Genomic DNA, 111,522 nt, shown 5'->3' with positions numbered 1-111,522 from the left:
TGCGCGGGCGGGTGGGACGCGGCGGCGGGCAATCGCGCTGTCTGCTGGTGCGCGGCGCGGCGCTGAGCGAGACGTCGCGCGCGCGGCTGGCACTGATGCGCGAGACAAACGACGGCTTCCTCATCGCGGAGGAGGATCTGCGGCTGCGTGGCGGCGGCGAGCTGCTCGGCACGCGCCAGTCGGGTGAGGCGGCGTTCCGGCTGGCGACGCCCGAGCTGCTCAACGAACTGCTGCCGATCGCCTATGACGACGCGCGGCTGCTGATCGATCGCGACGGCGGGCTGTCGGGCGCGCGCGGGCAAGCGGCGCGCGTGGCGCTGTACCTGTTCGAACGTGAGGCGGGGGTGGCGCTGCTGCGTTCTGGATGAGGCGGCGCAAATGGTGCCGGCTAGAGGCTTCGAACCCCTGACCCCCTGATTACAAATCAGGTGCTCTACCAACTGAGCTAAGCCGGCCCGCAGCCGCCATACGGCGGCGCCTGGCGGTGGTCAATTCGGCGCCAGCGCGGATCAGGCGACGCCGAACGTCCAGCCTTCCGTGCGGCGCACGTCCGCGGCGAGGCCCGGTGGGTGCCAAAGTTCGACCCGATCGGCGTTGGCGCGTAGCCAGGCGGCAGTGAGGATCGCGTCGGTCGCGTGATCGTCATATCGGGCAAGCGGCGCGTGCGGCGCGCTGCCGATGGCGGTCAGGGCGGCGTCGAGCGCTGCGGCGTCGCGCAGCTTGCTGCGGCCGCGCGGCAGTCCGGCGGCGCGAGCGGCAATTGCGGTGTAGATCTCCACCAACGTCGCCCCGCTGGTCGGCAGCGGATCGAAGGGCCAGACCGGCACCTGCCCCGTCAGCCGGTGCAGCAGGCGCATGCCGGCGAAGCTCGCCTTGGCGACCTGCGCCGCGCCGATCGCATCATACACCGTGGTCGGCTTGGTGGCGCCGTCATTGGCGATTTCACAGGCGCGCCAGTGCAGGAAGTCGCGCTTTGGGCCGTCCGCCGCGCCAAGATAGAAGTGGCGGCCACGGCGCTGCTCCAGAAACGAGGCGGCGCCCAGATCCTCGTCATCGCTGTGCGCATCGACATAGGCCCACAACTCGGCCGCGCTGGTCGTCTCCGTCTCGCCCGGCAGGTGCGCGCCGCGGGCGACGAACGGCGCGGAGAAGCTGCAGTCGATCCCCACGAGCAGGGGTGCGTCGGCATGACCCAGCAGCCATTCGAGGATCTGCGTGCGCGACCATGCGCCGCTGGGCGGTGCGATGAGCCGAGGCGCCTCGCTGCCGGCGTCACATACGGCAAGCGCAATCCCCTTGTGGCGGCGGCCCTTGGCGCCCGACCAGTCGATCGCCGCGAACTGCCGGTAATGCGTCAGGGCCGCGGTCCGAAGTCGGCGTGCTGCGCCTTGGTCGCGCGATCCCACCAGGCGCGGCGGATCACGTTGCGCACCCGCTCGGTGTCGGCAGCGGCGTAGCGCACGAGCACGCCGGGCCAGCGCTCGTAATGCGCGGTCTGCCAGAAGGTCGCAGGATCCGTGTACAGCAATATCACCTTCTCCTCGAGCGGGGTCGCGACATGAAAGCTGCCGGCCTCCCGCCCCGGCGACACGAATGCCTTGTTGTTCACCTTCGGACAGGGCACACCGTAATACGGCGCCATCACGACATCGGGCAGCCCGCAGGCGAACGCCACGACATCCGCCCAGTTCTTCATCGCAGGTCGCGGATAACGTCGGCGGTGAAGCGCGCGATGTCGAAACGGGTGCCAGTCGGATCCTCGCCGCGGCGCACGATCACCAGCTTCTCCGAAGGCACGACCATGACATATTGGCCGCGATTACCCTGCGCCGAATAGCTGCCCGCCGGCAAACCTTCCTTCGCACCGAACAGCCACATGGTCGCGCCATAGCCCGGGCCGTCCGCCGGCTGCGGGCCGCTGGGCGTCGTCATGTAGCGCATCCAGCCGGCTGGTAGCAGGCGCTTGCCCTGCCACACGCCGTCCTGCAGCCAGAACTGGCCCAGCCGCGCGAGATCGCGCGCAGTGGTGTAGACCTGGCTCGAAAGAATGAAGTTGCCGTGCCAGTCGGTGCCTGCCGTCGTGTGCTGCATCCCGAGCGGGCGGAACAGGCGCTGCGGCCAAGCGGCGTAGCGCGCGCCGTTGTTCATGGTCGCGCGAATGGCGCGAGCAGCGAGCATGATGTCGTTGTTGGCGTAGCGGAACCGCGTCCCGGGCTTCACCTCCAGCGGCCAGCCGACCGCCTGATCGGTGACGGTGGTGCCGCCGAAATAGATCGCGTCTGTACGGTTACCATAATGATCGCTGTGCAGGCCCGACGACATGCGGAGCAGCTGATCCAGCGTGATCGCGCGGCGCGAATCGGGCGCGACGCGCCATTCGGGGATATTCGCCGGCTTCTTAGGGTCGATATTTAGTTCCTGCACCGCCATGCCGACCAAAGTGCCCGCGATGCTCTTGGCCACCGACCAGGTGCGGTTAGGCACGAACGGTCCGAAGCCGTCGGCGTATTGCTCGCCGACGACACGGCCGTTGCGCAGCACGACCACGCCGACCGTCTCGCCCTTATACGTGCTGCGATCGAAGGCGCGGTTGATCGTGGTGGCAAGTGCCCGAACGGGGCGTGGGCTGATCCCGCGATCGCCCATCGGCCAGGGACGGGCATCGGCGGGCACCGGCAGCGGGCCGGGCCAGGCTGCCACAGGCCAGAGCCGCGAACTCGCGCCGATCGGGGCGAGCACGCAGCCGATCTCCGGCGCCCAATCGGCCCGGCGGGGCGGCAGGTCACCGGGGAACGAGACCGTGACGCTGCGCGCCTTCTGGTCGATCGTCGCGCGCAGGCGCGGCAGCAGCGGCTGATATTCGGGGTAGATGCCGCGCAGCTCGACCGCCTCCACCTGCGCCTCCGTCCGCCCGGCAACGATCACGCCCTCGCACAAGGCCAGCGCCTTGTAGCCGGCCGCCACGGCATGTTCGTAGGCCGTGGAGCGATCGGCGGCGATCACTTGTGCCGAGGCCGGCGCGGCGGCGAGCGGAAGCCCGATCAGAACGGAGGACAGCGTGCCGATGGCCAATCGGCGAAGCGACGGCGCGCGGGAAAGGATCGTGTCGACAGAACGTGCGCCGCTAGCGCGCGTCAGTGTATCTTGCTTCAACAAACGATCCTTTATTTACCCGCCGTCGCGCGTCGCCAGCGTTACGCCGCCGCAATGGTCGCAATCAACCGGCGTCAGCGACGATCCGCACCGGCACGCCTTTCGCCGCCGGCGTTTTCGATTCCTCGTCATGCCAGCTCAGCGGAATGAGCGGGTTCAGCTCGGGATAATAGCCGCCGATACAGCCGCGCGGCAGCAGGAAGGGCGTGACGGTCAGGCCACCCACACGCCGGTCCGTTCCATCGTCCGCGTCGCTGGCGAGTGCGACGACCTGCCCCTCCTTTAGTCCGGCGGCGGCGATATCGTCCGGGTTCATCAGCACGACATCGCGCGTGCCCTCCACACCGCGCAGTCGATCCGAATAGCCGTAGATCGTGGTGTTGAACTGATCGTTGGAGCGCAGCGTCATCAGCCGCCAGCGGCCCTCCTTGTCCTCCGTGCCCCAGCTATTCAGCTTTTTCGGGAGGGTGAAATCGGCCTTGCCGCTCTTGGTCTTCCACACGCGGTCGCGCGCCGAATTGCCGCGGTAGAAGCCACCGGGGGTGAAGACGCGCTTGTTGAAGTCGTGGAACTGCTCGGGATAGGTTTCCTCGATGGCGTCGCGGATCAGCGCGTAATCGGCGATCCAGTCATCCCAGCGCACCTTCGGATTAGGTGCCAACGTGGCCTTGGCGATCCCCGCCACGATGGCCGGCTCCGAGATGAGGTCTGGCGAGGCGGGCGCTGCCCGACCAAGCGAGCCGTGGATGCAGCTCAGGCTGTCTTCCATCGTCACGGCCTGCGCGCCGGTCACCTGCATGTCCTCTTCCGATCGGCCAAGGCACGGCAGGAGATAGGCGACCTCGCCGTTGATCAGGTGGCTGCGATTGAGCTTGGTGGCGATCTGCACGGTGAGGCGCATCTTCGTCCAGGCCGCCTCCATCCGCTCATGCTCGGGAATGGCGCGGACGAAATTGCCGCCAAGCCCGATGAACGCCTTCACCTCGCCCGTCAGGATCTTTTCGCAGGCATGTACGGTGGTGAGGCCCTGGTCGCGCGGCGGCTCGAACCCGAACTGTTCCGCCAGCTTGTCGAGCGGCACCAGCTCCGGCTTTTCGGAAATGCCGACGGTGCGCTGCCCCTGCACGTTGGAGTGGCCGCGCACCGGCGAAACGCCCGCACCGTCGCGCCCGATATTGCCTTTCAGCAGGAACAGATTGACCAGTTGCTTGATGTTGTCGCTGCCGTGGACGTGCTGGGTCAGCCCCATGCCGTACATTGCGATGGAGCGCTTTGCGTCGACATAGACGTCCGCCGCGGCCTTTAGGTCGGCACGGGCGAGGCCGCTTTCGCGCTCGATCTCGTCCCAGCTGACGGCATCGACATGCGCCTTCAGTGCCTCGAACCCGTCGGTGTGCTGTTCGATGAAGTCCACGTCGAGAACGTGGACCTTCTCCGCCGCCCAGCGCTGCTCCTCACGCGCGAAGACATGCTTCATCATGCCGGTGATCGCCGCGATATCGCCGCCGGTTTTTACCTGGTGATATTGGCAGGAGATTTCCGTCGCGGCGGGCGTCAGCATCTCCTTGGGGCTTTGCGGGTTCTTGAAGACCTCCAGCCCCTTTTCTCGGATCGGGTTGAAGGTGACGATCTTGCACCCGCGCTTCACCGCTTCCTGCAGTGGGTGAAGCAGGCGTGGCGAGTTTGTTCCCGGGTTCTGCCCGAAGAAAAAGATCGCGTCGCACAGCTCGAAATCGGAAAGCACGCAGGTGCCGACCGGCGATCCGGTCACTTCCTTCAGCGCCACGGACGTCGTCTCGTGGCACATGTTCGAGCTGTCGGGCAGGTTGTTGTGCCCGTAGAGCCGCGCGAAGAGCGCATAGAGATAGCTGGTCTCGAGGCTAGCCCGGCCTGACGCGTAGAAGACGGTCGACTTGGGATCGAGCGCCTTCAACTCGCGGCCGATGCCGGCAAACGCCTCGTCCCAGCTGCACGGCACATATTTGTCGGTCGCCTGATCGTAGCGCATCGGATGGGTCAGTCGCCCCGTCTGCTCCAGATCATAATCCTTCCATCCCTTTAGCTCGGTGACGGTATGGTCGGCAAAGAATTCGGGCGTGCAGCGGCGCGCGGTCAGCTCCCACAAGGTCGCCTTTGCGCCATTCTCGCAAAATTCGAACGTGTGCGGGTTCTTGGGCTTGGTCCACGCGCACGACACGCACATAAATCCGCCGGGCTTGTTCTGGCGCCGCAGAGTATCGAGCGCGGCTGGCCGCGCCCGTTCGCGCAGCGCGGTCTCGACGATGCCGCGCACCGATCCCCAGCCGCCTTCCGTGCCGGTATAATGGACGGTGCCCTCCTGCTCGTCCGTTTCCCAACCCTTCGCCATGACTGTCTCCTCGCTCTTCAAGCGAAACCATCGAGGCGCTGCTTAGATGCATGGAAAACCGCCCTAAGTGCAGCGGCTTCCGCAAATCATAGGCTGATCAGTCGAAACCGCTTGATCAGGCCTACCGGTCGGCACGTCGTTTTCGCCAGAAGTCGAGGCGCTTCTTGATCTCTCGTTCGAAGCCCCGCTCTTCGGGCGCGTAGAATTCGCTCCGCGGATCGTCGACCAGCTCGGACGGCAGGAACTGCTGGCCCGAAAAGGCATCGGGGAAGTCGTGATCGTAGCTGTAGCCGTCATGGTAGCCCAGCTCCTTCATCAGGCTGGTCGGCGCGTTCAGGATGTGCAGCGGCGGGTTCAACGATCCTGTGTCGCGCGCCAGACTGAGCGCAGCGTTGAACCCCTTGTACGACGCATTAGACTTGGGCGCGGTCGCGACATAGGTGATCGCCTGCCCCATGAAGAGCCGCCCCTCGGGCCAGCCGATCCGGCGAAAGGCGTCCCACGCGGTCATCACCTGCACCAGCGCCTGCGGATCGGCCATGCCGACGTCTTCCGACGCCGCACAGGCGAGGCGCCTGAAGACCACATTGGCGTCCTCGCCCGCGCTCATCATACGGGCCGCCCAGTACAGCGCGGCTTGAACGTCGCTGCCCCTCAGGCTTTTGTGGAAGCAGCTGAGCAGGTTGTAGTGATTGTCCTGCGCCTTGTCGTACAAAGGCGCGCGCTTCTGCAGGATCCCGCCCAGGTCTTCGGCCGAGAGCGTCCGCTCGGACCCAAGCTGGAACAGCTCTTCGCACAGGTTCAGCAGATACCGTGCGTCGCCGTCGGCCATGTTCTTGAGCGCGGCGCGGGCGTCCGGGGCGAGTGGCAGCGGAACACCCTCATTCGCCTCGGCGCGCTGTAACAGCAGTTCGAGCGCATCCTGTCCGAAGCTTTCGAGCGTAAAGACCCTGGTGCGTGACAGGAGCGCGCCAACCAAGCTGAAGCTCGGATTTTCCGTGGTCGCGCCGATCAGGATGATCGTGCCGTCCTCCACATGCGGCAGCAGCGCATCCTGAGTGGTGCGATTGAAGCGGTGCAACTCGTCGATAAACATCGCGGTCTGCTTGCCGGCGCCGTCGCGGAGCTTGCGGGCCGCCTCGATGTGCCGGCGCAGATCGGCGGTTCCGGACAGTACGGCGGACAGCTGGACGAACGCCAGACCTGCCTCCTGAACGACCAGCCTCGCGATCGTCGTCTTTCCGACGCCCGGCGGCCCCCAAAGGATGAAGGACGCGATGCGCCCGCGGGTAAGCATCCGGCGCAGCGCACCATCGTCGCCGAGCAGGTGCGCCTGCCCGATCACGTCGCCCAGCGATTGCGGACGCAGGCGTTCGGCAAGCGGCGCACCGGCAATGGGGTCGGCCGGCGCCTTTGGCGTGCCGAAGCCGGCGAAAAGATCAGCCATGCGCGCTCACATAAGCCTTCCGGCGCGACTTTCCCACGGGGGTTGACCAGAGCAGCTTAAGATATATCTTGATTGTATCTTAAGGAGCATGCGAGATGGACGACGAAGCACCAACGGGCAAGGGCCAGAACCGCGGCGGCGGGCCGCGTCGCGCCGGCCCGCGCATGGCTGCCGGGCAGGGCGGCAAGGGCGAGAAGAAGCGCATGGGGCCGGGCGCACGTGCGGCGGCCGGCGCCGCTGCCGGAGCGGCGATCGGCGTGGGTGCAGCGCGCGGCGCCAAGATGGCCGCGAAGCGAGCGGCTGGCATGGGTGCGGGCGCCGGTGCCGGTGCACGGGCGCGCGCCGGGGCAAAGGCCGGCGCCCGTGCGCTGGCCGGCCGTGGGCTGGGCAAGGGCATGGCGAAGCTCGGCGGGCTGCGTCGGCGCCGCATGTTCGACGGCGGCGAATTGCGCCTCGTCCTCCTGAAGCTGATCGCGGACGAGCCGCGCCACGGCTATGAGCTGATCAAGTCGATCGAGGAGCTCGCCGGCGGCGGCTATGCACCATCGCCGGGCGTCATCTATCCGACGCTCACCATGCTCAGCGAAACGGGGCATGTGGCGAGCGAGGACGATGCCGAAGGCCGTCGTCGTTTCTCGATCACCGATGCCGGCCGCGCCGAGCTGTCCGACAAGGACGAGCAGGTCGGCAAGCTCCTCACGCGCCTGTCGACCACGGGCGAGAAGCACAAGCGCGTCGACGCCATGCCGGTGCGCCGCGCCATGACCAACCTGAAGGTCGCGCTGCAGGATAGGCTGAGCCGCGGCGAAACCAAGGACGAACTGCTGTTGCAGGTCGCAGCCCTGATCGATGAGGCCGCGCAGAAGATCGAGCGGCTGGACTGATGCCACGAGACCGGCGGCTGTGTGCCGCCGGTCTGTTCCAAAGCCGGGTTATTCCTGCGGCGGCACGGTTGAGGCGGCATCGCCCGCCTGCAATCCGTGCCGCATCAGCATCGGCACGTTGCCTACCGCAAACAGCAGGGTGAGGGGGATCGCGCCCCACAGCTTGAACCCGACCCAGAAATCGGTGGTGGTGTGGCGCCAGACGGCTTCGTTCAACACTGCCATGACGACGAAGAACAGGGCCCAGTTGCGCGTCAGCTTGCGCCAGCCGAGCGGCGTTAGGCCGGGATAGGCGCTTTCCAGCAGCATCTGCAGCAATGGCCGACCCGTGGCCAACCCGATGCCCAGCGTGGCGGCGAAGATACCATAGACGAACGTCGGCTTCATCTTGATGAAGCGTTCGTCCTGGAACCAGATCGTCAGCCCACCGAAGACGATCACCAGCGCGCCCGAAATCAGCAGCATCGGCGGGATGTGCCGTGTCTTCCACCAGGAAATGGCGAGCGCAGCGACCATGGCGATCATGAAGGCGGCAGTCGCCGCGATGATCCGCGCGATGGCCGGGCCAGGCGTCAGGAAGTTGAAGGCGAAGAACACGATCAGCGGCCCGTAATCGAGCGCGAGCCGCAGGCCGGGGGTGGACTTACGCGTGTCGGTCACCGTCAACTCCATGCGCCCGCCATGTGGCAGCAGGCGCTGCTTGATTGCCCGCGCGATCGGCAGACATAGTAAAAGTCAGAACAGCTCAGCGTCGCGGCGGTTCAACCGGTGCGATCGACGCCGGCTATGATGCGGCTGACTTCGTTGGGATCGAAGGGCCTCAGATCGTTCATCGACTCGCCGACCCCGATGGCATGGATCGGCAGGCCGTAGCGCTCTGCCGCGGCGACCAGCACGCCGCCGCGCGCCGTGCCGTCCAGCTTGGTCATAACGAGGCCGGTTACTCCGGCGACTTCCTTGAACACCTCGATCTGGCTGAGCGCATTCTGCCCGGTGGTCGCATCGAGCACGAGCACCACGTCGTGCGGCGCGGCGGGATTGATGCGGCCGAGAACGCGGCGGATCTTCGCCAGTTCGTCCATCAGCTCGCGCTTGTTCTGAAGGCGTCCGGCGGTATCGACGATCAGCACGTCGATACCCGTCTCGGTCGCCTTCTTCACCGCATCCCACACGATGCCGGCGGCGTCGCCGCCCTCCGGCCCGGTGACGATCGGGACGCCCACGCGCTCGGCCCAGGTCGCGAGCTGACCGATGGCGGCGGCGCGGAAGGTGTCGCCGGCGGCGAGCATCACGCCGTAATCCTGCTCCATGAACAGGTGCGCCAGCTTGGCGATCGTCGTCGTCTTGCCCGATCCGTTGACGCCGATCACCAGGATGACCTGCGGACGCGGAAAGGCATCGATCTCGAGGGGCTTGGCGACTTGCGCCAGGACCTTCTCGACCTCCTCAGCCACGACCAGTCGGATACCGAGCTCCTCCATGTTCCGCTCGAAACTGCCGTCGGCCAGCCGCGTGCGGATGCGCGTCGCCGTTTCCGGACCGAGGTCGGATGCGATCAGCGCCTCCTCGATCTCCTCCAGCGTGTTCTCGTCCAGCCGCGCGGTGCCGAGCCCGGCGAGATTGCCGACCAGCCGATCGGACGTGCGGCGAAAGCCGCCAAGGAGCTTGTCATGCCAGGAACGCTGGTCAGTCATGCAGAAATTCCAATGAGATGATCTGGGGCGGCGCCGGTGATGCGAACCGATCGGATGGCTCCGATCGTTCCCGATGTGGTTGCCGATAGGGCAGTGGCGTCGGCGGGCAAAGCCTTGGCGGCCTGATCTGGCCAGGCCGCGTCGGCCAGCCTAACCTCCGCGAAGTTCTCCGCATGGCCGCGGTCGCCGGGCTTCTCCACGACGATCCGGTGCTCGGTGCCGATCTGCGCCGCAAGCCACGCCTGCCGCCGCTCACTCGCTGCGGCACGGAGTTGCGCCGCACGTGCCTTAGCGGAGGCCGGTGCCACCTGCGGCATCCGCGCAGCCGGCGTGCCCGCGCGTGGCGAAAAGGGAAACACATGCGCCTGCACGATGTCGCAATCGTCGAGCAGTGCCAGCGTGTTGGCGAACGCCGCTGCATCCTCGGTCGGAAAACCCGCGATCAGATCGGCGCCGACGGCAATGTCGCGCTTGGCCTTCAGCCTCCCCACCATCGCCACCGCCTCGGCGCGCAGGTGACGCCGCTTCATCCGCTTCAGGATCAGATCGTCGCCCGCCTGGAGCGACAGGTGGACATGCGGCATGACGCGCGGCTCGCCGGTGATCAGGTCAAACAGCCGGTCGTCGATCTCGATCGTATCCAGCGACGACAGCCGCAGCCGTGGCAGCGCCGGCACGCCCACCAGCACAGCCTCGACCAGCGCGCCGAGCCCGCCCTCGTAGCTCGTCAAATCGACGCCTGTGAGCACGATCTCGCGTGCGCCCTCCGCGACCAGATCGGCGGCAGCAGCCACGATCCGACCGATCGGCTCCGACCGGCTTGGGCCACGCCCGCTCGGGATCGCACAGAATGTGCAGGCATGATCGCAGCCATTCTGCACCGCGAGAAAGGCGCGCGCATGGCGACGCGCCGGCTTCCGGTTCGGGAATGCGCCCCATGTCGCCGGCAGCAACTTGGCCGCATTCGGAACGACCCGGTCGACCTCCGGCATGGCGGCGAAGCCCGTCCGGTCCATCTCGGACGCACAGCCCGTGACGACGATCTCAGCCCCCGGCCGGTCCCGCCGCGCCCGCCGCACCGCAACGCGGGTCTGGCGCATCGCCTCGTTTGTCACACCACAGCCGTTGATCACCACCATATCCTCGGCACCGACGAGCCCGCGAATCGTTTCGCTCTCGGCAAGGTTGAGACGGCAGCCCAGCGTGATCACATCGGGCGAACGGGAGGATAGCATGAGCGGCGATCTAGGGAGTGAGCAGGCGTTAGTCCACGACGAGGCGCAGGAGGTGCTGGACTTCTGGTTCGCGATCCCGATGGAAAAGCAGTTTGGCCGAGATGCGGCGCTCGATGCCGAGATCGCCTCGCGCTTTGGTGCTTTGCGTAAGGAGCTGTGCCGCACCAAAGCCGCCGCGTGGCGCGACGATCCGGACTCGCTACTCGCCGCGATCGTGGTGCTCGATCAATTCTCCCGCAACATCTATCGCGACTCAGCCAAGGCGTATGCCGCCGATCCGCTGGCCGTGGAGCTATGCCGGCTCGCGATCCAACGCGGTTGGGAGAGCCGCTACGCCACCGAGGAGCGCGCGTTCCTTTACATGCCGCTGATGCATGCAGAGGACATCGCGCTGCAGCGGCTCAGCGTGACGAAGTTCGCCGAGCTTGGCGGCGACAATTTGCCGTTCGCGATCGGGCATCTCGAGGTGATCGCCCGTTTCGGCCGTTTCCCGACGCGCAATGACGCGCTCGGGCGCGAGACGACGCCCGACGAACGCGCGTATCTCGACGGCCCGGACGACGAGAACGGACCGCCCAAGGCGTAAGGGAGCCTTCCGCGCCCGACCGAGCGGCTATTTGCCCTCGAACACCGCCGGGCGCTTCTCCAGCAGCGCGGCCACGCCCTCGCGGTGATCCGCCGTCGCGTGGCTCACCGCCTGCGCGGTTGAGGCGGAGTCGAGCGCCTGATCGTAGCTGCTTGTCTGCCCCTGCCGCAGCAGCGACTTGGTCAGGCGCAGTGAATGCGGCGGCAGCGCGGCGATCTTGCCGGCGAGCGCGAGTGCCTCGTCCATCAGCGTGTCGTGCGGCACGACACGGCTGACGAGCCCCCAGTCCGCCGCCATGGCGGCGTCGATCACGTCGCCGGTGAAGAACAATTCGGCCGCGCGGCTCATGCCGATTGCGCGCGGCAGCAGCCACGAGCCGCCATCGCCGGGCACCAGACCCAGTTTCAGGAAGGTGACGCCGAACTTCGCCTTGTCGCTGGCAATGCGGATGTCGGCCATGCAGGCGACGTCGCAGCCGAGCCCGATCGCCGGCCCGTTCACGGCGGCGATCACCGGCATGTCGAGCGAGAAGAGCGCACGGGCGATCCGGTGGATGTTGCGCTGGTAATGGCTGCGGATGCCGAGCCCCGAGCCGGAGAACGGGCCTTCGGGATCGGCCATCTTCTTCACGTCGCCACCGGCCGAGAAGGCACGCCCTTCGCCGGTCAGAATGACGCAGCGGATCGCCATGTCGGCATTCAGCGCGTCGCACGCGGCGCGTACCGCCTCGCCGTCGCCATCCGCGCCCAGCGCGTTCATGGCATCGGGCCGGTTGAGGCGTAAGATCGCGATCGAGCCGCGCACTTCGGTGGTCACAACAGTCATGAACAGGTCTCCGGTCAGCGCAGGCCCAGGCCGCGTGCGATAATACCGCGCAGAATCTCTCGCGTGCCGCCGCGCAACGAAAAGCTTGGCGCGTTCATCGTGATGTGGGCGAGCACTGCGACAAAGTCTGAAGTGGATGCGGCATCAGGCTCCGCATCGATGAGCGATCGGGCGATGTCAGGCAGGTCCTGCTCGAACGTCGCACCGAGATCCTTGACGATCGCCGCGTGCGTGCCGGGGTTTGCGCCCGCCTCCAGCATCGCCGCCACCCCGCGCGACAGCCGTCGCAGCGTCACCAGATGCGCGGTGAGGCGTCCGAGCGCTAGTTCGGCAGCCTCGCTCGACGCGTCTTGCAGTGCGCCGACCAGTTCGATCAGCAACTGCATCGACGATAGGAAGCGCTCCGGCCCGCTACGCTCGAAGGCGAGCTCGCTCATCACCTGTTCCCAGCCCGCGCCCTCCGATCCGATCAGTGCGCCGGAGGGAAGGAACGCATCCTCGAAATGCACCTCGTTGAAATGGTGCTGCCCCGCGAGATCGATGATCGGGCGGATGGTGATGCCCGTGGTGGTCTTCAGATCGACCAGCAGCTGGCTGGTGCCCGCTTGGCGATCCGCCGGGCTGCCGCTCGTGCGGCAGAACAGGATCATGTAATCGGCTTGGTGCGCGCCGGTGGTCCAGAGCTTCGTGCCCGTCACGTTCCAGCCGCCGTCCACCGGCGTTGCGCGAGTGCGCGTCGCCGCCAGATCGGAGCCGGAATCGGGCTCGCTCATGCCGATGCAGAACACCGTTTCGCCGGCCGCGATACCGGGCAGGATCGCCTCTTTCTGCGCCTCCGTGCCATATTTCAGCAGGCTGGGGCCGCTCTGGCGGTCCGCGATCCAGTGCGACGCGACCGGTGCGCCCGCTGCCAGCGTTTCCTCCATCACGACATAGCGTTCGTATGCGCTGCGCTCGTGCCCGCCGTATTTCTTCGGCCATGTCATGCCCAGCCAGCCGCGCTGGCCGAGCTTGCGGCTGAAATCGCGGTCAAAGCCGTTCCAGCTGTCGGCGCGGCGCAGCGACGAGCGATCGACCAGGACGTTGGCCAGGAAATCCCGAACCTCATGCCGCAGCGCCTCGGCGCCTTCATGGCTCGGCGGGGTTGGAAAGCGAAGATCGGTCGTCATGCCGCCACCACCATCGGCCAATAGCCATCCCGGCCCGCACTCAGCGCCCGCTTGCCGACAATCAACGTCCAGTGCCGTTGCGTGCCATATTCGTCGCGCCACGCCCACAAGGCGGTGGTGAAGCGATGCAGCGCATGTTCGCGCGTGAAGCCGATCGCGCCGTGCAATTGGTGCGCGATGGCGGCCGCCTTGCTGGCCGCCTCGCCGATGCGGGTGCGCGCTACGGCGATGGCAAAGGTCAGGTCTTCTGCACCGCTAGCATAAGCGTCTGCTGCATGGTCCGCCGCCGCCGACGCAGCCGCCACCTCGCCGGCAAGCTTCGCCAGTTCCTGCTGGATCGCCTGGAATTTTGCCAAGGGACGGCCGAATTGAACGCGGCTGGAGACATGCTCGACCGTCATCTCGAGCACGCGTTCGAGCGCGCCGGCCATCTGGAGTGCACGCGCCAGCGCGCCGAGCGCCAGCACGGGCACGGCGCCGGCAGAACTTGGCTGTTCCGCCGGAGCCGCTATCTGATCGCGTGGATGCCCGGCTATGTTTGTGCCCTGAGTAGAGACGTCCAGGCCGACATGCCGCTGTACCCCGACATCGTCGCCAAGCACGATCGTCTTGGCATGGCGCCCCCACGGGACGCGCGCATTCGCACTATCCGCCAACCCGACGGGCCCTTTCGCCAGCGACAGGCCCGCAGCCGCGAGTGCTGCATTCCCGATCATTGTTTCGGCAAGGGGAAGGGCGAGCGCATGACGCCCCGACTGACGGATCAGCATCAGCGCCTCGCGCGGCGGCACACCAAATCCACCCTGCGCCTCTGGCACCAGGGCGAGCGGCAGGCCGCTTTCCTCGATCGCGGCCCAGGCGGCCTCCGGCCAGACGCCCTCATGCGCTGCTCGGTCGATCTCCTCGGCATGCGCCGTGAACAATCGCTCGGCCGTGTCGGCGAGCATCGCGCCAACTTCGGTCAATTCCATCGCAACAGCCGGTCCAGCTTCTGCATGGCCGCTCCTCTCCGTTTCAATCGTCGCTAGGCAACGGGCGATTGCTTGTCCACCTGACACTGTGGCTGGTCGGATCGTTTTGCCACCGGTACCAAGGGGCATTCTCATGGAGGTTTGCTTGCGTCTGCTTGCCGCTTTGCTGCTGCTGTTCTCGTTTGCGTCGCCTGCCGCGGCGGCAGCGCAACGCGCGCCGTTGGTCCTCGCTGCGGCCAGCATGCAGGAAGCACTGAGCGCCGCCGCCGATGAGTGGGCGAAACAAGGCCATGGGCGCCCGGTGCTATCCTTTGCGGCCTCGTCGGCGCTGGCGCGGCAGGCAGCGGCGGGCGCGCCCGCTGATCTCTTCCTCTCGGCCGATCAGGAGTGGATGGACGATCTGGAGAAGCGCGGCTTGCTGGTCGCAGGTACGCGAGCCGATCTGGTGGGCAATCGACTGGTAGTCGTCGCGGCGCCGGGCCAGCAGGCCGTGGTTGCTCTGCGCGGCAAGGCGCTTGGGCAGCGGCTGGCGAAGGGACGACTGGCGATGGCGGACCCCGATGCTGTGCCGGCAGGGCGGTATGGCAAGGCCGCGCTCGGCCGGCTTGGTGCCTGGGACACTGTGGCGCCACGTGTCATTCGGGCGGAGAATGTTCGTGCGGCGCTGGCGCTCGTCCAGCGCGGCGCAGCGCCATATGGCATCGTCTATGGCACCGATGCGCGGCTTGCCCCTGAGTTGCGCGTTGCAGGCGTGTTCCCCCCGAAGAGCCATGCGCCGATCGTTTACCCGCTGGCGCGCCTGAAGAGCGGGCGGAGCGGCGAGGCGGAGCAGTTCCGACGGTTTCTTCTCTCCGATCGCGGCCGCCAGATCATGCGCCGGTTTGGCTTCACCAACCCGTGACGGATGAATTGCAAGCTATTGTTCGGCTGTCATTGTTGATCGGCGGGGTGGCGACGATCGGCACGCTGCCGATCGCCTTTGCGCTGGCGTGGCTGCTCGCGCGTGGCCGCTTTCCCGGCAAGATCCTGCTCGATGGTATCGTGCATCTGCCGCTGGTCGTGCCTCCGGTGGTTACCGGGTGGTTGCTGCTGCTTGCCTTTGCACCGACGGGGCCGCTCGGCAATCTGCTCGAGCGGTGGTTTGGTGTGTCTATCCTGTTCCGCTGGACGGGAGCGGCGGTCGCGGCTGCGATCATGGCATTGCCGTTGATGGTGCGGGCAATTCGCTTGTCGATCGAAGGTGTTGACCAGCGACTTGAACAAGCCGCGCGAACATTGGGTGCGGGGCCGTGGCGCACCTTTGCTACGATCACACTGCCACTTGCGCTGCCTGGCATCCTCGCAGCGGCGATGCTCGGCTTTGCACGATCGTTGGGTGAGTTCGGCGCCACGATCACCTTTGTCTCCAACGTGCCGGGCGAAACGCAGACGTTGCCGCTCGCCATCTATGCCGCCCTGCAGCGGCCTGGCGGCGAGGCAATGGTGTGGAAACTGGCAGCGATATCAATCATGTTGAGCCTCGTTGCTCTGATTGTGTCCGAGCTTCTCGGCCGGCGACAGGGGCGCCGCCTCCATGTCCTTTGACATCGACGTGTCGCACCGGCGCGGCGGCGTGGTGGTCGGCGCGGCGTTTCAGAGCGGCGCGGGGAGCACGGTGCTGTTTGGTCCATCGGGCGTGGGAAAAACCAGCCTCCTGATGATGATCGCCGGCCTGTTGCGGCCTGATCGCGGCCGCATCTGTGTGGCCGGCCGGCCGCTTTTCGACGCCGACCGCCGGATCAACATCGCGCCCGAACATCGCCGGGCAGGCGTGGTGTTCCAAGACCCGCGGCTGTTTCCCCACCTCTCCGTGCGACGCAATCTGCTCTACGGCGCGGACGGGCCGACCACGCTTGCCGAGATCGCGACGCGACTGGACATCGCGCATTTGCTCGATCGCTGGCCGCGCACCTTGTCGGGCGGAGAGGCGCGCCGCGTGGCGATCGGTCGTGCGCTGCTGCGGAAGCCGGACTTTCTGCTCCTCGACGAGCCGCTCTCCTCGCTCGATCGCACGCGGCGCGAAGAGGCGATGCAGGTGATCGAGCGGGTGCGCGACGACATGCGGCTGCCGATGCTGATCGTGACGCACGATCCCGAGGAGGCCGAGCGGCTCGGGGGCGATCAGATCATTCGGCTGTAACGGCCTGCGGATGATTGGGCACGAGGATCAGGGTGCGCCCCTCGACGCGCCATGATTTCAGGCGCGACAGGAAGTTCATGCCGAGCACGTCGGTGTCGCCGAACGCGGGCGAGACCACCACGGGCACGTCGCGGGCTACGATGTTGCCCAGCTTCAATTCGTCGACGGCGGAGGTCTGTGCCCTGATCGTGCCATTGGCCGTACGCAGCAGCATGGGAAAGAGCGCGTCGCGCACGTCCAATCCGGCGCGCGATGCGGTGTCGAGCGACAGGGCAGTGACGGTCGCCCCGCTATCGATCAACATGCGGCGTTTGATGCCGCCGAATCGAACCGTCGCCCAGAAATGACCGTCCGCGCTCATGGTGATCCGCGTTTCGTTGCCGGTCACCTGCTGACCCGAGCGATCGAGCATCTCCGCGAACCGGCCAAGATAGGGGTCGAACCGTTCGCGCTGGCCAAGAACCAGGATAAAGGCGCCGATCAGCACCAGCCAGGTGAGCACGCTGACGATCCGCCCGATCACCGGAATGCGTCGGAGGAAGCCTGCGATCACGACCACCGCGAGAAGCGTGAGGATCAGCGGCAGGTGCGGGGCGAAATCGGCCAGAGCGGGCATGAGGCCGATATAGGGACGACGGCGTAGCTCTGCGATGCCTTGCCGGTCCGATTACGCGATACGGGTTCGCTCGCGGTGCTGCGCCGGTCGCGCGCACGAAAAAGGGGGCCGCCCCGAACGGGCGATCCCCCTTTTGCTAGCAAGAAAGCTTCCCCGCCGCCACGCGACGCAGAAGCTGCCAGATCAGCGCTTCGAGAACTGGAAGCTACGACGTGCCTTGGCGCGGCCGTACTTCTTACGCTCGACAGTACGGCTATCGCGGGTCAGGAAGCCTGCCGCCTTCACCGGGCTGCGCAGCGCCGGCTCGTACTTGGTCAGCGCCTGGCTGATGCCGTGCTTCACCGCGCCGGCCTGGCCCGACAGACCACCGCCCTTTACGGTGCAGATCACGTCGTACTGACCTTCGCGCTCGGTAATGCCGAACACTTGGTTGATGACGAGACGCAGCGTCGGACGCGCGAAATAGACTTCCTGATCGCGGCCGTTGATCGTGATCTTGCCCGAGCCCGGCTTCAGCCAGACACGTGCAACCGCGTCCTTGCGGCGGCCGGTAGCGTAGGCGCGGCCATACTTGTCGAGTTCCTGCTGGCGCAGCGGCATGGTCGGCTGGGCCTGAACGGGCGCCTCGGTACCTGCGTCAGCGGCGGGCGCATCGGCCGAGGCCGGTGCCTGCGCAGCCTGCTGCGTCAGCGATGCGAGATCGGAAAGCGACTGGCGATTGTCGGACATTATGCGCCCACCTTGTTCTTGCGGCTCATGCCGGCGATGTCGAGGACCTCGGGGTTCTGCGCCTCATGCGGGTGCTCGGCGCCCTTGAAGATGCGCAGGTTGCGCATCTGCTGGCGGCCCAGCGGGCCGCGCGGGATCATGCGCTCAACGGCCTTCTCGAGCACGCGCTCCGGGAAGCGACCTTCGAGAACCTTCTCGGCGGTCACGCCCTTGATGCCGCCGGCGTAGCCGGTGTGCTTGTAATAGATCTTGTCCGCCAGCTTGTTGCCGGTGAAACGCACCTTGTCGGCGTTGATGACGATGACATTGTCACCGCAATCGACGTGCGGGGTGAACGAGGTCTTGTGCTTGCCGCGCAGCACGTTGGCGATCACGACGGCTGCGCGACCGACCACCAGGTCGGTGGCGTCAACGATATGCCACTTCTTTTCCACTTCGGCGGGCTTGGCCGCCTTGGTGGTCTTCATCAGCGCCTTCATGGGCTATGGACCTTTGCAATAAACGAAGACGCCGCCCCCAATCAGAGCGCGGCGTGACACGGGCGCTTTGATCGAGGGGCGGCGGAAAGTCAACAATTCGGCCCCTTACACGACGGGTATCCAAATACCGCGTCGTTTTCTGGCGAAAGCGGAAGGGCCGGAACCTGTTAGAAGAACAGCTTTCGAAAGCTCAGGCGGACGGACCGCCCAAGTGGGTCGAGCAGCGCCGGCTGATAGCCGATCGGCACCGCGCCGGCGCGGTCGCGCACATCCAGTCGCTGGTTGAACAGGTTGTTCACCGCCAGCGTCACGCGCGAGCCGCGGAAGAACGGCACCTGGCGGACAAGCGCGCGCTGTTGGCTGAGATCGGCAAAAATGCGCAGATTGGCGGTGAACAGGGAGCCGAACTGCAGATCGTCGGGCGAGGGGGCGCCGCCGGGATTGGCGAGGATCGACGTGCCGCTTTCCCAGGTGCCGTTCAGCCGCGCGCCGAGGCCATTGCGATTATAGCCGAGGTTGAACTCGATCTGATGTTCCGGCCTGCCGCCGCGCGTGCCGATCGCCGAGCCTTCCAGCAGATCCAGCGTCGGTACGCCGGTCCGGATGGTGATCGTGTCCTCCAGCCGCCAGGTGTGGAAGATGCTGACCTGAACGCGCCCGGCGCGGCCACCACGCCCGCCGCCAAAGCCACGTCCACCGCCGAAACCTCGACCGCCACCCGAACGGACGCCGCTGCTGCTGGCATTCCCACCACGCGCCTGGCGGAATTGCTCGCGCATGGCGGCGCGGCGCTCCTCGATCTGATCCGGGGTGAGCGGCTGTCCGTCCGGCCCGGTCGGCGGCGGAGCCTCGAGCGTTTCCGACCAGTTGAAGCCCCAGCGGATCTGCCGCTGTCGGCTGCTCTGGAAATTGACCGGGCGATTGTCGATCCGCAGCAGCGTGCCGGCGGCATCGCGCTCGAAGCGGTCGGGAAAGGCCGCCTCGATCTCCGGCGTTGCCGTCGGGAAACTCGCAATGGGATTGTCGATCTTGCTGTCGGTATAGTTGACCAGCAAAGTCAGATCGGTGTTCTCGATCGGCTTGGCGGTGACGCCGAGCTTCAGCACGCGGCGACGATCCGCGCGCAACGCTGGATTGCCACCTTCCACGGTCGTTGCGTCCACCGTCTGCCCGGTGACCAGATCGAACACGCGCACGTTGGGCGTGACGATCACCGGGTTGCCGAGCTGCTGGATGGTCGGCGCGCCTTCCTCGTGCGTCACCGATCCGATCAGGCGGATGGGCTCGATCGGTCGCCAGTTGAAGCCATAGCCCACGGTGCCAAGCGTGCCGAAGTCGGATAGCTGGTCCACGCCCCCGTTCAGGTTGACGCTCAGCGTGCCGACGGGGCTGTTCTTCAGCAGCGGCACGTCAACATTCGCCTGACCGTTGAACTGATCCCGCGACAGATCGGTCGCCGTGAACTGGTCCGCACGCCGCGACTCGCTGGCGATGTCGCGCAGGGCAAGGCCGGCCTTCAGCGTCGCGCTGATCGGGCCGGCGGGCAGATCGAGGAGGCTGCCGCTCAGCGTGCCCTCGGTCTGGATCAGCTCCGCCACGGACTTGGCGCGATCCTGCCGCACGCCGGTGCCCTCGTCGCGATCGGTCAGGGTAGTGCTCCAATCGCGCGTGTAGCCGCCGTCGAGCGACCAGCGCCAGGTCGCCAGATCGCCGTTCAGCGCATAGCTGAGCGCGCCCGTCCGGGTGCGGGCGTCGCGCAGCAGCCGGCGCCCGTCGCTTGCGCTGCCCAGCGCCGCGAGCGTGTTCGCCCCCTCCAGCTCGCCGTTGATGGTGGCGGAGACGTTGCCGAAGATGGTGCGGTTGTACGTCGTGTTCAGCTTCGCCGCGTCGCTGGCGGAGAGGAGCGTGCGGTTCGGATCGGCGTTCTGCAGGTGGCGCTCGGTCTCGAACAGCGGGTTGCTGCGCGTATATTCGCCGTCGATGCTGAACCGGCTGCCCTCGGAAAGCCGCAGGTAATTGACGTCGGCTTCGTGCACCTGGCGCCCGCCGTCGGTGGCGAGGTTGGTTTCCGCCTCGGCCGTGATTGCATTGAAGCGGCGGCGTAGCACGATGTTCACGACCTTCTGGTCGGGGCGGTAGCCGTATTTCAGCGCCACCTCTTCGGGCAGGATCTCGACGCGCTGGATCGCCTCGGGCGGCAGGTCGCGGATCTCGCGAAAGCCGCTGATGCGCCGGCCGCTCAGCAGCACCACGGGGGAGCCGCCGCCGCCGCGCCCCTGGATGCTGCCGGTCAGCGGGGAGAGCTCCTGCAGCAATTCGCCGATGTTGCTGGCGCCATAAGCGCGAATGTCGCGCCCGCTCAGCGTCACTTCGGGCGTGATGTCGCCGATCACCGAACCGCGCGGTTTGCGGCTTCCCGTGACGACGATGTCGTCCTCCAGTTCGAGATCGTCCTCGTCAGTGGCGGGGGCGGCCGGCTCCTGCTCCGCCGGGGCTTGCTGTGGCTGAACGAGCGGCGCGGGGGTGGCGGCGGACAGGCTGAGGAGGGGCAGAAGCCATTGCGGCAAGGAGATGCTCCCGAAGTCATGAAGAGTGATGGTCGGGATGAACGATGGGTGTGCCCGCTATGTCCCGGCGCCAGTGCTTAATCGTCGCAAAATGTCGCGTTGTGCGTGTAAGCTGTCAGCCGAGGAGCCGAGCCATGGACGATGAGCCACCCCCAGCGGACACGAAGCTGACGCGTTCGAAGCAGCGCTGGGCCGCCGAGCGCAAGTTCATCACCGACGCACGCGAGGCGGGCAGCGATGACCGTTTGCCGCCCGGCCAGCATCTCGTCACCAATTGGCCGGTGCTCGATCTGGGACGTCAGCCGGATGTATCGACCGATCGCTGGCGGTTGCAGGTGCGCGGGCTGGTCGAACGGCCGATCACGCTGGATTGGGCAGCGTTTCAGCAGCTGCCGCAAAGCACGCGCCGGTCGGACATACATTGCGTCACGACCTGGTCACGCTACGACAATGACTGGGCGGGCGTGTCGACGGAGACGCTGCTCGATCTAGTGGCGCCGCGCGACGAGGCGCGCGCCGTCATGCTGCACGGCTATGATGGCTATACCACCAACGTCCTGCTGGCGGACTTCGCCGCGGCGGACGCGATGATCGCGCATTCGTGGCAGGGTAGGCCCTTGTCGCGCGAGCATGGCGGGCCGGCGCGGCTGATCATTCCGCACCTTTATTTCTGGAAAAGCGCGAAATGGATCAACGCGATCGAGTTCCTCGGCGCCGACAAGCCCGGGTTCTGGGAGGTGAACGGGTACCACATGCGCGGCGACCCGTGGCATGAGGAACGGTACGGCTAGGCCGCGTCGCTCGGCCTGTGTCGTCAGGCCGTCTGCCGACCGACCCGGTGTGCGGCGGTCACCACCGCGATCAGCAGCATGGCGGCGTTTACCTGGTGCGCCACCGCGATGCTGATCTCCACGCCGGTCAGCAGCGTCGCGATGCCCAGCACGATCTGCAAGCCGACGAGCAGGATCACCGCACCCCAGGCCGTCATCGCCCCGGCGCGGCGGGCGGACATCGCGAGCCATACCACGGCAATTGCCGCCGCAAAGGCGAACCAGCGATGCACGAACTGCACCACCACCGGATTGTCGACCACGTTTTTCCACGCCGGCGCAATCATCGGCGCGTCGCCGGGAAAGAAGCTGTCGCCCATCAGCGGCCAGCTGCTGAAGGCGTAGCCGGCGTTCAGCCCGGCGGTGAAGGCGCCCAGCACGATCTGAAGGCCAAGGCACAACAGCGCGATCACCGCTACCGGCGTCAGTCGTGCGGGCCTTGCCAGCGGATCATGCGCAAGATCGCGCAGATCCAGCGCGGTCCAGACGATGCCGCCCAGGATCACCAGCGCCGTCGACAGATGCACCGCCAGCCGAACGTGACTGACGTCCGTACGCACGGAAAGCCCGGACGCCACCATCCACCAGCCGATCGCGCCTTGCAAACCGCCAAGCGCCAGCAGCGCGAGCAGGCGAGGGCCAAAACCCTTGGGGATCGCGCGCCGCACCGCGAACCAGAGCAGCGGCAGCGCAAAGGCCATGCCGATCACCCGGCCGAGCAGCCGATGGACATATTCCCAGAAGAAGATCGCCTTGAACCCGCTCAGCGTCATCCCCTGGTTGATCTGCTGATATTCGGGAATGCGCTGGTAATTGGCGAACTCGGCCTGCCATTGCGCGTCGTTAAGCGGCGGAATGATGCCGGTCAGCGGCTTCCACTGCGTGATCGACAGACCCGATTCGGTAAGGCGCGTGATGCCGCCCACCGCCACCATCAGGACGATCAGCGCGGCGACGGCGTATAACCATCGGGCAATCACTAAGGGGCGCGCAGAGACGCGAAAGCCGGGGCTGGGCTTGAGCATGGCGCTCTTTAGGGTGCTGCCGCAATCGGGGCAATGGCGCGGCCCATGCACAAAAGTTCATCATGTGATATTGTAACGTGCCGATGAAGGCGCTATCTCCCGATCCGATGCCAAGCGCCGCTTTCCTTTCTTCGCCGTCACGGCTCGATCGGGTGGCGATCATCGTATCGGGGCTATGCGTGGTGCATTGCGTCGCCAGTGCGATGCTGCTGGCGATGCTGTCCGCGCTTGGCGGATTGTTCGTCGATCCGCTGGTGCACGAGGTCGGGCTTGCCATTGCCATTGCGCTCGGCGCGTTTGGCCTGGGGCGCGGGGCGTTGCAGCATGGCTATCTGCTGCCCCTGTCTGTTGGGTCACTCGGGCTTGGTGTGATGGCCGGCGCCTTGTCGTTGCCGCATGACGCGGGTCTCGCCCATGACGGCGAGGCGCTCTGGACCATCATCGGCGTGGCGATCCTGGCGCTTGGACACGATCTCAACCGTCGGGCAGCGGGCTGAGGGTCAGCCGGGGCGCTTCAGCGCGTTTGCCAGCGATGCCGTGCCGCTGCCCCGCTTGGCCGGCAACGGCTGGTCGGGCGAGGGCGCCCAACCGGTCAGGAAGATGATGTCGAACCGCTCGGCGACGCGGCCGTCCGGATCGGCGGCGTCCGAGAAAGCAGCGGCCGCGCGCGTGAGCGTATCGCGGCGCAACGTTTGCCGATCGACCAGCAGGTTCGTCGCCGCCATGCCGCGAAGATCGCCAAGCAGCTTGCCCAGCCCGCCGTACCGGACACGCAGCGTCTCCGAGTCGGCGACGGGCAGCGCAAATCCTGCACGCATCAACAGATCGCCAGCCGAGCGCACGTCGATCTGCGGGTGAAGACGCGCCACTGGGCGATCACCCTCCGCGGCGCGCACCGCGCTGCGCAGCGTCGAAAGCGAGCTGCCGCCGAGAAAGGCGCCGAGAAACAGACCATCCGGCCGCAGCACGCGCCGGGCAAGCGAGAGCGCCCCGGGTACATCGTTGACCTGATCCAGCACGCCGGCCGACACGACCAGGTCGAATGAGGCGTCGGCAAAGGGCAGGCGATCCTCGTCCGCCTGCACGCCGCCGCTCTGGCGCGCGAAGGAGAAGCCTGCGTCGATCCGCGCGAGCCTTGCACCCGGCGGCGCCGTGAAGCGTCCATCGAAACTGCCGAGGTCCAGCACGTCGGTGAACGTCCGCTTCACGCTCGTCAGCCGCTCGGCAATCCCGTCCAGCATCGTGGTGCGAATGAAGTCGTGGGCGGCGAAGTCGGCCGCCGCCCGATCGCGGCGATGGCGGCGGGCGGTTCGGTCAAAGATTTCAGAAGCGCTCATATGGGGGGGCCTTGTGCGCAGATCATTCGCTCGCGACAAGTTCGGCGATGCTCCGCGCGTTTCTTCGATCGGCTCTCGCCCTAGCCCTGCCGCCGCGCTGCGCGGGATGCGGCGCGATCGCCGATGACGATCACCGCTTCTGCGCCACCTGCTGGGGCTCGTTGCGCTTCCTCGGCCCGCCGTGGTGCGCGGCCTGTCATCTGCCGTTCGATCAGGATCAGGGCGCCGGCGCATGCTGTGCCACCTGCCTCGCCCAGCCGCCAAAACATGCCGGCGTGCATGCTGCGGTTGCGTACGGCCCGGTGGCTCGCTCGCTCGCGCTTCGCCTGAAATACGGCGGGCGTGCCGCGCTTGCGCAAACGGCGGCGCGGCACATGCTGCGTCACCTGCCGCCCGACGCCGATCTCCTGATCCCCGTTCCGCTGCACCGTTGGCGGATCTGGCGACGCGGGTACAACCAGGCTGGGCTGATCGCTGCTGCCCTCGCTGCGCAGAGCGGCATAAGCGCGGCCGGCGGCGTGTTGATCAGGACGCGGCACACCCCCGCCTTGCAGAACATGAACGGCGCGGCGCGGCGGCGCGCGGTGAAAGGGGCCTTTGCCATCGCCGCGCAAGATCGGCCGGCTATCGCCGGTCGCCACGTCGTCCTCGTTGACGACGTTTATACCAGCGGCGCCACGACCGACGCCTGTATCGACACGCTTTGCCGATCGGGCGCGGCGACGGTGTCCGTCCTGTGCTGGGCGCGGGTGATCGATGCGGCGCCAGATTGACAATCGCGGCCCGCGACCACACGTCGTCATCATGGCCCAGGTAGAAATCTACACAAAGGCGTGGTGCCCTTATTGCGTGCGCGCAAAGCAGTTGCTCGCCAGCAAGGGCGTCGAGCCGACCGAGTTCGACATCACGCTCGGCGGCGCCAAGCGCGGCGAGATGATTGATCGCGCTGGCGGACGCACAACGGTGCCGCAAATCTTCATCAACGGTCGGCACGTCGGCGGTTCGGATGACCTTGCCGAGCTTGAGCGCGCCGGTCGTCTAGACGCGATGCTCGCCGACGCACCATGAGGGCCGCGCTCCTGCAGATGTCCAGCGGGATCGATCCCGCGGTCAATGCAGCGACCCTGACCCGCGCGATCGAGGCGGCGGCCGGCGAGGGCGCGACGATGCTGTTCACGCCGGAAATGTCGGGCTTGCTCGATCGTGACCGCGCACGCGCGGCATCGTCGATTGTCGCCCAAGCCGATGATCGCGTGCTCGGCGCCGTTCGCGAGGCGGCGGCGAAATTCGGCGTTTGGGTGCACCTCGGCAGCCTGGCGCTGCGCGGCGAGGACGCGCGCCTCGTCAATCGCGGTTTTGTGATCGACGCCGGCGGCGCGATCCGAGCGCGCTACGACAAGATCCATCTGTTCGACGTCGATCTGCCGACAGGTGAAAGCTGGCGCGAGTCCGCCGCTTATGCCGCCGGCGATACGGCGGTGGTGGTGGATACGCCGGTCGGTCGGCTTGGTCTGTCGATCTGCTACGATCTGCGTTTTCCGGATCTTTATCGCGCGCTGAGCGACGCCGGTGCCACCGTCCTTGCCGTGCCGGCCGCCTTCACCCGCCCGACGGGGGCGGCGCACTGGCATGTGTTGCTCCGGGCGCGCGCGATCGAGAACGCCGCCTTCGTGATCGCCGCCGCGCAATGCGGCGCGCACCAAGACGGTCGCGAGACGTTCGGTCATTCGCTGGCGATCGACCCCTGGGGCGAGGTGCTGGCCGACCTTCAGGATAGCGTCGGCTTGCGCCTGGTCGATCTCGACGCGGCAAGGGTGGCGGAGGTGCGCCAGCGTATTCCGGTGATCGATCACCGCCGTCCGATCTCGCCCGTCGTGATCGCACCATGATCGTCTTCGATCTGCGGTGCAGCCAAGGCCATGTGTTCGAGGCATGGTTCGCATCTTCCGCGGCCTATGAGGATCAGCGGGATCGCTCGCTCGTCTCATGTCCGCTTTGCGCCGATACCAAAGTCGAGAAGGCCGTCATGGCGCCGAATGTCGCGCCGAAGGGCAACGCAGGACCGGCGTCGACGCCCATCGCCATGAAGGAGATGTTGCGGGCGCTGGCCAACGCGCAGCAGCGCGCGCTGGAGGGATCACGCTGGGTCGGCCAGAGCTTCGCGACCGAGGCGCGGGCGATGCATCTTGGCGAGCAGGAGCAGGCCCCGATCCACGGACAGGCGACCGTCGAGGAAGCCAAGGCGCTGATCGACGAGGGCGTGTCGGTCGCGCCCTTGCTGCTCCCGGTGCTGCCGCCCGAACAGGCAAACTGAGGCGAGCGGTCGACGCTAACCGACCGCATTGACCGGCTGGCGTGCCGGCCGTAGCAAGACGCCGTTGCCCCCGTAGCTCAGCAGGATAGAGCGACGGTTTCCTAAACCGCAGGTCGTGAGTTCGAATCTCGCCGGGGGCACCACCCATTGGCGAGCGGCGCTGCTGCTTGGCGCGCTGCCGGGAACGGCCCTTCATCGTCGGACATTCACATCAGGAGCAGGTTTGGCGCGGCCAGTTACGTCGCGCTAAGGGCCGCGCGATCGAACATCAGCGGAGAATGCATGGAAACGCTTAGCGAAGCTCGCGCCTTTGGCGGCACTCAGGGCGTTTACCGCCACGCCTCAGCCGTCACCGGCACCGACATGACCTTTTCCGTCTATGTGCCGCCACATGCCGCCGACCAGCGGCTGCCCGTCCTGTGGTATCTGTCAGGGCTCACCTGCACGCATGCCAATGTCACCGACAAGGGTGAGTATCGCCGTGCCTGTGCCGAGCACGGCATCGTCTTCGTCGCACCGGACACCAGCCCGCGCGGTTCGGGCGTTCCGGACGATGAGGATTGGGCGTTCGGGCAGGGCGCCGGCTTCTATGTCGATGCCACCGAGGAGCCGTGGGCGGCGAACTTCCGCATGCGCAGCTATGTCGAGGATGAACTGCCGGGTGTGATCGCCAGCGAGTTTCCGATGGTCGACATGACGCGCCAGGGCATCACCGGGCACTCGATGGGCGGCCATGGCGCGCTTACCATTGCCCTGCGCAATCCCGGCCGGTTCAAGAGCGTGTCGGCCTTTGCGCCGATTGCGTCGCCGCTGTCCTGCCCGTGGGGTGAGAAGGCGCTGAGCGGCTACCTTGGCGCAGACCGCGCCGCCTGGGCTGACTATGACGCCTGCGCGCTGATCCGCGACGGCGCGCGGCTGGACAATCTGCTGGTGGACCAGGGCGCGGCGGACGGCTTTCTCGAGGGGCAATTGAAGCCCGCGCTGCTGGAACGTGCCTGTGCCGATGCCGGCATCGATCTGACGCTGCGCATGCAGCCCGGCTACGATCACAGCTACCATTTCGTGTCGACCTTCATGAGCGATCACATCGCCTGGGCGGCCGCACGCCTGTAAACAAAATGGCGGACCCGAAGGCCCGCCAGGGGTCGATCGATCCTCATCCGGTGGGGCGCCGCCCACCGGACAAGGCGCGCCTCAGAACTTGAAGCCGGCGGCCAGGCCGTACCGCCGCGGTTCCACCGTGAACACGTTGGTGAACAGGCCGGACGACTGGTCGGTCACGAACAGGCCGGTGATGGCGTTGTTGGCGGTCAGGTTGCTGACAAAGGCGCGAACGTAGAAGCGATCGTCCGGGCCGTTCAGCTGGACCTGCGCGTTCACCACTTCATACCCTTCGATCCGGTCGATCGGATTGAGGTTGAAGATCGTGCCGAACTGCTCGCCCGTGTAGTTCAGGTCGGCGCGCGGCACGAGGGTCCATTCGCCGATGTCGAACGTATATTGCGCACCCACCGCCCATTTGTACGTCGGGCTGTTGGGCAGGCGGTTGCCGCGTACGTTCACCGGATTGCCGTCCAGCAACACCGAAACCGGCGCGTTGGTGGCGATCTGCTGCGCCTGCAGGAACTTGCAGGCACTGAACGCGCCATAGGTGCCGTTGGCGAGCAGCGGGACCGAGCCGTTCAGGCCGAGCAGGGCATTGCTGGCATCCACGAAGCCGCGTGCTGCGGCCGCACCACCCGAAGTCGGCAGGACGGCGCAATTGTACGCGCCGGCCAGATCCTTGATAATCACCGCATCGGCACGGCCGCCAGACACGTCACGCGGGTTGGTCAGCAGGCGGTCCTGCGCCACTTCGGTCTTCAGGTAGCTCACATTGGCGTTGATCACGAGCGCCGGGGTCGGGCTGATCACCGCTTCCGCTTCCACGCCGTAGATGTTGGCGCTGATGTTGTCGTTCACCGACGTGCGGGCGACGATGCGGGTAAGCTGCAGATCCTTGTACTTATAGTAAAAGCCGGTGACGTTCAGGCGCAGCGCGCCATTGCCGAAGGTGTTCTTGCTGCCGATTTCGAACGAGTCGACCGTTTCCGGGCGGAACGTGGTCGGCACCGCGAACAGCGGCGACAGCGGCGGGTTGATGCCGCCCGATTTGTACCCGCGCGAGTAAGACGCATAGATCAGATTGTCGGGCGTGATCTGATAATCGAGCACCGCGCGCCCCGTAACCCGCGAATAATGCACGCGCGATTCTGCGAACGGCTGCGCGCCCGGCTGCGTCGCGTCGAAGTCGGGGCCGCTGTTGAAGGCAGGCCGCGCGTCGGTCGTGCCGATCGGCAGCAGCGCATTGGCAAAGGTGGTGCGAGCGCGGACGAACTTCTTGTCGTCATTATAGCGTGCGCCGAGCGTCAGCTTGAGCTGATCGTTAAACTCGAAATAGGCTTCGCCGAAGATGCCGAACGAGTTCAGCGTGAACTTGTCCGAATTGCTGCGGAAGAACGGCGAGGCAAGGAACGAGCTGGTGGTCCGTCCGGCGCCAGCGCCCGAAATCGTGCCTACCAGGCCGGAGAGGTAATCGAGGCCGATATTGTTCACGAAATAGTCGACGTCGCGCGCGGTCGCCTTGGTGTAGATACCGCCGAGCAGGAAGTTGAACATGCCGTCGAACGAGCTGTCGACGTGCACTTCGCCAACCCACGCCTTGGTGCGCGAGGTGGAGCGGTCAAAGTCCAGGCTCTGCTGGAAACAGCCGATCGTCTCCCCGCCATATACGCCAACGCCGTTCGGGCCGCCGTTGGACTGGCACACGCCGCCTTGCGGGCCGTTGGGGATTAGCGCGTTCCGCAGGCCGGCGAACAGCGGATTGTAGGCCGGCGACGCAGGATTGCCGACGGCCTCCAGCGTGGCGAAGCCCGGAGCACTTGCGCCCTGGCCGCTGACCAGCAGGTTATAATCCGACGTTGCATTGAGCGTGCTGCGGGTATGGCCCGCCGTCAGGCTGACCGCGATGTCGCCGAAATTGTGATAGCCCTTGAGGGTGTAGATCTGATCCTCGGTCTTCCACGTCGGCGTATAGTCCGCGGTCACCGTGCGCAGATCGCGCGGATTGACGGCATTTGCAAAGGCGTCCGGTGTCGCCGCGCGGCCGGGGCTGCCGATGCTGCCGAGGCCGAATGGCGCCAGCAGCGGCCGCGTGCCGGCCAGCGTCGCGAGGAACGTCGGCACATAGGCGGGATTGCTGGTGGCAAGCGCAACGGAGGCATCCGCGAGGAAGATCGGCAGGCCCTGCACGGACTCGGTGGCACCGCCGAGGGTCGAGTTGGCGTTGGTGGTGCCGAATGCACGGCGCGTCGGCAGACAGCCGAGGATGCCGGTCGCGTCGCGGTCGCACAATTGCTTCTGCAGGCGCGATCGGTCGTCGTCTTCGCGGCTGTACTGCGCGATGAAATCAAAGCGGGTATCGGGCGAGGGTTCCCACGACAGGGTGCCACGCACCGAATACATATCACGGCCATCGAAGCGCGAGTTGTTGAACGTGTTTTTGATATAACCGTCGCGGTTCAGGTAATAACCTGCGACGCGCACACCGATCGTGTCGCCGATCGGCACGTTGATCATGCCTTTCACGCGCTTCGAATCGTAATTGCCGTATTCGAACTCGCCGGCGGCGCGGATGGCCGAAAGGTCCGGCTTGGCAGTGATGATGTTCACCACGCCCGAAGTCGCGTTACGGCCGAACAAGGTGCCTTGCGGGCCGCGCAGCACCTCGATCCGCTCGATGTCGTAGAATTCGCCTTCCAGGATGCGGCCGCCGACCGGCTGCTCGTTCAGCGCGATGCCCGTGGCGGAGTCGCAGGTCACGCCGACGCAAAGGTCGCCGATGCCGCGAATGGTAAAGGTGTTGGTCGCGAACTGCCCCTTGGTGAAGGTGACGTTCGGCAGCGACTGCTGTAGGGCGAGGGGGTTGACGATCTGCTGCTTTTCGAGGTTCTCCGCGGTGAATGCCGAAACGGCGATCGGCACGTCCTGCAGTCGCTGCGACTGGCGCTGTGCCGTGATGACGATGTCGCCATAGGCGCCCGCCGACGACGCGCCGGAACTCGGCGCCTCCTGGCCCGGACCATTCGTAGGGGCGGTATCCTGTGCCACGGTTGTCGCGCCCGTTTGCGCATAGGCTGGCATTGCTGCCACTGACACGATAGCAGACGCGGCAAGCAGATAGGATTTACGCATCGATCTCCCCTCCTGGGTCCATGCCCGCTCTATGGCGATGTCATGGGGTTTGATGGTTCGGTATGGGAATAAGCGTCAGAAAATTTCTTTCGTCAAACGGAATTCTCAAAGAATTAAAAGCATCGACTTAGGTTGTGTCCGAAAAGCGACAGTTGCGATTTTAGACCTATGCTTCGGTGCAGCATTATTCACGCCGCAACGCACAAAGGTGATCGGTTTATGGTTAACGAAGGCTCGCCGGATGACGGTGATTTGATTGGCGACGATGGCAAGATCGTGGTGCCCGATCATGTTGCGGATGCGATACAAACGCTGATTCGCTGGGCTGGTGACGATCCGGCGCGTGAAGGGCTGATCGACACGCCGCGGCGTGTCGCGCGGGCGTGGCGTGAATATTGCGCCGGCTATGCCGAGGATCCCTCGCACCACCTCTCCCGAGTCTTCGAGGAAGTCGGCGGCTACGACGAGATCGTCCTGCTCCGCGACATTCCGTTCCAGTCGCATTGCGAGCATCACATGGCGCCGATCATCGGCCGCGCGCACATCGCCTATCTGCCACAAGACCATGTGGTCGGCATTTCCAAGCTGGCGCGTGTGCTTCATGCCTATGCCCGGCGCTTGCAGGTGCAGGAGCGGCTGACCGCCGAGGTCGCCGATTGCATCTGGAATGGCCTGAAGCCGCAAGGCGTGGCGGTGGTCATCGAGGCGAGCCACGCCTGCATGACGGCACGCGGCGTGCGTACGCCAGGCGTGTCGATGGTGACGAGCCGGATGATGGGCGTCTTCCGCGACGACGAACGCAGCCGCAAGGAAGTGCTGTCGCTGATGGGCATGCAAGGGCGCGCATGACGCGCAATGTTCTGGTCACGGGTGGGGCCATGCGGCTCGGCGCCAACATCGCGCGGGCGTGCGCCACCGCTGGCTGGCAGGTGGTGATCCATTACGGCACGTCGGAGAAGGAGGCGCGGGCGCTGGCCGCCGAGATCGGTGGCGCCGCGATCGGCGGCGATCTGGCGAACGTAGCGCAGATCGACGCCTTGTTCGATCGCGCGCGGGCCGCCGCCGGCGGCCCCGTCCATGCCTTGGTGAACAGCGCGTCGCGGTTCGAGGAGGATCGGCCGGAGCGGATCGAGCCGGCGCTCGCGCTGCGGCTTCATACGGTGAACTGTCTCGCACCGGCGATGCTTGCCGCCGCCCTGGCGCGGCAAGCGGACCTCGATCACGGCTGCGTCGTCAACCTGCTCGATCAGAAACTGGCAAACCCGAACCCCGACTTCTTCTCCTACACGCTCACCAAATATGCGCTGTCCGGCGCCACGGAGATGATGGCCATAGCACATGCGCCGCGCGTGCGGGTGAATGCCGTGGCACCCGGGCTGACCCTGCCGAGCGGCGATCAGAGCGCGGCGATGTTTAACGAGGTCGCCAGCGACAATCTGCTGCGCCGGCCGGTTGGCGCGGAACAGGTCGCGGCGGCGGTCCTTTACCTGCTGGACGCCACCAGCGTGACCGGGCAGACGCTTTACGTGGATAGCGGTCAGCGGTTTCTGAAGCGCGATGGCGACGTGATGTTCAAGAACAGGGAGCGGGCAGCGGCGGGTGGTTGACTATACGATCATTCTCGACCGGTTCGACGTGGCGATCCGCCTCGGCATCCATCCGCATGAAGCAGAGCCGCAGCGCGTGCGCCTGTCGGTGCGGATGACGGTCGCTTACGCCGCTGCGCCCAGCGCTGATACGATCGCCGAGGTGCTGGACTATGATTTCCTGCGCGATGGCGTTCACCGGCTGGCGGCCGGGCCGGGCTTCGCCTTGCAGGAAAGCCTGGTCGAGGCGATCGCCGACCTGTGCCTTGCCGATCCGCGGGTTCAGCGCGTGCAGGTGCGATCGATGAAGCTGGATGTGTACCCCGATGCCCGTGTCGGGTGCGAGATCGTCCGCGCGCGGTGACTGCCGGCAGCTCCGCGCTTGCCGCGCCCATGGCACCGGCGCCATGGGCACGGCATAGGCTTCGATTGTCACAAAGGCAGTTTGGGCGTCCGATTGGCGGCGCTCAGCACGGCGCGAACGGTCGCGGTGGCGACATCGGTGTCGATCCCTACACCCCAGACGGTCTGCCCGTCGCCGGCGCGACATTCGACGTAAGCGGCCGCTTGGGCGCCAGCGCCATGGCCGATCGCATGCTCGGCATAGTCGATCACGTCGAGGGCCGGGCCGGTCGATTCAGCCAAAGCGGCGATCACCCCGGAGATAAGGCCGTTGCCGCGCCCCGACAGCGACCGCTCTTCGCCGTCGATCGCCACCCGACCCACGAACAGCCGGTTGCCGACGCTGCCGGTCTCCTCATAGTCGCGCAGCACGAAGCGGTCGCCGGCACCCGGCAGGTACGTCCGCTCGAATGCGCCCCAGATATCGGCGGCATTCAGCTCGCGGCTGGTCTCATCGGCCAGCGCCTGTACGTGGCGGCTGAAATCGCCCTGTAGCCGCTTGGGCAGCTTCAGCCCCTTGTCCTGCTCGATCACCCAGGCGACGCCGCCCTTGCCGGACTGCGAGTTGACGCGGATCACCGCTTCGTAGCTGCGGCCCAGATCGGCGGGATCGATCGGGAGATACGGCACTTCCCACAGATCGTCGTTGCGCGCCGCCTGCGCCGCAAAGCCCTTCTTGATCGCATCCTGGTGGCTGCCAGAAAAAGCGGTGAAGACGAGGTCGCCCGCATAGGGTGTGCGCGGATGCACCGGGATGTTGGTGGCATATTCCACCGTCTTCACGATGGCGTCGATGTCGGACAGGTCCAGCTTCGGATCGACGCCCTGCGTGTACATGTTGAGCGCCACGGTCACGAGATCGCAATTGCCGGTGCGCTCGCCATTGCCGAGCAGGCAACCCTCGACGCGATCGGCGCCCGCCATCAGCCCCAGTTCCGCCGCCGCCACGCCAGTGCCACGGTCGTTGTGCGTGTGCAGGCTGATCACCACCGTGTCGCGGTTCGGAATGTGGCGGCAGAAATATTCGATCTGATCGGCATAGACGTTGGGCGTCGCGCACTCGACCGTCGCCGGCAGGTTGAGGATCAGCGGATGCTCGGCGGTGGGGCGTAGCACGTCCATCACGGCGGCGCACACCTCGATGCTGAAATCCACTTCTGCGGTGGAAAAGGTTTCCGGGCTATATTCGAAATGCCACGTCGTGTTCGGCCGCTTGCCCGCCTCGTCGCGCAGCACCTTGGCGCCGTCGATGGCGATCGCCTTCACCTCGTCGCGGCTCATGTTGAACACGATGCGCCGCCACGCGGGGCTGACCGCATTGTAGAGGTGGACGATCGCGGCGTGCGCCCCTTCCAGGCTGCGGAAGCTCGTCTCGATCAGGTCGCGGCGCGATTGCGTCAGCACCTGCACCAGCACGTCGTCCGGCACGCGGTCCTGCGCGAAAAGCCCCGAGATGAAGTCGAACTCAGTCTGGCCGGCGGAGGGGAAGCCGACCTCGATCTCCTTCAGCCCCACCTTGACCAACAGGTCAAAGAAGCGCGTCTTCTTCTCGGCATCCATCGGATCGATCAGCGCCTGGTTGCCGTCGCGCAGGTCAGTCGACAGCCAGCGCGGCGCCTGCGTGATCGTGCGCGACGGCCATTGCCGGTTCGGCAGATCGATGGTGGGGAAAGGGCGGTATTTGGTCGACGGATCGCGCAGCATGATGGGCTCGCTCTGCTATGGGCTTTCGGGGTCAACTGGCCCTTAGGCGCGTTGCGCAGCCCGCGGGCGCGCAAGGCTAGGTCGCGCCTAAGGGCGCGTAAGTCGAAGCAGAAGGCCGCCGAAGCAAATCATCGTCGTCTGGTTGCCCGAACGACCGGTTGAAGTCCAGCGCGAAAGGAATTTGACGCTTTCGTAATCATTTGCAGGCCAAAGGCATCGCTGCCGACCGAACGGCCAAGGAGATAGCAACGGTGCGCCAGCTTCTTTACATCAGCACGGCTGCGCCGGGCGCCGGGATCGACATTGGCGAAATTCTCGCCATTTCGATGCGCAACAATCGGCGCGAGGGCGTCACCGGTCTGTTGTGGACCGACGCGCATCGTTTTCTCCAAGTTCTCGAAGGGCCGGAGGAGGCCGTGCAGGGCGTCCTCGGCCGGATCAAGATCGATGCCCGGCATCGCGGCATCGTGGTGCTGCAGGATCGCACCATCGCCGTGCGCGAATTCGGCGCCTGGGAAATGGCACGGCGCGGCCCGGGCGATACGGCGGACGCCTTCGACGGGCGCATGCGCCAATATCTCGCCGGCGCCTCGCCGTCGGTTCGCGGCACGTTCGAAGGGCTGATCGCCGCCCGACGTGCCGCGTAACGCTTACTTCTGAAACGCGGCCATGATCTTCAGCTTCACTTCGTCCGACACCATCGGGATGGCATAGCCGACGTTGAATTCGCTGCGGCGGATCGTTCCCGTCGCGGTGAAGCCGACATTCTCCTTGCCGCCCATCTGCGCCGGCATCTTGCCCGCGCCGTAGAAGCTGGCGTTCAGCGTCACCGGCCGCGTCACGCCGTTCAGCGTCAGATTGCCGTCGATCTTCGCATTCTGCCCGTTCGGCGTCACCTTGGTGGAGACGAAGCGCGCCGCTGCCGGCGATGCCCCGAAGAAATCGGCCTTCTTGCCGTCCTCCGCGGGCTTCAGCAGATGCTTGGTCAGGCCGGCGCTCGCGGTGGTCACGTCGGCGACCGGGATCGTCACGTCCACCTTGGCGGCGGCGGGGTTATTGGGATCGAGCATCAGCGTGCCGGTCACATTGCCGAACAGACCGAAATAGGGCGTGAAGCCGAAGTGATCGACCGTCCACTCGACCAGCGTATGACCGGCGTCGGCGGTGTAGGTGCCACCTGAAATGGCCGCCACGTTTTTGGTGCCCGGCAGGCTGCTCGGCGCCTGCTGCGCCACGACGGCGCCGGTGAGAAGTGTGGAAAGCAAGAAGGCGTGTGCGATGCGCATGATAAAGGCTCCCTGACCGTTTCGCGTTTGTAACCACAACGCGTCGCCGCCGGAAAGCTCCCGCGCGAAACGACCTGTTTCGCCTATTTCGCTACGCCGACGGTCAGATCGAACTTGATGCTCACCCAAGCGCCGATCAGCGGCTTTCCGTTGACGCGCGGCGGGCGGACCAGGAACTGCCACGATGCCCGGCGCAAGCCGCGCGCGATGTTCGAGCCGGGCGTTTCGCCGGTCTCGCGACAATCCTCCACCCGGTTGCGCTCGGCGGTGCGGCAGATGATCGTGCCCCATCCGCTTTCCTGACGCGGCGGCAGATAGGTGACGAGCTCTGCACGGGTCGGCTCGCGGACCCATTCGGCGGCGTACAGCGTCTCGCCGCCCGGCGCGGCGCCCGCAATCCCCTTGTCGCTGCTACCGGCGCCCGTGCCGGCACCGGCGGTCGCGCTGCCGGACGGTGCTGTCGGCGCCACCTGCGCGATGTCTGAACCCGCGAAGTCGGCGCGCGACAGCTTGATGACGCCGGGCAGGTCGATCGGCGGCGGGGGCGGCAGCGGCTCGGTGACGGGTGGGGCAGGGCGCGGCCGTGCCTGCTGCGGCCGCTCTTGCTGGCGCTGCTCGCGCTGCTTCGGGCGTTCGTCCTGCGCCGGGCCGGCTTCGCCCACATCGAAGGTGCTGAGCGAGCGGCCGTCGCCGGGCGGCAGCAGCGGCAACCCACCCATCTTGATGAGCACCCAGATGAGCAGCCCGACGACCAGCAGCGCCATCGCGCCGGATGTGGCGCGATCCCGCCAGGACGGGCGCGCCCGGTACGTCGCATAAGGGGAAGACGCCGGGCGCATCGCCGCGCTGCCTAGTCGCTCAGGCGCTCATCTACAATGCAGTGCCGACGCGGCGCCATGCTGCCATCCGGATCGACGGACGGCAGCACGGCGCAAGTTGGCTCAGTTCTTTTCCTTGTCGACCAGCTTGTTCGCGCCGATCCATGGCATCATCGCGCGCAGCTCGGCCCCGGTCTTCTCGATCGGGTGCGCCTCGGCCGCCTTGCGCGCCGCCTTCAGCTCGGGCTGCCCGGCACGGTTGTCGAGCACGAAGTTCTTCACGAAGCGGCCCGACTGGATGTCGGCCAGCACGCGCTTCATCTCCTTCTTCGTCTCGTCGGTGATGATCCGCGGGCCGGTGGTGATGTCGCCATATTCGGCGGTGTTGCTGATCGAATAGCGCATGTTGGCGATGCCGCCCTCATACAGCAGGTCGACGATCAGCTTGGTTTCGTGGAGGCACTCGAAATAGGCCATTTCGGGGGCATAACCCGCCTCGACCAGCGTCTCGAAGCCGGCCTGGATCAGGTGGGTGATGCCGCCGCACAGCACCGCCTGCTCGCCGAACAGGTCGGTTTCGCACTCTTCCTTGAAGTTCGTCTCGATGATGCCCGAGCGGCCGCCACCGACGCCGCTGGCATAAGCGAGCGCGATGTCATGGGCGTTGCCGCTCGCATCCTGGTGCACGGCGATGAGGCAGGGGACGCCGCCGCCCTTCACATATTCGCTGCGCACCGTGTGGCCCGGGCCCTTGGGCGCGATCATGATGACGTCGATATCGGAAGGCGCCTCGATCAGCCCGAAATGGACGTTGAGGCCGTGGGCGAAGGCGAGCGCACTGCCCGGCTTCATGTTGCCCTTCAGGTCATTCTTCCAGATCGCCGCCTGATGCTCGTCGGGCGCCAGGATCATGACGATGTCGGCCCAGGCGGCGGCATCCTTGTTCGACAGGACCTTGAAGCCTGCCGCCTCGACCTTCTTCGTGGTCGGTGAGCCCTCGCGCAGCGCGATGGCGACTTCCTTCACGCCGCTGTCGCGCAGGTTCTGCGCATGGGCGTGGCCCTGCGAACCATAGCCGACAATGGCGATCTTCTTGGACGACAGCAGGTTCAGGTCGGCGTCACGATCGTAATAGACACGCATGCAATCTCTTCCTTTCTACATGGGCGTCATGCTGAACTTGTTTCAGCATCCATCGTGCAACAAGGGGCGCCGCCGCTTGCGGAAACATGGACCCCGAAACAAGTTCAGGGTGACGTTTGGTGGTGATCTCTATTGAAACTCAGGCGGCGTCCTTGCCGCGGGCGATGGCGACCACGCCGGTGCGCGCCACCTCGATCAGGCCGACTTCGCCCATCAGCTCGACGAACTTGTCGATCTTCTCGATCCCGCCGGTCACTTCGAAAACGAAGGAGGAGGTGGTCGCATCGACCACCCGCGCGCGGTAGACGTCGGCCAGCCGCAGCGCCTCGATCCGGTGATCGCCCACGCCGCGCACCTTCACCAGCGCCAGCTCGCGCTCGACATGCGCGCCCTCCGCGGTCAGATCGCGCACCTTGTGCACGGGCACCAGCCGGTCGAGCTGCGCCACGATCTGCTCCAGCATCGGCTTGCTGGCGGAGGTGACGATGGTGATCCGGCTCACCGCCTTGTCCACGGTGATCTCGCTCACCGTCAGGCTCTCGATATTATAGCCGCGCGCGGTGAACAGGCCGGCGATGCGGGCGAGGATGCCCGGCTCGTTGTCGACGATCACGGCAAGCGTATGCCGCTCGGCTGCTTCGGATTTGATGTGCACTGTACGGTCCTTCTCCCCCCTCGACAGGCGAGGGGGGCGGGGAAGAATGGTAAAAGCGAAAAAAAGAAGCGGGTCGGCTCAGACCAGCGCCTTGGCCTCGTCGTCCATGGTGCCCGATACTTCGTTCGCCTGCAGGATCATGTCCGTATGTGCGGCGCCGCTCGGGATCATGGGGAAGCAATTGGCGAGCTTCGCCACCATGCAATCCACCATCACCGGGCCGTCGTGCGCCAGCATGTCGGCAATGCCCTGTTCCAGCTGGTCGGGATGCTCGATGCGAATACCCTTCCAGCCATAGGCTTCGGACAGCTTCACGAAATCGGGCAGCGAGTCCGAATAGCTTTCGGCATAGCGGCTCTCATAGGTGAGCTCCTGCCACTGGCGCACCATGCCCATATATTCGTTGTTCAGGATGAAGACCTTTACCGGCAGGCGATATTGCGTCGCCGTCGCCAGTTCCTGAATGTTCATCTGGATCGAGGCCTCGCCCGCGATGTCGATCACCAGGGCATTCGGATGGCCAAGCTGCGCCCCGATCGCCGCCGGCAAGCCATAGCCCATCGTGCCGAGCCCGCCCGAGGTGAGCCACTTGTTCGGCTTTTCGAACCCGAAATATTGCGCCGCCCACATCTGGTGCTGGCCGACCTCGGTGGTGATGATCGGCTCACGCTCGTGCGTCGCCTGCCAAAGCGCCTGGATCGCGCGCTGCGGCATGATGACCTTGTCGTCCTGCGGATAGGCAAGGCACTGCACCGCGCGCCAGCCCTGGATACGCCGCCACCATTCGGCTGTGTCGGGCTTGGGATGCTGACGCGCCTTCCAGATGCGCAGCATGTCCTCCATCGCATGGCCCGCATCGGCAACGATGCCCAGGTCGATCCGCACCGTCTTGTTGATGCTGGAGCGGTCGACATCGATGTGGATCTTGCGGCTGTGCGGCGAAAAGGCGTCGAGCCGGCCGGTGACGCGATCGTCGAAGCGCGCGCCGATGTTCACGATCAGATCGGCTTGGTTCATCGCCATATTGGCTTCATAGGTTCCGTGCATGCCCAGCATGCCGAGGAACTGCGGCGAGCTGGCCGGGAAGCAGCCGAGCCCCATCAACGTCGAGGTGACGGGCGCGCCGGTTAGCCGGGCGAGCTCCTGCAACAGCTGCGACGCCGCCGGACCGGAATTGATGATCCCGCCGCCGGTATAGAAGATCGGCCGCTCCGCCGCGGCCAGCATCTCGACCGCCTGCTCGATCGCGCTGCGATCCGCCTTCACGGCCGGGCGATAGGTCTTGTGCTGGATCGGCCCCGGCTTCTGATAGGCAGCGGTCGCGACCTGAACGTCCTTGGGCACGTCGATCACGACCGGGCCGGGGCGGCCCGACGTGGCGATATGAAACGCCTCGTGAATGATCCCGCCGAGCAAGGCAGGATCCTTCACCAGATAATTATGCTTGGTGCAGTGGCGCGTGATGCCGACGGTATCGGCCTCTTGGAACGCATCCGAGCCGATCAGCCCGGTCGGCACCTGACCGGTGATGACGACCATCGGGATCGAATCGAGCAGCGCATCGGTGATGCCCGTCACCGCGTTGGTCGCACCCGGGCCGGAGGTGACCAGAACGACACCCGGCTTGCCGGTAGAGCGGGCATAGCCCTCCGCGGCATGCGTCGCCGCCTGCTCGTGCCGGACGAGGACGTGGCGAATGCGCTTGGACCGGAACAGGGCGTCGTAAATGGGAAGAACGGCGCCGCCTGGATAGCCGAAGATGACGTCCACGCCGAGATCGCACAGCGCCTCGACCAGGATGTCTGCTCCGCTCTTCTCGGTCACGTCGAAATTCCTTCCAATCGATTATGCTGCCGCTCCAGCAGCGGTTGGCGCGCTACGGCGCCTAAAATTGCGCGTCAACCGTTAATGTTGAAATATTCTTTCAAATTGATGCTCTTGCTGTCTAGCACACGTGGCCAGCTTTGGGGAAATTGATGGCGAAACCAGGTGTATTGCCGTTTGGCATAGCGCCGGGTGGCACCGGCCGCCTGCTCGATCGCTTCGGCTTTGCTGATCTCTCCGCGGAGCAGCGCTGCGATCTCGGGAACGCCGATCGCCCGCCGGATCGGCGCATCCGCCGGAACGTCGCTGCGCGCCAGGAGCATCGCCACCTCATCCACCGCCCGGCCGTCGAACATGGCAGTCAGCCGCTGATCGATCCGCTCGTTCAGCGCAACGCGGTCCGGCAGGATGATCAGCGGCAAGACGTCCACCTGATCCCCGATCCCGCCGGTCCGCTGTGCCTGCCAGTGCTGCAGCGGCTCGCCCGTCGAGCGCACCACCTCCAACGCCCTCGCCACCCGCGCGCTGTCGGCCGGCGCGAGACGCTGGGCGGCTGCGGGATCCTCCAGCGTCAGCGCGGCATACGCCTCCTTCACCGGCAACGCGCGCACCGCCGCGCGCACGCCTGCGTCGATCGCCGGCACCGGCGCGATGCCGTCCAGCAGCGTGCGCATATACAGCCCCGTGCCCCCGGTCAGGATCGGCAGGCGCCCCTCCGCCATCACCGCCGCGATCGCGGCGCGCGCTTCCTCGGCCCAATCCGCGGCCGAACAGGCGATCGCGCCATCGACATGGCCGTACAGCCGATGCTCCGCTGCCGCTTCGTCCGCCACGCTCGGCCGGGCGGTGATCACGCGCAGGTCGCGATAGACCTGGCTCGCATCGGCGTTGATGATCACGCCGTCCGTTTGTTGCGCCAGAGCGAGGGCGCACGATGACTTGCCGCTGGCGGTCGGCCCTGCGATGAGCGCCAGCTTGGGAAGGGAAATGCGTGTGTTCACTGCAACCTTGATAGCAGCCGGTCGCCTGACCGCCCACATCCTGTCGGACGCAACCGAACGCCTCGCCGCTGCGGGATGCGCGCCGGAGGCCGGCGCCTGGATCGATGAAGGCGACGCGGCCGATATCCCCTTCGCCACCGCGATGGACGCCGCGCGCGCCGCGATCGAGGGCGCGTTCGAGGGCGTGGACGTGGTCGTGCAGCCCAGCGCGGCGCGTGAAAAGCACCTGCTGATCGCCGACATGGATTCCACCATGATCACCGTCGAATGTATCGACGAACTGGCCGACTATGCCGGCATAAAGCCCCAGATCGCCGAGATTACCGAAGCCGCCATGCGCGGCGAGCTCGATTTTGCCGCCGCGCTCGACGCGCGCGTCGCGCTGCTCAAGGGGCTGGACGCCGGCGCCATCGATCGGTGCCGTGAGGAGCGCGTCCACCTGATGCCGGGCGCGCGTATGCTGGTGCAGACGATGCGCGCGCGCGGCGCGACCGCGATCCTCGTATCCGGCGGCTTCACCGCCTTCGCCGATCCCGTGGCCCAGGCGATCGGCTTTGACCGGGCGATCGCCAACACCCTCGTCGTGGAGGACGGACAGCTTGCCGGCACGGTGACGAAGCCGATCGTCGATTCCGCCACCAAGGAGCGGACCCTGCGCGAAACGCGCGCGGCGCTCGACATCCCGGATGCGCGCACGCTGGCGGTGGGTGACGGTGCCAACGACCTCGCCATGATCAACATCGCCGGATTGGGCGTGGCTTACCACGCCAAGCCGGTGGTCGCCGCAGCCGCGGCGGCGCGGATCGACCATAATGATCTGACGGCGCTGCTGTGGGCGCAAGGCATCCCGCGTGCCAAGTGGGTCGACGAGGCATAGGGCGAAGAGGCGCGCCGCGCGTGCCGCCACAAGGCGTGAGTTGGTCAGCGTCAGATAGCCGTTGCTCACCCGTAACCGGTTACGTACGGCAACAGGCCAGTTCGGGCGAAAACAGGGGAGGGGCAGGATGACAGGAGCCACGATCCGCGACGTGGCGCGGCGCGCCGCCGTGTCGGTCGCCTCCGTCTCCCGCGCGCTGAATGGCCTGTCGAGTGTTCACCCGGATACGCGCGCCCGCGTGCTCGCCGCTGCCGAGGCGCTGGGCTATGTGCCGCATGCCGGCGCGCGCAGCCTCAGCCTCGCCCGTACCCACGCGATCGGTGTCGTCATGCCCGATCTGCATGGCGAGTTCTTCTCGGAGGTGATCCGCGGCCTCGCGGGTGCGGCCAGCGCGCGCGGCTATCACCTCATCCTGTCCAACATCGACGAGGGGGAGGACCATATGGCGGCGGCGCTGCGTGCCATGCGTGGCCGCGTCGATGGCTTGGTCGCGATGGCGCCGCACGTCGCTCCGCCGGCATTCGCCGCGCTTCTGCCGCCCAGACTGCCGACCGTGACCATCAACACGCCGGATTATGCCGGCGGCCCGGCGCTGCGCGTCGACAATCGCGGCGGCGCGGCAGCGGTTGCGCGTCATTTCGTCACGATCGGGCGCAAGCGCTTCGCCCATATCGCCGGGCCGGCCATCAACGCCGACGCACTCGAGCGTCGTGACGGCTTCGCCGCGGCGCTGCCGGCCGGGACACCGATCGCCATGGCCGAAGGTGACTTCACCGAGGCCGGCGGCGCGCGCGCGATGGCCGAGTTGCTGACTACCGACGCCGCGATCGACGCGGTCTTTGTCGCGAACGACATGATGGCGCTGGGTGCGTTGCAGACGCTGCGCGACGCGGGCCGGCGCATCCCGCAGGACGTGGCGGTGGCCGGGTTCGACGATGTGCCACTCGCCCGCTACGTCTCGCTCACCACCCTGCGCGTCAACATGGCGGACCTCGGCGGCCGCGCCGCGACACGGCTGATCGACGCGTTGGAAGGTGAGGGCGAGGGCGCGGGCGAAGTGCCCACCGCCGACCTGATCGTGCCGCCGCTGATCGTGCGCGGCACGACCGTGATGGAGCCGTAAATGGTTGACCGCCGCGCGTTTCTCGCGCGCTCCTCGTTGGGAATGGCCGGGCTGATGGCCGGCTGCACCGATCCTGCGGTGCCGATCACGCCCAAGGCGCCGGTGGCGACGCTGCCGGACTTCTACGAGCAGATCGAATATCGCACCTTTCGCTATTTCCGCGATACGGTGAACCCGCTGAACGGGCTCATCCCCGCGCGCTGGCCTGACGCCAGCGGGGCCAGCATCGCGCCAACCGGTGCTGCGCTGGCGATCTGGCCGATCGCGGTCGCACGCGGCTGGATCAAGCGCGATCTCGCCCGCGAGCTGACGCTCGCCGCCTTGCGCTTCTTCGATGCCGCGCCGCAGGGCGATGCGGTCGCCGGCACCGCCGGGCACCGCGGCTTCTTCTACAGCGCACTCGATATGAGGACGGGCCTGCGCTACCGGCAGGCCGCCCTGTCCAGCGTGGACACGGCCATGCTCCACATGGGCATGCTCTTTGCCGCCGGCTGGTGGACCGGCGACACCGAGCAAGAGCAAGAGATCCGGCGCCTTTCCGGCGACATCGTCGACCGCGCCGAGTGGCTCTGGTTTCAGAACGGCGCAGCGAACCTCGCGCTGCGCTGGCGCCCGGAGGACGGCTTCGGCGCGGATCGCCTTTCCGGCTATAACGAGGGCATGGTGGCCGTGCTGCTGGCGCTCGGTTCGGGGCGGCACGCGGTGGAGGACGGCGCGTGGGAGGCGTGGTGCGCCTCCTATCCCTTGCTCTGGCGCGGCGACGGCGAAACCCGCCACCTCGCCTACGCGCCCCTGATGGGTCACCAGCGCAGCCACATGTGGATCGATTTCCGCGGCATCCGCGACGTCGTGATGCGCGGCGCGAACTTCGATTATTTCGAGAACAGCCGCCGCGCCACCTACGCCAACCGCGCCTATTGCATCGCCAATCCGCGCCGGTGGGAGAGTTATTCGGCCGAGCTGTGGGGCCTCACCGCCTGCGACGGACCGGGCGATCACGAGCATGCGTACAAGGGCGAGACGCGCCGCTTCTTCGGATACGCCGCACGCGGCCCGCTCGACCAGCCTGGCGAGCACGACGACGGCACGATCGCGCCCGCAGCGGCGCTCGCCAGCCTGCCATTCGCGCCCGAGATCGTCCTCCCCACCGCGCGCGCGCTCAGCGCCGTGCCCGGGCAGTATCGCGAATACGGCTTTCTCGACGCGTTCAACGCCAGCTTCCGCTTCCCGGAAATCGCCTCGTCCACGGGCAACGTCAGCGTTGAGCATGGCTGGGTGGCGCGCAACTATCTGGCGATGAACCAGGCGCCCATCATCCTCCAGGCGGCGAACCACCGCAGCGATTTCGTCTGGAAGGTGCTGCGCGACAGCCCGATCGTGCGCCGCGGATTGAGCCGCGCGGGCTTCACCGGCGGCTGGCTGAAGTAACGACCCGGCGTGCAATCGCCGCGCCCTTCCGCTTAATCTCCCGCAACGCTGCGATTCGACAAAAAGCGAGGAGAGAGATCTGATGCGAGCTATTCCCGAGATCGGCGCGCGCCTGGATGGCGCCGGCACGATCGTCACCGGCGCGGCGAGCGGCATGGGCCGGGCCACCGCCATCCTCCTCGCGCGTGCCGGCGCCAGGGTGGCGGTGACCGATGTCCGGCTAGAGGCTGTGCAGGCCGTCGTCGACGAGATCACGGGCGAGGGGCTGCACGCGGTCGCCAAGGTGCTCGACGTCGGCGATCACGCCCAGATCCGCTCGGTGGTTGAGGACGTGGCCGACACGTTTGGCGACCTGTCGATCATCGTGAACAACGCCGGCATCTCCGCCAATCGCCCGATCGACGACGCCGATTACGACGACCATTGGGATCGGCACCTGGCGATCCTGCTGACCGCGCATCAGCGGCTGATCCGCGCCGCGCTGCCGCATCTGCGCAAGGCCGCCAATCCGCGTATCGTCAACATCGCCTCGACCGAAGGGCTGGGCGCCACCGCCGGTTTCAGCGCCTATTCCGCGGCGAAGGCGGGTGTGATCGGCCTGACGCGCAGCCTGGCGGTCGAGCTCGGCAAGTCGGGCATCACGGTGAATTGCATCTGCCCCGGCCCGGTGGAAACCGGCATGACCCACGCGATCCCCGACGAGGCGAAGCAGGTCTATGCCGCGCGCCGCACCGCGCTGCGCCGCTATGGCATGCCGGAGGAGGTGGCGTTCATGACCGCCAGCCTGTGTGCGCCCGCCGCCAGCTTCGTCACCGGCGCGATCATCCCGGTCGACGGCGGCCTGATGGCGCGCAACGCCTGAGGCTCAGCCCGGCAGGGCGGCCTTGGCGGCCTGCTCCACCCGGTCTCGCGCGGCCAGCATCAGGGTGGAACTCGCCTTGGCCAGCACCTTGCCGGCGGTATCGAGCAATCGCCCCTCGAAAAAGCAGGTGCTGCGCCCGCGCCGCTCGACCCAGCCCTCGGCGATCACCAGGCCGGGCCGCGCCGGCGCGAAGAAGCTCACTTTCAGTTCCAGCGACATCGGCACCACGTCCGCGCCGCCCATCGCGATCGCCGCATGCGCCATCGCCGCGTCGATCCAGCCGGTGACAAAGCCGCCCTGCACTACGCCGCCGGAATGGCACATGTGCTGCCCGGCCCGATATTCCAGCCGCGCGCGCCCCACCGGATCCATTTCGACCACCCGTACGAGACCGAGTGTCCGGCTCAATTCGTGCACGCCCGTTTCCTGATCGGTCATCCCGCCTCCCGCCGTTTCTCTTGTGGCGATCACCCTGGCGCCGGGTCGATGCAGGATCAAGCGGATCCGCTCAGGCGGCGAGCGCCACCTGATCGCGCCCGGCGTGCTTGGCGCGGTACAACGCCGCGTCCGCCGCACGCAGCACCGCATCTGCCGTCTGGTCACGCCCAAACATCGCGACGCCGCCGCTGACCGTCAGGGCGATCAGCTGATCGTTCACGCGCATGCCGGCGTCGCCGATCGCACGGCGCAGGCGATCGCAGACAAAGGTCGCCTGGCTCATGCTGATGTCGGGCAGCACCACGGCGAATTCCTCGCCGCCAAGTCGCGCGACAAGATCCTGATCGCGCACACTGGCACGCGCCAGTGCGGCAAAGCGGCGCAGCACCTCGTCACCGGTGGCATGGCCGAATGTGTCGTTGACCCGCTTGAAATGGTCGAGGTCGAACAGCGCAAGGCAGCCGCCGACACCGGACGAAAGCCGCGCGGTCAGCTCCGCGTCGAGCCCGCGGCGATTGGCGAGCCCGGTCAACGGATCGGTCAGCGCGGCATGTGCCAGCCGCTCCTCATGCGCCTTGCGCTTGGAGACGTCGCGAATGGCGCTCACCACGCCGCTGACCTGCCCGGCATCGTCCATCACCGCATGGCTGTGCGTCTCGAGCCAGCGCATGTCGCCATTTCTGCTGATGGCGCGGAACTCATGAATATGCGGCTGTTCCGGCTCGGCGATGATCTGATCGAGGAAACCTGCGATCCGGTCGGCGTCCGGCCCGCGCAGCATGGTGGCGATTGGCCGTCCGATCAGCTGGTCGGGGCTGCTGCCGCTGATCTGCCGGATCGAGGTCGAGGCGAAGCGCAAAAGGCCTTGCCGATCGACGTTGATGACGATGTCGGTCGAATGCTCGGTCAGCACCCGGTAGCGCGCTTCGCTTTCGCGCAGCTTGCGGAACAGATTGGCGCGTTGCTGCAGCTCGGCACGCGCGGGCAGCACCATCAGCATGGCGCAGGCGATGTAGAGCTGAAGGAACTGCATCCGCGCGCCGGTCGGTGCGTCGATCCGTGCGATCGGGCCGTAACCCAGCAACGTGAAGGCGCCGCCGATCACCGCCAGCATAACGATGGAGGCGGCCGTAGACAGGGGGCCGCCGCGAAACGTCGCGAGAACCATCGGCAACAACGGCAGGAACAGCAACGGCAAACCGTGCTGCGCGAAGCTGACGATGCTGATGACGCTGGTAAACGCGAGGAGAACAGTCGCCTGCGACAGCTGCGCCAGGGTCGTCTGCCTGATCAGCCGCAGCGCGTCGCCACGCAGCACGAGCATGAAAATCGGCATGAAGGTGAGCGTGCCGAGCGCATGGCCACTGTACCAGTTGATCAGGCTTTTCAGCGGCAGCTGGTCGGTCGCGATCGTCAGCGTGATGGTCGCCAGGATCGCGGACATGGCAGGCGCGACGACGCCCGCCGCCAGCACGAAAACGAGCAACCATCGCTGCGACTCGAGCACCGAGCGGCGCGGCGCCAGCCTGCGCAACAGGATCGCACCGATCACGCTTTCCAGCACGTTGATCAGCGCAAGCGGCAGTGCCAGCACCGGGCCGAAGCCCCAGATGGACGTGGCCGTAAAGCTCGCTAGGCCGCAGATCACGAGCGGCGCGCCCCACCGCTCCCGCGGCAGCGTCGTCAGCCGTGCCGTCAACAAGGCGGCGGCGACCCAGATAAAGGCCACGCCACCGTCGAAACGGGTCAGCCGCAGGGTGCCGGCGCACAGCACGAAATAGGCGACACCCAGCAGCAACAAGGAGGCACGCCGTCGTGCGGGTGTGGTCGACATTTGCCTCCGTTAGCCGCCGACGGTAAACGCCGGGTTGCTATTGCCCGTCTTTAAGGGCCGTTCGCCGCCAGTTCGGCAAGCCACGTCTGCGCCGTGCCGTCGGACGGCGCGCGCCAGTCACCACGCGGCGACACCGCGCCCCCGGCCGACACCTTGGGCGCGTTGGGTAGCGCCGATCGCTTGAACTGGCTGATCTGAAAAAATCGGAACAGGAACTTCTCCAGCCAGCTCTTGATGGTGTCGAGATCATAGGCGGTGCGCGCCTCGTCGGGATAGCCGATCGGCCAGCGGCCAGCCTCCAGGTCGCGCCACGCATGCCAGGCAAGGAACGCGATCTTCGATGGCGCCAGCCCGTGACGGATCACGTAATGCGCAAAGAAGTCGTTGAGCGGGTACGGCCCGATCTTGCTTTCGGTGCTCTGGATCGCGCCGGTCGCGTCCGCGGGAACAAGCTCGGGCGAGATTTCCTGCGCCAGAACGGCGTCGAGCACCGCGTCCGTCTCGGCATCATATTGATCAGTCGCGATGCACCAGCGGATCAGGAACTGGATCAGCGTCTTGGGCACCCCGGCGTTGACGCCATAGTGGCTCATGTGATCGCCCACGCCATAGGTGCACCAGCCGAGCGCCAGCTCGCTGAGGTCGCCCGTGCCCACCACCAGCCCGGCGCGCTGGTTGGCGATGCGGAACAGATAATCGGTGCGCAGGCCCGCCTGCACATTCTCGAACGTCACGTCATACACCGGCTCGCCCGCGGCGAACGGATGGCCCATGCCCTCCAGCATGGTGCGCGCCGCCGGCTTGATGTCGATCTCCTCGGCGGTGATACCCAGTGCGCGCATCAGCTTCCACGCATTGCCCTTCGTGCCCTCGCTGGTGGCGAAGCCCGGCATGGTGATGCCGATGATGTCGGTGCGCGGGCGGTTCAGCCGGTCGAGCGCCTTCGCCGCGACGATCAGTGCGTGCGTCGAATCCAGCCCGCCCGACACGCCGATCACTAGGCTCTTCACGCCGGTCGCGGTCACCCGCTTCAGCAGCCCTTCCACTTGGATATTGAACGCCTCGTAGCAGTCCTCGTCGAGCCGCTCGGGCGTGTCGGGCACGAAGGGGAAGCGCCGGATCGCCCGCTTCAGACCGGCATCGGCATAATCGGGCTGATGGGCGAAGCCGACGTGGCGAAAGCGCGTTTCGGGATGCCCGGCAAAGGTCGCCGCGTCGCCGAAGGTGCCGACGCGCAGCCGCTCCTGGATCAGCCGTTCGCAATCCACATCGGCGATCACCAGCTCGGGATCGAGTGCAAAGCGCGTCGACGCGGCCAGCGGCTCACCCAGTTCGTGGATCGTGCCCTGGCCGTCCCACGCGAGATCGGTCGTGCTTTCGCCCGGCCCGGCGGCGGAATAGACATATGCGCACACCGCCCGCGCCGATTGCGCCGCCGACAGCATCGCGCGCTCGCGCGACTTGCCGATCACGACATTGGAGGCGGAAAGATTGCAGCACACCAGCGCTCCCGCCAGCGCGCCCGTCGTGGAGGGCGGGGTAGGGGACCAATAATCCTCGCAGATTTCCGCATGGAAGATGAAATGCGCCAGGTCGCTGGCCGCAAAGATCAGGTCGGTACCGAACGGCACCTCTTGGTCGCCGATCGTGATGGTCAACCTGCTCAGCCCCGCGCCGCTGCTGAACCAGCGCTTCTCGTAATATTCGCGGTAGTTCGGCAGAAACGTCTTGGGTACCACGCCCAGGATCGCCCCGCGCGCGATCGCCACCGCGCAATTGTACAGCCGGCCGTTGCGGGGGAGGGCGGCGCCGACGAGCAGCACCGGGCGCAGGTCGCGCGTGCCGTCCGCCACCGCCAGCACCGCGTCGCGCACCGCGTCCTGCTGCGCGGTTTGCAGGTGAAGGTCGTCGATCGCGTAGGAGGTGAGGTTGAGTTCCGGATAGACGATCAGGTCGACCGCCTCCTCATGCGCGCGCTTCGCCAGCGCGAGCGTCTCGCGAACGTTGGCCGCCGTGTCGCCGACGCTCGCCATCGGCGTTGCCGCCGCAACGCGCAGCATGCGGTGGTGGTGGATCGAGGAAAAGCGCGTGTTCATTGCCGGCACCGTCACCTTGTATCGTCCGCAGCGAAGGGCGGGCGTGATCGCCTCCTTCGCCGCCGGCATCGCGAACGGCAAGGCTCGCGATCAATCCGGATTATAACGGCCGGCACCTGTCTTTGTTCGGGTGCCGGCTCACACCGGCATCGCATCGCTCTCCGCGCCATAATGATGCCAGGTGAAGATCGCTGCCGCGCCGCGATACGGCCGCCACGGCTCGGCAAGTTCGCGCGTCAGCTTCTCGCTCGGTCGGCTGTCATGTCCGAGGATCCGGCCGACCTCGATCTGCACCGCCAGATCGCCCGCCGGCCAGATGTCGCCGCGACCTTCGGCAAACAGCAGGTAGATCTCGGCCGACCAGCGCCCGATGCCCTTCACCTGCACCAGCTTGGCGATCGCCTCCTCGTCGTCCTCGGGCAGATGATCGAAATCGAGCCGACCGCTCGTCACCTCGTCCGCCAGGCTGCGCAGATACCCCGATTTCTGCCGCGACATGCCCGCCGCGCGCAGTTCCTCGTCGCTCGCGCGGGCGATCCGCTCGAGATCTGCCTCCACGCCGACCACCTCCGTCAGCTTGCGCCACATCGCGTCGGCGGCCTTTACGCTCACCTGCTGCCCCACGATCGTGCGCATCAAGGTGACGTGCCCGCGCACCCTGATCCGCGTCGGTGGATAGCCCACGCGCGCCAGCGCCGCCGCGATCCGCGGCTCGATCGCGGCCAGCGCATCGAGGTCCGCGCGCAACTGTGCCTCGCTCAGCCCCATTGCGGCGGGCCTTCAAGATCGGCAAGGGAGCAGGAAATTTCCGGGGAGACCATGATGTCGAAACTTATCGTCACGCTGCGCGACGGGGAAGAGCGGGTGATTGACGGGGCGGCTGGGCTGTCCGTCATGGAGGTTATTCGCGACGGCGGCATTGACGAGATCCTTGCGCTGTGCGGCGGCTGCTGCAGCTGCGCGACCTGCCACATCCATGTCGACCCGGAATTTGCGGCCAAACTGCCGGCCATGACCGAGGACGAGAACGACCTGCTCGATTCCTCCACCAGCCGCGACGAATATTCCCGCCTGTCGTGCCAGCTGCCGTTCGGCCCGGAGCTCGACGGGCTGAAGGTGCGGATCGCCGAGGAAGACTGATCGTCGCCGCCGGCCACATGGCCCCGCTCGGGCACGTGGCCGGCCGATCGCTCAACGCGTCGCGATGGCGTACAGCGCGATCGCCGCGGCGTTCGAGATGTTCAGGCTCTCCACCTTGGGGCTGATCGGCAGCTTGGCGAGCTGATCGCAATGCGCCTCGGTGTTCTGGCGCATTCCTTCGCCCTCCGCGCCCAGCACCAGCGCGATGCGCGCCTCGCCGATCGTGTCGTTCAGCGTCTGGGTGGCATGGCCGGTCAGCCCGATCCGCCAGAAGCCCGCCTCGGCGATTTCGTCGAGCGCACGGGCGAGGTTCACCACCCGCACCCACGGCACCGTCTCCAGCGCGCCCGACGCCGACCGTGCCAGCGATCCCGATTCAGGCGGCGCATGCCGATCCTGCGTGACGATGCCGAGCGCATCGAACGCCGCCGCCGACCGCAGCACCGCGCCCACATTGTGCGGATCGGTCACCTGATCGAGCACGATCAGCGGCCGGCGATCGTCGCGTCCCTGCTCCAGAAGATCGCCGAGCCACACGTCTTCCAGCGGCTCGACATCGATCACCAGCCCCTGGTGCGGCGCGTCGGACGGCACCATGCGGCCAAGATCCGCGGCATCGGCATAGACGACCGGCGTGGTCGAGGGCAGCTGCAGCTCGCCCGCCGCCTCGCGCGTGGCCCACACCTTGCGCACCACGCGCTCGGGATTGGCCAGCGCGGCGAAAACGGCGTGTCGCCCCCAAAAACGGGGGCGGTTGCCGGGGGCCTGGCTGGGGCGATGTCCACGACGCTTCATCAGTTGGTCTCTTCCGGATCGGGGTAGGCAAAGGGATTGGTGACGGCGGGCCGCGTCGGCAGCGGCGGGCGCGGCATCGGTTTGGCCGCATCGGCGGCGTTCAACAGGAATGACGCGAGGATCGTCGCGCCCTGCCGCATATCCTCTTCCTTCAGGTGATCAAAGGTGTCGGCGGAGGAATGGTGCGTCCGGCTGCTATATTCCAGCGGATCCTGGATGAACTGAAAGCCGGGCGCGCCGACCGACTGCATGAAGACGTGATCGGTGCCGTCGGTCCGCCCGGCGGCCACTGTGGTCATGCCGAGCCCCTGAAACGGCACCATCCATTCGCGAAAGATCGCCGCGGCGGCCGGATTGTTCTCGGTATAGATGCCGCGAAACTTGCCCGATCCATTGTCGACGTTGAAATATGCCGCCAGGTCCTTGTAGCCCGGCTGCGGATTGATCGGCCAGCGCTTGGGCCATTCGTAATAGCGCCGCTCGCCGACCAGCGGCGGATCGTTCGGGCCGCCGCGCGTCGCCAGGCTCTTCTCCACCCACGCCAGGCTGCCGAGCAGCGCCTGTTCCTCGCCGTTCCACAAGGCGAAGCGGATCGTGCGCTTCGGCCGGACGCCCAGCTTCGCCAGGATCCGCGCGGCCTCCATCACCACCGCCGATCCGGCGGCGTTGTCGGTCGCGCCGTCGCCCGCGACCCAGCTATCGAGATGCGCGCCAGCCATGACATAGCCGGCCTTTGGGTCGGTGCCGGGGATTTCGGCGAACACATTGTACGCCTGCCGGTCGCTGTCGTCGTAGCGAACATCGCTGACGATCTCGAGCGTCGGCGCCGCACCCGTCTTCGCCAGCCGCGCCAGCCGGCGGTAATCCTCCGCGGCAATCTGCACGCCGGGCAGGGAGGGGGACTTGCCCGTCTCGAACATATAGCCTTCGCCATGCACCAGCATGCCGTCGCGGTACGAGATCGTCGCATAGGCAAGCGCGCCCTCCGCCTTCAGGAACGCGTCGCGCTCCTTTTCGAAGTCGGCGTTCTTCAGCTCGCGCGCATCGGCATCGGGATCGTGATGCGGCACGTCATAGGCATCCATCTTGCCCAGATCCTCGTCGCTCAGCCGCGAGAAGACCGGCCGCTTGCGCTCGCTGACCTCGCCGGGCGACGAGACGAGCACGATCTTGCCCGCCAGCTTGCCGCGATATTGCGCGAAATCGCGCGCCTTCTTCATCGGCGCGACAACGATCGGCGCGCTCAACGTGCCGTTCGTGGCCGGCGTCCAGGCGATCGGAATGGCGGTCAGCTGCAGCGGACGCGGCGATACCATCCGCACGCTGGACCGCTCGATCGACCAGCCGCGACCAAAGTCGAAGCCTTCCTTGTGGACGTTCTTCAGGCCCCATTCGGCGAACTTCGCCTGCGTCCACGCCTCCGCCTGCCGCATCTGCGGCGAGTTGGTCAGCCGCGGCCCGATCACGTCGGTCAGGTGCTGCGCGGTGGTCATCACCTGCGAATGCGACAGGCCCTCGTCCATGATCCGCACCGTCGCGGCCTGATCCTGCGCATGGACCGGCAACGCGATAACAGCGGCGGCGGCGAACAACAGATGACGCATGGCTTCGCATACTCCCCCAGAATGGTGCCGGCGTGCTATGCGCGTGAAATCCGTCGCGCAACTGTGATCACACACGTTGACAGGGCGGCTCCGCTTCGGCATTGGGCGCCCTCGCTCTGACGGAGCGGCCCTGTGGAAGGGTGGCCGAGTGGTTAAAGGCAGCAGACTGTAAATCTGCCCACGCAAGTGTACACTGGTTCGAATCCAGTCCCTTCCACCATTATCTCTCCGGAGATTGGACCGTTGATGAAGCGGTTGCCGCTGGCGCCATCCGATATGCTGATCGGCGTTGCTGATGCCTGAAGGCCATCCTCAATCGAAACGGCGGCTGATCATCCACGCCGGGCTGGGCAAATCCGGCTCCTCGGCGATCCAGAAATATTGCCGCGATCACGCCGCCGAGTTGCGACAGGCGAACGCCAGCTATCTCGGCATGTTTCTGGAGCGTGGCGATCCGCTGCCGGGTGGCTTCACCTCCGCCGACGATCTGCAACGCGCGCTGGCGGATGATCCGGCCATCGAGGATCGGCTGGTCGATCTCCTCTCCCGACGCATAGCGGCGCGGCCTGGCATCACCACCTTTATCTGGAGCCACATTGCGCTGGCCACCAACGCCGATCTGATCGGGCGGGTGATCGCCCGGCTCGCACCAGATTGCGAGACGCAGGTCGTGCTGTTCTTCCGGCATCAGGCGAGCTGGCTGGTATCGGCCTATCTGCAATGGGGCGTGAAGCATAAGTCGACCGTCGGCCCGATCCGCTCCTTTGCCGAATGGCTGCCGGAGGCAGCGGCGCGCGGCGCCGACTACCGGCAGGTAATCGAACGCTGGCGGCATGCGATCGCACCCGAGCGGCTGCATGTTCGCTCCTATGACGCGGCGCCTGATGTGGTGACCGATTTTCTAGGCGTCGCCGGGTTGCCCGCGCCGGCCGAGAGCGAGGGGGCGCTGCGCCATTATCAGACGCCCGATCCCACGGTGATGACGCTGTACCGGCTCTACCAGGGACAGCAGGAGGGAGAGGCGCTGCCCGGTCCGCTGCAACGGACGCTCGCCGCTCATGGCGTGGAAAAGCGCCGCTACCGCGATGTCGACCCCGCCTCGACCCTGCCCAGCGGCAGCGCGTGGGACCGGTTCGTGGCAGGTTTCGACGAAGAAAACGCCGCGCTCGCCCGCGACTACGGCCTCGCCCTTACGGCGCCGTCGACCGGCCCCGGCCCGGAGCCGTCGCATTCGGCCCCCGCCGTGGTCATCCCCGCCTTGCTGGATCTGATCATCGCCATGGATCGCCGGATCTCGGCGCTCGAACGGCAATTGAAGGAGCAGCAATAGGTCGCGGCTGTGTGGCCGCCCGGCTTCCCGTCGGCCTCACGCGTCCGCAGGGGTGCGGAAATACGGAAACATGTGCGCCACGTAATCCGCCTTGCCCAGCTCCACGCCTTCCGCGCGCAGGACGGCATAGGCGGCGACAAGGTGGAAATAGAATTGCGGCAGCGCCCAGTCGCGGGCGTATTGCGCCGCGCTAAGGTCCAGGGTCATGCCATTCGGCAGCGCATGCGCGATTGGCGCGTCGGGATCGATCGTGATGCCAGCCTCGGCTTCGGCTGCAACCACGGCCAGCGTTTCCTCGATCCGCGCTTTCGCCTCGGCGATGGTTCCGGGATGCTCCCCGGCGTTGCGCGCTTCGTTCAGCAGCGCCTCGAGCACCTCCGGAAACGGCTGCTCGCGCAGGCGGAACACGGCTTCCTGCGCCTGCCGGCAGGCAAAGCGGATTTGCGTGGCGAGCGGGAACATGTCCGGCGCCAATCGGGCGCTCAACAGAGCGTCGGCCGCACCGCCGGGTCGCTGGGCCTCGGCCTTGCTCAGCCAGTCCGAAAGTGTCCGCAGCATCTGCTGGTACGTGGGCACGACGAGGTCTTGCAGGTTCATGAACGCTTCGCTTTCATCGCTGGACGGGTCCGCGAGCCCAAGCCGCCGCGCGCATGCCCGTCAAGCGGCTGGCGAAGATGGAAGTGGGAAGGGTGGAGCGGGTAACGGGAATCGAACCCGTGTATTCAGCTTGGAAGGCTGCTGCACTACCATTGTGCTATACCCGCATCGCCAGCGAGACCGACTGCGCATCTCTCGTCGCTCGACCATAGCCGAACCCCGACAAAGCCGGCCATATGCAAACGGCGATCCGGGTGCAAGCATGCTTGCAACCAGGATCGCCGCTTTGATCAAATCAGCCGCAAGGCGCTGCAAAATCCAAATGGCCGAAAGAGGCCGAAGCCAACCCGCCCACCGGCCGCATCTGCTCGCCTGAAGGCTGTTTTACGCCGTCAGGCGGCCGCTGCTGCCCCGTCCTTTTTGGCCGACGCCGCCCAGATCTGATCGATCGCGGTGCCGAGCGCCGTGTTGAATTCCTCATCGCTCATCTCGAAGCGCAGGTCTTCCAGCAGCGCGCGGCTGAAGCTGGCGATGATGCCATGATTGCGCGCCAGCTCCTCGCACGCCTCAGGACGCGCAAAGCCGCCCGACAGGGCAACGACGCGCAGGACGCGCGGGTGCTCCACCAACGGGCGGAACAGGTCGGCCTTGGTCGGCAGCGACAGCTTCAGCATGACCTTGGCGTCGCCCGTCATGGCGTCCAGCGCCTTGGTGATCTCGTCCAGCAGGATCGCGTCCGCCTCGGCCCGCTCCGGGCTCTTGATGTTCACCTCTGGCTCGATGATCGGCATCAGGCCGTGCGACAGCACTTGCTGCGCCACCTCGAACTGCTGCTTCACGACGGCCGCGATCCCCTCACGATTGGCAAGGTTGATGACCGAGCGCTCCTTGGTGCCGAACACGCCGAGCTTGGCCGCCCGGTCGAGCAGCGCATCGAGGCCCGGCATGTCCTTCATCAGCTGAACGCCGTTTTCTTCGGCCTCAAGCCCCTTGTCGATCTTGAGAAAAGGCACGACCCCGCGATCGTGCAGCGCCTGCGGCACCGGCTTTCCGCCCGCCTCGCCGTCCATCGTCCGCTCGAACAGGATCGCACCGATCACCTTGTCGCCGGTGAACACCGGCGAGGTGATGATCCGCGCCCGCATGTCGTGGATCAGGCCGAACATTTCTTCCTCGGTCGACCAGGCATTCTCCTGCACGCCATAGCCCTTCAGCGCCTTGGGCGTTGAGCCGCCAGATTGATCCAGCGCGGCGATAAAGCCCTGGCCGTCAGCGATCTTCGCGGTCATCTCAGCAGGCGTCATGTTCAGCTATCCCCTTTGTGTCTTGTGACATGAGCCATTAGGATGAAGCGCCGGCTTTTGCCAGCGCCTGCACCCTGCGGCCGGACGCGCCGCGGCTGACGCTCAGTCGAAGCCCCGCTCCAGGAACCGCTCGGCCAGCGCGCAATGCATGGCGACACCCTTCGCCATCACGCTTTCCTCGATGGTCATGCGGGTATTGTGCAGCGGCGGGTTGGTGCGCGGGTCGCTGCCGGGCGCCGCGACGCCGACGAACGCCATCGCGCCGGGCACTTCCTTCAGCACATAGGAAAAATCCTCGCCGCCCATCATCGGCGCCGCCATCGGCGACCAGCCCTCCTCGCCGGAAATCGTGGTGGCGAGATCGCGCATCATCGCTGTCGCGCGCGGATCGCAGAAAGTGACGGGATAGCCCTCCTCGATCGAGACGTCGGCCGTGCAGCCATGAGCGGCGGCGATATTTTCCGCGATTTGCCGAAAGGCGGCCCGCGCCTTTTCACGCGTGCCGTCGGACAGCGTGCGCAGCGTGCCCATCAGCCGGACGGCATCGGGGATGATGTTATGGCTGCTGCCGGCATGCATCTGGGTGATCGTCAGCACCGCCGGATCGGCGACCGGAATGCGACGCGCCACGAAATTCTGCAGCGCCGTCACGATCTCGCACGCCACCGGGATCGGGTCGATGCAGTCGTGAGGCATGGCGGCATGGCCACCCTTGCCCTTGATGCTCGCGATCAGCGTGTCGGTGGAGGCGAGCAGGGGCCCGTTGCGACCGACGAAAACGCCGGCCGGTGCGTTCGGCGAGATGTGGAGCGCGAACGCCGCATCAGGCTTGGCAAGCTCCAGCAGACCATCCTCGATCATCCAGCGCGCGCCGTGATGTCCTTCTTCGCCGGGCTGGAACATGAACACGATCGTGCCGGGCAGGTCATCCTTGCGCGCGCACAATGTCCGCGCTGCACCGGCCAGCATCGCGGAATGTGCATCATGGCCGCAAGCGTGCATCGCACCGGGGATCGTGGAGGCGAAGTCGAGCCCCGTCTCCTCGGTCAGCGGCAGCGCATCCATGTCGCCGCGCAACAGCACGGTGCGCCCGTTGTCGCCAGCCTGTCCCCGCCCGCCGCGCAGGATCGCGATAAAGCCGGTCGTCGACGTGCTGTCGTGTATTTCGAGCGGCAGGCCGGCGAGCGCCGCCTTCAGCTTGGCGGTCGTCTTGGGGCAGTGAAGCCCGATCTCGGGCTCGGCATGGATGGCGCGGCGCAGCGCCACAGTGTCCGGCAACACCGCTTCGCCGAGCGCGCGCCAATCCTGCTGCATCGTGGGAGCGTTCATCGAATAATCCTTTCCATGCCCCACCTTAGGCCGGTCCCGCCGCTCTGCAAAATGCTCCCACCCTGCTATCAGGCGTAGCCCAAACGCGCAGCATGGCCGCTCATTGAAGGCTGGGCAGGAGCCTACCAGCGCACCGCGATCTTGCCGAAATGATCGCCCGTTTCCTGGTGCCGGAACGCGTCCGCCAGTTCCTCAAGCGCGAACGTGCGATCGATCACCGGCCGGATGCCGCTGATTTCCAGGGCGCGGACGAAATCCTCCTGTTCCTGCCGGCTGCCGACGACCAACCCTTGCAGCTTTGCCTGTTTCGCCATCAGCAGCGCGGTGGGTACGTCGCCGCTGACGCCGGTGAGGACGCCGATCAGCGCCACATGCCCGCCGATACGCACCGCCTGGAGCGACTGGCCCAGGGTACCGGGGCCGCCCACCTCGACCACGACGTCAACGCCGCGACCGCCGGTCAGCTCCATGACCTTGCGGCCCCAATTCTTCTCGCTGCTGTAGTTGATCGTGTGGCTGGCGCCCAAGTCCTTCGCCCGCTCGAGCTTTTCGTCCGACGATGACGTGACGATGACCTGTGCGCCCATCGCATGCGCGATCTGAAGCGCGTAGATCGAAACGCCGCCGGTGCCGAGTGCCAGCACGGTGTCGCCCGCCTTCAGCCCCGCATCCACCACCAGCGCGCGCCACGCCGTGAGGCCGGCTGTGGTGATGGTCGCTGCCTCTTCATGGCTCCATCCCTGCGGCGCCTTGGTGAAGGCGGTGGCGGGCAACACAACGGCATCGCAGGCGAACCCATCGATGCCGTCACCCGGCACCCGCTTGAAATCGGCCACCTTTGGCGGGCCGGCATGCCAGTCGGGAAAGAAGCACGAGACAACATGATCGCCCGGCACGAAATCGGTCACGCCTGCGCCCACCGCCTCGACGATTCCGGCACCATCCGCCATCGGGATGCGTCCGTCCGCCGGCGGAGACTTGCCCGAACAGACGAGGTAATCGTGGAAGTTCAGCGAGCTGGCATGAAGCGCGACGCGCACCTCGCCGGCACGCGGCGTGCCAGGATCGGGTCGGTCGGACAGTGCCAGCTTGTCCAGGCCACCGGGCGACGCGATCGTGATCGCCCTCACGACGCCGGCCCCTCGATCACGGTGGTTGTCTTCCGCGCTGTTTTCAGCGGCACGGTGGGCTCCAGCATCTGGCCTTTCATGATCCCCTCTCCCTTGGTTGGCGATGTCGGCATGTCCATGATCCGGCGCACCACATCCATTCCCTGGATCACGCGGCCGAAAACGGCATAGCCGGGGTTCGCGCCCTCGGCATCCATTGCGGGTGTGTTGCCGACGATGATGAAAAAGTCGCCGCGCGCCGTGCCGGGCTCTGCCATCGCCATGGAGATCGCACCATCGACATGACTGAGGCCGGTCTTGCTGGTCGGCTCATGCGTGATCGGGGGCAGCGTGCGCTTGGGATCGTTCTGCGTGCCGAACTGGATGAAGCCGTAGCGCGGCTCGTCCTGCACCTTGACCGTGCGGTAGAAAACAGTGCCGTCCAGCCGCTTTCCCTCCACATATTTCAGGAAGTTTGCGGCAGTTATCGGTGCTTTCTCGGTTTCGATCGCAAGAACGATCGGTCCTTGTGCGGTCATCAGCGTCACCTGCGTGGTCGCCGCCGGCTCTGCCGCGTTGGAAGGGTTCGTCGGCGCAGGGGAGGGGGCAGGAACGGGTGCAGGCGCGGTGGTCTGGGCGATTGCCGGCGTGGACAGGAGAATAACGGCGGGGATCAGAAGCGAACGCATCAGGCAACCTTTGCGGCAAGGAGAGACACGCTGTCAGCATCGCTGCCCGACAGCTGAACGACATAATTTCCGGGCGACAGGTCGAAGGTCACCGTCTTGCGAATGCCCGAGCACTTCGGCCCATGCGCATGCGCTGTTGAAGCAAGCGCCTTGTTGTTCCGGATCATGTCGATCCAGACCGGCCCGCCAAGCGCGAGGCGATAGGTGCCGGCTTGCGCGATCACGAGGGTCAGCGTGCCGCCATGTGGCCCCGTGTGCTTCGGCGCCGGGTCGAGCTTCAGATGCTGCGCGGGGTGGAGGGCGACACGCACCGCCAGGCCCGGACGGATTGTGGCGCCGCCGCCAGCCTCCGTTCCGGCAGCAACCGGCGTCTGGTCGGACCAAGTCGCGAATTCTGCCGGCATTGCGATCCGGACGTTCGAACAGGCCGCGTCTCTCGCAGGATCCTGCGCCTGCGCCGTTGTTGCGGCGAGTATCAGCGCGGCAGCGGATAGTATTCGCATCAAGGGTCCTCGTGTCGGTGGAACTCCTGAACGCGTGACACGGCGCTTGGGTGGCATCAGCGATCGCATCGCGTCCGCCCGCAACCTATCGCCGCAACCGAATGGAGGAAAGTCCGTGTACCGGGCGCTACGGCATGCTGCCAGCGGCACGCGGCACGCGCCGAAGCGCCGCCGCGTGCCGCCTAAGATCAGGCGCGGGTCGGGATCTTCTCGAACGGCACATCCTTGTCGACACGCACGTCGCCGGGCAGCCCCAGCACGCGCTCGGCGATGATGTTGCGCAGGATCTCGTCCGTGCCGCCCTCGATCCGCGTCGCCGGGCTACGCATCAGCGTCGCCTGGAACCGTGCCGCATGCGCGGCCTGCGCCGGATCGGTCAGGATGCCCGCCTCGCCCTGAAGGTCGATCGCGAAGGTCGCGATATCCTGGCTGGTGGCGCCGGCAACCAGCTTTCCGATCGAGTTCTCCGGCCCGGGTTCCTCACCCTTCGACAAAGCGGTGAGCGCGCGCATCGAGGTGTATTTTAGCCCGCTGGCCTTCGTTGCCCAGTCTGCCAGCTTGGATCGGATTGCCGGATCGTCGACCAGGCGACCGCCGTCACGCCCCGGCGCACGCACCGCATAGTCCATCAGCGTCTCGAAACCGGTGGACATGCCCGAGCCGATCGACAGCCGCTCGTTCATCAGCGTGGTGAGCGACACCGTCCAGCCCTGGCCCACGCCGCCCAAGTGCTGACTGTCGGGGATGCGCAGGTCGGTGAAGAACACCTCGTTGAAGCCCGATTGGCCGTGCGCCTGAAGGATCGGGCGCACCTCGATGCCGGGCGAGCGCATGTCGACCCAGAACATCGTCAGCCCCTTGTGCTTCGCGACGCTCGGATCGGTGCGGGTGAGCAGGATGCCATATTGCGAAATGTGCGCGCCCGATGTCCAGATCTTGGAGCCGTTGATCACCCATTCGCCGCCATCCTTGACGGCGCGGGTTCGCAGCCCGGCAAGATCCGATCCGGCGGATGGTTCGGAGAACATCTGGCACCACACGTCCTCGCCGGCCGCAAGCGGGGGCAGAAGCGCCTGCTTGTCGTCCTCATTGCCCCACGCCATCACCGTCGGGCCGCACATTCCCTGACCGATGATGAAGGTGAACGACAACTGGGCGTAGATGCCTTCTTCCTGGTTCCAGATCACGCGCTGCATCGGGGTCGCGCCGCGCCCGCCATATTCCTTTGGCCAGTGCAGGCACGCCCAGCCGGCGTCATACTTCTTCTTCTGCCATGCCTTGCTCTCCGCCAGCATATCGAAGTCGGCGATGTCGCCGGCCGTGCCATGGCCCGATCCGGACAGGATCGGCTGCAGATGCTTGGGGGCGTTGGCATCGATCCACGCACGCGCTTCGGCGCGGAAGGCGGCTTCCTCGGGAGTGTCGTCGAAATTCATGATCTGCGATCCTTCATCCTGGTGCCCCTGCGATCTCAACCGCGGGGCGAAAGGCCAGTCAGGCGTGAAATCAGGCCGCCAGCGGTTCGTTTGCGGCCGCCAGGCGCATCACCAGCTTCTCTTCCCAGTCCGGTAAACTGCCGAGCGCCAGCGCCAGTTGGTTGGCGCGGCGGTAGAAGAGGTGGCAGTCCATCTGCCACGTAAAGCCCATGCCGCCATGCACCTGGATGTTGTTCTTGGCGCAGTGCCGAAACGCGTTGGTGGAAGAAACCCGCGCGGTCGCCGCCGCCCGCGGCAGCTCCGCCGCGCCGGTCGAAAGCGCCCAGGCGCCGTAATATGCATTGGAGCGCGCCAGCGTGGCGGAAACATACATATCGGCGAGCATATGCTTGATCGCCTGGAAACTGCCGATCTGGCGCCCAAAGGCCATGCGCTCGAGCGCATAGTCACGGCCCATCTCAAGCGCGCGGTCGGCGCCGCCGATCTGCTCAAAGGCGACCAGCACCGCCGCACGGTCAAGCAACGTCTGGAAATTGCCCCAGCCATCGCCGCGCTCACCCAGCCGCTCGGCCTTGGCACCAGCGAACGTCAGCGAAGCTTGGCCGCGTGTCGGGTCCACCGTTTCCAGCGCCTTGCGTGCGACGCCATCCTGCGAAAGATCGACCAGCACCAGGCTGAGCGCGTCTCCCTCCTTCGCCAGCACGATGGCGACGTCGGCGATGTCACCGTCGAGAACGGGCGCCTTTGTGCCGTTCAGCGCGCCATTGGCAAAGGCGACCCGCACGCTCTTTTCAGTCAAACGCTCGCCTTCGCTACTGGCCAGGCAACCGATCGCAGCACCTGCCGCAATCTTGGGCAACCATTCGGACTGCTGCTCGGGCGTGCCGAACGTCTTGATCGCTTCGGCAGCGAGATACACCGAGGAGAGGATCGGCAGCGGCGCGATCGCCCGGCCGAATTCTTCCGCTACCGCACAAAGCTCCAGATACCCGAGCCCCAGACCGCCATGTTCCTCGGGAATGGCGATGCCGAGAAAGCCCATCTCCGCCACGCCTTGCCAGAGCTGGCGGTCGAACCCGCCACCTTCCAGCGCCTTGCGCACCCGATCGGTCGAGCATTCCGCCGCCAGAAAACGCCGCGCTTCCTGACGAAATTCATTCTGTTGTTCGTTGAAATCGAATTGCATCGATCCCTTCCTCCCCTAATTCTGTGAAAGCTGGTGCACGTAGACTTCGTTGTGCGCGATCCGATCGCCGTCGAGCAGCACCATGTCGAAACCGCGCAGGCGCCCGCCGCCAGCGACGTCGCAATACCAGCGGCCGCAGAAGCCACCGGGGATCGGCCATGTCTCGTCAGGCGTGTAGGTCATGGCCGGCGTCGCGGCGAACAATTGCGTCAGATAGCCGCCGAGCGCTTCGTGCCCCTGAATACCGTCAGCGGTTTGCGGATCGAAATAGCGGCAATCTTCGGCATAGAAGGTGAGCAGCGCGGCCACGTCCTTGGCGGTCCAGGCGGCCAGCCAATCCGCATTATATTTCGCGATGTCCATCGCTAGGCTCCCACCACACGCGCGACGTGCGCCGGCTCGAAGATCTCGGCCGGCACCGCTTCCGGGCCGGCCAGTGTGGCAACGCCGTGCAGCCCCAGCATGGGATCGGCCGCACTCGCCTCATGATAGCGGCGCCGACGGGCGCGTGCGTTTTCGCCGAACTCCATGTCGAGCGTCGCCTGCATCTCCGCGGCGATACGTAGCCGCCGCATGCGCTCGGCGCGTTCCTCGGCATATGGGCGGAAGTCGGGCGCGCGTCCGGCCGCCGTTTCCTTCAGAATATCGCTGACTAGCCGTACATCGCGGTAGGTGATCGACAGCCCCAGACCCAGGATCGGGTCGTTCCAGCCGGCAGCATCACCCACCAGCACGGCCCCGTCCGCATACGGGCGGTCGGCAGCGCTGCTGTTGTTGTAATACGCCAGCAACGGACTTGCTGGCGTGCCTTGCGCGATCGCTTCGTTGTGCGGCGCGGACTTCATGCGAAACGCATCAAGAAACCGCTGTGGGCCGTCCTTGCCGGCGAAGCGCGTCTTCGCCGCCAGATCCCACCCGCCGTAAACACGCATGCGACCGGCCCCTTGCGGAAAGGCAAGAAAGGCGAAGTCCTCTTCGGTCCCGATTGCCTGCCGCGTTTCGTCCCAATCCGCCACACCGTCGACCAGCAAGCCGGCGAACCAATGGTGCGGCTTGTCCTGATGCAGCGTCAGCCCTGCGGCTCGACGCACCGCCGATTGGCGACCCTCCGCCCCGACCACCAGCGGCGCATGGGCGGTGCATGCCGCGCCATCGTGCGTGTACGTAACGCTCGGTGCCGCCCCGAGACTGATCTCATTAACCGTCACGCCGCGCAGGATCGTCGCGCCGGCGGCCGCAGCAGCGTCGAACAGTGCCTGGCAATGGACCGGATGCCGGATGCACAAGGGACCGGGCACGTCCGGTGCAAACATACCAAGCGGCAGGGCGCTCGCTTCCGCTTTCGCCGGATCGCGCGTCTCGTCGTAGGTCACGTGGCTCGTCAGATGGTGCCCGCCCGCGGCCACCAACGTGTCGTAGAGGGCAAGGCGCCTTGTCTCGGTCACGCCCCACGGCGAGATCCACTCGCCGCGCACCTTGTCTTCATATGCGAGCGTTTTCTCGAGCAGCAGCACCGATCGCCCGGCGCGTGCCATCACCGTTGCAAGTGCCGATCCGCCAATGCCACCACCCACGATGATGATGTCGTACGTCATGCCCGCTCTCCCGCCGTCGCTTGCCGGCGTGGGCAAACGATCGGACAACTAAGTCGCTCGACCTAATTGCACAGCTATGGGCGGGTTGGCGGGCAAGTCAATGGTGATCGACTGCGAGACCGCTAGTTAATCACTGCGATCAGACTGTTCGTGAGGCCGGAGGGCGGGGAGCCATGGTGTGCGATGCGCTACCATGCGAGCGCTCGCTGGCCTGGCTTCATAAGCCAATCGGCGTCTACGGATTGAAGGGGAGCAAAGTGTCCAACGGGAGGGCGCGCCGTGTCGCGCTGCCCGTCACCGTTGGATCACCTGTATATGGTGGACGCACTTGGGCTCGAACCAAGGACCCGCTGATTAAGAGTTTGCATGAGCCAGTGTTAGCGGACGTTAGTGCAGGTGCTCGTAAGTAGTTCGGTCATTGAAATTACTCGGAAAACAGGTCGGAGACGTAAGGCGTAGGTTATCGTAAGTTCCGCCCATCAACTTACGGGCAACTTACGGAGCGCTTACTCATGCCGCAGCTCAAGCTGACGAAGACGAACATCGACCGCGTGGCCAAGCCGGGCGGCAAGTCGGACGTGCTCTACTGGGACAAGGACGCCAAGGGCTTCGGCCTGCGCGTCACGCCTACCGGGCTGGCCAAATTCATCGCTCAGGGCCGCGTCCGGGGGACCAACACGGACGTGCGGGTCACCATCGGCAGCTACGGGGCTTGGACGGTGGACGAGGCGCGGCGCAAGGCCGACGAGTACCGCCACCAGTTTGAGCAGGGCATCGACCCGCGCGAGGTCGCGCGCGAGCAGAAGGCCACCCAGGTCACGCTCCAGACCGTGCTCGACGCCTACGTCGGACGCCCCGGCAAGCTGCGCGCCTCGACCGCCGCGGAGTACCGCCGCCACATCGAGCAGGTGTTTGCCTCCTGGCGGGACAAGCCGATCGCCAGCATCACCCGCGACATGGTGCGCGACCGCCACGCGGAGATGATGACGGGCGGGCTGGACGGCAAGCGCGCCGCGCCCGCCAGTGCGAACGCCGCGATGGTCACGCTCCGCATCCTGTTCAACTTCGCGATGGACGAGTACCGGCGCGGCGACGGCACATCCCTGATCACGCACAACCCGGTCGGCGCTCTCAAGCACCACTGGGCCAAGCTGGGGAGCCGAACCGAGCGGTACGTGGAGCGTGGTAAGGTCGGCGCGGTCTGGAACACGCTGCACGAGGCGCGCGAGAACCCGCGCAGCCGGGACGCGCTCGCCGGGATCGACCTGACCATCTTCCTGCTGCTGACCGGCGCGCGGCGCGACGAGGGCGCGGCGCTGACTTGGGATCGCGTGCACCTGTCCGACGACCCTGCCGAGTGCTCCTGGCACCTGGACCAGCGCAAGCGTGGTGAGCCGATCACGCTGCCGCTGTCGTCGCAGGCCGCCGCGCTGCTCCGCGACCGTGTGGCCCGCGCTGATAAGCTGGCCGCGGACACCGGCACGGAGCGCAGCCCCTACGTGTTCCCGAGTTGGTCGCGGGCGGGTCGGATCATGGACGCTCGGAGCGCGATGGAGACGGTGAGCGAGGTCGCCGGTCGGCACCTCAGCCTTCACGACCTGCGCCGCTCTTTCACGAACTATGCGATGCGCGAGTGCCGGTTGGAGAAGTTCACAACCGACCTCCTGACCGGCCACAAGCCCGCCCAGGAGGACGTGACCGCCCGCAACTACCTAGACCTTACGAACCTGGGTTGGCTGCAACCCGACGTGCAGAAGATCGGCGACTGGATCGAGCAGCAGGGCCGGGTCGCCGCGGCGCAGGCCAGCGGTGCCAACGTGGTGGCGCTCCGGGCATAGCGCCGTCGCACCGGACGAGCGCCGTCCAGCGCCAGGAGGCCCCGCACCCCGCCCAGGGTAGCGGGGCCTTGCTTTGCACGCTGTACGCTCGCCCTGCACCGTCAGGCACCCCGTTTCGGCCGGACCGGGTAGAACCACCCCTTTGCCCGCCGCACCTTGGGGAACAACGACCTCATCATCTTCCCGAAGCGCGTCTCGGTCGCCATCGCCTGCTTAGAGAGACCGCGGGCAGTCCGGGACGCGCCGTATCGGGTCGCGTGCCGCACGTAGCTCTCGTACAGCTCGCGCGACTGGCACCACTCGTCCGGCCTTGACGCTTCCGAGAGGTTGCGCCGCACCCAGTCATCGAACGTCTCGTCTCGCAGCATTGCGCCGAGTTCGTCCGCCTTGCGACGCGCAGCCCTCAACTTGCTGACCACAATGCGTGATCTGCGTTGCGCGTCGGTATCGGGTTCCGCGGTCAGAAACGGGGGCAGGGCCGACTGGGCAGCAATCGCAATAGGGTTCGGCTCGATGTCCTCTTGGTCGTACCTCGTCATTGCAAGACTGCCGGGGCGCGGCCTCGGCTGCTGTCGAGGATCGTCTTTTCGCATGTGCTGTACCCCATGTATGGTTGAACTATACGCAGGGTACACGCCTTTGGAAGCGTTGCGGCCTCGCGGCTGGCCGCCCGATGTGCTCGACACATAGATGTTGCCCGCCAGCAACGACCGAGAGCCAATCGCTGTGCGGTACATGGTGGCGGCTTGCTTGACTAACGCCCGCCTACGTATGCTGCCCACAGGACAGGAGGAAAACGTCAAGTAATTCTCGGCGGTGCACTGGTTCGTGTGCAGTCGAGGGAGCGAGAGGTTTCCTCATGAGTAAGACTATCTCAAATACCCAGGCAGCGGCGCTGCTCGGGATCACGCCGAACACGTTGAAGTTTTGGCGCCACAAGGGGCGTGGACCCGCGTTCATCAAGTTTGGGAGCTCGCCGCAGGCTGGTGTTGCCTACGACGAGGCCGACGTGATCGCGTGGCGCGACGCGCACAAGTACGGCAGCACCAGCGCGTACAGCCCCGCCGCCCAGGCGAACGCCGGATCAGCAGTCAGGCGTCCGGCCGCCGTAAGTCGCTGATTTAGCGGCTGATCTCGTGCGCCCCGTCCGCGTCGGAAGACGACCGGAAGACCCCAACGGAAAAGCGGCGGAGTGGACGCAAACCACACCCCGCCGCTTCATCAGAGGCCACCAAGCCATGCACCTTGTACCAGCCCGCGCCGTAGCCGCGCAACCGACCCCGCGTCGTGCCTCCAGCCTGGGAGGGCCGCACCGTGGTTAAGTTCTCAGAATTTTTCACCGACGCACGTCCAGCGGAAGACCTCCTGCCGAAGCCGCGACCGCTGACCGAAGAGCGGGTTTCTGCGCCCTATCCGTTGGACGCGCTTCCTCCGCTCGTTCGAGAAGCCATTCAAGAGGTCGCCGGTTATGTGCAGGCCCCCATCGCGCTGATCGCGGCTAGCGCACTCACAGCGATCTCGACGGCGGTACAGACAAGATACAGCGTGCGACGAGACGCCGCCCTGACTGGCCCGGCCACGCTGTACCTGCTGACGGTGGCGGAGAGCGGCGAGCGAAAGTCCACCGTCGACAAGCTGTTCACCGGGCCTATTCGCGACTGGGAGGCCGAACAGAAGGCGGCGTTCAGGAAGAAGTACACCAAGTATAAGTCCGAGATGGACGACTGGACTCGTAGAGACAAGGAGCTGCGCAAGAACATTGAGGAGGGCCTGATCACGGCTCAACTCGGCACAGAGTTCGATCCTCGCACGCTCCATGCTCTCGCGATGCCGCAGGAACCTCAGATGGTTCGTATCCTGCGTGGGGACGACACTCCCGAAGCACTAGCAGCGGCGCTGGAGCGTTACCCCATAGCGTCGATCATCAGTGCTGAGGCGGGCACGATCTTCGGATCGCACGGCATGAAGCCAGAGGCGGTCATGCAGAACCTCGCCCTTGCCAACAGCATGTGGGACGGTGGGCCGATCCAGAAAGGCCGCATCGGGACGGGGGAGTTGCAGGTCGAGTGTATGCGCGTGACGATGGGTTTGCAGGTCCAACCCGCTGTGCTCGACTCCTTCGTCCAGAAGACCGGTGGGCTGGCGAAGGGCATCGGTTACTTCGCACGCTTCTTGTTCAGCCGACCCCATTCGACGCAGGGTACCCGCCTGTACGTTAAGCCGCCCGCTTTCAGACCAGCCCTAGGTGCGTTCTGCCAACGGATGACCACGTTGCTCGCGGTGGAGGCAGTTTATGATGAGCTAGACAGGCTAGATGCAGAATACCTCGCCTTCGACGTGAATGCACAGCGCATCTGGGAGCACTTCTACGACGAGGTCGAGGAGCAACTCCGAGGGGACGAGGCCTACGCCGGCATTCGCGACGTAGCGAGCAAGGCCGCCGACAACGCCGCTCGGTTGGCGTGCTGCCTGCATACCTTCGCCGGAGACCCAGCAACTGCCATCGGACGCGAGAGTATGCTGGCGGCGTGCGATTTGATGACTTGGTACCTCGATGAGGCGGTCAGCTTCGCACGAAGCGCGGACGCCGCGCCCGAGGTGGCGGACGCTCAGCTACTGGAAGAGTGGCTTGTCCGAGAGGTCACCACGCGCTTCAAGGCGGGGGACAGCCCGGTCGTCGCCGTTAACGAGGTGCGACGCAAGGGGCCGAATAGGTTGCGTGAGGCCAAGTCGAAGCGATTGGACGACGCTCTGGAGCTGCTGCAAGATCACCACAGGGTGTTGGTGACGCGTCGGCAGGGGAGCAAGGGGCTGGACATCACCCTGCGTGCGGAGGTGTACCAGGAACACGGTTGATGACCGCGCTATCGTCGCGGATCGTCGCAACCGAAAAGCGCGATCGTCGCGACCATCGTCGCGGGAGACAACCGCGGTTTTCTGCGGGTTTGAGCGTGATCGTCGCGATCGTCGCGGTAGCAGGGGGGCCATGCGCGGGGGCAGTCGCAATGGGAGCGTCGCTGTACGAGCTATAGAACATAATCTCCTCCTCCTCCTGGTGCACCCACCCCGGCGGGCCACCCATGCACCCCAATTCCGCTACGATTGCGACGATAGGGCCGCAGCCCGCGGAAAACCGCGGTTTCTGCCGTCGCGACCCCCTGCGACGGCCCGCGACAGTCGCGACGATGCGCCAATCAGACCGGCTCGCCACCTGTGGTCACCGGCACGAGCGCACCCGCAGACTGATACCCAATCAGCGGGTGCGCGATGCTAAGTGATTGTGATGCAACGGAAAACAGCGAGACAACAGTAGGGGGTCAGCGTACCGTAAGCGGGTTCAATCAGGGAGCCCCCCATGTCCATCAAGCTCGACAATCGCGTCACGCCTAGCCTCCATCCCGCCAACGTGACCAATCTCCCCGGCTATGACGACGCCACCAAGGGGTACGTCGCGGGGGCAGAGCGCGCTCTCAAGGAGGCGTACGAAGGGGTCGCTGCCGTGTTCGACGCGGGCGAGGCGGTGAAGCGCGACCTGTCGATGACCGAGGCCGGTCGCACCATCAAGGTGGACGACATGGCGCAGCGCGTCTTCAAGAAGTGCGCGGCCTTGTTCGACACCGAGCACTCCAACCTGTCCAAGGGCATCGCGCAGATCGAGGAGAAGCTGAACGCGCCCGTCAACGCGCGTGCGGCCCACCCCATCGCAGCTGAGATACGCGCCTACATCCGGGCGATGCCGGAGTCCGACCGACCGGGCTTCGTGTTCGCTGCCATCACGCGCGGCGACTTGGTGACCGCTGAGGCCGCGCTCGCCGGTCCCTCGTACCTGTGCGGGCTGACGCCGGAGGGCCACGCGGCACTGCTGCGGAAATACCACGAGCAGGCCGCACCGGAGGAGGCCGCCAAGCTGGCGGTCATGCAGGGTGCGCTCAAGCTCCTCGGCAACCGCGGCGGCATGATTTTCACTGCGCTGGAGCAGGCGGTCGGCGCGAAGCCGCACGAGGTGCAGGCGCTGCGCCAGGCGAAGGCCCGTGCCGACAAGGCGCTCACGGTCAGACTGATCCAGAACTGATCTGAACAGGGGAGCCAGCACAGTGAGCGAGGCACAGACCTACTACCCGCCGCCCTGGCTGGACGGTGCCCAGGCGGCGGTGTCGCTGCCTGTCCAGCCGCAGTCCGCGCCGCAGCCCCCGGCACTGCCCAAGCCTGCCAGCCGCGCCTGGACGCCGGGAATGCGCAGCCCGAACCCGGCTGGCCGTCCGCGGGGCATCGTGGACAAGCGGGCCAAGATCGCCCAGCGGATGCTCGCGGACGCGGAGTCCATCGTCTCGGCCCTGGTCGAGAAGGCGCTGGAGGGGGAGGTCGGCGCGGCCTCCCTGATCCTCGCGCGCGTGCTGCCCGCGCTGCGGTCTCAGGCTGAGAAGGTGACCTTCGACTTCGATCCGACGGCCCCGGTGGCCACGCAGGTCGAGCAGGTGCTCGCGGCCATAGCGGGCGGCGTCGTCGCCCCCGATGTGGGTCGCCAGATCATCGAGGCCATCGGCGCGCTGTCCAGCATCCGCGCCACGGACGAACTCGAGAAGCGCCTGGCGGCGCTGGAGCAGGAGAGACGAGCATGACCTACGCGTCCTGGGAGCCGCGCCACCGCTGCACGACGATCCAACCGGGGAAGATCGACCTGTTCGTGGTGACCCTCGTGGACGGCAGGCGCGCCGCGCTGGACCCGATCACCGACTACGACGCTGCCCTGGCGCGAGCGCGCGCCTTCCACCGCGACCACCCGTGCCAGGTCAAGGTGCTGCCGCTCACCGGCACAGAGGCGCGCGTCATGCTTGGGATCACGGTGCCCGACCACCCGCAGCCGATGGACGCCGCCGACCTGCGGCTGGTCCGCGACACGCTCACGGACGTGGTGCGGAACACCGGTGACCACGACGCACGGGCGGACGCCCTGGCGCTGCTGACCGACATGGGTGTGGTCAGGGCCTAGGATGGCGCGCCGGGTACGCCCCCTGTTGGCACACGTAGGAAGCCTGCTGGACCCAAAGCCTCCGGTTCGGTCGCTGTTCGAGCGCGACCGCACGGCGGAGCGCGCGGAGGCCGAGTCTGCCGCCCAGGCACCGGCCCGCAGCGACCCTCGCACGGTCACCGACTGACGTGGCGCGCGTCCGCTCCATGCTGGCGCGGGTCGGGCGGCTGGAGCGCACCGACACCCCCGTGCCGTCGCCGTTCGAGCGCGACTACGGCTCGCTGGAGCACATGGCGGCTGCGTGGCGGGCCATGATGGACGCGGGGACGCTCGACCGACTGGACGGCGAGCACCTGATCACGATCATCGTCCGCTGGCACACCGATCGGTGCTGGGACCTGTGGCGGTGACCACGCACGCACCCGTGCCCGAATGGCTTGCGCTGTGGCGCGAGCAGCAGGGGGTGTCCGCGCGCCAGCAGCCGGTGGCAGCGCCCAGCACGCGGGAGCGGCGGACGCGGGGCGCGGACGGCCTGGGGTTCGTGGAGCCGCGGCAGTGGCCGTGGGACGGCGGCACCCGGCGCGAGCCTGTGCTGGACGCCGACCGACACCCCCCGCGAGTGGTCAGGCATGTGGGCTGGCGCTCCTGCCTGCGGTGCAGCCGCCCGTTCTTCTCCGCCGACGTGGCTCGGGTACGCATGTGTGATCCGTGCAAGGAGGCGATCTAGGTACAGTCGGTTGCGGACACGGGCCAGTGATCGACCTAGTGGGCGCGGTGGTGCTAGACTCCCGCCGCGCGTCCATCGGCAGCGCCCCGCACCTGCACTCCTCGGGAGCGGGGCGCTGATGCCAAAGTGAGAGAACGGGCGGGGAACAAATCAACTAATAGGCCGTTCACCAGATTGCACCACAAGATGGTGTGAGCTTGGAGCCTGAACGATGGCGAATAACGAGCACACGAGCGCGAAGGCGGGCAAGGCCGCCTCCAATGTCCTCCGCGATGGTCGCACCGGCAAGGACTCGAAGACGGCGGCGGGGTCGGCCCTGTCGCAGCGGCCGGACAAGAAGAAGAAATGACGTGCGTAGGGGCCGGTCGGCAACCGGCCCCGCCCGCATTGATCTCCGTCGAACATTAAATCAGTCGGCGGTCCGCGTAAGCTATGGTTTTCGTTCTATTCCGCTGCCTCCGGAATGCCAGGGGTAAGTGCCTCGTAAGAAGGGTCTAGGTTCTCGAGGCCCTCGACGACATCATACTGGCGGACACTGTTGAGCAGCCCCTCTGCGCGCAGGAACCCGAGCTGCTTGGTCATGTATTCACGGAACACGGGGTCCGCATCCGTGCAGATGCTGTTCCGCCCCTCTTGGATCGCTACCCGTGCGGTCACGCCACTGCCCGCGAAGAAATCGAGAACCGTCGAGCCGGGATATGACAGCGCCCGCACCAGCCGCTCGATGACCGCTGCGGGCTTCTGTGTCGGGTGACCAACACGTTCCAGAGAGTTGCCGTTCAGACGACCGATGCGCCAGACGTTCGTGGGATTGCGCCCCTTCTCAACGGACTCTGGGTTGAGGCGCTTATCCTTCATATAGGCCGCTTTGGTCGCTTCGTCGTAAGGCTCGCGTACTGCGTCGAGATCGAAGTAGTACTTCTTCGTCTTGGCAAACCACGCGATCTCTTCGTGGCGATTCGCGAAAAAGCGCTGGGCGCTCATCCCGTTCGGGTAGTTCCAGATTATGAGGTTGGCGAGCAACATCTTACTATGCTCGCGCATGTGTGAGATTATCGAAAGCAGGTCACCTGACCCAGCCTCGCCCTGGTACTGCAAGCCGCCGAATATCGCGATGCTGCCGGTCGACGACAGGACTCGTTCAGCCTCTGCCAACCAGGTCTTAGCCCAAGCGATGTAGTTTGCGTGGTCATCCCAGTCAGCCAAGAGGATGTTGTACGGCGGGTCGCAGACGATCAGCTGAACCGAGTTGTCCGGGATCTTTGCCAGCATGTCGAGGCAGTCACCCACCTCGTAAACGTGTTTCGTCCTTGCCGAAGCGTCCGCGTTCACCAGGGCGTCGGACGAATGCTTCTGCCCAGCCTTGTTGAGCGCGTTCATCGCCCGGTGGCCCGCATTCCGGTGCGACCTATTTGCCATTTAGAATGTCTCTCTCGGGTGCTTTAGGTTACCGTGCCGCCGCGCGATACGCTCGCTACGGGTCACGTGTTCATGCCGCGTTCTCGCCGAAATCGAGGTCTTGGGCAAGGACGCGTATCGAGGTTCGCGCCACCTCCAGCATTCTGTCCGCCATCTCCTTGGCCTCCCACGGGTGCGCCTTGCAGTAGAGAGAAGCGATCTGGAACATGTGGTCATGGCCCCCGGCACGGACAGTGATATTCTCGCAGTAATTCTGGTTGATCTCGCGCGACAAGCTGCTGGCCGTAAGGCGGTCGATGCGGTTGAGTAAGCCAGAGTCGTGGACGATCCTAACCACACGTCCGTCCGGACGTGTTACATCGAAGGACTCCGTGGCGAAATTCGAGCCTTGCAGGAATACGACGTAGGGAAAGTGCTGCTCATCGAGCATGAAGTTCCGCAGCTCTAAGACGTTTTTGTGCATTCTTTCGATGGCATTGCCGGCCGCCATGAAGTCCTGGTCCTTGTTCTTGCCCTGCAACACTCCCGCGAGAATTTTCTCCACGTCGTTGCCCTGGTGCTTCGACTCCCCGACTAGCACGATACGCCATTTGCCGTGCCGATCCTTCACTTCGGTTATACCGCCATCCGGGCGTATGCTTGCGCTCTCAACGAAAAGAGCCTGCCCCAGCCGAGCGTCGAAGCCGCGCAGCTTGGTGTTGATCTCTCGCTTGCTGAGAGAAGTGCGAAGCTGAAACTCTAGGTTCGGAAACTCCTCGGCCAGCTTTACCAGCACACCCGCCGTCACCTCGCGAATGGACAGATCGTGCTTCTGAGCTGCTGCTCCGAAGATGGTCAGCGGGCCACCCCCCAGCTCCTGCTGGATGCCCAACCGAAGCGCCTGTCCTTTGCCCTTGAACTCGACTTCCCCCGCCACTGACGACTCCCCCGTGTGTGTGGAGGATCAGGCGTATCAAACAGTACGGATTGGGGGAAGGTTGGGGCCTGATGTGCGCCGCCCCTAGCTGGTACTTACGACGGCCTTATGAGCGCGCTAATGACCACACAGCGCGGCCCCGCAAGGGGTAGCTAAACGCCTGTTATCGCTGGGGAAAAGGTGGTGGACGCACTTGGGCTCGAACCAAGGACCCGCTGATTAAGAGACAGCGGCTTTATCTCGCTGTTTTCCGACATTTTCGCTCTCTGTACCTCGAAGCCCCCTCTGGGCAGATGGAACATGTCGGAATATGTGCAAGCCTGAAAAGACTCACTGCGTTAAGGTTCGAGGAGCAGGAGCGGCAATAGGCAGGTTGTGCGATCAATCCGAAGCGCGACGAAGGTGGGTGGAACGCAGTCCCTCCGCTTTCTGGCGGTCGGATGCGGTAAACTGCCGCTCGTTCAGGAACCAGCCGGCGCGTCACGAACACCTGTTGATGGTAGTAAACAGCCTGTCCGCTACCGCTTGACGCCGCATGTTACGTTTATGCGCGAGCACCCCTGTGGAGGTCACAGGCGACTGACGGCCAGGGCACTTTTGAGGCTCCGGCGAGTTCACTGGACGATGATCCTGCGAAGCTTTACATAGCCTGTTATGGCGACGATCATGACCATTGGTGAGCAGCGCCGCGCCGGGGAAGCCGCGCGGAAGGTTGGCGGCTACTCCGAGCTGATCCGCCTGGAAAGGGAACGGCGCGAGGCAAAGGGCAAGGGCCACGTCGTTCGGGATGCCGCCAATGGCCGGTACTCCTTCAAACCGGGCGCCGCTGCACCGAAGAAGTAGGAATGCCGCTCACGCTGGGCTTCCTTGCGAGCGTCATAATTCTGTTACCTGGACTAGTCGCCCTCGCCGCCTTTAATTTTCGTGTTGGTCGAGCAGGCGCCCGCCGACCCGAGCAGCAACTCACGACGGTAAACGCTTTGGTTGCCGCAGTGATCCTGTCGATCATGACCCACTATCTCGGCTATCTCGTCGTAGCCGGCGTCATAGACGCGGGTCTAGCGATAAACCAGGCTTTCCCTAAACTCGACCTTGGTCCCGCGGTGACGAACCCCGTAGGCGCCTACTACGCGGCAGTGACCAGCGGTAACGCGATGCCTGCGACCACGGCAATCGCGACGGCCGCGCTGCTCGCCTTCGAGGTATTCGCCGTGTTGGCATTCGTCGGAAGCGAAACGTTCGACCTTTTGCTCGAGCCGCTCGACTGGACGGGGCAGGGATGGGTTTTCCAGCACATCACCCGTCCGGCCGAAAATGGCTACGCTCCCATTGGTCACATTTTCACTTCGACCATGAGCGACGGCTACGGCGTCGCCTACAAGGGGATCGTGATCGATGCGCGCCAAGGCGTGAACGGCGAACTGGTCTCCATCGCGCTCGCGCGGCCAGAGCGTTTCCTTTATCAGCTCGGGTCCTTCCCAACCAAGCCATCACGGTGGCCATGGCGGTTTTGGGAGGAAGCCGGAGAGTTCGATCGGCCGACCGGGTTCACTCTCCACGGCAAGGATGCCGTGGGCGGAGTCGTGCAGCTTGACGCGCGGGTCATCACCAATGTCGTGGTCCATAGCGTCGCGCAGAGTCTTCTAGAGGAGATCGCGCCCGGTGCGGCCGACGAAGAGGCGACTTCGTGACCTGGTTAGCGACTACTCCGCTCGGTCAGGTCCTTGCACTCGTGATCGCGGTTGCGCTGTCACCCGCGCTATTCTGGCCGCTTGTCGGTATTGTCCAGGATGTCTGGCAATTGCCCATGCTGGTGCGCCTACGGCCGCGCGTTGCCATCTCGATGATCGCTGTGCTCGTGCTGCTTCTATTTGCCCTGACGACATGGGTGCTCGGACCCGCCCATGTCCCAGGGCGTCTCCTGCTCGCGGCAAGCTTCAGCGCACGGCCAGTGCTTTGGTTGACCCGCCTCATTGTGTGGCGATTGACGGATTGCCCGCTGCGGGAAGATGCGGCAGACATTCGGAACGAGCTCGCCGGTCGCCTTCGGGAGCGGCCTGTGAATGCGGATAAGTCCTGGCCAACCTTTGTCTTTGACCTTGAGCGCGCGCGTCGCCGCGCAGAATACGAGCCGCCACCAATTTAGAACTCGTCTTCTGGTACTGCGGCTCGTCAAGGCGTCAGTGGGTTAGATCGCCCGGTCCGATGTAACGAAGCTCTACGTCGTCGAACCAACCGACCGTGGCAACCGTCACGCCTCGCCGCACGGGGTTGAGCGGCGTCTTAAGCTTACCCAGCAACTGGTAATCGGCGCCACAGACTAATGTCTCGCCCTTATGATGCATGAGCCGCAGCGGAACGCCGATGGACGGCGGTTGACCTTTCCATTTCACGTCCATCTCGACCTCGGTCGCGCTCCAGGTGCGACCTTGCTGCGGCGTCAGGCTCTCGATGAATTGCACCCATAACGTGTGCGTTGCTGATGTTGGCCACTCGGGGTCATTCCGGCGGCTCGCCACCTGATCGCTGCGCAGCCATGCCCGTAGGTCGGACATGCTGCCAAACTCAGCGCCGGTTTCGGTGACGGCATGGATGGCGGCTAGACGCGAGCTGAACCCCGCGCGCATCAGCATCGCCGCCGAAATGTTCAGTGAGCCCGCTTCCACTGCGGATACCGCCACCCCAAGCTCGACGTCCTCCATCGAGAAGCCACCCTCGAGGGTATCATTATGCGCCAGCCCTCGAACCCGTACCGCCTCCATCGCCCAGGGCAGCTTGTAGACGAGCGCCTGCTCGACGAACTTCAACACTTCGTCCTCCCGGCCAGCTGCCAGCCCAGCCAGAGCCTTGCCTTCAAGCCACAGGCGCAAGATCGCCTTCCAGTTAGCGGGGAGGCTGTCGGGGGTGAACGGTGCAATGCCGAACACGCATTCGGCGAAGCGGGTGATTGACGTGATCGCCACCTCAGCATCGGCCAGGAGAATGGCGCCGTTGGCCTGTGTCAGTAGCTCATTCAGCTCTGGCGCTGCTGCATCGAGCGCTTCACCGGTTTCCAGACCGACGCCGGCCAGAAAATAGCCTCGCCGCTGCACGTCGGAGGTGCGCCGCCAGATGAACCTCGCCCGTGCGGCGAGACCGGACTTGAGCAGCTGCTGGACCAGATCGGTCCGGTGACGAAGCCGACGCGTCCACAATGAGCAGGTCAGCACCTCGTCGAGCATGACCTCGATCTGATCGTCGGCCACATCCTGCTCGCCCAGCATGCTGAGCAGCGCCGTATCGAGCGTGGTCAGGTAATTTGCCCACCGCACCTCCTCCTGCGCACGGACGTCCGGGCCCTCCGTATTCAACACCGGGAAGTCCCAAACCGTTGTACCCGCCAGATACTCTTTGGCCGCACTTAGCGACTTCACGCCCGCCTTCGTGACGATGCGTTGCATCAGAAACAGGAGGAGGCGGACCAAACCGCTTTCCATCTCCTTGCCCTTGGCGCTAGCCACCATCGCTGCCCAATCGGCGCGTCGCGTCGACAGCCTGTCGAACATGGGCATGAGCACCAGGCCCTCGACGTCAACATAGGCGCGCCCGGCTCGACCCACGACGTTGCGGAACTCGGCGATGTCGATAGGGTCGCTGCCGCGCTTGAGACCGTAAAAAATTAGGGTAGTGGCAGACAGGTTGAGCCCTTGAGCAAGGGTCGGCGACGACACAGTGACGCGCAAGATGCCTTCCCGCAGCAGCCGCTCGACCTCTTTGCGGTAGGGAGTAGGCAACGCGCCGTGATGGATCGCGACGCCAAGGCGCAAGCAGGCGAGCACCGGGCTGTCAGCGCCAAGCCATTCGCTGCCGATCGCAATCGCGTTGTCGAGGACGGCGGGGTCGTGTTCGAGCACCGGGGCCAGCGCACCCCGGCCCGCGAGATCCACAATCGTCCTGGCGAAGGGCTCGACGTTTCGCCGCTGTGGGCAGAAGATCAGAACTGAATGCCGGTCGGCCACCAACGCCCACGCCGTGGCAATGCATAGTTCGCGCTGATCGCCGGGGAACAGCTTGGAGCGGCGTCCCTTGGGGAGCGTCCCGGTAAGGAAGCGGGGCACAAACGGCTTCTCGGCCCCTACCGAGATTTCCAGCTTGGCATGGTCGCCGCGCCATTCGACCTCGCCATAGCGCAGCCGGGTCGGGCGCCAGTCCAGCTTGATAAGACCGTCATCCTGATCGCCGGTCAGCCAAGCGGTAAAGTCCTCGAGTTGATCACCGTCGGGGAGGATGGCTGACAGGCAGACGATGCGCCGATCCTTGGCGTCGCTTCGCCGGAGCAGCCGCTGTATCTGGACCTCGTAGCGGACCTCGCGCTCGGTCAACCCGATCATATGGCCTTCATCGAGCACCACCAAGCCGACGGTGTCGAGCAACCCGGGGTCGTTGCGGAGAGCGAAGTCCAGCTTCTCCGGGGTTGCGACGATGATGTCGCTATCGCGCAGGAAGTCCTCGTCTACCTCACTGACGCCGATCGCCCCGTACAGGCTGGAAACCGTCTTGCCGAGCGGCTGAAAGCTACGCTGAAGCGTCACCTCCGTCTGCGCCGACAGCGCGCGCAACGGCGTCACGAACACCACGCGGCGTCCGGCCGCGAGGCAGGCAAGGATGCACAACTCGGCCACACGCGTCTTGCCGGCGCTAGTCGGCAGCGATACCACCATGTTGTCCTTGAGGTCCAGCGCGCGCGTCGCCGCATCGACCTGCGAGGGCCAGAGATCGATTTCGGCACGGCCGCGGCGGAACAGCGAGGCGATGAACAGCTCTCGGTACGCGGTCCAGTCCTCCGCCACGCCATTGAGCGGCTGCATGGGTAGCCGGGCATGGAAGCTCGATGACCACAGATCGCCGAGCAGATAGATAGTCAGGCGGTGACACCACCAGCTCGGGACCACATTGAGCTCTGCCGCCGAACTCAGACCTACCTTTAGCTGCTCGACCGCAGCGTCGATCAACGCGGCCTCGCCGCGCTCGAAAGCCAGCAGTGCCATGCCAAGCGCGCCCATGTAGTTGTCAGCCAGCGCTTGATCGACCACCTGCAACAGCGGCGCGGGCATCTCCTTGTCTCTCTCATCAGTGGCCGCATCGCTTCCAATGGCGGGCGTTAGCCGGGCGATCATCGCGTCCTCGGATCCAGCGACACCAAGGCGGTGATCGCGGACGAGGGTCTCGAGGATATCGAGATCACGCAGCATCAGAAGCGCCAGCGCGCGTTCGGGTACGCTGAGGTTCGCCTCGTTCAAACCTTCGTGGAGGAGGGAGAACGCGCGAGCGGCATAGCGGGCGAGATGGTAGCACGCGCCTGCCATAAGCCGATGGAAGTCGCGCTCTACGCTGGGCGGACCTCGCAAGGTAACCGCCTCGATCGCAGATGCGGCGTGCTCGAAGGCATTGCGCGCAGCCTCGCCTTCGCTGCCTTGGTCGAGCAGGCGCAGGCCTTGGGTCATCAGCGAATAAGCGTAACTCAGCAGGTCATAGGTCAGCAGCGCAGAGAACGACGGTGCCTCGGCAGGCAACTCACCATTGCGCCACACCATGGCGCGCGCCTGCCCCTTAGCCAGCAGGCCGTTGCGAAAGCCAGGTGCGGTCGCCGCCTCGATTAGTTGCGCGATCGCCTCAGGGCTTGTTGCCATCGCCGATCACTTTCTCGAAGACCTGCTTGATGAAGGCTTGGTGGGTGGACACCCGAAGGCCGACTGCGACCTGATGCACCTTGCCGGTGTAGGCGTTGAGGTTAGCAGTCAGCAGTTTGCTCGGATTGCTGCCCGTGAACGTGAACAGCAGATGCGAAAGTTGATCGAGCTTGATGCGAGTTTGGAGCTGGTACTGGTCAACGACCGCGGCAAGTGCCGTGTCGCCGGTCTCGAACAGCCGGTCGGCGACGAACGCCAGCGCGTGCGGCGTCGGACGCCCATGGGTCGCGTTCAATGCCGCACGCGCCTCGTCGATTGTCGCCGAGCCGAGCGTCGCGCGGCTTTTCACCTCTCCCTTGAGGAACTTGACAGTCAATTTGGTATCGAGCCGGATGCCGAGGATATCGTCGCCGCGCATCGCCATCTCGCGGTGATCGGCCCACCGAAGTTTGAACACGCCGACTTTGTAGCCGGTGTAATCGGTAACGAAGCTCGTCGCTAGGATCTCACCTAGATCGCCGGAGCGCGACCGTGCGCCTTCGGGAAGCTTGGTCCGGACATACTCGGCAACAGCGGGCTTGCCGAGGCGTTGCAGGATGTCCGCGACGCGATCGGGAGCGGCGTAATGACTGGGGACGACCGCAGCGACCGAGGTGACGGCGTGCGCCAGCTTGGCAGCATCGGCTTCCAGGTAGACGAGCTGGTGCGTCTTCACCTTTGTCCGCGTGTCACCGCACCAGGTCTTGATATCAGCCACTAATCCTCACCGCTGTTTATCTCCTCTTGCTTGCTGCTTAACGTCATCTAGCCTGAGAATTTAAGTCGTGGTTTTCGACCTTTCCGATCAATGCTCATTCCGACAGATTCACGCTTTGTTGCCCTACCGCATATCAAGGGCTTACGCCGTTTGTCGGAACGCCGCTTGACCTTTTCCATGATGTAACCGGCAGCGTCTTCGAGCGCCAGCACGGGGCAAGAAACACAAGGTGCGATGGACGAAGTCGGGAGCTCGGCCGCGGAGGGCGAGCGCACAGCGCTCGATTAACAGTCGAGCGGAAAGACCCACTTCTCAACGCGCGCTATCACATATTCACGATCTACCCCCGCACGGTATCCTGCCGTGTTCCTGATTCTGTCATAAAAGCCGCCGGTTAGCCCTGAGCGGTCGAATACGTCGAAAGCTGCGTAGAACATAGGCGGAACATCGCTTATGTAAGCGGCCCAGGATTCGACGGAGCCGCCGATGATCATCCACCATCCTCGTGAACGCCTGCGCGCGCTATCCAAGCAGTTCCGCACTGGCCTTGGCGATCTGTCCGACATGATCGGACGTCCGCGATCGTACCTCGGGCGCTATGTGCGCGAGGGCAGGCCGGAGCGGCTCGAAGCCCCCGACCGGGAGACGCTTTGCCGCTTCTTCGGCGTGTCAGAAGCCGAGCTCGGCGGTACCGATCCACGCTGGGCCAAGTTCAAGGTGGCGAAGTGAAGGCAGGCCGAGCGGCTGCGCTCGCGTGATCAGGGTGGCACCCTCATCAACGACAATTCGATCTGCCGCGCGTCGACTGCCCGCCACTTGCTCCTCACCCGATAACGAGAGAGACTGAGGGCATGACACCGGAGGAAATAGCATCGCTGTCCGTTCAGGTGACCAGTTGGGATCAGCACGAGGTCGACCAGCTAGAAGGCGCAGCCGCGGTCAAATACGCCGGCGACCACGAGCGGGCTGTCCGGCGGCTATATCGAGCGATGCAGTTCTCGCTCCCGTTCTCCCTTCGGCGCAGGGCCATTCGGCAAATCATCATCGACGCGGCCTCCAAGACCGATGCGATCCGCCGACGCGGCAAGCAGATCGCCGATCGGCGCCAGAAGCTGAAATTGTGAAGATCATCGATCACCGCTTCATTGCCGGCTTTATGTTGATGCTGGCTTTGATGAGCTTCGGGGTCTTGGCGGCGAGCTAAATCCGCGGTTCGGCTGGAACCGCGTAACCGCGCTTCAACAGCGCTCGAACAATGTCTGCATAGTAGCCGGCGGGGCTTTCCCCCAACGTGGGGTCGGGGTCGGAATACCTGACCCAGAACTCCGTCAGTAGCGCTTTGTCTTGCAAGAACGGGTGTACCGCCCGTAGCGCGAGGCGAACAGCCTCGACGGGAAGGCCACGGCGCGAGCCGGAATCGGAGGCTGCCCGGAGCAATATCAGCGCGAGCTCGATCGTGATCATCGTTGCGCGACGGCGACGCAGCTCCGGCAAGCCGTTCGCGAACGCCTCTATCTCCACCTTCACATTTCGACTGGTGCAATAGCAACAGATCGCCGAGGTGCAGAAAGCTGGCCAATCGCACGTCTCCCGCGCGATGTGTCGCATCAGGATCAACTCTTCGCGATCGATCAACTGGCGTCGCTTGCAAGCTCGGCAGGTAAGACGCACCGCGCCTTCGACTTTCCGGAGATCGTACAGGGTCTTTGGCGGGCCAACCATCGGCCGCTCGTAGCGGAACATAGATGGAACGTAAGATCTGGAGATGTTGGACGAACCGGGGCATGGGCGCGCGATTCGCACGGCTTGCTCAATCTTCGGATCAGATCGATATTGGGCGAGTCGCGATCCCCTTCTGCTTCCACTCATTCTTTTGGAGGCGGTGATTGACGCCGAGATCGCCTTGACCACCATGGTGAGACGGCTGCCGATCTTGATTGTCGCAGCACCCGCGCAAGCTTCGCTGACGACGTCACATAAGACTTCGGTCAGCGAAATTAACCATATAGATGATTGGTTCAATTCGGATAATCATATCTCCAAAAGCGATTCTGGGGCGGGTCGATGTATTTGGGGAAGGGGTTAGAGGCGCTGACGGCGCGGGAGCGCGAGTCACTGCACGCGTTCTTCAGTCATGGTCATAGAGGTGCCGCAGCGAAGCACCTGGGCATCAGCGAGAACACTTTGAAGACCCATCTTGGGTCCGCGCGCCGCAAGACGGCGATGTCCGACCAACAACTACTGGAGCTTCTCTTTCCGGACTACACCGGGCCTCATCCGAAGCGGGTTAGTCCGCAAAGGGTGATGGAGGATATCCCCGAGCAACCGCCAATGTTGGATCACCCGGCGGATACACCGTTGGTAGCAGCGATGGCTGAGGACAAGCCTGCGTTGCCGAGAAGAGGTCCTTTCAAGGATGGTCGAAATGACCTGAGTTTAACTATGCGCCTCTTGGCCATCGCGGCCATGATGTTGGCGATCACCGCGACTTACGTGCTCACCTTCGCCATGCTGGACGGTGTTCAACGCGTCGCGGACCAAGTGAATCCACTTCTTCAACAGTGATCCGGAGCTCGGCTCCGGTGACGGAGCTTGCTCATGCCAAATACACGCCATCAGGTAGCCGCTGACGTTGCGACGGCATTTTTGCCTGCCAAACTTCAGACAATCCGAACTGCGGCAACCTGCTACGAAGCGCTTTCAGTGATGCTGGAAGCCCGCGCCACGGCGCGCATGCCAGAAGCAAACTTTGGCTCCGACATCTTGGAACGTATGCGGCGGACCGCCGACGCAGCCTTCACCGCCCAGCAAGAGGCCCACGAGGTTCATGCCCTGCTGGCGCCTATTCGTGAGGAGTGGCGGATCGCGCCTGGTGCTTACGGTCCAAACGACAGTCCGGAGAAGAAGCTTTTCTCGCCTGCTGGCCGTCAGACGGAACCTGCGTGAGCGGTTGACCGCCTAACTAAGCTGCGCGATCCACCAAACATGCCTTGGTGGGTCGCCCCGTTCTTCTTGCTTGCGATCGTGCTTTTGCCTGCTGCGCTTCGATGGGGCGGGTGGCCAGAGCAGGTAATTGCAGCGGGTAATCTCGCCGGCGCGGTGCTGACGCGACTTGCGCAGCCGCCCGGCGCGAATTTCGATGAGGTCGTATGGTCCATCCTGCTGATCGACTGGGCTGTGTTCCTGACGTTACTGTTCGTCGCTCTACGCTCCGATCGCTGGTGGCCGATGCTTGCGACCGCGCTGCTCGCGCCATCTCTGTTCGCTCACATAGCGCGGGCGCTGAATCCCGCATTGGAAAGCAACGGTTACGCGCTCGCGGGCATGACAGCATACCTTATCCCACCCGTGCTGATTGCCGGAATTTACCGGCAGTGGCGTCGGTTCTCGGCGCCGGTGCCGCACTGAGTGACTGCCCGTTCGACGGCAATGCTGTCACGGTCCTCGCCTCATTACTCCGCGGGTGCGAGCCAGATCCCGACCGTGCCGCCGCTGCTCTTTTGACAGAGTTTGGGTGTCTTGGAGCCACCCTAAAGGGCAGCTCCTCACGGATGCGCCGGGTTGCAGGTTCAGATGCGCTGAACCTGCTTCGACGAGTGGATGCCGCCCTGGGCCATGTTCTTATCGAACGCGTGCAGCGAAAGCCGGCCGTTGGCGAGTGGGAATCTCTTATCGCCTATTTGCGTGTGCAGATGCAGCACCGACCGACAGAACAAGTGCGGGTGCTACATCTCAATGCTCGGAAGGTGCTTATCAAAGACGAGATCTTCTCCGAAGGCACAGTCAACCAAGCGACGGTTCACGTGCGCGAGCTTGTGGCTCGGTGTCTCGAGCTTGGTACGTCAGCGATCATACTGGCCCACAACCACCCTTCCGGGGATCCGACACCCAGTCGTGCAGACATCGCTTTAACCCAGCAAGTAATAGACGCTGCTCGTCACTTCGATATACAGGTGCACGATCACCTGATTATCGGTTTGGGAGAGCATGTCAGCCTTCGCTCCAGAGGGCTAATGTGATTGCGCTCTGCTAAAGGGACTAGCCGTCGACCCGCATTAGCTGAGCGGGGAAGGGCGCCACCAGCTCCATCGCATCTTCGATTGGCGCCGATAGCCACCGCTCCTCATCCTCATTGTGCAGCAGCACCGGCATAGCTTTCGGATGGATCGGCGCCACCAGCGAGTTCGGCTCGGTGGTCAGGAAGGCGAACACGGCGCCGCCCTCGGCCGGGCGCCAGATCCCGGCGAAGCTGACGATCGACCGGCTGGGCACATCGAACCAGTGGAGCGGCAGCTTGCCGTCTTCACTGCGGATTTGTCCGTACTCGCTGAACGCCGTAAAAGGCACCAGGCAACGGCGCTCCGGATTCGCAAGCGCGCTCTTCCAGAACGGTGATGTGTAGTTCCGGACGTTGGTCACCTTCCTGTCGAGCAGCACCGGCTTGCCCGTCGCTTTGTCGATCCGCTTGCCAGGCACCTTGTGAGGGAAGCCCCACGACATCGTGTCTAGGATGCGTGCGCCGCCTTGATCGCGCACGACATAGGCCAGCTTGTCGGGGAACAGCTCGGGCGGCGGGATCGTTAGATCCTCAGGATAGGGCGAGACGATGCCGTAACGGGCGGCAAGGTCGGATTCCTTCGCAGTCATGCGGTAACGGTTGCAGATGGTCACTCTCCCAGCTGGCCGGGAAGAGCCTAGCGGGGCTCCTTCGGCTGCGCCACCAGGTCCACGATCGCGCGGCCGGCCGCAGCTCCCCGTCTGCCGAGATCGATGAGCGCCGGAACGGCAATGATCAGCTTCAGGATCAGCCGAGCGTTGAGCCTCATCCCTTCACCTCACCATTCGTGAACCGCTCCAGCGCGGCAAAGTCTGACCGATAAAGGGCTGCCTCTGCATTGCGCCGTCGGACCAAGCCGTTTGACACCTTGCCCCGGGCGCGAACCCAGCCGCCAAAAGCGCCTGACGTCGGCCGGTCACCACCGACGCCGCCGGCGCCGACATAGTTGCCGGCCCGGTGCAGGCGGAGAACCTCAGACTGGCGAAATCCTTTCTGCAGCCCATTGCGCCAGGCGCGCGGTCCCATGCCGATGTTGTAGGCGAGGGCGACCATGGCTCCGAACTGCGCGGGCGACGTCTCGGCAGCGCCCGCCACGCTCAGCTCCGCGCGGACCGGCGCGCCGAAGTCGCGTTCCAGGATTGCGGCGAATAGGTCGTCTGCCTGCTGTTGGGTGATGCGGTCACCCATGCGAACCGGCCGCCCATCCAGATAATAGGTGTTGCCCCATCCGATCGTCGGCACGTTGGCCGGGCACCGATAGGCAGCCAGCCTGCAGGTTTCGAAGTGATGCATGAGGGCGCGCGCGATCGGCCCCACCCGAAGTTCGGCTGTCATGTCGATTTTCCTTGTTCTGGTGGAGAAGCGCAGAGATGATGCGGATGCGAGCAGGGCTTTCAGCCTCATGCTCCCCCACTGGGCGTCCCGATTCTTCCCCAAGATCGCTTCTTCCCTTTGAAGCAACGGGGCGCCCACTTTCAGATTTGCCGCGATTTGCCTGTGTGCGCCGACCGCGCACCTGCGCCGGCCCTGTGAAGAGGCTCACAGAGCCAAGTCGTTGCCTCTACTTTTGATTGTGACGAGGAAAGGCGCGAAGCCCGGCGCTAGCCCGCTGCCGGCTCCGCAAGCGTCTTGCGCCCCGAGGGAGCGGAGCGCGCGACGCTTGCGTCCGCCGACACTCAGTTCTGTGGCGGCTGTCCGCCAGTCACCCGCTGCACATACGCGAGCGCCAGGGTGATGATGCCGGCGCCGAGCGCGCCAAACCCCGTGCCGTAAAGCAAGGCGACGTCAGGGCTCGGCCGCATCCGAACGATCGCGCCCGCGGCGAACATCAGCGACAGCACGCTTACGGGGAGATCGAGCGTCCAGCGGTGCGCCTTCCGATCGCGCTGCACGACGTAGAAGCGCACGGCGATGCACGCGCAGATCGCGGCAATCATGCTGCCCGCCTCGAACGGATAGCCGAGAACATGCCAGATGACCGGTTGAGACGTTGCCACCGTGGCCCCCTTGTCTGCGGCGATCGCAGCCGCGGCGACGGGCAGCAGGGCGCCCGCCGTTGCCCCCACGCGCCAGATCACCGCGTCGACACCACGCCGATGGCGGCGACGAAGCATAGCCCGCCGACCGCCAGCATCCGCTTCACCGTCGGCCATGCCTGCCACATCCGAAGCGGCAGCGGTTCCTTGCGCAGCTGCGTGAACACACCCGGCATGCTCATCACGTAGAGGCCGAGCCCACCCAGACCGAAGCAGGCGGCGAACGGGTCGACCAGGCGCTTGATCAGCAGGAACCGCGCCGTGGCGTCCGCCTCCCGCGGGTTCCAACCCCACAGCGAAAGCGCCTCCGCGCCGCACCGCAAAGTGATGCCGCTGGCGAACAGCAGGCCGATCACCCGGAAGATGCGCGCGGGTGCCCAGCCGACATCCTGCCGCCGGCGCTTTCGCGCGTCGGTGAGCAGCATGCCGATTACCATCAAGCCTGCAACGCAACCGAATGTCATCACGCCCATGTTGAGTGCGACCAGCCAGCCATGGCCGTCGAAGGATGGGGGCGCGACGGTGCCCGGCCCAGACGCTACCGCCTGAGCCGCAAGGCTTGTCTCGTTCATAGAAGTCTCCGCTTCAGGAAGTCATCAGAGGGAGAGGTGAGGCAGGAGCCGCGTGACGGTGCCGCCGGCGACGCCGAACGACAGAACGTCGACCGGAACCTTTGCGGCGCCAGGCACATGGCCCAGCGTCATCGATACTTCCTCCGAAACTGCGTAAATGAGGGGTCAAGTCTCGCTGAGAGGTCAGCGCACTAAGATCAGCTCCACTCGGCTGAGACCGTAACCGCCCGGGTAGAGCCGATGGCGTTCGCGATTGTCAGATCGAACGTGCTGCCGTCAGCTGCGATCGTTGGAAAATCGAGGCGAAAGGTTGCTGCCGCGGCGATGCGGATCGAACCTGCTGTGCCGATCTCTTGACCCGCCGCCGAGAAGCCGAGGGTTGCGTTGCCGCCGAAGCGCCGCAGCACGGCACGGAAGGTAGCTTGGTAAGTGAGCCCGGCCGTCGGCTCGATGATCGTCATGATCAGCGTCCGCGGCACGGCGCTGTTGGCCGCCACCGGCTGCTGCGTCATCGACAGCGTGCCCGTGGTCCCATCCTGAACGACGACCGACCTCGACGACTGAAAGGTTCGCCCTCCGGACTCGTTCAGCCCGGCGCCTGACACCTCACCGACAAGTCCGGTGTTGAACTTCTGGATATACATTCCGCCAGGGGACGATCCGGACGCCTTGAACAGAATGTTTTGCGCGTTGATCGAGCCGTTGGCCCACGAATTGCCGACAAGAACGATATTTGAAAGCGCGGCACCCTGAAGCTTTATGACAAAGTCCGGCGCGTCTAGCCCGCCGCCGCCGTCGTCAAAGCCGTGCTGAGCCGTTGTCGCCGTGATAATGACATCCGAAGTCGCCGCGTCGAGAACGACATGCGCGCTCTTGCCGGTCATGCCCGAGGCCAGGTGGCCATTACGTGTATAATTGCCGCCTACGACATCGATCTTCTGCGCGTTGACGAATAACAGGCCGCCCTCACCCATCCGATCGACCTGAAGACCGATGCATGACAGGTTTCCAACCTTCTGCGTCGCAGAGGCCCCGATCGCCGCAATCGCAAACTTCAATCCATGTTCAATCCGAGGGTTGACCATCCGGTTTCGCTCGGCGCCGAAGTCGAAGATGAACGCGTGCTCGCGACAGACCGCAAACTCGCCGTCAATCACCGTGCTGTCGATCGGATTGACCATGATCGAGTTGCACTCGTGGCCGACGCAGTTCCAGAGTTTCCGCGTGTTCGAATAGCCCGCGCGGTCACCGACGCCGATGTTCAGGTAACGCATCGTGACATCGCGGGCCGTAACTCGGTCTCCTCCGCTTGCGATGCCATTCACATTGCGGTTGTCGGTTGGAGACCAATATCCGTTGATGCCGATACCTTGGATCAGGACGCCTTTGGCGCCTGGCGCCAGACGAAAGGCGGCATCGAATGCCTCTTTTGATCCGTTCTGCTTCACCTTCACGAACGGCCGAGTGTCGAGGCCGAGGTATGACAGACCACCGAAGCCGAGAACCGTATCGCCACTGTTCAATTCAAGATTGTCGAAAAGGACGGACTTTCCGGGACCGCGGCTCTCCAGCAGCAATGGTTGGCCAGTCTTGAGCAGATCGGCCGCCGCCTGCGTGTCGTCCTGCCCGTTGCCCCAGTTCCGATATGCGTCGCGCAGCCGCATGAACGGCAAGTCCTCGACCCTCACCCAAACTGCCGCATCATTCGCAGCTGAGAGGCAGCGCCACACCGCGCCTGTGGCAGTGTTCCGCCACCAACTGCCCGCCGTATAGAGAAGAGTGGCGTCGTCCGACGTAAGCGGATCTCGCGCCTGAAGGTAACTATTCTTCGACGGTAGATCTGCCGGCGAGTACATCGCCAGCTTTGGCGCACGAACGAGCGCGTCGTCACCGTAATGGGCCGCCATGATCGCCGCAGCGATGGCGGCCGCTACGCCCGCCGACACTTCCGGTCTACCCGCCAGCGCTGCCGCGACCGCGCTGTCTTTCGCTGCTTTCAAGTTCTCGCGGCCGATCGCCTGGCTGCTGTCGTCGTTTGCCTGATGAACATCGAGGCGCAGGCGCTGATCAAGAGCCGCGCCGGTAAGTGCAAGGATTGCGGCCGACTGCAGGTCAGTTGCCGCCTTCATCGCCTTCGGCGTCACGGCCTTATTGGTGCTGGTGCCGGCGACGGCTTCCGCCTCGCTTGCTGCGCTGACCCGTACCAGCGGAGTGCCCCCTAAAGTGCCGGCAGTAGTGACCAAACCGTCTCCCTGGATCGACGTCCCGGACAGCTCAGTCGCTAAACCGCGAAGGTAGGCATCCTCGGCTTCCTCCGTGGGCTCAGAGATGCGACCTGCGAGAAAGCGCGCTTCGTAGGAAGCGAGCCCTCGACGACCCGTGCCGATCGCGCGAATTTTGCGGTTGCCCGTTGCGGCTTCACTCTCATCGTGCTCGATGATGAGCAGCCCGCCATCGGTGAAGACTGGCGTTTCCGCCGGTGGATTGTACCCTGTGACCGATCCGATCTTCAGCTCGCCGCCGACGTGTGGCTTGTAAGCTCCGTTTGCCAGCACCTCGGCAACCTGCCACCGCAGACCGACCATTCCCGCCAGTTGCGGCGCCGTGTTCGCTGGCAATCGCATGGCATGGTAGACCCCGTCCCGATCCGCTTCTCGCTCACTGAGCGCGATCGCGAAATCGACCGGCAGCCCAAGCCGCGTACCAATTCCGGGGCCGGTGATGATAAATGCATAGCTCTCGCCCAGCATGTCACTCGCTGATCCGTCGGGCAGCAGCCAACGATAGCCGACGGCAAGTTCGTCAAGCGCAAGCGCCTCGAGAACACGGCTGTTCCAATAGAGGGTCAGCACGCGCGTGCCTCCGCGCCCGCGATCAGCAGGTTTCGCATCATCGGTCCTTTCAGGTGATCGGGGCGGAAGGTGTCAGGCGTTGAGCCGCGCGACCCAGCAATCGATGCTGTAGCTGGTGAGCACGGTGATCGCCGGCACGGTGAGGTCGACGGTCAGCTCGCGCGGCTTTGCCGTCGTCACGGCCCACGCCGCCTGCACAATGTAGCCGGTCGGGGGCGGCGCCTTCGGCAAAAGGATGAGCGGCGCGCTGGTTGGCAGGTCAAAGCTGGTGGTGACCACACGACGCCGCACGCCCGCGCTGATCCCGATGATGTTCGTCTCAGCGAGCGTGACGCTGCCGAGGATCGATGCAGCAGCGTCGCCGCGATCGCCCTTGTCGCCCTTCACCGATAGCGAGGCGAGCCACTGCGTCTTCGTCCCGCCATACCCAAGCTCGCGCGCGATCTCGTAGGCGGACAGGCCACTCGTGCCGACCAGAGACGCCAGCCATTGCGTCATTGTGCCGCCGTAGCCCGCCGCGCGCGCCAGCTCGTATGCGCTCTTCCCGTCGAGCCCGCGCAGCGCCGGATCTTTGGTTGGGTCGCTGACGATCTCGAACTCGAGCGCGCGAAAGTCCTTGGTCAGCTTGCCGCGGGACACCATCGCCACCATCGCGCCGGCGCCGGTGGGCTCCACCGTGTCAAATTTGGCGACCATTCGCCCGTTCGGCAGCGCGTAGAACGTCAGGTAAAGCCGCCGCTGAGTTGAGAGCATGCCCATGGCTTACCTCTCCTGCTCATACGGGTTGCGCCCGCCGCCGCCATAACCGCCTGGCGGTGTTGGCGAGACCGGGTAGGTGCCCCCGCCCCCGGCCACCTGCGTGCCCTGCCAGCCGATGAACACGTAGGCGTCAGACGCCATCTTGGCCGTCGCAGGCTGGATGTCGGCAACAAAGGCGCCTGTCGCGATCTCGTAGAACACGCCGTAGAACTCGCCGGCGGTCAGGCCGGTGATCGTCGTGGCTGGCAAGCTGAAGACGCGCGCGTCGTCGATCGTGGCGGTGATGGCGTTGGTGCTGATCGTAGTTTCTGTGCTGCCGGCGATAGCGAACGCTGCACCCTCGTAGGTGGTCATGAAGTGAACCGTGCGGGGCGGCCCAGGCGGCGGGATGTATTCCGGAATGGTCAGGTCTGGCGTAGGAGGCGGCGCTCCCGTCGTGCCGAGCGCAAAGGGGTGCTTGGCGGAATCCTCGCTTCGGCAGGTAAGCGTCACGCCAAAGTTGCCTGCCTCGATCTCGCGTTCGCGAACGATCACCTCTCGGTTGATCAGGCTCGCTTCGGGGATGTCGACCGTCAGGCAGTCTCCGGGTCGATAGCCGAGCGCGTACACCTTGCAAGGCAGGACGATCGGGTCGAGCTCGCGCGCGTTCAAGACGTCATAGAGCGCCAGCTGCACGCCCTGGTCCTCACTTTGCACCAGCGGCAGGATCACCTCTTTGGGGCGCCGTCCGCCGTCGATGGTCACGTAATTAGGGATCGAGACTGCTTCGAGCGGCACCATTTCCCAGCCGTGGCTTTCCAGCCGCACGCGAGGGATCACGGTGTTGCGGCGCTGCCGGCGCGATGCCGAACCCGGCGCGTCGACGGTGCCGGTGATGTCCTTCGAGGTGATCAGACCGATCGACACGCGCGGCGCGCTGAAGGTGCAGGACAGCAGCGCGCCCACCGGCATCACCTCGCCGCCGCCGGCCTGCGCGATCATCTTGAGCACATCCCAGCTGTCGTCGTCTGCGGTGTAGACCACCCCGCCGACTTTCCAGTTGTTCACCTCGCAGGTGTTCGCCCATTCCACGAAAGGCGCGACATCGATGCCGGTGATCGGCAGACCGCCACCGGCGATCAGGATGCCGTTCTGAATGCGACCGTAAGCCCAGGTAAGCGCATGCAGCGCCGGGTTCTCCGACCAGACGTAGGTTGCCTCGTTGCCGATCCGGCAAGCGCCAGAACCGCCCGGGTAGGTGCTGTCCTGCCGAGGATCATAAACATAGACGCCTTCCACGACGCGCCCGCGCTGCGGGACGCCGGTGGGGAACTTCTTGCCCTTGTCATCGAACTTGAGCGTCCAAAGGTCGGCTGCCAGACCCGACAGCTTCGATGACGCACTCCAGCCAGGGAAGTCGCCGAGCGGCCCGGCCATTGCCGTGCTTTCCGGGCACGCGCCGAGCTGCTCGTGCAGCCACATGTGATCGGCGTAGGTGCCCGTCGCCGCGCCGCCGCTGAACGTCACCGGCTGCTTTTCGACCTCAAGCGGGCCAAGGCTCTTCACCGGGCCGATGCTGTGGACCGTCACCCAGCTTTCGTATGCGTTCTTGGCGCCGTAATACTGGCGATGGACAACACGGCCGCCAGACATGGTGCGACCCATGATGTATGGGTAGCCGCTCTCCTTGTTGATCGTGAACTTGGTCGGGTTGCCGCCTACGGTGCCGCGGGGTTTGGTCGTTGCAGCGATGACCGACAAACCGCCAGCCACCACAGTGGCGACTTTTCCTACAGCTGCAATCGTGCCCAGCGCCGTTGACGAAAGGCCAAAGGTCGCACCCAAGCCTGCAGCCGCACCAATGCCCGTTGCTACAAGCGCTACAGCGCCTACAACGAAAGCAGCCGTCCGAAGTGCTTTCACATAGACCTCCGGGGAACCTGAATGCGACCGCTGATCCTGCCCGTCTGCGCAATCACCCTCTGTGCAGCCGGTCCTGTCACAAAGTTTGAGGCAAAGGCGCCCGACACTGTTCTTCTTTCCGCCAAAGCGATGGGCGACATAGAACGTTGTCTTATTGACCTTGACGGTTGGCTCGCGCCGCACGTGTACCGTCAACCAGATCGGCCGGACGACGTGACCATGCTCTGGGCAACTAATGAAGGAGTGTCAGTCGGCCGAGTCGACCTGAAGAGGCAAGGCACTGAAACGCATGTGAAAGCTTGGAGATTGGGCAAACAGGTTCGTTCCTGCGTGGCTTGATAAAGCTCTACGGCAGACGTTGCGACTGCAACCCCTTTTCCTCGTACACGCTCTCAGGAATACAGGTAGAGAAACTCTTCAGAGACTTGTCTTCGAAACTACAAGACTCGGAAATATCCTTGCCTAGCTTATTGCACTCTGCCTCGCTCTGAAAGACAGCATTCACCCGCATCCTCGGAAGAGCATCACCCGCAGATACATCAACGACAAACATCAAAAAAAGCCACCGCACGATCCTGCCCCTCAGTGTTGGCGGGAGTGGTTGTCGCCCTTCCATCAATCCTCTGCAAGCCTGGTATCGGCTCTTTTCGCGCAGCAGATGATTATTAGCGTCGAAGGGGATGGATTCATGAAATTCTTGATGTTTACAGCTGCGGCGCTGCTCAGCGTCGGTGTCGGTGCAGACACCGCATGCGCCTCCGGAACGTGCTGCAAAACTTGCAGGTCTGGTCAGGCCTGTGGTGACAGTTGCATATCAAAAGGCGCGGTCTGTAAGAAAGGACGTGGTTGTGCCTGCCAAGGTTAGAACGGCCGAAAAGTCGCTCTGGTTGGTTAGGCGGAGCGAGCGACCAGCTAGACCCGCCAAGCCCCCACATACTCGACCGGCTGGAAGACCTCGGCGCCTTCGTGGTCTTCCTGCCATCCCAGCGTCCGCCCATTCCCGACGGCTACCATCAGGCAGCCGATCGCATGCTCGCTGGGGATCGCGATAATGTCGCCTATCCGCGCCGCCGCCGGCGCGATCTGCTCAAGCCCCATGTCGTCCAGCGCCGCTGGCAGATCAGCGTAGCCGCGCGCCTTTAGCTCCTTCAATGCGCTACGCACGGTCGCGTACTTGCCCTTGGCCGGGAGGCGGACCTTATGCCCCATGCGGCGCAGATGATCCGCCGCCAGCCGCACACAATCAGCATGACCGAGCTTGAACTTGCGACCGCGCCAAGCATCCAGCGTTGCCTGCGTCGCGTCACGGCGCCGTACAGCCTCGCTCATCGCTCCTGCGTCCGTCCGTTGTATCCTGCGCCGGTCGCACCGCCGCTGGCGAAGCTTACGCTCGATGGCGGCTTCTCCACGCCCCAATAGCTCGTCTTTTCGATGCCGCTCATGTTCGCCAGGCCGGTTTCGCCAGGCCAGACCGTCAGGTGGTGGCTATCCGACAGCCGCGCGCCGATCTCCTGGTCGTGAAATGCTTCCAGCGCCGAGGTGCAGCGCCATTCGACCGTTCGCGACGCCTTGCCGACCCGCAGCCGCGGCACGTCCAGCTCGCCGGCGAACAGGTGGATCGGATCTGGCAGAACCTGCCCGGTCGCGCGATCGACAACTGCAATCCAACCGTTCACCTGGCCGCCCTGTGCCGTCGATGATGCCAGTTCTGCCGCGGTCGCCTCATCAGGTGGTGCGAAGGTCAGCAGCCACTCCGGCGCCTCGTCGCTCACCCCGTCCTGCAGGTTACCGGCTGACACCAGCACCCCGAACTTCGGATCGCGCCCGACGAATACGCCGCCGTTCCACGGCACCTCGCCCGAGCCGACTAGATGCCGCATGGTATAGTCCGGCAGATCGACCTGGACGAACGGCACGATCGGCGATTTGGCCGCGCGCAACGCGGCACTCATCTCGGGCGTGAGTCGAAACGTCATGCGCGCTCGATGATCGAAAAGCTGAGCGGCTCGACACGGATGCGCGTGAACGCCGCGCCTTTTGCATCAAAACCGACCAGCCGGCCTTCGATGAAAGGCTGTGCGAACTCGCACGTCTGACCGTCGACAGTGACGAACCGAAGCATAGGCCAGATCGGCACAGCCGCCTTGCCCGCGCCGTCAACAGTGACGTCTCCGCGGATCATGAACACGTAGCGGCGGCCGGAATGGATGATCGAGAAAAAGTCACCCCGTGCGAGAACCTCACCGGCGACGCGCCCTCGAATATTGAGCGTTGAGCCGGTCTGCCCGGCACCATCCACAGCCCCGCCGCCGGCATAGACGCGCGAAGCGTTGACCAGCGGCAACGGTGCAATCGCATCCGCCGTGGTTGCCTCGGTCAGCGCCGCGATCAGGTTGCGGCTGTCAGCGTTGCGGAGCAGCTGGTCGGTGACGAAATCGACCGCGAAGCGATCTCCCATGCGGTTGATCTGCAGATCCTCGCCGCCGAGTGACCCTTCCTGGGTGCCGCTGAACAGGACAGGTCGTGGAGCGCCTGTAGTCTTGATGCGGATGAGCGGGAGCAGAACCGACATTACCAGCGCCGCCCCAGCCGCCGCGCGCCCTGAGCCCGTATCTCGGCTTGCCCGATGGCTGCCCCGCCGGCCGCTCCGCGCATCGCTGCGGTGTCGCCCACGGCTTGTATTTCCGCCCAGAACTCGGGTGTCATCATGTTACCCGAGAGGTTGAAGTGCTGATGGACAACCGGCGCCGTATCGTTCGCTGCCAGAATCCGCCGCGTTTCTGCTGCAGGCGTCACGCGGCTGCCGCGTGGCAAGCTCACCAGCTCGGGGCCGTTTTCGCCAATAAGTGCCGCGCCCGCGCTCGAATAGTGAGTGCCGACCGCAAAACGCGGCAGGCTAGATGCCGCGAGACCGGCAACATCGACGCCAGGAAGGGCAAGGCTGCCCCAGCCGGCTGATGGGTCGGCATAGCTGGTGCCAGCCGCTCCTTTGCCGCCAAATAGTTTCCCGATAGCGCTCACGAAACCGCCCGCCGCACCGGTCGCGCCCTGCACATTGCCGAACGCCATCCAGCGCGCGAGCAACTCGCTGATCACCTGCAGGCCCTGCTGCCGGAACATGTCCCACACGCCCTTGGTGCCGCCGGTCAGAACGGTGCTCCACAGGTTACCGAGATAACGGAAATCCTCTTCCTGCTTGTTCAGCCGCCGCGAGTTCTCCTCGTTCCACTTGTCGACCTCGACACGCTGGCGCTGGTCATAGTCGCCGACCAGTTGAGCCATAGCGTTGCCGTTCAGCTCGTCCCCGAACACCGACCGCGCAGCATTGTTGAAGTCGGCGCGCTGCACGGTGATCGCCTGGCGCACGCCGATGAGAGATTGCCCGAGCGCGTTGCCATCGGTGAACAGGCGCAGGCTCGTCAGCTGCTCCGCCTCTTCCTTCGCGCGCTTGGCAGCATCCGCCCATTCATCGAGCGCGAACTTCCCCTTCTGCCACTGAACGTGGAGGTGACGCCCTTCATCAATGATCTTGGCCTGGATGCCGCGAATGTCGAAGAAGCGCTGCAGCTCTGCCTGCGTGATCCCGCTCGATTTCGAGATATCGATCGCTTGCCCGCGCTCATGATAGCTGCGCCCAGGTGGCGCTGCGAGTGGCCCGTTCCCGGCCTTGTAGCGAGCATAAAGCACCGCCTGCTCCGCGGTGCTGCGATCGGTGCTGTTGATCTTGATTCCTGCGAACTCGCCGCGCAGCGCCTTTGCCACCTGCGCTGAGGTGAGCGTCTCCGTGTCGCGCCTCAGCGCCTTGGTCGAGTCCTCTACGGCCTTCAGTTCGCGATCACGCGCGTCGGCCAGCGCGTCCAGTTTTGCAGCAAGCAACTTCCCATTCCGCTGCAACTCAGGATCGCCTTCCAGCGCTGATCGCTGCCGCTGATAGATCAGGTTAATTCCCGTGCGCGGATCACGCATGGCATCAACGCGCTGGCCGATCATGCGGGCAAATCCGGCATCATACCCGCGCTGCAGATCGGCCATACTGCGGGCGTTCTCTGCGAGCTGGCGCTCAAGGTCGTTGACGCGATCGCGCGACTGCCGCTGCACCTCACCGATCGCTTCGCCTGCAATTGAAGCGGCGCCGGCCGAGTTGTTCATCTGCTCTTCGGCGCGCGCCTGTTCCAGCAGCGCCTGTGTTTGCTGTCGGGTGGACAACGCGTCGTCGAGAGCGATCTTGATCTGGGCGGTGTCGAGCGCCTGCCTCCGCTCTGCGGTGACGAGCGCCTTTTCCTGTGCCGCCGCTAGGTCAAGAACAGCCTTGCGCTGCTCTTCAAGAGCCTTTCGCTGCTTGTCAGCTCCGTCCGCGCCCTCGAAAAGCTTGGCCACGAACGGCGCGGCGACCATCAGCGCCACCTGCGCGGCAATGCCGAACGGCCCCATCAGCGCGCGGGCGACGGAGCCGACCTTGCCCTCGACGTAGATCAGCTGGCCGGCAAGCTGGCCGCCCTGAACGACCAGCGCCTGCATGACGTTGCCGCCCATCGTGGCCTGGATCACGAAGTCTTGGATCTGCGGCGCTGCCTGCGCGAACGCCGCCCCGGTGCGGTTGGTCGCGCCGGTCGCGCGGCCGTGGCCCGTTGTGGCGGCGTCCAGTGCCTGCTGCTCCAGGCGCAGCTTGGCGACATAATCGTCGAGGCTGATCGCACCGCGGCTGATCAGCTCACGCGCTTCCCCGATCTCGGTGTTGAACCGCTGCTGTGCGGCCCAGGCAGGGTCGATGGCGGCGCGCAGCGCGCGCGCGCGCTGTTCGAGCTGGTCCTGCTCGGCGAGCATCTGGGCGAACACGCCGGATGAGCGGCGAGCCGAACCTTCATATTCACCGAAGCCGGTGGCCGCCGCGCTGTCGACGCGCATCTGCATCGCGGTCTGCGGCATGATGGCGTTGAGCTTCGCCATCTGGCGCTCGCGCCGCGCGATCGCGGCTTCAACCTCGGTCTCCGCCTTAACGAACGACTTTGCCATGCGCTGCGCGGCCGCGTCGCCTGTTGCCCCGATGTCATCCAGCCGGCGCTTGACCTCAGGGTCACCGGTGATCCCGAGACGGATAGCGGTGGAGGCGGTGCGCGACGTTGCCATGCTATTCGCCTCCCTCGCTCTGCATACTGATCAGGATTGCCGCCTCTGCTTCCGGCAGAAGGTCGACCGTGATGTCTGGATCGGCGCCGAGCGCGCCCGCGACGGCCATCACTGCCCCGTAATCTAGTCCAAATGGGTGGCCGCTGGGCCCGACACGCAGCTGCTTGTCGCAGCGACTGATCGCGTCGAACGCTAGCTCGACTTCTTCGTTCTCGATCGCGTGTTGCCGGTACGGGCACGCTTCGCACCGCTCTTCGCCGCCGCACGCGGCGCGGCAGTATCCTTCGCCGGCGTCACCCTCGACGAAATGCCATCGGATGAGCCGGCGGGCACGTTTTTTGCCCGTTCCCGCATGACGAACGGCAGCACATAGGCGGTGTCGAAAGCATCGAAGATCACGGCATCCGACAGCAGGAGCGCCTTGTTCTCCGGACTGAACGGCAGGATCCGATAGCGGAGCCCGTCGACCTCCACGATTTCGGCATCGCCAACGTCTTCATCGTCGCCGACCGGCAGCGCCGCGGCGCCATGCTCCCAGCCGATCAGCCCTTCCGTCAGCAGCGCGAGACTGACGGCGTTGCCCACATCGTCGAGGAAGGCGCTATCATCGCTTGCGGCGCCAGCTGAGGTCGCACCGCTCGACGCCCACCGGCGAGCGCGCATCAGCATGGGTCGGGTGATTGGCGCGAAGGTGAAGGCGCCGCCCATGATGGTTAGCAGGAACGGCCCTGTCGCGGGTTTCTGCGCGATGATCACGCGGTAAAGCTCGCAATTGAAGTTCGTCCCAGCGTCGCGCGGAGCATCGGATTGGCACCGGTCGACGCTTGGTAGTCGAAGCTCGCCATGATGCCGCCTGGGCCGGTAATGCTTCGCTTTGGCCGCGGCAAAAACACGCGGTCCATGGTCAAGGTGAGCGACGAGTTCAGGTACGACCACATGAACTCCAGGCTGATCGGGATGCCACCGATTGCCTTGTTCAGCAAAGCGTGATCGGCAAACCGCAGCGTCACGTTGCCGCCGGCGGTGGGCATGCCGGGGTCAACATCCTCAATCTCGCTGTCGGGGCGGATCGTCTCGATCTTGTCGAGTCCATTGGAATAGTTGATCGTGCCGCTGACAAGGCTTGCCAGCTGCACACCATCGGCGTTGGCTCCGCCCGAGGCCTGCGCGAAGCGATTGTAAGTACCTAGACCGCCGGCAGGGGGGATGGTTGTCGTCGGGCCTGGCGTAGTCTCGCCCTTGCCGATCAGCCCGACAGTGGCGTTGAGCAGGCCTCCACGGGTCGCGTTGATCTGCAGTGTATTCGCCCGCACGCCGTAGTTGACTGAGTAGCTCGGCACGCGCGGATGGCCGATCGGAATTGATGCCGAGGGTAGCACCGCTGCGCCGCTGCCGAAGAAGTGGCTGAACGTATCATCGACCGGCGCGGTCGCCGGCTCACCCAGCAACAGTGTCAGCCAATAGCCGAAGAAAGATGGATCAACCGGCACCACGACATCGCCATCGTTGTTGATGACGTCCGGCGTCGGATCGAGCGGCGCGCGCCCTTGGCCAAGCAACTCGCTTTCGATCAGCCCGCGGGTGGCGCCCAAAGAAGTGCTGACAAAAGGCAGCGAGTGGTAGCCACTCCCAGGTGGCGTCCCGTAGGTCGCCTCATAGGCAAGCTGCAGCGTCGCGTCGGAACCCCGTGCGCGTCCCATAGGGAAGTCTCCTTCAGAAAGGGTCAGGAAAGCGGGCTCGACGTCCCGTAGGTAGCGATGATCGAGAAGTCGGCGCCGCGGGGCGGCCGGGCGCCGGGAACATTGCGGTCGCCGTCCAGCACAACGATGTCGGAGGTCACCGGCGCCGTCGCTTCAAGCCAGATGCACAAGCCGCCGAGGGTCCGATCCTCATCTATGGCCGCACCGATGAGCGCTAGGATCTCGTCGGCCTGATCTTCAGCCGATCGGCCGCGCGCGCGGGTGACGGTCACCTCGATCGGAATGGCGTGATCGTACCAATAGGTGAAGATGCCAAGATCGACCTCCGGCTCGCCGGGGTCGCCGGCACCGACGACGATGCGCCCAACCTCATCGGCCCGGGCGGGCAGATCCTCATCGTCGACGCCGGTGACGGTCGCGCCTGCCACGGCAAAGCTGATCATGTCAGCGACGGCGCGGAGAACGTCCAGGCGCTTGCTCATCCATCCTCCAGCCGACGGGCGAACTCGAGGGACCAGTTGTCCGCCCAGCGCCGCGCCGGCCCTTCCAGGTCGAGCAGCTTGGGCTTCTTCACCGATCGAACGAGGGTGAACATGATGACCGATTGAACCGGTCGGGGGTTGCGGGTGCGGCCGGCGCGCTCGCGCTCTGAAGCGCCGCGCCACCGGCCGGTCGCCTTGCGAACGACCAGGCCTTTCAGGACGAGGTAGCCGACCGCCGTGCTGTGGCGGATGCTGGGCGTGCTGAAGCCGCTATCACTGGCGGCGATGAACACCAGACGCTTGCCAAAGCGCTCCTCTACCTCCTCGGGGGTGAACGCGTTGCCTTGACGGTGCCGCGGGCAATCGGCGGAGGGGATCGCCAGGAACTTGCGGCCGCCCGATGCGACGATTGTCGCGCCTTTCTCGTAGCTCTCGATGATCTCCGAGGCGCGCGACTGAATGTAGCCGGCTGGCTCGGGGCTATCGCCGGTGCGAGGATAGACCTTGTCGGTCCACGTCTTCGCGAGCCGCTCGCCCAGTCCCGCGTCTACGATCTGCGCGCGCAGCTCGGCTTTGGCGTCCGGCGTCGTGTCACGCATTGCGCTTGTCGCGGCCGTGGCGATGCGCCCATGAACAGCGGCCGTCGCGGCTGAGAAGCCGAACGGCTCAATCGTTACCCGGTGTGCCATCGTCTGCTGGTGGCGGGGGCGGGGCAGACGGCACGGGCGAGGTCGGGGCGGCATCAGCGGCCGCTGATGCCGCCTTGCGCCGCTTGGCCGCGGAGCCCTTGCCCGCGGTTTTCGGCGCAGGCGCATCGACTGGATCGCCGAGCAGCATGCCACCATCCTGCAGGCGCTTCGCTTCGGCATCGCTCACGGTGAGCGGGTTCTCATGCTGGTATCGCAGCTTCTCGCTCACGATCTGCGAGCCGATGATGTTGATCTGCTTCATGGGTAGCTCCTCAGTCGCGCAGCTGGTCGGCGCCGATGGTCCAGGTGAGGCCCTCGACATCGCTCATGGGCGTGCCGATCAGCTCGAACATCTCGCCACCGGTGATTGCGCCGGCCTGGATCGCGCCACCAATCGCGACAACGTCGCCCCGTTGCGGGTGCGCGACGTCTGATCGGCGAATGTCGAAGTGATTGGTGGCTTGGATGACGCCTCGCGGCCCAAGCTCGTCCGGCTGTGCTCGGATGACGCGGATGGGGAAGGGTGGGGTGCCTGCGATAGGCTGGTAAACCGCCGCCGCAGAACCGGGCATCTCGAACAGCGCGTCCAGCGCCGCGGCGAACGGGTCATCCATGAGGCACCCCAGACTTGGCCTCAAGCCTTGTAGACTTCGACCATGGTGACGGCGCCGGTGCGTTCCAGCTGCTCGATCTGATCGTCGTCGAGACCAGCTTCCTTGGCGATGTCATCGGTGATGATCGAGCCGGGCGCGATCACCTTGCCGTTGGAATGGTGCAGTTCGGCAACCGCTCGCGGCATCTTCGTCAGTTCTGGCGTGCTCGACTTCGCCGGTGTCTTTGCTTCGGTCATGATAAGGCTCCTGGAATAGGAGCCCGGAGGATCCGGGCTCACAGGCGGGGTGGGACGGGCGTCAGCGAACCGTGACGCAGAGCGACGCGTTCGGACGCTTCGGGATCGGCAGCGGTGCCGACTGCGTCAGCACCCATTCGGCCGGCGGGTTCTCGTCGATCCAGTTCTTCGAGAACCATGGCGTGGCGATGTAGCCGGCGCGCGGGTCGAGAATGGCGCCGTAGGTGGGGGTGCCCTCGTAGGCGCCAGGCGCGACGACAATGACGGTGAAGTCGGGCAGCAGCGCCTTGATGCTGCCGTCCACGTCCTCATACGTGTCGTTGTAGACGTAGAGCTCGACCGTGCCGATGCGACCCTTGAACACCGGGGCGCCCGGCGCGCCAGGCGTAAAGCCCAGCATGACGGAGCTGTTCGTCTGACCCATGGTCAGGTCGATCACGCGATCGAGATTGTTGTCCGCCTGGAACAATGCCCACGATTTGCGATCGAAGATCACATGGCTCGGCGCGGCACCGACGATGGTGGCGACCTCGTCCAGCCAAGCTGCGACGTCCGCCACCGGCGAGACGCCGCTCTCGCCCCAGCGCGACGTGTTGAGCAGTGCCTTGGTGAGGCTGGCATCACGGCCGAAGTCGACCACCGCGGTCGGGTAATCCTCCCCGGCGATGGTGACCCGGCCGGTGCGGACGATTTCAGCCGCCATCACCTCGTCGCGGCGCTCCAACTGCCGCTTATGCCCCAGCAGATAGTCCAGCATCATGAGGTCGCGGCGATCAGCGAGGCTCAGCTCGCCGCCGATCGCTTCGCCCGGACGCCGCTTGCTGAATTTGGTCGGATCGACCCGGTCCAGCGGCTTCAGATAGCCGGGCGTGAAGCTCTCGGTCTGGAAGCCTCGGTCCTGGCGCGGCTTGCCGGGAGCATACGGGCTGACGAACGGCGCGATACGCAGGTCATCGAACACGCGATCCCACTTAATGTCGGGCGTGTCGAAATAGATCGGCGTTGCGGTCGAATAGAGCAGGCGACGAAGGAAGTTGCCGGGAACCCGGAGCGGCTCGATCATCGCGATCAGCTCCGTCGGCGCGTAAAGGTCGATCATGGATAGTCTCCAATGGAAGTGGGGCCGGCGCGGCGCGAGCCGCATCCAGCCGCCGGACGGAGCGGATCAGCGAAAGGGCGGATCAGCCGTAGGTGATGTTGAGGGCGCGCAGCTGCTCACGCGCGGAATCGGCGGTGTGGCCGGCTCCGAAGATGAGCTTCTCCTTTACGAAGTCGCCGCTCTCGTAGGCGATCGCCTGAACGTCGGCGCTGGTGGCATCGACGTTCTGGGCGAGCACCAGCTTCGGCGTCTGGCTGCCGTCTGCGGCGGCAGAGGCGGCGAGGGGGTGCTTCTTGGTGGCGGTGATCTCACCAAGTACCGAGCCGAGCGTGTAAACGGCGCCGGCCGGGAGGGTAACGACGCGGGTGCGCAGGGTTGCGCTGCCGCGAATGAGCGTGACGGGCGGCGTAAACGCCTCCACCGCGCGCGAGGCACGTCCGTACATGGGGAGTCCTTTCAGATGGCGCCGCGGAGGCGGCGGGGCGAGCTGCCGACGTCAGCCGGCTGGCTTGAGGTGGGAGAGGGCGGAGTGGCCCATGGCCGCCGCCTTCGCGACGATGGAGCGTCCGCGTTCGGCAGTACCCGCCTTCGGCGCTTCGACGCCGGCGCCCTTCGCTCCGGTTACGGGCAGCTGGCTGGACTGCACCGCGCCTGCCTTCAGATCGGCGACGCTGGCGCCGCGCGCCTTGGCCGACTTGGCGAGATCGATGGCAAAGGCGCCTGCATCGGTGCCGCCTTCAATTGCGGTGCGCAGCGAGGCGGACATGCTGCTTGCCGGGCAGATGTCGACCAGAGCGAGGATCCGCGCCTGCTCGTTGCTCGCTGCCGTATCGCCGGCGGGCTGATCGGCGGCGGTCGCGACCTCGATGCCTTCGTACCCAGCGTCGACCAACGCCGCGGCGAGCGACACGGCAGTCTGGGCCGAGCCGACGATGGTGATGGTGGAGATGCCGGCGAGAATGTTGTCGTCCGCCGCCGGCGCGGTGTTGTTCTGGTCACCCATGAGGGTCTCCTGGGATGCGCGGGCGCGTCCTTGCGCGCGCCGCTGGGGCTTGGCCTGGCGGCCGTTCACGGATGCGACGAACTCGGCTTGCGAGGCCGCCCATCCCATGACCTTGTCAGCGAGGCCGGCGCTCACCGCCTCCTCACCGCGAAAGACGCGCGCCTCGGTGCCGCGGACCGCTTCTTCGGACATGCCGCGAGCGGCAGAGACGTGGGCGACGAACCGCCCGTAGGCGTGATCGATGTCCGTCTGGATGGAGGCGCGAACGCTCTCCGGCAGCGCCTCGAACGGATTACCGTCGGCTTTGTGCGCGCCAGCGTGGGTCAGGGTCACCTTGATACCGGCTTGTTCCAGCTGACCCGAGAAGTCGGCGTGCATGGTGATGACGCCGATCGAACCAGCGTAGCCAAGGTCCTGGACGGTGATCTCATCGCAGCAGGCGGCAATGGCATATGCGGCAGACGCGCCGACGCCGCGGATGATCGCGCGTGACGGCTTGTTGCCGCGATCGGCCATCATCTGCGCGACCAGCTCCATCAGGTCGGTGACCTCGCCTCCGGGCGAATCCACATCGACCAGGATGCCGCGCACGTTCGTGTCGCGCTGCGCGAAGCCCCACGCCGCCCGGACGGCGTCATAGCCGGTAAAGCCCGACGAGGGGGTGACGCCGCCGCCGTTCTCCGCAACCAGCTCGCCACGAATGTCGATGTGCGCGACGCCATCTTGCACCGTGAGGACATCGGTCGCGTTCAGGTCGGTGCGCCGATCGTCGGCAGTCTGGCGCGCCTCGATGCTCGCCCGAGCCGACGAGGCGCGCGAAGTCAGCTCGCTGATGTCCAGCTGATCGCCGCCGGCGTGCATCAGCAACTGGCTGACGTCGAAACGCGGACCGACGACGCCCAACACGATCGCGGCGGTCGAGGGAAGCACCGCAAGCGGCGTGTTGAACAGCCGGCGGGTGATGCCGGCCCGGCTGAAAGAGCGGAAGCTCATTCGTCGTCGTCCTTCTTCTCAGGCTTGGCGGGCTCGTCGACGTTGCCGGCGGGAGTGCCAGGCGAGACCGCGACGGGAAGGCCCTCATCCACCCACTGGCGGTGCTCGCGCCCGCGCTTGCGGATGTTCTCGCGGTAGTTGCCACCGGTCAGCTCGGCGGTGATCTCCTCACCGGTCTGCCAGCCGTTATCCTGTCGGATCTTGTACCCGTTCGCCTCCTGAGCCGGGTTGAGCGAGATCTTGCCATCTCCGCGCCAGTCGCAACCGAGCCACGCGGCTCGCGTCTCCAGGTCGGCGAAGAAGCCGGGCATGGCGTAATCGCCGCGTGCGACCTTCTCGGCGACAAAGCACTCGTAGGTGGGGTAACCCATGTCGCCGCCGAACCACGACCGCTCGCTCCGGACGGTGAGATAGAGCGCTTCGATCTCGGCCTTGCTGGCTGTGTAGCTGGAGTTGAACAGCAGCATCAGCACGCCGGCGGGCACGTCGATCGCGGCGCCAATCTGCTCCACGATCGCCTTGAAGAACGGAGCAAAGGCCGAGTTCGGCCGGCCGGGGCTCTTGATCTCAACCTCGGCGTCGCTGTCGATCTCCAGCACGGATCCGGATTCGATCCTATACTGCGGCGGGGCGGCGTCGAGCGGCGACCCGCCGCCGTGACCGGTCGCGCCGTCGCCGCCGTCTTCGTCCCCAAAGTCCGGCTCCGGCAGCGGCGTTGCCCCCGGCGATTTGTACACGATTGCGATCATCGCGCTCATGACTGCCGCGAACAGCTCGGCATCGGCGAGGTCCGACACCATCTTGAGCGGTTCGAGCACAGTTGCTAGCATGCCGACACCGCGGACCTGCTCCGGTCGGATCCGATGGCAAACGTGCACAACGCGGGGCAGGGCGAGGTCGCGGTCCCAAGCCTCGATCCGCTCGGGCATGATGTGCGCGATAGAGCGAAGCACCAGATCGCCGGGGTGCTGCTTGAGGATCCAATAAGCCACAGGCGCGCCCATGGCGTCGACTTCGACGCCCCCTGCGATGACATTTCCCGTGCGCGGATCTACCGCACCGTCGGCGACGTGAGGCGGGTTGCGGAGCCGGTCCGCTTCGATCAACTTCCAAGCGGTAAGCATGCGCCGGCCGGGCTGATCGTCGGGCATAACGCGCAGCGCCAGCACATCGCCCGATGTGTAGGTGCCGCGCGCAGCCACGCTCTGCAGACCGTAGCCCGTCGACTTGCGCTCCGCGTCCGCGTCCTTCGATGCCATGTAGCTGTCGAAGTCAGTGGCGAGCCTGAGCTCCCAATCGGCCTGATCTTCCGGCGAGAGGCCCAGCTTCGTTCCGTCAACGGCAGGGATCACCATCAGCCCGGTGCCGATCACGAACGTCGTCTTGCGGTTGATTGCTGCCGTGGCGATCGGCTGGTTCATGGCCGCGTCGCGCTGCTCCGCGCGGAGGCGATCGGAACCCGGCAGGATGTCCGCGTTGGCTGAGCGGGCACGGGCGAACCAGCTGCGGCGCTTGGTACGATCGGGCTGCGCGCCTCGAAATCCACCCGAACCTGTCAGCATCGAGGTGGCGGCCATCCGTGTGCGCGCCAAAAGCCGCCGCTCGCCAGCGGCAGGGTTCACAAACGCGACGGCACGGTCGACCAGATTGGCACCGATGTCGATCCTCACCGTCAGCGGATCCGGTACGAGCCGCGCCGCATATGGCCGACTGCGCGCGGGGTGGGGAGCACCGTTGGCGTCGGGTTCAGCCGATCGACGTGCCCCTGCCAGTAGTTGATGCCCTCTCGGATCTCGCGCAGATCGGCGCGCGTCAGTTCGCGGCCGTCTGCGAAGCGGTACGATTGGCTACCAAGCACGCCCTTCTCGGCGTCCAAATAGGCGGTGAGCCGCGCCGCAGCGATTTCCAGCGTGATGCCGAGGTCGGCCATGGGGATCTCCTCAGCTTGCCCGAATTACGCGCACGCCGCGTCGCGCTTTTGGCGGTGTTGGACGACCGACTGGCTTTGAACCTTGCCGCGTGACGGTTGGCGTGCGTTGCGCCTCTGGCTCCGTCCCGTCCGCCGCAGGAGCTTGTTCCGGAGCTCGGGGTTTTGGCGGCCGCGCCCACATAGGTACGCGGGTAAGGTTCTGGTCTAGGCCGATCAGACGGAGCATGACGACCAGCGCGTAGACGAAGAGGTCCCACGTCTCGTTGCGGACGCCCTCCGGCTTTTCCCAGTGCCCCTCTACCTTCTCCTCCGCTCGCAGTTCAGCGACGTAGGGGTTGATCAGCTTGCCCGCCGGCGTGTCAGCGAACTCGCGCGGCAGCGCGACGTAAGCAGGGCCGGGGGTGGGGCGACGGAGGCGGTAATCCGCAATGTCCTTCATGCGGTTGACGTTCGGGACGTAGAGTTCGCACTCCGGCGCGCCTTTCACCTGGCGCTTAGCGTCGACCGTTGGCGCCGGCAGCAGGCGGCCGTTAGGCCGATTGCCGCCCTTCAGCAGCGTGATCGACGTTGAGGGAAGCGCGGCGCGGTTCTCAGCGCGGCTGCCGGTGACCATGTCGTGCCACCAGGCATACGCGTTGTCAGTGGCGTCGTCCGAACCGCCGGTATCGACGCCGGTGCAGAAGATGCGCACGCGGAGGGATCGATCCCGCTGGAGCGGATAGGTGCGGCTGAGCACCTTGGGATAGAGGACCTTCCAGTGCTCGCGCCGCCGGAACGGCTCCAGTTTGGTGACGCCATCATCCAGCGTCAGGATGTCGAATCGATCGATGATCCAACACCGGTTGCCGATGCCATGACCCACGATCAGGACGGAGAAGCGGTCGTGGCCGAGGTCGACGGTCGCAGTGAGGCAGACGACGCCGTCCGGCACTTCGCCCATGCCGTAGGTTGCATCTCGCGCGCGGGCGATGAGCGCGTCCTCGGTCACCGGAGCATCGCCGATCGCCCGGCTGGCGTAATTGCGGCCGACCTTCGTCTGGTAGAACGATTTGAGCGGACCCTCATCCTGGTGCTCCTCGAAGCGGAGCTCCGCGGTGCGGTACTGGCGCGCCAGCGTGGCCCATGGTGCCAGGCCGAAAACGCCGTCCCACCAGTAGCTGTCCGTGGCGTTCGGCTCGAGTTCGCCTTCCTTGCCCCCTGGCACTGCCCGCTCGCCGCGCCCGATCCACCGGCCGGTGCGCATCAGTGCGGGCTTGTCCGACTGGAGGTGGACACCGCCGCAGCCCTCGTGTGGGCAGACGAACCCGACCGAGTTTGCGGCATCAAGGGCGGTACCATCAGCCTGGAAGCTGAGGCGCTCCCACGCCATCTCCATCGGCTCGCCGCACATCAGGCAATCTACCCACCAGCGCTTGCTGGTGCCGGCGGCTACAAGCGGCTCGATACCGCGCTTAGGTCCCTTCTTAGGCGAGGAATTGACGTAGAGCTTGGTGCCGTAGCCGGCGAAGGATGTGGTGCGACCTTCGAAAAGGGAGACCGCGTCCCCCTGACCGCCGATGTCGTCGTCAAAGTCATCGTAATCGTCCAGGCGCCCGCGTGAGAACGGGCGCGCGCGAAAGTTCGGACCCGTCGGCCAGAGGAAGTGCCAATCGCAGCCACGAAATTGTTTGAGGTAAATGTTGTCGGCGCTCGCGCCATCGAGCTGGCGTTCGGCGACATCGGGGCATTCCTCGAGCAGCTTGTTGATCTGCGTCGTCACATAGGAGGCGGTCAGCTCTTTCGTCGGCGCCCAGAAACCCATGTCCGCCGGATCGTAGATGACCGAGTGGACCTGCCAGTTATTGCCGACCTCCGACTTGCCCATCTGACTGGGGCCGATGATCGCGACGATGGCATAGATGCTCGTCATCGCAAGATTGTTGGTCGGCTCGACCAGGTGCTGCATCGGCTCCGGACTGTCGCGCCAAGGGCCGCTGTATGCGCCTGGGTTGCGCAGGTGCCGATGTCGGTCCGCCGCTTCCATCGGCGTGATCTTCTCGGGGAACAGGATCTCGCGAAACGAGCGCCGGATGCTGGCTCGCGTGTCGGCAAACCTTGGCGGCTCGCGTGTCTGCTGCATAAGCAGGGCGAGCGCGCCGAGGCGGTGATTGATCGGCGGCGGGCTAGTCGATGCTCCCGTCGGCATCGTCGCTGGCGTCAACATCCAACGCCTCCACGAACTGCTTCAGCCTGTCGGCGATGAGTTCGTCGATCGCGTCTTCGACCTCCCGCTCCAGCGCAAACCGGCGCCGAACCGTCTTGCCGATGCCCTGAAGCTGTCGGCGAAGCTCGATCACTGCGTTGACGGTATCCGCCTCGTAGTCCGAGACCCGGGCCAGCTCGCCCATCGCCTCGCGATACTCCAGCTCGGCCAAGCCGGCCTTGAACTCGTCCCCACGCTGCTTGCCCGAAAGGAGCAAGTCATCCTCGCTGGCGTCGCCGCCAAGCATCTGAAGACGAAGTGCGGCGAGCTGGGCAGCACGGCCGTCATCGTTCGCACTCGATGCAGATCGCTGCTTCCACCACTCGACGCCGAGCAGTGCCGCGATCTTGTAGCCGCGGCCACGCGCGCCGCGTTCGAGGATCCACGGCGCTCGCGCCGGCGCCGACTTGAGATGCGAGCGCATCGTCTCGCTGGTAACGCCGCACAGCGATGCGAACTCGTCGAGATTGACGATGAGTTCGCCGGCGGAGCGTTTCTTCGGCGCCGCGCGCGGCGTGCTGGCGCGGGCCATCGCCACCTCCGTGATCAGTCGAGAGCCCGAGCGGAAAACAAAACCCAAATAAAAAGGCGTAGCGTTTTCCGAACACGGGAAACGCGCGTGCGTCGCGCTCTGCCACCCCGCATTGCGCCAATCCCGTTGGGAGGACCCAACGGGGCAGGGGTCAAGCGGATGGGCGGCGATGCCCCGCACCAATCCCTGCCTGTAGCCCTGCGCTGGCACGCAGATGTTCGCGCTATCTTCCCTCGCCGCGCGCGGTTCATGGAGAGGATCATGAATGGGCGGCGAGGTGGTGGACCAGCCAAAAGGGAAGCCGGTCGACCGAAACTGTGAAGGGCAAAGCTTACGCTATCCACCCGGCGCACATGCGACTGGCTCAGGGGCGACGCGCAGTGGCATGGTGGCCAAGATCGTCATCGCCGAAGCTGCTAGGCAGCGGCGCCAAAGGCGGGCTGCATTTGTTCTACACCAACTGGCACCACTCGCCAAGCCTCTACCTTCATCGTTAGCGTGCCGCCAAAGTTGATGAGCGCTGTAGTTCCGTCGCCCTGTACGATACGACCAACAGCACCCGCCAAGGCTGGCATGTCGGGCACGATCACTTCGGCGCCAGGCGCAAAGGTCTTACGTTCTTGGCGTAGCGATTTCCGCTTAGCTCGTTCCGACCGCAGCATGTCGGCGCGCGCACGACGAGCATCTTCCCGCGTCACCGCGTCACGCTCAGCCTGGATCGCGATGTCGGCCTGATGCTCCGCCTCACGCAGCCCAGCAACGTCCTGCTCTGCAATCATGGGCGCAGCGCCCGCGAAGGTGAAGATGGAGAAGGGGCAGCCAGCCAGGCGCGCGCGTTGCGCCAGCTCGGCGAGATGCTGCTCCCGCGCAAAGATGATCATGGGCAGAATGGGACGCTGCACCTCAATCATCTTCCGCCTTTGCCCCATATGCAGCTGGCGCCGCTGCCCCGGCGCGGGAACGCGTATAGTTCGCGTCGGCGTCCAAACGTCGAGCCCATCAGATGTCAGCTGCGCCGCTACCGCGACGGTTCGCCCCGGCGATGTCTGCAGGATGCACCAATCTTTCCCCCGCTGCGTCATGTCTCAGGCCGCCTCCTCGTGCGGAACATAGTTAGAACGTATCGCGTGCGCTACTTGGTCTTGGGTGATTGCGCCGATCTTCACGCCAATGCTGCGCAGCTCCGGGGTGAGAGCGCGGATCTGCTCGACTGTCAGCTCGGGCTCGGGGTTTGGGGCGGCAAGCGCGGGCTGATCCGGCTCCAGTGCGCGGCGGATCGCAGCCTCAAGTTCGCGCAAGCGCCGCAGCGCCATGGAGTGGCGATAGCCGATCGGCACGGCCTTCTCCCGGATCACGCCCTCCACCTCGTTGAGGAAGCGCATGGGCGTATGCAGGGCAGCCTGCGCGGCCTCGCGCGCCACGCGTCCTGGCAGGTCGGACAGCGCGGTCACCATCACCTTGTTCCAGGCGTCAGCCTGCTCAACCGCGATCGTTGGAGCAATCTTCGTGCAGAGCAGCGCGAGATCATCCGCCAGCCCGCTGGAGAGCTTCCCCGGCTTGCCGCTCGCGCCCAGCCCCTTCGGCTCTGCCTCTTTCAGGGCGACCAGACCGCGCTCGTAGCTCTCGATCAGCGCCGGAACGTCAACGCCCTCAGATTGGGCAAGTGCCATCTCCGTCGTCCACGCCGTACTGCTCGCGAGCGCGGCGACGTGCCTCGATCGGGCCGCTGGGTCGGTCATGGTAAGCTCGTGTGACATTTCGGGGTTCCGCAGTTCGGGTGATCCAGTGGGGCTCGAAGGTGAGCCAGCCTCGCTCGACGATCAGGTCGACGATCCGGCCAGGAGGCCACTCGTCGTTGGCGTTCTCGGTGAGCCGGTTGGTGAGCAGCTGGTAGGCCCGGTCGGTGAGCGGTTGCCGCTTGGCTTTCCGGTGATCGATGAACCCGGCCCACTGCTCCTCGCTGACGCCAGCCGGAGGCGGCATCGCCCTCGGCCAACGGGACTTTGCTCGCACAGGCCGGTCCTCACACGTGCTCGCGTCGGAACTCTCCGGGTGGGGGAGCGGGGG

At 65.5% G+C, this 111,522-nt stretch carries 117 protein-coding genes and 5 tRNA genes (1 of these 122 only partly in view); 42 read left to right on the top strand and 80 right to left on the bottom strand.

What is annotated here, in order from left to right; translation table 11 throughout:
• Positions 1–368: the 3' end of an ATP-dependent DNA helicase RecG gene (recG, locus tag SPDO_RS11400; protein ID WP_088367627.1), read on the top strand. The gene continues 1,687 nt to the left of window position 1, outside the view; 368 of the gene's 2,055 nt are visible here — the last part of the coding sequence; its start codon lies off the left edge, out of view; its stop codon occupies positions 366–368.
• Positions 369–379: 11 nt separating this feature from the next.
• Here the strand turns inward: recG and SPDO_RS11395 are convergent.
• The 6 genes from SPDO_RS11395 to SPDO_RS11370 all read right to left on the bottom strand — a co-directional run bounded on the left by SPDO_RS11395 (position 380) and on the right by SPDO_RS11370 (position 6,968).
• Positions 380–455 (bottom strand) — tRNA-Thr (locus SPDO_RS11395).
• Positions 456–509: 54 nt separating this feature from the next.
• Positions 510–1,406 carry a hypothetical protein gene (locus tag SPDO_RS11390; RefSeq protein ID WP_245829415.1) on the bottom strand — a complete coding sequence of 299 codons (897 nt, stop codon included), beginning with the start codon at positions 1,404–1,406 and terminating at the stop codon, positions 510–512.
• Positions 1,355–1,696 (bottom strand): hypothetical protein, encoded by a 342-nt coding sequence (locus SPDO_RS11385; protein WP_088367626.1) that lies wholly within the window; start codon positions 1,694–1,696, stop codon positions 1,355–1,357. The genes SPDO_RS11390 and SPDO_RS11385 overlap by 52 nt, the downstream gene beginning before the upstream one ends.
• On the bottom strand, positions 1,693–3,153 hold the full coding sequence (locus SPDO_RS11380) for a serine hydrolase domain-containing protein (RefSeq protein ID WP_245829414.1): 1,461 nt from the start codon (positions 3,151–3,153) through the stop codon (positions 1,693–1,695). Before SPDO_RS11380 ends, SPDO_RS11385 begins: the two co-directional genes overlap by 4 nt.
• Positions 3,154–3,217: 64 nt before the next feature.
• Positions 3,218–5,521 (bottom strand): FdhF/YdeP family oxidoreductase, encoded by a 2,304-nt coding sequence (locus SPDO_RS11375; protein ID WP_088367625.1) that lies wholly within the window; start codon positions 5,519–5,521, stop codon positions 3,218–3,220.
• A 121-nt stretch (positions 5,522–5,642) separates the two neighbouring features.
• Positions 5,643–6,968, bottom strand: a complete 1,326-nt coding sequence (locus SPDO_RS11370) for a replication-associated recombination protein A (RefSeq protein ID WP_088367624.1) — start codon at positions 6,966–6,968, stop codon at positions 5,643–5,645.
• A gap of 95 nt (positions 6,969–7,063) precedes the next feature.
• Here SPDO_RS11370 and SPDO_RS11365 point away from each other — a divergent pair, with 95 nt between their 5' ends.
• On the top strand, positions 7,064–7,852 hold the full coding sequence (locus tag SPDO_RS11365) for a PadR family transcriptional regulator (RefSeq protein WP_211280072.1): 789 nt from the start codon (positions 7,064–7,066) through the stop codon (positions 7,850–7,852).
• Between the two features lie 48 nt (positions 7,853–7,900).
• On the opposite strand, the gene SPDO_RS11360 is transcribed toward SPDO_RS11365, so the two are convergent.
• From SPDO_RS11360 to SPDO_RS11350, 3 genes are all read right to left on the bottom strand, one after another.
• A complete protein-coding gene (locus SPDO_RS11360) occupies positions 7,901–8,524 on the bottom strand; it encodes a septation protein A (protein ID WP_088367623.1) in 624 nt (207 codons plus the stop codon).
• An 89-nt stretch (positions 8,525–8,613) separates the two neighbouring features.
• Entirely contained in the window at positions 8,614–9,546 is a 933-nt protein-coding gene (gene ftsY / locus SPDO_RS11355) for a signal recognition particle-docking protein FtsY (RefSeq protein WP_088367622.1), read from the bottom strand.
• On the bottom strand, positions 9,543–10,781 hold the full coding sequence (locus tag SPDO_RS11350) for a MiaB/RimO family radical SAM methylthiotransferase (protein WP_088367621.1): 1,239 nt from the start codon (positions 10,779–10,781) through the stop codon (positions 9,543–9,545). Before SPDO_RS11350 ends, ftsY begins: the two co-directional genes overlap by 4 nt.
• On the opposite strand from SPDO_RS11350, the gene SPDO_RS11345 reads away from it, so the two are divergent.
• Entirely contained in the window at positions 10,780–11,367 is a 588-nt protein-coding gene (locus SPDO_RS11345) for a DUF924 family protein (RefSeq protein ID WP_088367620.1), read from the top strand. The two genes, SPDO_RS11350 and SPDO_RS11345, sit on opposite strands and share 2 nt — an antisense overlap.
• Positions 11,368–11,394: 27 nt before the next feature.
• Here SPDO_RS11345 and SPDO_RS11340 read toward each other — a convergent pair whose 3' ends face one another.
• The 3 genes from SPDO_RS11340 to SPDO_RS11330 are packed head-to-tail and all read right to left on the bottom strand — an operon-like array spanning position 11,395 to position 14,332.
• The gene (locus tag SPDO_RS11340) at positions 11,395–12,192 is read right to left on the bottom strand and encodes a crotonase/enoyl-CoA hydratase family protein (protein ID WP_088367619.1); all 798 of its coding nucleotides are present in this window, start codon (positions 12,190–12,192) and stop codon (positions 11,395–11,397) included.
• A 14-nt stretch (positions 12,193–12,206) separates the two neighbouring features.
• A complete protein-coding gene (locus SPDO_RS11335) occupies positions 12,207–13,361 on the bottom strand; it encodes an acyl-CoA dehydrogenase family protein (protein ID WP_088367841.1) in 1,155 nt (384 codons plus the stop codon).
• Positions 13,358–14,332, bottom strand: coding sequence for an acyl-CoA dehydrogenase family protein (locus SPDO_RS11330; protein WP_211280071.1), 975 nt, complete (start codon positions 14,330–14,332; stop codon positions 13,358–13,360). Before SPDO_RS11330 ends, SPDO_RS11335 begins: the two co-directional genes overlap by 4 nt.
• 133 nt (positions 14,333–14,465) lie before the next feature.
• On the opposite strand from SPDO_RS11330, the gene modA reads away from it, so the two are divergent.
• Genes modA through SPDO_RS11315 form a run of 3 tightly spaced genes read left to right on the top strand, consistent with a single transcriptional unit; the run spans position 14,466 to position 16,511 of the window.
• Positions 14,466–15,233: a molybdate ABC transporter substrate-binding protein gene (gene modA / locus SPDO_RS11325; RefSeq protein ID WP_088367618.1), complete on the top strand. Its 768-nt coding sequence runs from the start codon at positions 14,466–14,468 to the stop codon at positions 15,231–15,233.
• The gene (modB, locus tag SPDO_RS11320; protein WP_088367617.1) at positions 15,230–15,916 is read left to right on the top strand and encodes a molybdate ABC transporter permease subunit; all 687 of its coding nucleotides are present in this window, start codon (positions 15,230–15,232) and stop codon (positions 15,914–15,916) included. Before modA ends, modB begins: the two co-directional genes overlap by 4 nt.
• Positions 15,906–16,511: an ATP-binding cassette domain-containing protein gene (locus SPDO_RS11315; RefSeq protein WP_088367616.1), complete on the top strand. Its 606-nt coding sequence runs from the start codon at positions 15,906–15,908 to the stop codon at positions 16,509–16,511. Before modB ends, SPDO_RS11315 begins: the two co-directional genes overlap by 11 nt.
• On the opposite strand, the gene SPDO_RS11310 is transcribed toward SPDO_RS11315, so the two are convergent.
• From SPDO_RS11310 to SPDO_RS11295, 4 genes are all read right to left on the bottom strand, one after another.
• Positions 16,498–17,127, bottom strand: coding sequence for a retropepsin-like aspartic protease family protein (locus SPDO_RS11310; protein WP_088367615.1), 630 nt, complete (start codon positions 17,125–17,127; stop codon positions 16,498–16,500). The two genes, SPDO_RS11315 and SPDO_RS11310, sit on opposite strands and share 14 nt — an antisense overlap.
• Positions 17,128–17,310: 183 nt before the next feature.
• Entirely contained in the window at positions 17,311–17,856 is a 546-nt protein-coding gene (gene rpsI / locus SPDO_RS11305; RefSeq protein WP_088367614.1) for a 30S ribosomal protein S9, read from the bottom strand.
• Positions 17,856–18,335 (bottom strand): 50S ribosomal protein L13, encoded by a 480-nt coding sequence (rplM, locus tag SPDO_RS11300; RefSeq protein WP_088367613.1) that lies wholly within the window; start codon positions 18,333–18,335, stop codon positions 17,856–17,858. The genes rpsI and rplM overlap by 1 nt, the downstream gene beginning before the upstream one ends.
• A 167-nt stretch (positions 18,336–18,502) precedes the next feature.
• Positions 18,503–20,902, bottom strand: coding sequence for a TonB-dependent receptor plug domain-containing protein (locus SPDO_RS11295; protein ID WP_088367612.1), 2,400 nt, complete (start codon positions 20,900–20,902; stop codon positions 18,503–18,505).
• A gap of 134 nt (positions 20,903–21,036) precedes the next feature.
• On the opposite strand from SPDO_RS11295, the gene SPDO_RS11290 reads away from it, so the two are divergent.
• Positions 21,037–21,693: a sulfite oxidase-like oxidoreductase gene (locus SPDO_RS11290; protein WP_088367611.1), complete on the top strand. Its 657-nt coding sequence runs from the start codon at positions 21,037–21,039 to the stop codon at positions 21,691–21,693.
• A 23-nt stretch (positions 21,694–21,716) separates the two neighbouring features.
• Here the strand turns inward: SPDO_RS11290 and SPDO_RS11285 are convergent, their stop codons facing one another.
• The gene (locus SPDO_RS11285; protein ID WP_211280070.1) at positions 21,717–22,757 is read right to left on the bottom strand and encodes a COX15/CtaA family protein; all 1,041 of its coding nucleotides are present in this window, start codon (positions 22,755–22,757) and stop codon (positions 21,717–21,719) included.
• A gap of 107 nt (positions 22,758–22,864) precedes the next feature.
• Between SPDO_RS11285 and SPDO_RS11280 the strand changes: the two genes are divergently transcribed.
• Entirely contained in the window at positions 22,865–23,254 is a 390-nt protein-coding gene (locus SPDO_RS11280; protein WP_088367838.1) for a MerC domain-containing protein, read from the top strand.
• Positions 23,255–23,257: 3 nt separating this feature from the next.
• Here SPDO_RS11280 and SPDO_RS11275 read toward each other — a convergent pair whose 3' ends face one another.
• Positions 23,258–24,094, bottom strand: coding sequence for a class I SAM-dependent methyltransferase (locus SPDO_RS11275; protein ID WP_088367610.1), 837 nt, complete (start codon positions 24,092–24,094; stop codon positions 23,258–23,260).
• A 47-nt stretch (positions 24,095–24,141) separates the two neighbouring features.
• Here SPDO_RS11275 and SPDO_RS11270 point away from each other — a divergent pair, with 47 nt between their 5' ends.
• From SPDO_RS11270 to fghA, 6 genes are all read left to right on the top strand, one after another.
• Complete coding sequence (locus tag SPDO_RS11270) at positions 24,142–24,867, top strand: ComF family protein (RefSeq protein ID WP_088367609.1); 726 nt, start codon at positions 24,142–24,144, stop codon at positions 24,865–24,867.
• A gap of 31 nt (positions 24,868–24,898) precedes the next feature.
• A complete protein-coding gene (grxC, locus tag SPDO_RS11265) occupies positions 24,899–25,162 on the top strand; it encodes a glutaredoxin 3 (RefSeq protein ID WP_088367837.1) in 264 nt (87 codons plus the stop codon).
• Entirely contained in the window at positions 25,159–25,983 is an 825-nt protein-coding gene (locus SPDO_RS11260; RefSeq protein ID WP_088367608.1) for a carbon-nitrogen hydrolase family protein, read from the top strand. The genes grxC and SPDO_RS11260 overlap by 4 nt, the downstream gene beginning before the upstream one ends.
• Complete coding sequence (locus SPDO_RS11255) at positions 25,980–26,408, top strand: DUF1178 family protein (protein ID WP_088367607.1); 429 nt, start codon at positions 25,980–25,982, stop codon at positions 26,406–26,408. The genes SPDO_RS11260 and SPDO_RS11255 overlap by 4 nt, the downstream gene beginning before the upstream one ends.
• A 66-nt stretch (positions 26,409–26,474) precedes the next feature.
• Positions 26,475–26,551, top strand: a tRNA-Arg gene (locus SPDO_RS11250).
• 139 nt (positions 26,552–26,690) lie between these two features.
• On the top strand, positions 26,691–27,521 hold the full coding sequence (gene fghA / locus SPDO_RS11245; RefSeq protein ID WP_088367606.1) for an S-formylglutathione hydrolase: 831 nt from the start codon (positions 26,691–26,693) through the stop codon (positions 27,519–27,521).
• Positions 27,522–27,602: 81 nt separating this feature from the next.
• On the opposite strand, the gene SPDO_RS11240 is transcribed toward fghA, so the two are convergent.
• Positions 27,603–30,641 carry a TonB-dependent receptor gene (locus SPDO_RS11240; protein WP_088367605.1) on the bottom strand — a complete coding sequence of 1,013 codons (3,039 nt, stop codon included), beginning with the start codon at positions 30,639–30,641 and terminating at the stop codon, positions 27,603–27,605.
• Positions 30,642–30,860: 219 nt separating this feature from the next.
• Between SPDO_RS11240 and folE the strand changes: the two genes are divergently transcribed.
• The 3 genes from folE to SPDO_RS11225 are packed head-to-tail and all read left to right on the top strand — an operon-like array spanning position 30,861 to position 32,591.
• Positions 30,861–31,490: a GTP cyclohydrolase I FolE gene (gene folE / locus SPDO_RS11235; RefSeq protein ID WP_088367604.1), complete on the top strand. Its 630-nt coding sequence runs from the start codon at positions 30,861–30,863 to the stop codon at positions 31,488–31,490.
• The gene (locus SPDO_RS11230) at positions 31,487–32,248 is read left to right on the top strand and encodes an SDR family oxidoreductase (protein ID WP_088367603.1); all 762 of its coding nucleotides are present in this window, start codon (positions 31,487–31,489) and stop codon (positions 32,246–32,248) included. Before folE ends, SPDO_RS11230 begins: the two co-directional genes overlap by 4 nt.
• A complete protein-coding gene (locus tag SPDO_RS11225) occupies positions 32,241–32,591 on the top strand; it encodes a dihydroneopterin aldolase (protein ID WP_088367602.1) in 351 nt (116 codons plus the stop codon). Before SPDO_RS11230 ends, SPDO_RS11225 begins: the two co-directional genes overlap by 8 nt.
• Positions 32,592–32,659: 68 nt before the next feature.
• Here SPDO_RS11225 and leuA read toward each other — a convergent pair whose 3' ends face one another.
• Complete coding sequence (gene leuA / locus SPDO_RS11220; RefSeq protein WP_088367601.1) at positions 32,660–34,333, bottom strand: 2-isopropylmalate synthase; 1,674 nt, start codon at positions 34,331–34,333, stop codon at positions 32,660–32,662.
• Between the two features lie 251 nt (positions 34,334–34,584).
• Here leuA and SPDO_RS11215 point away from each other — a divergent pair, with 251 nt between their 5' ends.
• Entirely contained in the window at positions 34,585–34,980 is a 396-nt protein-coding gene (locus tag SPDO_RS11215) for a BLUF domain-containing protein (RefSeq protein ID WP_088367836.1), read from the top strand.
• A 3-nt stretch (positions 34,981–34,983) separates the two neighbouring features.
• Here the strand turns inward: SPDO_RS11215 and SPDO_RS11210 are convergent, their stop codons facing one another.
• The 6 genes from SPDO_RS11210 to miaA form a co-directional block, all read right to left on the bottom strand.
• Complete coding sequence (locus SPDO_RS11210) at positions 34,984–35,619, bottom strand: YceI family protein (RefSeq protein ID WP_088367600.1); 636 nt, start codon at positions 35,617–35,619, stop codon at positions 34,984–34,986.
• An 83-nt stretch (positions 35,620–35,702) separates the two neighbouring features.
• Entirely contained in the window at positions 35,703–36,383 is a 681-nt protein-coding gene (locus SPDO_RS11205; RefSeq protein WP_088367599.1) for a hypothetical protein, read from the bottom strand.
• 177 nt (positions 36,384–36,560) lie between these two features.
• On the bottom strand, positions 36,561–37,580 hold the full coding sequence (gene ilvC / locus SPDO_RS11200) for a ketol-acid reductoisomerase (RefSeq protein ID WP_088367598.1): 1,020 nt from the start codon (positions 37,578–37,580) through the stop codon (positions 36,561–36,563).
• 139 nt (positions 37,581–37,719) lie between these two features.
• A complete protein-coding gene (gene ilvN, locus SPDO_RS11195; RefSeq protein WP_088367597.1) occupies positions 37,720–38,235 on the bottom strand; it encodes an acetolactate synthase small subunit in 516 nt (171 codons plus the stop codon).
• 78 nt (positions 38,236–38,313) lie between these two features.
• Positions 38,314–40,059 carry an acetolactate synthase 3 large subunit gene (locus tag SPDO_RS11190; RefSeq protein WP_088367596.1) on the bottom strand — a complete coding sequence of 582 codons (1,746 nt, stop codon included), beginning with the start codon at positions 40,057–40,059 and terminating at the stop codon, positions 38,314–38,316.
• A 74-nt stretch (positions 40,060–40,133) separates the two neighbouring features.
• Positions 40,134–41,060, bottom strand: a complete 927-nt coding sequence (gene miaA / locus SPDO_RS11185) for a tRNA (adenosine(37)-N6)-dimethylallyltransferase MiaA (protein WP_245829412.1) — start codon at positions 41,058–41,060, stop codon at positions 40,134–40,136.
• Between miaA and serB the strand changes: the two genes are divergently transcribed.
• The 4 genes from serB to SPDO_RS11165 all read left to right on the top strand — a co-directional run bounded on the left by serB (position 41,053) and on the right by SPDO_RS11165 (position 45,350).
• A complete protein-coding gene (serB, locus tag SPDO_RS11180; RefSeq protein ID WP_088367594.1) occupies positions 41,053–41,937 on the top strand; it encodes a phosphoserine phosphatase SerB in 885 nt (294 codons plus the stop codon). The two genes, miaA and serB, sit on opposite strands and share 8 nt — an antisense overlap.
• Before the next feature lie 127 nt (positions 41,938–42,064).
• The gene (locus tag SPDO_RS11175) at positions 42,065–43,060 is read left to right on the top strand and encodes a LacI family DNA-binding transcriptional regulator (protein WP_088367593.1); all 996 of its coding nucleotides are present in this window, start codon (positions 42,065–42,067) and stop codon (positions 43,058–43,060) included.
• Entirely contained in the window at positions 43,061–44,488 is a 1,428-nt protein-coding gene (locus tag SPDO_RS11170) for a glucoamylase family protein (protein ID WP_088367592.1), read from the top strand.
• Between the two features lie 82 nt (positions 44,489–44,570).
• Complete coding sequence (locus SPDO_RS11165) at positions 44,571–45,350, top strand: SDR family NAD(P)-dependent oxidoreductase (RefSeq protein ID WP_088367591.1); 780 nt, start codon at positions 44,571–44,573, stop codon at positions 45,348–45,350.
• Positions 45,351–45,353: 3 nt separating this feature from the next.
• Here the strand turns inward: SPDO_RS11165 and SPDO_RS11160 are convergent, their stop codons facing one another.
• From SPDO_RS11160 to SPDO_RS11145, 4 genes are all read right to left on the bottom strand, one after another.
• Positions 45,354–45,788 (bottom strand): PaaI family thioesterase, encoded by a 435-nt coding sequence (locus SPDO_RS11160; RefSeq protein WP_088367590.1) that lies wholly within the window; start codon positions 45,786–45,788, stop codon positions 45,354–45,356.
• 70 nt (positions 45,789–45,858) lie between these two features.
• A complete protein-coding gene (locus tag SPDO_RS11155) occupies positions 45,859–47,622 on the bottom strand; it encodes a GGDEF domain-containing protein (protein ID WP_088367589.1) in 1,764 nt (587 codons plus the stop codon).
• 50 nt (positions 47,623–47,672) lie between these two features.
• The gene (locus tag SPDO_RS11150; RefSeq protein ID WP_088367835.1) at positions 47,673–49,718 is read right to left on the bottom strand and encodes an NAD(+) synthase; all 2,046 of its coding nucleotides are present in this window, start codon (positions 49,716–49,718) and stop codon (positions 47,673–47,675) included.
• Between the two features lie 138 nt (positions 49,719–49,856).
• Complete coding sequence (locus SPDO_RS11145; protein ID WP_088367588.1) at positions 49,857–50,486, bottom strand: DNA-3-methyladenine glycosylase family protein; 630 nt, start codon at positions 50,484–50,486, stop codon at positions 49,857–49,859.
• 54 nt (positions 50,487–50,540) lie between these two features.
• Between SPDO_RS11145 and SPDO_RS11140 the strand changes: the two genes are divergently transcribed.
• On the top strand, positions 50,541–50,858 hold the full coding sequence (locus SPDO_RS11140; protein ID WP_088367834.1) for a 2Fe-2S iron-sulfur cluster-binding family protein: 318 nt from the start codon (positions 50,541–50,543) through the stop codon (positions 50,856–50,858).
• Between the two features lie 51 nt (positions 50,859–50,909).
• Here the strand turns inward: SPDO_RS11140 and rlmB are convergent, their stop codons facing one another.
• Complete coding sequence (gene rlmB / locus SPDO_RS11135; RefSeq protein ID WP_088367587.1) at positions 50,910–51,653, bottom strand: 23S rRNA (guanosine(2251)-2'-O)-methyltransferase RlmB; 744 nt, start codon at positions 51,651–51,653, stop codon at positions 50,910–50,912.
• The gene (locus tag SPDO_RS11130; RefSeq protein ID WP_088367586.1) at positions 51,653–53,257 is read right to left on the bottom strand and encodes a M20/M25/M40 family metallo-hydrolase; all 1,605 of its coding nucleotides are present in this window, start codon (positions 53,255–53,257) and stop codon (positions 51,653–51,655) included. The genes rlmB and SPDO_RS11130 overlap by 1 nt, the downstream gene beginning before the upstream one ends.
• 134 nt (positions 53,258–53,391) lie before the next feature.
• Between SPDO_RS11130 and SPDO_RS11125 the strand changes: the two genes are divergently transcribed.
• Both SPDO_RS11125 and SPDO_RS11120 read left to right on the top strand, forming a co-directional pair.
• Positions 53,392–53,477, top strand: a tRNA-Tyr gene (locus SPDO_RS11125).
• 75 nt (positions 53,478–53,552) lie between these two features.
• On the top strand, positions 53,553–54,587 hold the full coding sequence (locus SPDO_RS11120; RefSeq protein ID WP_143559643.1) for a hypothetical protein: 1,035 nt from the start codon (positions 53,553–53,555) through the stop codon (positions 54,585–54,587).
• A gap of 36 nt (positions 54,588–54,623) precedes the next feature.
• Here SPDO_RS11120 and SPDO_RS11115 read toward each other — a convergent pair whose 3' ends face one another.
• From SPDO_RS11115 to SPDO_RS11065, 11 genes are all read right to left on the bottom strand, one after another.
• On the bottom strand, positions 54,624–55,184 hold the full coding sequence (locus SPDO_RS11115) for a DUF1993 domain-containing protein (RefSeq protein ID WP_088367584.1): 561 nt from the start codon (positions 55,182–55,184) through the stop codon (positions 54,624–54,626).
• A 93-nt stretch (positions 55,185–55,277) separates the two neighbouring features.
• Positions 55,278–55,351: transfer RNA gene (locus tag SPDO_RS11110), tRNA-Gly, on the bottom strand.
• A 225-nt stretch (positions 55,352–55,576) separates the two neighbouring features.
• Positions 55,577–56,488 (bottom strand): fructose bisphosphate aldolase, encoded by a 912-nt coding sequence (locus SPDO_RS11105; protein ID WP_088367583.1) that lies wholly within the window; start codon positions 56,486–56,488, stop codon positions 55,577–55,579.
• 102 nt (positions 56,489–56,590) lie between these two features.
• Complete coding sequence (locus tag SPDO_RS11100) at positions 56,591–57,817, bottom strand: M20 metallopeptidase family protein (RefSeq protein WP_088367582.1); 1,227 nt, start codon at positions 57,815–57,817, stop codon at positions 56,591–56,593.
• 122 nt (positions 57,818–57,939) lie between these two features.
• Positions 57,940–58,947 carry a zinc-dependent alcohol dehydrogenase family protein gene (locus SPDO_RS11095; protein WP_088367581.1) on the bottom strand — a complete coding sequence of 336 codons (1,008 nt, stop codon included), beginning with the start codon at positions 58,945–58,947 and terminating at the stop codon, positions 57,940–57,942.
• Entirely contained in the window at positions 58,944–59,618 is a 675-nt protein-coding gene (locus tag SPDO_RS11090) for a peptidylprolyl isomerase (RefSeq protein WP_088367580.1), read from the bottom strand. Before SPDO_RS11090 ends, SPDO_RS11095 begins: the two co-directional genes overlap by 4 nt.
• A complete protein-coding gene (locus SPDO_RS11085) occupies positions 59,615–60,019 on the bottom strand; it encodes a hypothetical protein (protein WP_088367579.1) in 405 nt (134 codons plus the stop codon). The genes SPDO_RS11090 and SPDO_RS11085 overlap by 4 nt, the downstream gene beginning before the upstream one ends.
• Before the next feature lie 287 nt (positions 60,020–60,306).
• Positions 60,307–61,554 carry an acyl-CoA dehydrogenase family protein gene (locus SPDO_RS11080; RefSeq protein WP_088367578.1) on the bottom strand — a complete coding sequence of 416 codons (1,248 nt, stop codon included), beginning with the start codon at positions 61,552–61,554 and terminating at the stop codon, positions 60,307–60,309.
• A 70-nt stretch (positions 61,555–61,624) separates the two neighbouring features.
• Positions 61,625–62,740, bottom strand: coding sequence for an acyl-CoA dehydrogenase family protein (locus SPDO_RS11075; protein ID WP_088367577.1), 1,116 nt, complete (start codon positions 62,738–62,740; stop codon positions 61,625–61,627).
• Between the two features lie 15 nt (positions 62,741–62,755).
• A complete protein-coding gene (locus tag SPDO_RS11070; protein ID WP_088367576.1) occupies positions 62,756–63,103 on the bottom strand; it encodes a YybH family protein in 348 nt (115 codons plus the stop codon).
• A 2-nt stretch (positions 63,104–63,105) separates the two neighbouring features.
• Entirely contained in the window at positions 63,106–64,335 is a 1,230-nt protein-coding gene (locus SPDO_RS11065; RefSeq protein ID WP_088367575.1) for an FAD-dependent oxidoreductase, read from the bottom strand.
• Between the two features lie 512 nt (positions 64,336–64,847).
• Between SPDO_RS11065 and SPDO_RS11060 the strand changes: the two genes are divergently transcribed.
• Positions 64,848–66,173, top strand: a complete 1,326-nt coding sequence (locus tag SPDO_RS11060; protein ID WP_088367574.1) for a tyrosine-type recombinase/integrase — start codon at positions 64,848–64,850, stop codon at positions 66,171–66,173.
• A gap of 101 nt (positions 66,174–66,274) precedes the next feature.
• Here the strand turns inward: SPDO_RS11060 and SPDO_RS11055 are convergent, their stop codons facing one another.
• Complete coding sequence (locus tag SPDO_RS11055) at positions 66,275–66,712, bottom strand: RFX family transcription factor (protein WP_088367573.1); 438 nt, start codon at positions 66,710–66,712, stop codon at positions 66,275–66,277.
• Positions 66,713–67,032: 320 nt separating this feature from the next.
• Here SPDO_RS11055 and SPDO_RS11050 point away from each other — a divergent pair, with 320 nt between their 5' ends.
• The 7 genes from SPDO_RS11050 to SPDO_RS16960 all read left to right on the top strand — a co-directional run bounded on the left by SPDO_RS11050 (position 67,033) and on the right by SPDO_RS16960 (position 72,218).
• Positions 67,033–67,293: a helix-turn-helix transcriptional regulator gene (locus SPDO_RS11050; RefSeq protein WP_088367572.1), complete on the top strand. Its 261-nt coding sequence runs from the start codon at positions 67,033–67,035 to the stop codon at positions 67,291–67,293.
• A 194-nt stretch (positions 67,294–67,487) separates the two neighbouring features.
• Positions 67,488–69,029, top strand: a complete 1,542-nt coding sequence (locus SPDO_RS11045) for a YfjI family protein (protein WP_158212188.1) — start codon at positions 67,488–67,490, stop codon at positions 69,027–69,029.
• Between the two features lie 499 nt (positions 69,030–69,528).
• The gene (locus tag SPDO_RS11040) at positions 69,529–70,245 is read left to right on the top strand and encodes a hypothetical protein (RefSeq protein ID WP_088367570.1); all 717 of its coding nucleotides are present in this window, start codon (positions 69,529–69,531) and stop codon (positions 70,243–70,245) included.
• Between the two features lie 22 nt (positions 70,246–70,267).
• A complete protein-coding gene (locus tag SPDO_RS17175; RefSeq protein WP_245829410.1) occupies positions 70,268–70,792 on the top strand; it encodes a DUF5681 domain-containing protein in 525 nt (174 codons plus the stop codon).
• Positions 70,789–71,163 carry a hypothetical protein gene (locus SPDO_RS11030; protein WP_088367569.1) on the top strand — a complete coding sequence of 125 codons (375 nt, stop codon included), beginning with the start codon at positions 70,789–70,791 and terminating at the stop codon, positions 71,161–71,163. The genes SPDO_RS17175 and SPDO_RS11030 overlap by 4 nt, the downstream gene beginning before the upstream one ends.
• A 185-nt stretch (positions 71,164–71,348) precedes the next feature.
• Positions 71,349–71,552 (top strand): hypothetical protein, encoded by a 204-nt coding sequence (locus SPDO_RS11025; protein WP_143559642.1) that lies wholly within the window; start codon positions 71,349–71,351, stop codon positions 71,550–71,552.
• A 528-nt stretch (positions 71,553–72,080) separates the two neighbouring features.
• A complete protein-coding gene (locus SPDO_RS16960) occupies positions 72,081–72,218 on the top strand; it encodes a hypothetical protein (RefSeq protein ID WP_169716259.1) in 138 nt (45 codons plus the stop codon).
• A 95-nt stretch (positions 72,219–72,313) separates the two neighbouring features.
• Here SPDO_RS16960 and SPDO_RS11015 read toward each other — a convergent pair whose 3' ends face one another.
• From SPDO_RS11015 to SPDO_RS16840, 3 genes are all read right to left on the bottom strand, one after another.
• The gene (locus SPDO_RS11015) at positions 72,314–73,249 is read right to left on the bottom strand and encodes a DNA-methyltransferase (RefSeq protein WP_211280069.1); all 936 of its coding nucleotides are present in this window, start codon (positions 73,247–73,249) and stop codon (positions 72,314–72,316) included.
• Positions 73,250–73,358: 109 nt separating this feature from the next.
• On the bottom strand, positions 73,359–74,204 hold the full coding sequence (locus tag SPDO_RS11010; protein WP_088367565.1) for an EcoRI family type II restriction endonuclease: 846 nt from the start codon (positions 74,202–74,204) through the stop codon (positions 73,359–73,361).
• A 181-nt stretch (positions 74,205–74,385) separates the two neighbouring features.
• Positions 74,386–74,488: transfer RNA gene (locus SPDO_RS16840), tRNA-Lys, on the bottom strand.
• Between the two features lie 370 nt (positions 74,489–74,858).
• Between SPDO_RS16840 and SPDO_RS11005 the strand changes: the two genes are divergently transcribed.
• From SPDO_RS11005 to SPDO_RS10995, 3 genes are read left to right on the top strand one after another with little or no spacing between them, the layout of a single operon-like run.
• The gene (locus SPDO_RS11005) at positions 74,859–75,047 is read left to right on the top strand and encodes a hypothetical protein (protein WP_088367564.1); all 189 of its coding nucleotides are present in this window, start codon (positions 74,859–74,861) and stop codon (positions 75,045–75,047) included.
• Between the two features lie 2 nt (positions 75,048–75,049).
• Positions 75,050–75,895, top strand: coding sequence for a hypothetical protein (locus SPDO_RS11000; RefSeq protein WP_088367563.1), 846 nt, complete (start codon positions 75,050–75,052; stop codon positions 75,893–75,895).
• Positions 75,892–76,350 (top strand): hypothetical protein, encoded by a 459-nt coding sequence (locus SPDO_RS10995; RefSeq protein WP_088367562.1) that lies wholly within the window; start codon positions 75,892–75,894, stop codon positions 76,348–76,350. Before SPDO_RS11000 ends, SPDO_RS10995 begins: the two co-directional genes overlap by 4 nt.
• A gap of 34 nt (positions 76,351–76,384) precedes the next feature.
• Here SPDO_RS10995 and SPDO_RS10990 read toward each other — a convergent pair whose 3' ends face one another.
• The gene (locus SPDO_RS10990; RefSeq protein ID WP_088367561.1) at positions 76,385–79,873 is read right to left on the bottom strand and encodes a DEAD/DEAH box helicase; all 3,489 of its coding nucleotides are present in this window, start codon (positions 79,871–79,873) and stop codon (positions 76,385–76,387) included.
• Positions 79,857–80,630, bottom strand: coding sequence for a Hachiman antiphage defense system protein HamA (locus SPDO_RS10985; protein WP_245829408.1), 774 nt, complete (start codon positions 80,628–80,630; stop codon positions 79,857–79,859). Before SPDO_RS10985 ends, SPDO_RS10990 begins: the two co-directional genes overlap by 17 nt.
• A 486-nt stretch (positions 80,631–81,116) precedes the next feature.
• Between SPDO_RS10985 and SPDO_RS10980 the strand changes: the two genes are divergently transcribed.
• Both SPDO_RS10980 and SPDO_RS10975 read left to right on the top strand, forming a co-directional pair.
• The gene (locus SPDO_RS10980; protein WP_088367560.1) at positions 81,117–81,359 is read left to right on the top strand and encodes a helix-turn-helix domain-containing protein; all 243 of its coding nucleotides are present in this window, start codon (positions 81,117–81,119) and stop codon (positions 81,357–81,359) included.
• A 122-nt stretch (positions 81,360–81,481) separates the two neighbouring features.
• On the top strand, positions 81,482–81,754 hold the full coding sequence (locus tag SPDO_RS10975; RefSeq protein ID WP_088367559.1) for a hypothetical protein: 273 nt from the start codon (positions 81,482–81,484) through the stop codon (positions 81,752–81,754).
• A gap of 76 nt (positions 81,755–81,830) precedes the next feature.
• Here the strand turns inward: SPDO_RS10975 and SPDO_RS10970 are convergent, their stop codons facing one another.
• The gene (locus SPDO_RS10970) at positions 81,831–82,373 is read right to left on the bottom strand and encodes a hypothetical protein (protein ID WP_088367558.1); all 543 of its coding nucleotides are present in this window, start codon (positions 82,371–82,373) and stop codon (positions 81,831–81,833) included.
• Positions 82,374–82,694: 321 nt separating this feature from the next.
• On the opposite strand from SPDO_RS10970, the gene SPDO_RS10965 reads away from it, so the two are divergent.
• The 4 genes from SPDO_RS10965 to SPDO_RS10955 are packed head-to-tail and all read left to right on the top strand — an operon-like array spanning position 82,695 to position 84,649.
• On the top strand, positions 82,695–83,195 hold the full coding sequence (locus SPDO_RS10965; protein WP_088367557.1) for a helix-turn-helix domain-containing protein: 501 nt from the start codon (positions 82,695–82,697) through the stop codon (positions 83,193–83,195).
• Positions 83,196–83,228: 33 nt separating this feature from the next.
• Positions 83,229–83,576, top strand: coding sequence for a hypothetical protein (locus tag SPDO_RS10960; protein WP_143559641.1), 348 nt, complete (start codon positions 83,229–83,231; stop codon positions 83,574–83,576).
• Positions 83,577–83,615: 39 nt separating this feature from the next.
• Positions 83,616–84,038 carry a hypothetical protein gene (locus tag SPDO_RS16835; protein ID WP_158212187.1) on the top strand — a complete coding sequence of 141 codons (423 nt, stop codon included), beginning with the start codon at positions 83,616–83,618 and terminating at the stop codon, positions 84,036–84,038.
• On the top strand, positions 84,005–84,649 hold the full coding sequence (locus SPDO_RS10955) for a JAB domain-containing protein (protein WP_158212186.1): 645 nt from the start codon (positions 84,005–84,007) through the stop codon (positions 84,647–84,649). Before SPDO_RS16835 ends, SPDO_RS10955 begins: the two co-directional genes overlap by 34 nt.
• Positions 84,650–84,668: 19 nt before the next feature.
• Here SPDO_RS10955 and SPDO_RS10950 read toward each other — a convergent pair whose 3' ends face one another.
• The 30 genes from SPDO_RS10950 to SPDO_RS10815 all read right to left on the bottom strand — a co-directional run bounded on the left by SPDO_RS10950 (position 84,669) and on the right by SPDO_RS10815 (position 111,438).
• The gene (locus SPDO_RS10950) at positions 84,669–85,301 is read right to left on the bottom strand and encodes an SOS response-associated peptidase (protein ID WP_281252581.1); all 633 of its coding nucleotides are present in this window, start codon (positions 85,299–85,301) and stop codon (positions 84,669–84,671) included.
• 23 nt (positions 85,302–85,324) lie between these two features.
• Positions 85,325–85,456: a hypothetical protein gene (locus SPDO_RS17255; protein ID WP_281252580.1), complete on the bottom strand. Its 132-nt coding sequence runs from the start codon at positions 85,454–85,456 to the stop codon at positions 85,325–85,327.
• Complete coding sequence (locus SPDO_RS10945) at positions 85,453–86,091, bottom strand: lysozyme (protein WP_143559640.1); 639 nt, start codon at positions 86,089–86,091, stop codon at positions 85,453–85,455. The genes SPDO_RS17255 and SPDO_RS10945 overlap by 4 nt, the downstream gene beginning before the upstream one ends.
• Positions 86,092–86,363: 272 nt before the next feature.
• A complete protein-coding gene (locus SPDO_RS10940) occupies positions 86,364–86,765 on the bottom strand; it encodes a hypothetical protein (protein ID WP_088367831.1) in 402 nt (133 codons plus the stop codon).
• Complete coding sequence (locus SPDO_RS10935; RefSeq protein ID WP_088367552.1) at positions 86,762–87,295, bottom strand: hypothetical protein; 534 nt, start codon at positions 87,293–87,295, stop codon at positions 86,762–86,764. Before SPDO_RS10935 ends, SPDO_RS10940 begins: the two co-directional genes overlap by 4 nt.
• Positions 87,296–87,492: 197 nt before the next feature.
• Positions 87,493–90,147 (bottom strand): hypothetical protein, encoded by a 2,655-nt coding sequence (locus SPDO_RS10930; protein ID WP_088367551.1) that lies wholly within the window; start codon positions 90,145–90,147, stop codon positions 87,493–87,495.
• A 72-nt stretch (positions 90,148–90,219) separates the two neighbouring features.
• Positions 90,220–90,906, bottom strand: coding sequence for a hypothetical protein (locus SPDO_RS10925; protein ID WP_143559639.1), 687 nt, complete (start codon positions 90,904–90,906; stop codon positions 90,220–90,222).
• A gap of 3 nt (positions 90,907–90,909) precedes the next feature.
• Positions 90,910–92,991: a phage tail protein gene (locus tag SPDO_RS10920; protein WP_143559638.1), complete on the bottom strand. Its 2,082-nt coding sequence runs from the start codon at positions 92,989–92,991 to the stop codon at positions 90,910–90,912.
• A 729-nt stretch (positions 92,992–93,720) separates the two neighbouring features.
• Complete coding sequence (locus tag SPDO_RS10915; protein ID WP_088367548.1) at positions 93,721–94,137, bottom strand: DUF6950 family protein; 417 nt, start codon at positions 94,135–94,137, stop codon at positions 93,721–93,723.
• Positions 94,134–94,784, bottom strand: coding sequence for a hypothetical protein (locus SPDO_RS10910; RefSeq protein ID WP_088367547.1), 651 nt, complete (start codon positions 94,782–94,784; stop codon positions 94,134–94,136). The genes SPDO_RS10915 and SPDO_RS10910 overlap by 4 nt, the downstream gene beginning before the upstream one ends.
• Positions 94,781–95,380 (bottom strand): hypothetical protein, encoded by a 600-nt coding sequence (locus SPDO_RS10905; RefSeq protein ID WP_143559637.1) that lies wholly within the window; start codon positions 95,378–95,380, stop codon positions 94,781–94,783. The genes SPDO_RS10910 and SPDO_RS10905 overlap by 4 nt, the downstream gene beginning before the upstream one ends.
• Positions 95,380–97,935, bottom strand: coding sequence for a M15 family metallopeptidase (locus SPDO_RS10900; RefSeq protein ID WP_088367545.1), 2,556 nt, complete (start codon positions 97,933–97,935; stop codon positions 95,380–95,382). Before SPDO_RS10900 ends, SPDO_RS10905 begins: the two co-directional genes overlap by 1 nt.
• A gap of 1 nt (position 97,936) precedes the next feature.
• The gene (locus tag SPDO_RS17375) at positions 97,937–98,095 is read right to left on the bottom strand and encodes a DUF7697 family protein (RefSeq protein ID WP_425441955.1); all 159 of its coding nucleotides are present in this window, start codon (positions 98,093–98,095) and stop codon (positions 97,937–97,939) included.
• A 32-nt stretch (positions 98,096–98,127) separates the two neighbouring features.
• Positions 98,128–98,691, bottom strand: a complete 564-nt coding sequence (locus SPDO_RS10895) for a hypothetical protein (RefSeq protein WP_088367544.1) — start codon at positions 98,689–98,691, stop codon at positions 98,128–98,130.
• Entirely contained in the window at positions 98,688–99,635 is a 948-nt protein-coding gene (locus SPDO_RS10890; RefSeq protein WP_211280068.1) for a phage tail tube protein, read from the bottom strand. The genes SPDO_RS10895 and SPDO_RS10890 overlap by 4 nt, the downstream gene beginning before the upstream one ends.
• Before the next feature lie 23 nt (positions 99,636–99,658).
• Entirely contained in the window at positions 99,659–100,117 is a 459-nt protein-coding gene (locus SPDO_RS10885) for a hypothetical protein (RefSeq protein ID WP_088367543.1), read from the bottom strand.
• Positions 100,114–100,806: a DUF6441 family protein gene (locus SPDO_RS10880; protein ID WP_211280067.1), complete on the bottom strand. Its 693-nt coding sequence runs from the start codon at positions 100,804–100,806 to the stop codon at positions 100,114–100,116. Before SPDO_RS10880 ends, SPDO_RS10885 begins: the two co-directional genes overlap by 4 nt.
• Positions 100,784–101,068, bottom strand: a complete 285-nt coding sequence (locus SPDO_RS10875) for a hypothetical protein (protein WP_088367541.1) — start codon at positions 101,066–101,068, stop codon at positions 100,784–100,786. The genes SPDO_RS10880 and SPDO_RS10875 overlap by 23 nt, the downstream gene beginning before the upstream one ends.
• Positions 101,069–101,078: 10 nt before the next feature.
• Positions 101,079–101,420 (bottom strand): head-tail joining protein, encoded by a 342-nt coding sequence (locus tag SPDO_RS10870; RefSeq protein WP_088367540.1) that lies wholly within the window; start codon positions 101,418–101,420, stop codon positions 101,079–101,081.
• 20 nt (positions 101,421–101,440) lie between these two features.
• Positions 101,441–101,656, bottom strand: coding sequence for a hypothetical protein (locus SPDO_RS10865; RefSeq protein WP_088367539.1), 216 nt, complete (start codon positions 101,654–101,656; stop codon positions 101,441–101,443).
• 61 nt (positions 101,657–101,717) lie between these two features.
• Positions 101,718–102,755 (bottom strand): major capsid protein, encoded by a 1,038-nt coding sequence (locus SPDO_RS10860; RefSeq protein ID WP_158212184.1) that lies wholly within the window; start codon positions 102,753–102,755, stop codon positions 101,718–101,720.
• Between the two features lie 82 nt (positions 102,756–102,837).
• Positions 102,838–103,200 (bottom strand): head decoration protein, encoded by a 363-nt coding sequence (locus SPDO_RS10855; protein ID WP_088367537.1) that lies wholly within the window; start codon positions 103,198–103,200, stop codon positions 102,838–102,840.
• A 51-nt stretch (positions 103,201–103,251) separates the two neighbouring features.
• The gene (locus tag SPDO_RS10850) at positions 103,252–104,751 is read right to left on the bottom strand and encodes a S49 family peptidase (RefSeq protein ID WP_088367536.1); all 1,500 of its coding nucleotides are present in this window, start codon (positions 104,749–104,751) and stop codon (positions 103,252–103,254) included.
• Positions 104,748–106,313 carry a phage portal protein gene (locus SPDO_RS10845; protein ID WP_245829467.1) on the bottom strand — a complete coding sequence of 522 codons (1,566 nt, stop codon included), beginning with the start codon at positions 106,311–106,313 and terminating at the stop codon, positions 104,748–104,750. The genes SPDO_RS10850 and SPDO_RS10845 overlap by 4 nt, the downstream gene beginning before the upstream one ends.
• A gap of 110 nt (positions 106,314–106,423) precedes the next feature.
• Positions 106,424–106,681, bottom strand: a complete 258-nt coding sequence (locus SPDO_RS10840; protein WP_211280066.1) for a DUF6148 family protein — start codon at positions 106,679–106,681, stop codon at positions 106,424–106,426.
• Positions 106,682–106,691: 10 nt separating this feature from the next.
• Positions 106,692–108,704: a terminase gpA endonuclease subunit gene (locus tag SPDO_RS10835; RefSeq protein ID WP_158212183.1), complete on the bottom strand. Its 2,013-nt coding sequence runs from the start codon at positions 108,702–108,704 to the stop codon at positions 106,692–106,694.
• 139 nt (positions 108,705–108,843) lie between these two features.
• Entirely contained in the window at positions 108,844–109,455 is a 612-nt protein-coding gene (locus SPDO_RS10830) for a hypothetical protein (protein ID WP_088367533.1), read from the bottom strand.
• A 416-nt stretch (positions 109,456–109,871) separates the two neighbouring features.
• Positions 109,872–110,366: a hypothetical protein gene (locus SPDO_RS10825; protein WP_245829405.1), complete on the bottom strand. Its 495-nt coding sequence runs from the start codon at positions 110,364–110,366 to the stop codon at positions 109,872–109,874.
• Between the two features lie 174 nt (positions 110,367–110,540).
• Entirely contained in the window at positions 110,541–111,125 is a 585-nt protein-coding gene (locus tag SPDO_RS10820) for a hypothetical protein (RefSeq protein WP_088367531.1), read from the bottom strand.
• Complete coding sequence (locus SPDO_RS10815; RefSeq protein ID WP_088367530.1) at positions 111,106–111,438, bottom strand: hypothetical protein; 333 nt, start codon at positions 111,436–111,438, stop codon at positions 111,106–111,108. The genes SPDO_RS10820 and SPDO_RS10815 overlap by 20 nt, the downstream gene beginning before the upstream one ends.
• Between the last annotated feature and the right edge of the window lie 84 nt (positions 111,439–111,522).

The sequence above is a fragment of the Sphingomonas dokdonensis genome (genome assembly GCF_002197685.1).
Taxonomy (GTDB): Bacteria; Pseudomonadota; Alphaproteobacteria; order Sphingomonadales; family Sphingomonadaceae; genus Sphingomonas; species Sphingomonas dokdonensis.
Note: the sequence above shows the minus strand (reverse complement) of the source record. Positions and strands in the feature narration are given on the sequence as shown.

Bases quoted from the DNA above. Each gene is read 5' to 3' on its own strand.
- SPDO_RS11385 (WP_088367626.1), bottom strand. From the start codon at position 1,696: ATGAAGAACTGGGCGGATGTCGTGGCGTTCGCCTGCGGGCTGCCCGAT.
- SPDO_RS11375 (WP_088367625.1), bottom strand. From the start codon at position 5,521: ATGGCGAAGGGTTGGGAAACGGACGAGCAGGAGGGCACCGTCCATTAT.
- SPDO_RS11370 (WP_088367624.1), bottom strand. From the start codon at position 6,968: ATGGCTGATCTTTTCGCCGGCTTCGGCACGCCAAAGGCGCCGGCCGAC.
- SPDO_RS11365 (WP_211280072.1), top strand. From the start codon at position 7,064: ATGGACGACGAAGCACCAACGGGCAAGGGCCAGAACCGCGGCGGCGGG.
- SPDO_RS11360 (WP_088367623.1), bottom strand. From the start codon at position 8,524: ATGGAGTTGACGGTGACCGACACGCGTAAGTCCACCCCCGGCCTGCGG.
- ftsY (WP_088367622.1), bottom strand. From the start codon at position 9,546: ATGACTGACCAGCGTTCCTGGCATGACAAGCTCCTTGGCGGCTTTCGC.
- SPDO_RS11345 (WP_088367620.1), top strand. From the start codon at position 10,780: ATGAGCGGCGATCTAGGGAGTGAGCAGGCGTTAGTCCACGACGAGGCG.
- SPDO_RS11350 (WP_088367621.1), bottom strand. From the start codon at position 10,781: ATGCTATCCTCCCGTTCGCCCGATGTGATCACGCTGGGCTGCCGTCTC.
- SPDO_RS11340 (WP_088367619.1), bottom strand. From the start codon at position 12,192: ATGACTGTTGTGACCACCGAAGTGCGCGGCTCGATCGCGATCTTACGC.
- SPDO_RS11335 (WP_088367841.1), bottom strand. From the start codon at position 13,361: ATGACGACCGATCTTCGCTTTCCAACCCCGCCGAGCCATGAAGGCGCC.
- SPDO_RS11330 (WP_211280071.1), bottom strand. From the start codon at position 14,332: ATGGAATTGACCGAAGTTGGCGCGATGCTCGCCGACACGGCCGAGCGA.
- modA (WP_088367618.1), top strand. From the start codon at position 14,466: ATGGAGGTTTGCTTGCGTCTGCTTGCCGCTTTGCTGCTGCTGTTCTCG.
- SPDO_RS11315 (WP_088367616.1), top strand. From the start codon at position 15,906: ATGTCCTTTGACATCGACGTGTCGCACCGGCGCGGCGGCGTGGTGGTC.
- SPDO_RS11310 (WP_088367615.1), bottom strand. From the start codon at position 17,127: ATGCCCGCTCTGGCCGATTTCGCCCCGCACCTGCCGCTGATCCTCACG.
- rpsI (WP_088367614.1), bottom strand. From the start codon at position 17,856: ATGTCCGACAATCGCCAGTCGCTTTCCGATCTCGCATCGCTGACGCAG.
- rplM (WP_088367613.1), bottom strand. From the start codon at position 18,335: ATGAAGGCGCTGATGAAGACCACCAAGGCGGCCAAGCCCGCCGAAGTG.
- SPDO_RS11290 (WP_088367611.1), top strand. From the start codon at position 21,037: ATGGACGATGAGCCACCCCCAGCGGACACGAAGCTGACGCGTTCGAAG.
- SPDO_RS11285 (WP_211280070.1), bottom strand. From the start codon at position 22,757: ATGCTCAAGCCCAGCCCCGGCTTTCGCGTCTCTGCGCGCCCCTTAGTG.
- SPDO_RS11280 (WP_088367838.1), top strand. From the start codon at position 22,865: ATGCCAAGCGCCGCTTTCCTTTCTTCGCCGTCACGGCTCGATCGGGTG.
- SPDO_RS11275 (WP_088367610.1), bottom strand. From the start codon at position 24,094: ATGAGCGCTTCTGAAATCTTTGACCGAACCGCCCGCCGCCATCGCCGC.
- SPDO_RS11270 (WP_088367609.1), top strand. From the start codon at position 24,142: ATGCTCCGCGCGTTTCTTCGATCGGCTCTCGCCCTAGCCCTGCCGCCG.
- grxC (WP_088367837.1), top strand. From the start codon at position 24,899: ATGGCCCAGGTAGAAATCTACACAAAGGCGTGGTGCCCTTATTGCGTG.
- SPDO_RS11260 (WP_088367608.1), top strand. From the start codon at position 25,159: ATGAGGGCCGCGCTCCTGCAGATGTCCAGCGGGATCGATCCCGCGGTC.
- SPDO_RS11255 (WP_088367607.1), top strand. From the start codon at position 25,980: ATGATCGTCTTCGATCTGCGGTGCAGCCAAGGCCATGTGTTCGAGGCA.
- fghA (WP_088367606.1), top strand. From the start codon at position 26,691: ATGGAAACGCTTAGCGAAGCTCGCGCCTTTGGCGGCACTCAGGGCGTT.
- SPDO_RS11240 (WP_088367605.1), bottom strand. From the start codon at position 30,641: ATGCGTAAATCCTATCTGCTTGCCGCGTCTGCTATCGTGTCAGTGGCA.
- folE (WP_088367604.1), top strand. From the start codon at position 30,861: ATGGTTAACGAAGGCTCGCCGGATGACGGTGATTTGATTGGCGACGAT.
- SPDO_RS11230 (WP_088367603.1), top strand. From the start codon at position 31,487: ATGACGCGCAATGTTCTGGTCACGGGTGGGGCCATGCGGCTCGGCGCC.
- leuA (WP_088367601.1), bottom strand. From the start codon at position 34,333: ATGCTGCGCGATCCGTCGACCAAATACCGCCCTTTCCCCACCATCGAT.
- SPDO_RS11210 (WP_088367600.1), bottom strand. From the start codon at position 35,619: ATGCGCATCGCACACGCCTTCTTGCTTTCCACACTTCTCACCGGCGCC.
- SPDO_RS11205 (WP_088367599.1), bottom strand. From the start codon at position 36,383: ATGGCGCTGCTGGTCGTCGGGCTGCTCATCTGGGTGCTCATCAAGATG.
- ilvC (WP_088367598.1), bottom strand. From the start codon at position 37,580: ATGCGTGTCTATTACGATCGTGACGCCGACCTGAACCTGCTGTCGTCC.
- SPDO_RS11175 (WP_088367593.1), top strand. From the start codon at position 42,065: ATGACAGGAGCCACGATCCGCGACGTGGCGCGGCGCGCCGCCGTGTCG.
- SPDO_RS11170 (WP_088367592.1), top strand. From the start codon at position 43,061: ATGGTTGACCGCCGCGCGTTTCTCGCGCGCTCCTCGTTGGGAATGGCC.
- SPDO_RS11165 (WP_088367591.1), top strand. From the start codon at position 44,571: ATGCGAGCTATTCCCGAGATCGGCGCGCGCCTGGATGGCGCCGGCACG.
- SPDO_RS11160 (WP_088367590.1), bottom strand. From the start codon at position 45,788: ATGACCGATCAGGAAACGGGCGTGCACGAATTGAGCCGGACACTCGGT.
- SPDO_RS11155 (WP_088367589.1), bottom strand. From the start codon at position 47,622: ATGTCGACCACACCCGCACGACGGCGTGCCTCCTTGTTGCTGCTGGGT.
- SPDO_RS11150 (WP_088367835.1), bottom strand. From the start codon at position 49,718: ATGAACACGCGCTTTTCCTCGATCCACCACCACCGCATGCTGCGCGTT.
- SPDO_RS11145 (WP_088367588.1), bottom strand. From the start codon at position 50,486: ATGGGGCTGAGCGAGGCACAGTTGCGCGCGGACCTCGATGCGCTGGCC.
- SPDO_RS11140 (WP_088367834.1), top strand. From the start codon at position 50,541: ATGTCGAAACTTATCGTCACGCTGCGCGACGGGGAAGAGCGGGTGATT.
- rlmB (WP_088367587.1), bottom strand. From the start codon at position 51,653: ATGAAGCGTCGTGGACATCGCCCCAGCCAGGCCCCCGGCAACCGCCCC.
- SPDO_RS11130 (WP_088367586.1), bottom strand. From the start codon at position 53,257: ATGCGTCATCTGTTGTTCGCCGCCGCCGCTGTTATCGCGTTGCCGGTC.
- SPDO_RS11120 (WP_143559643.1), top strand. From the start codon at position 53,553: ATGCCTGAAGGCCATCCTCAATCGAAACGGCGGCTGATCATCCACGCC.
- SPDO_RS11115 (WP_088367584.1), bottom strand. From the start codon at position 55,184: ATGAACCTGCAAGACCTCGTCGTGCCCACGTACCAGCAGATGCTGCGG.
- SPDO_RS11105 (WP_088367583.1), bottom strand. From the start codon at position 56,488: ATGACGCCTGCTGAGATGACCGCGAAGATCGCTGACGGCCAGGGCTTT.
- SPDO_RS11100 (WP_088367582.1), bottom strand. From the start codon at position 57,817: ATGAACGCTCCCACGATGCAGCAGGATTGGCGCGCGCTCGGCGAAGCG.
- SPDO_RS11085 (WP_088367579.1), bottom strand. From the start codon at position 60,019: ATGCCGGCAGAATTCGCGACTTGGTCCGACCAGACGCCGGTTGCTGCC.
- SPDO_RS11080 (WP_088367578.1), bottom strand. From the start codon at position 61,554: ATGAATTTCGACGACACTCCCGAGGAAGCCGCCTTCCGCGCCGAAGCG.
- SPDO_RS11075 (WP_088367577.1), bottom strand. From the start codon at position 62,740: ATGCAATTCGATTTCAACGAACAACAGAATGAATTTCGTCAGGAAGCG.
- SPDO_RS11070 (WP_088367576.1), bottom strand. From the start codon at position 63,103: ATGGACATCGCGAAATATAATGCGGATTGGCTGGCCGCCTGGACCGCC.
- SPDO_RS11065 (WP_088367575.1), bottom strand. From the start codon at position 64,335: ATGACGTACGACATCATCATCGTGGGTGGTGGCATTGGCGGATCGGCA.
- SPDO_RS11060 (WP_088367574.1), top strand. From the start codon at position 64,848: ATGCCGCAGCTCAAGCTGACGAAGACGAACATCGACCGCGTGGCCAAG.
- SPDO_RS11055 (WP_088367573.1), bottom strand. From the start codon at position 66,712: ATGACGAGGTACGACCAAGAGGACATCGAGCCGAACCCTATTGCGATT.
- SPDO_RS11050 (WP_088367572.1), top strand. From the start codon at position 67,033: ATGAGTAAGACTATCTCAAATACCCAGGCAGCGGCGCTGCTCGGGATC.
- SPDO_RS11040 (WP_088367570.1), top strand. From the start codon at position 69,529: ATGTCCATCAAGCTCGACAATCGCGTCACGCCTAGCCTCCATCCCGCC.
- SPDO_RS11030 (WP_088367569.1), top strand. From the start codon at position 70,789: ATGACCTACGCGTCCTGGGAGCCGCGCCACCGCTGCACGACGATCCAA.
- SPDO_RS11025 (WP_143559642.1), top strand. From the start codon at position 71,349: ATGCTGGCGCGGGTCGGGCGGCTGGAGCGCACCGACACCCCCGTGCCG.
- SPDO_RS16960 (WP_169716259.1), top strand. From the start codon at position 72,081: ATGGCGAATAACGAGCACACGAGCGCGAAGGCGGGCAAGGCCGCCTCC.
- SPDO_RS11015 (WP_211280069.1), bottom strand. From the start codon at position 73,249: ATGAACGCGCTCAACAAGGCTGGGCAGAAGCATTCGTCCGACGCCCTG.
- SPDO_RS11005 (WP_088367564.1), top strand. From the start codon at position 74,859: ATGGCGACGATCATGACCATTGGTGAGCAGCGCCGCGCCGGGGAAGCC.
- SPDO_RS11000 (WP_088367563.1), top strand. From the start codon at position 75,050: ATGCCGCTCACGCTGGGCTTCCTTGCGAGCGTCATAATTCTGTTACCT.
- SPDO_RS10990 (WP_088367561.1), bottom strand. From the start codon at position 79,873: ATGGCAACAAGCCCTGAGGCGATCGCGCAACTAATCGAGGCGGCGACC.
- SPDO_RS10980 (WP_088367560.1), top strand. From the start codon at position 81,117: ATGATCATCCACCATCCTCGTGAACGCCTGCGCGCGCTATCCAAGCAG.
- SPDO_RS10975 (WP_088367559.1), top strand. From the start codon at position 81,482: ATGACACCGGAGGAAATAGCATCGCTGTCCGTTCAGGTGACCAGTTGG.
- SPDO_RS10970 (WP_088367558.1), bottom strand. From the start codon at position 82,373: ATGTTCCGCTACGAGCGGCCGATGGTTGGCCCGCCAAAGACCCTGTAC.
- SPDO_RS10965 (WP_088367557.1), top strand. From the start codon at position 82,695: ATGTATTTGGGGAAGGGGTTAGAGGCGCTGACGGCGCGGGAGCGCGAG.
- SPDO_RS10960 (WP_143559641.1), top strand. From the start codon at position 83,229: ATGCCAAATACACGCCATCAGGTAGCCGCTGACGTTGCGACGGCATTT.
- SPDO_RS16835 (WP_158212187.1), top strand. From the start codon at position 83,616: ATGCCTTGGTGGGTCGCCCCGTTCTTCTTGCTTGCGATCGTGCTTTTG.
- SPDO_RS17255 (WP_281252580.1), bottom strand. From the start codon at position 85,456: ATGAGGCTCAACGCTCGGCTGATCCTGAAGCTGATCATTGCCGTTCCG.
- SPDO_RS10945 (WP_143559640.1), bottom strand. From the start codon at position 86,091: ATGAGGCTGAAAGCCCTGCTCGCATCCGCATCATCTCTGCGCTTCTCC.
- SPDO_RS10935 (WP_088367552.1), bottom strand. From the start codon at position 87,295: ATGAACGAGACAAGCCTTGCGGCTCAGGCGGTAGCGTCTGGGCCGGGC.
- SPDO_RS10925 (WP_143559639.1), bottom strand. From the start codon at position 90,906: ATGGGCATGCTCTCAACTCAGCGGCGGCTTTACCTGACGTTCTACGCG.
- SPDO_RS10915 (WP_088367548.1), bottom strand. From the start codon at position 94,137: ATGAGCGAGGCTGTACGGCGCCGTGACGCGACGCAGGCAACGCTGGAT.
- SPDO_RS10910 (WP_088367547.1), bottom strand. From the start codon at position 94,784: ATGACGTTTCGACTCACGCCCGAGATGAGTGCCGCGTTGCGCGCGGCC.
- SPDO_RS10905 (WP_143559637.1), bottom strand. From the start codon at position 95,380: ATGTCGGTTCTGCTCCCGCTCATCCGCATCAAGACTACAGGCGCTCCA.
- SPDO_RS10900 (WP_088367545.1), bottom strand. From the start codon at position 97,935: ATGGCAACGTCGCGCACCGCCTCCACCGCTATCCGTCTCGGGATCACC.
- SPDO_RS10890 (WP_211280068.1), bottom strand. From the start codon at position 99,635: ATGGGACGCGCACGGGGTTCCGACGCGACGCTGCAGCTTGCCTATGAG.
- SPDO_RS10885 (WP_088367543.1), bottom strand. From the start codon at position 100,117: ATGAGCAAGCGCCTGGACGTTCTCCGCGCCGTCGCTGACATGATCAGC.
- SPDO_RS10880 (WP_211280067.1), bottom strand. From the start codon at position 100,806: ATGGCACACCGGGTAACGATTGAGCCGTTCGGCTTCTCAGCCGCGACG.
- SPDO_RS10875 (WP_088367541.1), bottom strand. From the start codon at position 101,068: ATGAAGCAGATCAACATCATCGGCTCGCAGATCGTGAGCGAGAAGCTG.
- SPDO_RS10870 (WP_088367540.1), bottom strand. From the start codon at position 101,420: ATGGATGACCCGTTCGCCGCGGCGCTGGACGCGCTGTTCGAGATGCCC.
- SPDO_RS10865 (WP_088367539.1), bottom strand. From the start codon at position 101,656: ATGACCGAAGCAAAGACACCGGCGAAGTCGAGCACGCCAGAACTGACG.
- SPDO_RS10860 (WP_158212184.1), bottom strand. From the start codon at position 102,755: ATGATCGACCTTTACGCGCCGACGGAGCTGATCGCGATGATCGAGCCG.
- SPDO_RS10855 (WP_088367537.1), bottom strand. From the start codon at position 103,200: ATGTACGGACGTGCCTCGCGCGCGGTGGAGGCGTTTACGCCGCCCGTC.
- SPDO_RS10850 (WP_088367536.1), bottom strand. From the start codon at position 104,751: ATGAGCTTCCGCTCTTTCAGCCGGGCCGGCATCACCCGCCGGCTGTTC.
- SPDO_RS10845 (WP_245829467.1), bottom strand. From the start codon at position 106,313: ATGCTGACAGGTTCGGGTGGATTTCGAGGCGCGCAGCCCGATCGTACC.
- SPDO_RS10840 (WP_211280066.1), bottom strand. From the start codon at position 106,681: ATGGCCGACCTCGGCATCACGCTGGAAATCGCTGCGGCGCGGCTCACC.
- SPDO_RS10835 (WP_158212183.1), bottom strand. From the start codon at position 108,704: ATGGAAGCGGCGGACCGACATCGGCACCTGCGCAACCCAGGCGCATAC.
- SPDO_RS10830 (WP_088367533.1), bottom strand. From the start codon at position 109,455: ATGGCCCGCGCCAGCACGCCGCGCGCGGCGCCGAAGAAACGCTCCGCC.
- SPDO_RS10825 (WP_245829405.1), bottom strand. From the start codon at position 110,366: ATGATTGAGGTGCAGCGTCCCATTCTGCCCATGATCATCTTTGCGCGG.
- SPDO_RS10820 (WP_088367531.1), bottom strand. From the start codon at position 111,125: ATGGCACTTGCCCAATCTGAGGGCGTTGACGTTCCGGCGCTGATCGAG.
- SPDO_RS10815 (WP_088367530.1), bottom strand. From the start codon at position 111,438: ATGCCGCCTCCGGCTGGCGTCAGCGAGGAGCAGTGGGCCGGGTTCATC.